We start from the raw sequence: 114,500 nt of genomic DNA on the forward strand, positions 1-114,500 counted from the left end.
GGCTCCTACACAGGTTGTGCAGGAGCCGGCTGGCCGGCGAATGCTTTTAAAGCGGCGGATTCTCTTCCGGCGGCTTGGTCTTGTTGACCCCGGGTACGTGCAGGTTGCCTTCGGCGACCTGGTCGCCTTCCAGCTGCGGCTGGGTCACCCAGGTGAGAATGTCGTAGTAGCGACGGATGTTGGCGACGAAATGCACGGGCTCGCCGCCCCGGGCATAGCCGTAGCGGGTCTTGCTGTACCACTGCTTCTGCGACAGGCGCGGCAGCATCTTCTTCACATCCAGCCACTTGTTCGGGTTCAGGCCTTCTTTCTCGGCCAGCTTGCGCGCATCGTCCAGGTGGCCGGTGCCGACGTTATAGGCGGCCAGGGCGAACCAGGTGCGGTCCGGTTCCTCGATCTTGTCGTCCAGCTGTTCCTTGATATAGGCCAGGTACTTGGCCCCACCGCTGATGCTCTGCTTGGGATCCAGGCGGTTGGAAACGCCCATGGCCTGGGCGGTGTTCTGGGTCAGCATCATCAGCCCGCGCACCCCGGTCTTGGAGGTGACCTCGGCCTGCCACATCGATTCCTGATAGCCCACCGCCGCCAGCAGGCGCCAGTCGAGCTTTTCCTGCTTGGCCGACGCCTTGAAGTGCTTCTCGTACTTGGGCAGGCGTTGCTGCAGGTGCTGGGCAAAGGTGTAGGCGCCGACATAGCCGAGCACGTCCACATGGCCGTAGTAGCGGTCCTTCAGGCGTTGCAGGGTGCCGTTCTTCTCGACCTTGTCGAGGAAACTGTTGATCTCGTTGAGCAGGCTGTTGTCGTCGCCTGCGGCCACGGCCCAGCTCTGGCTGCGGGCGTCGCCCAGGTCAAAGGCCACTCGCACATTGGGGAAGTAGACTTGGTTCATCGCCAGTTCGTTGGAGTCCACCAGGGTCAGGTCGATCTGCCCTTCGTCCACCATGCGCAGCAGGTCCACCACTTCCACGGCGTCCGACTCTTCGTATTCGATGCCGGGGTACTTGAGCTTGAGTTCCGCCAGTTGTTCGGCGTGGGTGCTGCCCTTGAGCACCATGATGTGCTTGCCCACCAGGTCTTGCGCGGTGGTGGGGCGGGAACGGCCATTGCGATAGATGACCTGGGGCGTGACTTCCAGATAGGGGTGGGAGAACCGCACCTGCTGCTTGCGCTGCTCGCTGCTCACCAGGCCGGCGGCGGCCAGTACCGGGCCCTTGGGCTGGCCCAGCTGGTCGAACAGATCATCGAGGTTGTCGGCGGTCTCGATCTTGAGCTCCACCCCCAGATCGTCGGCAAAGCGTTTCACCAGCTCGTATTCGAAGCCGGTTTCACCGTTGCGATCCTGAAAGTAGGTGGCAGGGCTGTTACGGGTGACCACCCGCAGCACACCATCCTCCTTTACGCGCTCGAGCGTGCTGGGTTTCTCAACACAGGCGCCGAGCATCAGGAAGAGTCCGGTAACGATGAGCCACTTGGCGCAGCGCGGACGTAAAGCCATAGGGGAAAACATTGGCGCAGTATACGCAAAGGATAACGGCCGCCATATCTCGACAGCGAAGGGCTTGTCTGCTAGCGATGGTCGAGCCGGGCTGAAGGCCTCAGGAATGGGGCCTGGGCGCTGAATGTGACGTTTAAAATAACCACCGGCAATGACCCTGATGAGGCTTTGTTATAGGGGGCTGGCCCCGGGCCGACGTCCGGAGGCGCCCGGGGGTTGCGTTTCGAGTGCCGATGCCAGCGGTTTACGTTAGAATGCACGGCCTCAAAGCACACCCCCTTCCCGAGGCTGTCCCGAAGATGTTGATCCTGCGCGGCGCTCCTGCCCTTTCTGCCTTTCGCCACAGCAAACTCCTTGAGCAACTGAGCCAGAAAGTACCGGCTGTCAGTGGCTTGTATGCTGAATTCGCTCACTTCGCCGAAGTCACCGGCGTCCTGACCGGCGACGAACAGCAGGTGCTTGCGCGCCTTCTGAAGTACGGCCCCAGCGTTCCGGTACAAGAGCCGACCGGCCGTCTGTTCCTGGTCCTGCCACGTTTCGGCACCATTTCGCCGTGGTCGAGCAAGGCCAGCGACATCGCCCGCAACTGTGGCCTGGCGAAGATCCAGCGCCTGGAGCGCGGCATCGCCTTCTATGTGGCCGGTGAGTTCAGCGAGGCCGAGGCCCAACTGATCGCCGACGCCCTGCACGACCGCATGACCCAGATCGTGGTGGCCAACCTGGAACAGGCCGCCGGCCTGTTCAGCCACGCCGAACCCAAGCCGCTGACCGCCATCGACATCCTCGGCGGTGGCCGGGCTGCGCTGGAGCAGGCCAACAGCGAGCTGGGCCTGGCCCTGGCCGAAGACGAAATCGATTACCTGATGAACGCCTTCCAGGGCCTCAAGCGTAATCCCCACGACATCGAACTGATGATGTTCGCCCAGGCCAACTCCGAGCACTGCCGCCACAAGATCTTCAACGCCAGTTGGGATATCGACGGCCAGAGCCAGGAAAAAAGCCTGTTCGGCATGATCAAGAACACCTATCAGATGCACAACGAAGGTGTGCTCTCCGCCTATAAGGACAACGCCGCGGTCATCGTCGGTTCGGTTGCCGGGCGTTTCTATCCGAACCCTGAGACCCGCCAGTACGGTGCGGTACAGGAGCCGGTGCACATCCTGATGAAGGTCGAGACCCACAACCACCCGACCGCCATCGCGCCGTTCCCGGGGGCCTCCACCGGTTCCGGCGGCGAAATCCGCGACGAAGGCGCCACCGGGCGCGGCGCCAAGCCCAAGGCCGGCCTCACCGGTTTCACCGTGTCCAACCTGCAGATCCCGGGCTTCGAACAGCCGTGGGAAGTGCCGTACGGCAAGCCTGAGCGCATCGTCACCGCCCTCGACATCATGATCGAAGGCCCACTGGGTGGCGCGGCGTTCAACAACGAATTCGGCCGTCCGGCCCTGACCGGTTATTTCCGCACCTTCGAGCAATCCATTACCACGCCTCGTGGCGATGAAGTTCGCGGTTACCACAAGCCGATCATGCTGGCAGGCGGCATGGGCAACATCCGTGACGAGCACGTGCAGAAAGGCGAGATCACCGTCGGCTCCAAGCTGATCGTGCTCGGCGGCCCGGCGATGCTCATCGGCCTGGGCGGCGGCGCCGCTTCCTCCATGGCCACCGGCACCAGCTCGGCGGACCTGGATTTCGCTTCGGTACAGCGTGAAAACCCTGAAATGGAACGCCGTTGCCAGGAAGTCATCGACCGTTGCTGGCAACTGGGGGATAACAACCCCATCAGCTTCATCCACGACGTGGGCGCCGGTGGCCTGTCCAACGCCTTCCCGGAACTGGTCAACGATGGCGGCCGTGGCGGTCGCTTCGAACTGCGCAACATCCCCAACGACGAGCCGGGCATGGCCCCGCACGAAATCTGGTCCAACGAATCCCAGGAGCGTTATGTCCTGGCGGTGGGCGCTGCGGATTTCGAACGTTTCAAGGCCATCTGCGAGCGTGAGCGCTGCCCGTTCGCGGTGGTCGGCGAAGCCACTGCCGAGCCACAGTTGACCGTGACCGACAGCCACTTCGGCAACAGCCCGGTGGACATGCCGCTGGAAGTGCTGCTGGGCAAGGCCCCGCGCATGCACCGTTCGGCCGTACGGGAAAACGAACTGGGTGACGATTTCGATCCAAGCACCCTGGATATCGCCGAGAGCATCGAGCGCGTCCTGCACCACCCGGCCGTGGCCAGCAAGAGCTTCCTGATCACCATCGGCGACCGCACCATCACCGGCCTCGTGGCCCGCGACCAGATGGTCGGCCCATGGCAGGTGCCGGTGGCCGACGTGGCCGTGACCGCCACCAGCTTCGACGTCTACACCGGTGAGGCCATGGCCATGGGCGAGCGCACGCCGCTGGCCCTGCTGGACGCCCCGGCGTCCGGCCGCATGGCGATCGGCGAGACCCTGACCAACATCGCGGCCTCGCGCATCAACAAGATCAGCGACATCAAGCTCTCCGCCAACTGGATGTCCGCTGCCGGCCACCCGGGCGAAGACGCGCGCCTGTACGACACCGTCAAGGCAGTGGGCATGGAGCTGTGCCCAGAGCTGGGCATCACCATCCCGGTGGGCAAGGACTCCATGTCCATGGCCACCCGCTGGAACGAAGAGGGCGTGGACAAGAGCGTCACCTCGCCGCTGTCGCTGATCGTCACTGGCTTCGCACCCGTAGCGGACATTCGCCAGACCCTGACCCCGCAACTGCGCATGGACAAGGGCACCACCGACCTGATCCTGATCGACCTCGGTCGCGGGCAGAACCGCATGGGCGCCTCGATCCTCGCCCAGACCCACGGCAAGCTCGGCAGCCAGGCACCGGACGTGGATGATGCGGAAGACCTCAAGGCCTTCTTCGCGGTGATCCAGGGCCTCAACGCCGACGGTCACCTGCTGGCCTACCACGACCGTTCCGATGGCGGCCTGCTGGTCAGCGCCGTGGAAATGGCCTTCGCCGGCCATTGCGGCCTGAACCTGAGCCTCGACGCCGTGGCGGAAAACACCGCCGAAATCGCCGCCATCCTGTTCAACGAAGAGCTGGGTGCGGTGATCCAGGTGCGCCAGGACGCTACTCCGGACGTGCTGGCCCAGTTCAGCGCCGCCGGCCTGGGCGATTGCGTGGCCGTGATCGGCCAGCCGATCAACAACGGTGAAGTGAGCATCTCCTACAACGGCGAAAGCGTGTTCACCGGCCAGCGCCGCCTGCTGCAGCGTCAGTGGGCAGAAACCAGCTACCAGATCCAGCGCCTGCGGGACAACGCCGACTGCGCCGAGCAGGAATTCGACGTGGTACTGGAAGAAGACAACCCGGGCCTGAGCGTCAAGCTGGGCTTCGACGTCAACCAGGACATCGCCGCGCCTTACATCAAGAAAGGCGTGCGTCCACAGGTGGCGGTACTGCGTGAGCAGGGCGTCAACGGCCAGGTGGAAATGGCAGCGGCCTTTGACCGCGCCGGCTTCAACGCCATCGACGTGCACATGAGCGATATCCTCGCCGGTCGCGTCGACCTCAACGACTTCAAGGGCATGGTTGCCTGCGGCGGCTTCTCCTACGGCGACGTACTGGGCGCCGGTGAAGGCTGGGCCAAGTCGGCGCTGTTCAACAGCCGTGCGCGGGATGCCTTCCAGGGCTTCTTCGAACGTACCGACAGCTTCACCCTGGGTGTGTGCAACGGTTGCCAGATGATGTCCAACCTGCACGAGCTGATCCCGGGCAGCGAGTTCTGGCCGCACTTCGTGCGCAACCGCTCCGAGCAGTTCGAAGCCCGAGTGGCCATGGTCCAGGTGCAGGAGTCGAACTCGATCTTCCTGCAGGGCATGGCCGGTTCGCGGATGCCGATCGCCATCGCCCACGGTGAAGGCCATGCGGAGTTCGAAAGCGAAGAGGCATTGCTGGAAGCCGACCTGTCCGGTTGCGTGGCCCTGCGTTTCGTCGACAACCACGGCAAGGTCACCGAGCGTTACCCGGCCAACCCCAACGGTTCGCCGCGCGGGATCACCGGCCTCACCAGCCGCGACGGTCGCGTCACCATCATGATGCCGCACCCTGAGCGGGTGTTCCGTGCCGTGCAGAACTCCTGGCGCCCGGATGAGTGGAACGAAGATGGGGCGTGGATGCGCATGTTCCGTAACGCTCGGGTCTGGGTGAACTGAGGCTGATGTACAAGCTCAGCTTCTTCGTGCCTCCCAGCCATGTGGAGTCGGTCAAGAGCGCTGTGTTCGCCGCGGGCGGCGGACGCATCGGCGCCTATGACCAGTGCGCCTGGCAGGTGCTCGGCCAGGGCCAGTTTCGCCCGTTGGACGGCAGCCAGCCGTTTCTCGGGCAGACCGGCCAGGTGGAGCGGGTGGAGGAGTGGAAGGTCGAGCTGGTGGTGGCCGACGAACTGATTCGCGACGTGGTACTGGCCCTCAAGCAGAGCCATCCCTACGAAACGCCGGCTTATGAAGTCTGGCGCCTCGAAGCGTTCTGAGGTTATCCACAGACACAAAGCCCGCTGAACCGGCAACGGTCAGCGGGCTTTTTTGTGGGCCTTCGCCAGCCAGCCGGCTCCTACAGGAGCCTTGCAGGAGCCGGCTGGCCGGCGAAAGTGCCTTCAAGCTCCTGCGCCGACCTCTCGGTGCAGCAAGCCCGTCAGCGCCACCTGCAAGCCCCCGGCCTTTTCGCCAATCAGCACGTGCCAGACGTCCCCCTCCATGCGCCGCATGCCCTGGCAGCCCAGCCCCTTGAGCGCCGGCTCCGACAGGCTGCGGCTATTGTTCACTCGCACTCGCAACCGGGTCAGCGCCACACAGTCCATCTGCAGCAGGTTGTCCCGACCGCCCAGGGCGTTGAGCCACTGCTGGGCTTCGTGGATGGAAATGTCGACCTGCGGGGGTTCTTCAACAGGCGCCTGTGCCACCGCAGCCCTGGCTGAAACGGGTGACGCCAGGCGGATCTCGTCGGCGATGCTGTCTGCCAGCGGCCCCACCACCACCTGCAAGCTGCCGCCCTTGCCGGGGCGCACCACGGCCATGGCGCCCAGGGCCTTGAGCTCGCTGTCCGAAGCCAGGTTGCGGTCTGCCAGCTCCAGGCGCAGGCGCGTGGTGCAGGCACCGACGGTAAGCAGGTTGCCGGCGCCACCCAGGGCCTTGATGTAGGCCGCGGCGCGCTGGTCGACGCTCAGTTCAGTCTTTTCGCTGGAGGGGCTGTCTTCACGGCCCGGGGTCTTGAGGTTGAAGCGGCGGATGCAGAAATCGAACACCAGGTAGTACACCACCGCGTACAGCAGGCCCACCGGAAACACCTTCCAGCCGTTGGTGGAGCGGCCCCAGCCCAGGGCCATGTCGATGGCGCCGCCGGAAAAGGTAAAGCCCAGGTGGATGTTCAGCAGGTTGGTCAGGGCCATGGCCAGCCCGGTGAGCAGGGCATGCACCAGGTACAGCAGGGGGGCAAGGAACATGAAGGCGAATTCGATCGGCTCGGTGACCCCGGTCAGGAAGGATGTCAGGGCCATGGACAGGAAGATCCCGCCCATTACCTTGCGCCGTTCCGGCGGTGTGTTGCGGTACATCGCCAGGCAGGCGGCGGGCAGGCCGAACAGCATCATCGGGAACATCCCGGTCATGAACTGGCCGCCCTTGGGGTCGCCGGCAAAGTAGCGGGTCAGGTCGCCGGTGACCACGGCGCCGGTGCTCGGGTCGGTGAAGCTGCCGAAGATGAACCAGGCCATGTTGTTGAGGATGTGGTGCAGGCCGGTGACGATCAGCAGCCGGTTGAACACACCGAAGACGAAGGCGCCGAAGCTGCCGCTTTCCAGCAGCAACTGGCCGAAGCTGTTGATGCCGTGCTGGATCGGCGGCCAGATCAGGCCGAACACCACCCCCAGGCCCACGGCGGTGAAACCGGTGGCGATGGGCACGAAGCGCCGGCCGCCGAAAAACGCCAGGTACTCCGGCAGCTTGATGTCCTTGAAGCGGTTGTACAGCGCGCCGGCCATCAGCCCGCTGATGATCCCGGCGAGCATGCCCATGTTGATGCTGGCGTCCAGCACCTTGAGGGTCGAGATCATCACCAGGTAGCCAATGGCCCCGGCCAGCCCGGCGGTGCCATTGTTGTCCTTGGCAAAGCCGACGGCGATACCGATGGCGAAGATCAGCGCCAGGTTGCCGAAGATCGACTGCCCGGCATCGTGGATGATCGCGATGTTCAGCAGGTCGGTGTCGCCCAGGCGCAGCAGCAGACCGGCGATGGGCAAGATGGCGATGGGCAGCATCAGCGCCCGGCCGAGGCGTTGCAGGCCCTCGATGAAATACTGGTACATGGCGTCTCTCCTGGAATTCTTGTTATGAGTGCAGAGGCCAAAGCCGTTCGCAGGCCTGACGGACTGCGGCGGCACCGGGCAGGTTGAGCAGCGGCTGGCTGAGCTGGCGGCACTGGCTGGCGTCCAGCTGGCGCACCCGGTCCTTGATCTCGCCCACCTGGGGGGGGCTGACCGACAGCTCGCTGACGCCCAGGCCAATGAGTACGGGTGTGGCCAGGGGATCGGAGGCCAGGGCGCCACAGACCCCGACCCAGCGACCATGGCGCTGGGCGCCGGCGCAGGTCTGGGCGATCAGCCGCAGCAGGGCGGGGTGCAGGGCGTCGACCCGTGCCGCCAGCCCGGCGTGGTCACGGTCCATGGCCAGGGTGTACTGGGACAGGTCGTTGGTGCCGATGGACAGGAAGTCGGCGTGTTCGGCCAGTTGCTCGGCCATCAGGGCGGCGGCGGGGACTTCGATCATGACCCCCAGTTCCGGGCGCTGGCTCAGGCCCAGTTCGGCAGCGAACAGGTCCAGGCGCTGGCGAATGTGCAGCAGCTCGGCGACTTCGGTGACCATCGGCAGCATCACCCGGCAGCGTTGCACGGGGCTGACCTGGAGCAGCGCCCGCAGTTGTTGGTCCAGCAGTTCGGGGCGCGCCTGGGCCAGGCGGATGCCGCGCAGCCCAAGTACCGGGTTGGCTTCCACCGACAGGGGCAGGTAATCCAGCTGTTTGTCGCCGCCGACGTCGATGGTGCGAATGATCACCGGCTTGTCGCCCATGGCGTTGAGCACTGCCTGATAGGCCTGGCGCTGTTCTTCTTGATCGGGGGCGGTCTGGCGGTCAACGAAGAGAAACTCGGTGCGCAGCAGGCCGACGCCGTCGGCGCCACCCTGGTGGGCGTCCCGGGCTTCATCGCTGGACGCCACATTGGCCGCCACCTCGATCTGCTGGCCGTCCTGGGTCAGGGCGGGCTCATGGGCTTTTTGCTGTTGCAGCGCATGGCGCTGGCGCTGGGTTTCACCGGCCTGTTGCACCTGTGCGATGCGCTGCGGGTCGGGCTCCAGTTCCAGGCGCCCGCCGTTGGCATCCAGCACCACCTGGCGGCCACTGTCGATGCGCAGCACTTGCGGGCCCAGGGCCACCAGGCAAGGCAGGCCCTTGCCCCGGGCAAGGATCGCCACGTGGGAAGTGGCACCGCCGGCGGCCATGCACAGCCCGGCCACGCCCTGGGCGCTGAGTTGCAGAAGGTCGGAAGGGGTCAACTCCTCGGCGGCAACGATCGCCCCGGCTGGCAGGTCGTAGTGCCAGGCCTCCCCCAGCAGGGCGCGCAGAACGCGCTGCTGCAGGTCCCGCAGGTCGTTGGCGCGTTCGGCCAGCAGCGTACTGCCCAGTTGCTGCAGGATCTGGCATTGCTCGGTAATCGCCGCGCTCCAGGCATGGGTGGCGGCGCGGCCCTGGGCAATGGAGGCTTCGGCGGCGTCCAGCAGGGTCGGGTCTTCGAGCAGCGCCAGGTGGGCGCTGAAGATGTCCTGTTCCTGCTGGTCGCGGCGTTGCCGGGCCTGCTCCAGGGTGTGGCGGATTTCCCCGCGCACCTGGTCCAGGGCGGCGCTTAGTGCTTGCCGTTGGGGCTCGGGTGCATGCTGGCCATGATCCTCCGCCAGGACCATGGTGTTGAGCCGTACCAGGGGGCCGCATACCAGGCCCGGCGCGGCGCAGACGCCCGGCAGCACGCCATCTTCCACGGGGCCTTGGGCGGCCGGGGCCGGTACCGGGGTTTCGCCATGGGCATCTGCGGCCATCGCGGTGCCGAGGGTCTGCAGCATCGCCTGCAGGGCATCCTGGCAATCGTCGCCCTGGCAACTGACCAGCACTTCTTCCTGTTCACCGATGCCCAGGCTCATCAGGGCGATCAGGCTGGTGCAGGGGGCGCTCTTGTCCTTGAAGGTCAACTGCGAATGGCTGTTGAAGCTCAGGGCGGTCTGGCGCACCAGGGCGGCGGGGCGGGCATGCAGGCCGCCGCGATGGGCGACCTTGATCCGGGCGCTGGCCTGCTGCCCGGATTGCTCTTGCGTAAGCGGCTGCGGGCCAGCGTTGGCGCGCCGGCTGATGTGCAGCAATGGCTCGCCCACCTGGACCGTCGACAGGGTCAGCGGGCGCAGGTCGAAACCCTCGCCATTGGTCAGGATCAGCAGGCTGATCAGGCTTCGGCAATGCTGTGCCACGTGGTCCAGATCAACCCGCAGCAAGGGCTGGCCGGCACGCACCTGCTGGCCTTCCTTCACCAGCAGGGCAAACCCCTCGCCCTGCAGTTCGACAGTGTCCAGGCCCAGGTGCAGCAGCAGTTCGGCCCCATTGGCGGCGCGCAGGGTGATTGCGTGCCCGGTACGTGCGACCTGGATCACCTGGCCGGCGCAGGGCGCATGCAGGGTGTCGTTGAGGGGATCGATGGCGATGCCGTCGCCCATGGCACCGCTGGCGAACACCGGGTCGGGCACGCTGCGTAGTGCTAGCACTGGCCCGCTTAACGGGGCACCGAGCGTCAGTTCGTTATTGTTGTTGTGCATGGCGCAGTACTCGTTGGCGATGGGGCTTAGTGAGTGCGGGTCACTTTGCTCAGGTGGCGCGGTTGGTCGGGGTCCATGCTGCGGGCTTGGGCGAGGCCGGCGGCCATGACGTAGAAACTCTGGATCGCCAGGATCGGGTCGAGTGCCGGGTGTTCGGCACGACTCAGGGTCAGGTCCCGTTCACCGATGTCGTCCGGAGCGGCCAGCAGCACCTTGGCGCCGCGCTGGCGCATGTCGGCGGCCAGGCTCAGCAGGCCGCCCTGCTCGGCGCCGCGGGGGGCGAACACCAGCAGCGGATAGTCGTGGTCGATCAGCGCCATGGGGCCGTGGCGGACTTCGGCACTGCTGAAGGCTTCGGCCTGGATGGCCGAGGTTTCCTTGAGCTTGAGCGCGGCTTCCTGGGCAATGGCGAATCCCGCCCCGCGGCCGATCACCATCAGGCGCTGGCAATCGCGCAGCGCATTGACGGCCAGGCTCCAATCCTGGGTCGCGGCCTGGCGCAGGCCTTCGGGCAGGGCCAGGCCGGCTTCGAGCAAGCGTCCGTCATCATTCCAGTGGCCGATCAGTCGCGCGCTGGCACTGAGGGTGGCAATAAAGCTCTTGGTGGCGGCCACGCTCTGCTCGGCGCCGGCGTGCAATGGCAGGAAGAATTCGCTGGCCGCTTCCAGCGGGCTGTTTTCCGCGTTGACCATGGCCACGCTGAGGGCCCCGCGCTTGCGCAGCAGGCGCACGCTGTTTACCAGGTCCGGGCTTTGCCCCGATTGCGAAAAGGCAAACACCGCCTGGCCGCTGACCCGCAGGGGCGCCTGCTGCATGGTCACCACCGACATCGGCAGCGAGGCCACGGGAATACCCACTTGCTGCATGGTCAGGTAGGCGAAGTAGCTGGCGGCGTGGTCGGAGCTGCCTCGGGCCACGGTCATTGCCACTTGTGGCGGCTGGCGGCGCAGGCGGCCGGCGACCTCGATCAGCGCCGGGTCCAGGTGCTGCAACTGGTTGCTCGCGGCCAGGTGCGAGGACAGCGCCTCTTCAAGCATTTTTGAAGTCAATGTCTTCTCCTTCGACCATGACGGCGGTCAGTGTGAGTGCCCGGTCCAGGCGCACGCTGTCGGCCCAGCTGCCAGGTTGCAGGCGGCCGCGTTCAGGGATGCCGAGGTAGTCGGCGGGAAATTGCGACAGGCGCTGCGAGGCTTCGGCCAGGGGCAGGCCGATCTTCACCAGATTGCGCAGGGCCTGGTCCATGGTCAGGGTGCTGCCGGCCAGCGTGCCGTCGGCCAGGCGCACACCACCCAGGCACTTGGTCACGGTGTGGCTGCCCAGCTTGTATTCACCGTCGGGCATGCCGGCAGCTGCGGTGGAGTCGGTAACGCAGTACAGGCATGGGATCGAGCGCAGGGCCACGCGCATGGCACCGGGGTGCACGTGCAGCAGGTCCGGGATCAGCTCGGCGTACTGGGCGTGGGCCAGGGCCGCGCCGACGATCCCCGGCTCACGGTGATGCAGCGGGCTCATGGCGTTGTACAGGTGGGTGAAACTGGTGGCGCCAGCGGCGAGGGCCGCCACGCCTTCCTCGTAGCTGCCCAGGGTGTGGCCGATCTGCATGCGCACGCCGCGGGCGCTGAGTTCGCGGATCAGGCCGTCGTGGCCGGCGACTTCCGGGGCGATGGTGATCACGCGGATCGGCGCCAGCGCCAGGTACTGCTCCACTTCCGCCAGCAGTGCGGTGTGGGCGAAGTTGGGTTGGGCGCCAAGTTTGCCGGGGTTGATGTAGGGGCCTTCCAGGTGCACGCCGAGCACTCGGGCGCAGCCCTGGGGGCGCTGTTCGGCATAGCTGCCCAGTTGCTCCAGGACCTGGCGGATTTCCTCGCTGGGGGCCGTCATGGTGGTGGCCAGCAACGAGGTGGTGCCGAAGCGCACATGGGTGCGGGTGATGGTCTGGAAGGCATCGCGGCCTTGCATGATGTCCTTGCCGCCGCCGCCGTGCACATGCAGGTCGATAAAGCCGGGCAGCAGGTAGGGCAGGTCGTTGTCCGCCGGATTGCAGGGGCTGCCTTCGATGGCGATCACCTTGCCGTCCTGATGCAGCAGACGGCCGCGGACCCAGCCTTGGGGCGTGAGGATATTGTCTTCGGACATGGCGTTTCTCTGGCTCCGGAAGCGGGTTCAGCGTCGCAGTTCAGCGACGAAGTCGTAGTAGTCGTTGCGGCAGTAGGTGTCGGTGACCTCGATCGGCGTGTTGTCTTCCAGGTAGCCGACCCGGGTCATCAGCAACATGGCGGTGCCGGGGGCGATGCCCACCAGGGCGGCGAATTCGTCCGAGGCATTGATCGCCTGGATGTGCTGCAGCGCCCGCACCACGGGCTTGCCGATGCCATCGAGGTATTCATAGAGCGAATCCCCGACCGCTTCCGGCTGGGCGATGATGCTGGCCGGCAGGGTGCTCATCTCGATGGCCATCACTGTGTCATCGGCTTTGCGCAGGCGCTTGAGCCGCGCCACCTTGTCGTTGGGCGACAGGCCGAGGCGGATCAGTTCTTCATGGGTGGGCGGGGTGAGGGTGCGTTCCAGCCATTGGGAGCCGGGCACGAAACCCTTCAGGCGGAGCATTTCGCTGAAGCCGGAGAGCCGCGACAGCGGTTGCTCCAGGCGCGGGGTGATGAAGGTCCCCGAGCCCTGGCTGCGGCGGATCAAGCCCTGTTCGAAGAGCACTTCCAGGGCCTTGCGCGCGGTGACCCGGGAGATCCCCAGCAATTCGCTGAGGTTGCGTTCCGACGGCAGTGCCTGCTCGGCTTTCCACTGGCCGGCATGGATTGCCGCTTCCAGGTTGCGAGCCAGTTGCAGGTACAGCGGAGTGGGTTGGGAGCCGTCGGGGCGCAGGGCCAGGAGGTGATTCATCTGTAGGTTTTCCGATGCGGTTATTAGGTTGTTGTCGCCCGGTAGTGCCGAAAAACTAATACCACTTAGATACCATGTCAACGCCACTGGTCTGCTGAAGGTGGCGTAAATCCAGCGTTTGCGGGGTGATTTGAAGGGTAAATGATTAAAGTGGTATTAGGCAGGTCTGACTGCCATCGCCATGGCGTCGAGTGGCGACCCCTTGCGGGTCGCCAAGTGGTATGGGCGCAGTGGAAGAGCTGGCGGGGGTAAAAATATTTTTTGCGGAAGGGAAATTAAGGGCGGATCTCGATCATGGTGCCGTCCTTGACCAGGCCCCAGACCTCGCGCATGTCGACGTTGCGCATGGCGATGCACCCGTCTGTCCAGTCCAGGGTGTGGAAATACTGCTCCGGGAATTCTTCGGTGTCCGGGGTGCCGTGGATCATGATCATGCCGCCCGGGTCCACCCCTTCGCGCCGCGAGCGGGCGGCATCGGTGATGTTCGGATAGGAGATGTGCATGGCCAGGTTGTAGCGGTCGCTGGTCTTGCGCCAGTCGAGCCAGTAGAGGCCTTCAGGGGTGCGCTTGTCGCCCTCCATGAGCTTGGGACCCTTGGGCTTCTTGCCCAGGGAGATGCGGTAGGTCTTCAGTGGCTTGCCACCGTTGATCAGTTGCAGTTGATGGGCGGACTTGAGCACCAGGACCTTTTCGATGACCTTGCCGTCCAGGGTTTCCACGGTGGAGGCCTGGCACACAGCAACGACGGAACAGCACAGCAGGGCAAGCAACCAGCGCATTGACACGATATCCCCAGGCGCACACAGATCCCGTGCACGTTTTATTGTTTAACTGATGGCAGGCTGAGAGAGCGGCGGAATGGATTCGGAGCGCACTTCAAAGGCTGCGGCCCGCCGGTCAGCGAAGAAGCATTCTAAGGTACGGCCGACGGTGCGGAAAGCCAGCTCGGACCAAGGGATATCGGCTTCGTCGAACAACTGCACTTCCAGGCTCTCGGGGCCGGCGGCAAAGTCCAGGTCGGCGAGCTCCGCGCGAAAGAACACATGCACCTGGCTGATGTGCGGCACGTCGATCAGGGTGTAGATGCTCAGGCCGCGCACCCGGGCGCAGGCTTCCTCGTAGGTTTCGCGAATGGCCGCCTGTTCGATGGTCTCGCCGTTTTCCATGAAGCCTGCGGGCAGGGTCCAGTAGCCCAGGCGCGGCTCGATGGCGCGACGGCATAGCAGCACCTTGCCCTCCCAGGTGGCAAGGCAGCCGGCGACGATATTGGGGTTCTGGTAATGGATGGTCTGGCAGTGGTCGCAGACATAGCGCAGGCGCGAATCGCCTTCGGGAATGCGCTGGGTCACCGGGTTGCCGCACTGGCTGCAAAATTTCATGTGGGGTATCCGAAAAGGCTGGGGCTATCTTGGCGCGCCAGCCCCGTTGTCGGCAAGTTGTCGTTAAGCGACATGCCCGGGGGCGGGGGTTGGGCCGAAGATTGGATTGGTGCATGATGCACGGTAGCCAACAGATCGAGATGCCTCATGCTGGACGAGCTACTTCATCGGGTAAGCCACTACACGCCGCGTACGCTGGAGACCGACCGACGTTTTCCCGAGGCTGCGGTGCTGGTGCCCATCACCCGCAGCGAAGAACCGGAACTGGTATTGACCTTGCGTGCCAGCGGGCTGTCGACCCATGGCGGCGAGGTGGCTTTCCCTGGTGGCCGACGCGATCCGGAAGACCCGGACCTGATCTTTACCGCGCTGCGCGAGGCCAAGGAGGAAATCGGCCTGCCGCCGGGGCTGGTGGAGGTCATCGGGCCTTTGAGCCCGCTGATTTCCCTGCACGGAATCAAGGTCACGCCTTACGTCGGGGTGATTCCCGACTATGTCGAATACCAGGCCAATGACGCCGAGATCGCCGCCGTTTTCAGCGTGCCCCTGGAGTTCTTTCGCCAGGACCCCCGTGAACATACCCATCGCATCGATTACCAGGGGCGCAGCTGGTACGTCCCCAGCTACCGCTTTGGCGAGTACAAGATCTGGGGCCTGACCGCGATCATGATCGTCGAGCTGGTCAACCTGTTGTACGACGCCGGAATCAGCCTGCATCGCCCGCCGAAAAACTATATCGATACCTGAAGCCATCACTTCGCATGGCATAAACCCGCGGCTGCCTGAGCCATGAGGACAATAAGATGAAATACCGCCTGGGCGACGCCCGAGTCGAGACCCATCCACAGAGCTGGGTTGCCCCGAATGCCACGCTGGTGGGCAAGGTCAAATTGGAGGAGGGAGCCAGCGTCTGGTTCAACGCCGTGCTGCGCGGGGACAACGAACTGATCCTGATCGGCAAGCACAGCAACGTCCAGGATGGCACGGTGATGCACACCGACATGGGCTTTCCCCTGACCATCGGTACCGGCGTGACCATCGGCCACAATGCCATGCTGCACGGCTGCACCGTGGGCGACTACAGCCTGATCGGCATCAACGCGGTGATCCTCAATGGCGCGAAGATCGGCAAGAACTGCATCATCGGCGCCAACTCGCTGATCGGCGAGGGCAAGGAAATCCCCGACGGTTCGCTGGTCATGGGCTCGCCAGGCAAGGTGGTACGGGAGTTGACCGAGCCGCAGAAAAAAATGCTCGAAGCCAGCGCCGCGCACTACGTTCATAATGCCCAGCGTTATGCCCGAGACCTGGTTGAGCAAGAACAATGACAGCCCCTGAAAGACCCGTCGCTTCGCCCTGCGTGAGCATCTGTGCCCTGGACGAGCAGGATATCTGCACCGGTTGCCAGCGCACGGTGGACGAGATCACCCGCTGGAGCCGCATGGACAACGCCGAGCGGCGTGCGGTCCTGGCCCTGTGCCATGAGCGGGCCAAGTCCAGCGGCTTGCTGTGGATGATCGGCTCCAGCTCGGCAAGTTGATCCGCTCGTTTCGCCAGCAAGCCGGCTCCTGCAATCTTGTGCAGGTGCCAGCGTGCTGGCGAAAGGGCTTCTTGGCCCAGCCCCGGGCCTGCAGTAACCTGTGCACCTTCCTGACAGGTACCCTTCGCCCCCATGTTCTTCCTGATCGCCTATATCAGCAGTGTCGTGCTGATCAACTACGCCTTTTCGTCTGCCCCGCATCTGGACATCATCTGGTCGGCCTGGGGCGGGTTGGTGTTTGTCCTGCGGGACATGGTGCAGACTCGTTTCGGCCACGGCGCCATCGTCGCGATGCTGGCGGCCCTGGTGCTGTCCTATGTGACTTCCGATCCGACCATCGCCCTGGCCAGCGCCACGGCATTCGCCGTCTCGGAATGCATCGACTGGCTGGTGTTCAGTATCACCAAGCGGCCCCTGCATGATCGTCTATGGATCAGCTCGGCCCTGAGCATTCCCCTGGATACCTTCATCTTCTTCGGCATGATCGATGCCTTGACCCCTGGGGTGATCCTGACCGCCCTGGGTTCGAAGTTCGCCGGTGTCACCGTGGTCTGGCTGGCCATGGCCTGGCGTTTGCGCAAAGCGGCGTGCGCCGGCTGAGCCAAAGCCCGCGCTTCATGTAAAATGCCGCTCCCCATGGGTCGCCCGCCTGGCGCTCGGCCCTCGATGATCCGCTCCTTTGAGGACCTTCAGATGACTCGTATCGGAACTCCACTGTCGCCAACCGCGACCCGCGTCTTGCTTTGTGGCTGTGGTGAGTTGGGCAAGGAGGTGGTGATCGAGCTGCAACGCCTGGGTGTCGAGGTGATTGCCGTGGACCGCTACGCCAACGCTCCGGCGATGCAGGTGGCTCATCGCAGCCACGTGATCAACATGCTTGATGGCGCGGCGCTGCGGGCCGTGATCGAAGCCGAGAAGCCGCACTTCATCGTGCCGGAAATCGAAGCCATCGCTACCGCGACCCTGGTGGAACTGGAAGCCGAGGGCTTCACCGTGATCCCCACCGCCCGGGCCACCTCCTTGACCATGAACCGCGAAGGCATCCGGCGCCTGGCCGCTGAAGAGCTGGACCTGCCGACCTCGCCGTACCATTTCGCCGATACCTTCGAAGACTATTCCAAGGCCGTGCAAGACCTGGGCTTCCCGTGCGTGGTCAAGCCGGTGATGAGTTCCTCGGGCAAGGGCCAGAGCCTGCTGCGCAGCGTCGACGACGTGCAGAAAGCCTGGGACTACGCCCAGGAAGGCGGCCGTGCCGGCAAGGGCCGGGTGATCATCGAAGGCTTTATCGACTTCGACTACGAAATCACCCTGTTGACCGTGCGTCATGTGGGCGGCACCACCTTCTGCGCGCCGGTCGGCCATCGTCAGGAAAAGGGCGACTACCAGGAATCCTGGCAGCCTCAGGCCATGAGTCCCAAAGCCCTGGCCGAATCCGAGCGGGTGGCCAAGGCAGTCACCGAGGCCCTGGGGGGCCGCGGCCTGTTTGGCGTGGAACTGTTCATCAAGGGCGACCAGGTGTGGTTCAGCGAAGTGTCGCCGCGCCCACACGACACTGGCCTGGTGACCCTGATTTCCCAGGACCTGTCCCAGTTCGCCCTGCATGCGCGGGCCATTCTCGGCTTGCCGATTCCGCTGATCCGCCAGTTCGGCCCTTCGGCTTCGGCGGTGATCCTGGTAGAAGGCACATCCACCCAGACCGCCTTCGCCAACCTCGGTGCCGCCCTGAGCGAGCCGGACACTGCGCTGCGCCTGTTCGGCAAGCCGGAAGTCAATGGCCAGCGCCGCATGGGTGTAGCCCTGGCGCGTGACGAGTCGATCGAAGCCGCCCGGGCCAAGGCGACCCGCGCTGCGCAAGCGGTGGTGGTCGAGCTGTAAAAAAGCATCGCGAGCAAGCTCGCTCCTACAGCGTCCGGATTGAACCTGTAGGAGCGAGCTTGCTCGTGAAGCGGTCGCTCAAGCGACCCGATTCAAATCGTTATTGCGCGTTTCCTTCAGGCACAGCACCGCGATCAGGCTCAGGATCGCCGACCCTGAAACATACCCCCCAACCCAGCTCAACCCGCCCATCGCTACCAGTTTCTGGGCGAAGAACGGCGCGGCCGAAGCTCCGACGATGCCCCCCAGGTTGTACGCCGCCGAAGCGCCGGTATAACGCACGCGGGTCGGGAACAGTTCCGGCAGCAGGGCGCCCATCGGGGCGAAGGTGACCCCCATCAGGAACAGTTCGATGCACAGGAACAGCGCCACGCCGGCGGTGGAACCCTGGGTCAGCAGGGGTTCCATGGTGAAGCCGGACAGAATCGCCAGCACACCGCCGACAATCAGCACCGGCTTGCGCCCGAAGCGGTCGCTGGCCCAGGCCGATAGAGGCGTGGCCGCGGCCATGAACAGCACGGCGAAGCACAGCAGGCCGAGGAAGGTTTCCCGGCTGTAGCCCAGGGTAGCGACGCCGTAGCTCAGGGAAAACACCGTGGAGATGTAGAACAGGGCGTAGCACACCACCATCGACGCGGCGCCCAGCAGTACCGGCAGCCAGTACTGGCTGAAGAGTTCCACCAGTGGCATCTTCACCCGTTCCTGGCGTGCCACGGCGTTGGCAAAGACTGGGGTTTCGTGCAGCTTCAGGCGCACGTACAGGCCCACCATCACCAGGGCGGCGCTGAGCAGGAAGGGAATGCGCCAGCCCCAGGAGCGGAACTGTTCGTCATCCAGGCCCATGGCCAGGGCCAGGAACAGGCCGTTGGCAGCGAGAAAACCGATGGAGGGGCCCAACTGCGGGAACATGCCGAACCAGGCGCGCTTGCCTTCCGGTGCGTTCTCCGTGGCCAGCAGCGCGGCGCCGCCCCATTCGCCACCTAACCCAAGGCCCTGGCCGAAGCGCAGCACGCAAAGCAGGATGGGCGCCCAGGCGCCGATGCTGGCGTAGCCTGGCAGTACGCCGATCAGGGTGGTGCACACGCCCATCAGCAGCAGCGAGGCAACCAGGGTCGACTTGCGTCCGATACGGTCGCCGAAGTGGCCGAACAGTGCCGAGCCCAGGGGGCGGGCAAGGAAGGCGATGCCGAAGGTCAGGAACGCCGAGAGCATCTGGGCGGTGCCGGAGGTCTGGGGAAAGAATACCGGGCCTATCACCAGTGCGGCGGCGGTGGCGTAGACGTAAAAGTCGTAGAACTCGATGGCGGTGCCGATAAAGCTGGCAGTGGCCACCCGCGAGGCGGAATTGCTCGGTTGGGCAGGCGTGGTGGCGCTGTAGGCGGTGCTGGTCGTCATGCGGTTATCCCTGACAGTCTGTGCTCCGGTGGAGCGAATTATTATGGTCGAGCACCCAGGGATGTGGGTTTGGCGCGGTCGTCCCTCGGGATGGGAGTGACGTCGAACAGAAGGGCTGGTTATCGGCAGGTTTGCGCTGGGTGCGGGTAGCAAGCGGGTCTGCACAGGGCTTGGGTAAGCGGATCGATTATAGAAAGGCCGCTAACGATTCAACAAGGGGCTTGGCGGCTGCCGGGCTGGCGAGAAGGTTTTCGACCTTCAGGGGTGCCATTGGCTGCGGCGGCAGGCGATCAGATGCGGGCGGGGACGCTGCTGGTGTGCCAGATCAGTACGCGGCTGACGCGGTTTTCCTCGGTTTCGAGGATTTCCAGGCGGTAGCGGCCGATTTTCAGGCACACCGCGCTGTCGGGGATGGTTTCCAAGGCTTCGGTGACCAGGCCGTTGAGGGTCTTGGGACCGTCGCTGGGCAGGTGCCAGCCCAGGCTCTTGTTCAGCTCGCGGATCGATGCCGCACCTTCCACCACATAGCGGCCATCGGCCTGGGGGTGGATGTGCGGGTTGTCCAGGCTGTGCTCGCTTTCGAACTCGCCGACGATTTCTTCGAGGATGTCTTCCAGGGTGACGATGCCCAGCACTTCGCCGTATTCGTCCACCACCATGCCCAGGCGCCGTTGCTGCTTGTGGAAGTTGAGCAGTTGCAACTGCAACGGGGTGCTTTCCGGGACGAAGTAGGGCTCGTGGCAGGCCGCCAGCAGGGCGTCCTTGGTCAGGCTGGCGTCCGGCAGCAGGTGACGGATCTGCCGGGTGTTGAGCACCGCTTCGACCTGGTTGATATCGCTGTGGAACACCGGCAGCCGTGTGCGTCTGTTCAGGCGCAGTTGGGCGATGATGTCCTCGATCGGGTCGTCCAGGTTGATACCGTCCACTTCGCTGCGGGGCACCAGGATGTCATTGACGGTGATGTTGTCCAGGGCGTGGATGCCGGACAGGGCGTGTGGCTCCTGTGGCGTGGGCTCGTCGTCCAGCAGCGCCGGGTCGTCGTCACTGTGCTTGACCGCGCCGGCCTTGCGGGCAAACGGGCGCAGCAGCAACTGGCTGAGGGTGTCGAGCAGCCAGGCCGGGGGATAGACGATTTTCATCGGAATGAGCAGCAGGCTGTTGCCAAAGCCCAAGGTACCTTCCGGGTAGCGCACGGCCAGGGCTCGCGGCAGGTATTCGGCCAGCACCAGCAGGGCGCAGGTGCTGATCAGGCAGGCCAGCCAGGGGCCATTTTCCGCCCAGTAGAACAGCGCCAGCAGGGTGCCGATGATCACCGCCAGGACCCGGCACAGGGTATTGCACAGGATCAGGCTTTCCTTGGGGAAGGCCAGGCGTGCCTGGGACTTGTCGCCATTGCGCGAGTTGCCGCGCAGGGTCAGCAGGTGCTGCTGGGCGGCATCGATAGCGGTGAACAGGCCCGACCAGACGATGAGCAGGGCGATTACCGCGAGCATGGGCCCGGTGGGCAGGGAATCGGTCATGGCCGGTCGTCAGATGTGCAGGATGTATTCACGAACCAGCTTGCTGCCAAAGTAGGCCAGCATCAGCAGGCAGAAACCTGCCAGGGTCCAGCGAATTGCCTTGTGCCCGCGCCAGCCGAGGCGATTGCGGCCCCATAGCAGCACGCTGAACACTACCCAGGCCAGGCAGGCCAGCAGTGTCTTGTGCACCAGGTGCTGGGCGAACAGGTTCTCGACGAACAGCCAGCCGGAGATCAGCGACAGCGACAGCAGGGTCCAGCCGGCCCAGAGAAAACCGAACAGCAGGCTTTCCATGGTTTGCAGCGGCGGGAAGTTCCTGATCAGCCCGGACGGGTGCTTGTTCTTCAACTGATGGTCCTGCACCAGCAGCAACAAGGCCTGGAACACCGCGATGGTGAACATGCCGTAGGCCAGGATCGACAACAGGATGTGGGCGAGGATCCCGGGTTCCTCATCGATCACCGGCACTGTGCCGGTGGGGACGAATTGCGCCAGTAGCGCGGTCAGGGCGCCGAGCGGGAACAGCAGTACCAGCAGGTTTTCCACCGGGATGCGCCAGCAGGCCAGCAGGGTCAGGGCGATGACTGCAGCGGCAATCAGGCTGGCGGCGCTGAAGAAGTCCAGGCCCAGGCCGACCGGAGTCAGCAAGTGGGTCAGCAGGCTGGCGGCATGGGCCAGCAAGGCCAGGATGCCGAGCGTAACCAGCAGGCGCTTGTTCGCCTTGGCGCCTGTGGCCAGGCGGGAGCCTTGGTAGAAGGTCGCAGCGGCATAAAGGACGGCGGCGGCGAGGGTGGGTAGCAAACTGGGTGACAAGGGGAGCATAAATCCTGTTAGGCAGGCCCGAAAGTCGCTGAGTTTGGCATAGAACCCAGAGCCCTGAAAGACCAGGCAAGCAGACGGCGAGGTGTCCGCCACGCACAGTCTTCGCTATAATCCGCGACCTGCCCACGCCGCAGGCTCATCGAGCACCTGTTTATTACGCTCTGGGCCGCCATTACCCCCGGTCTACCTTGGGCCTGAAAGGATCGAGCATGTTTGAAAACCTAACCGACCGTCTCTCGCAGACGCTGCGCCATGTCACCGGCAAGGCCAAGCTGACCGAGGACAACATCAAAGACACCCTGCGCGAAGTGCGCATGGCGCTGCTCGAAGCCGACGTTGCGTTGCCGGTGGTCAAGGACTTCGTCAACTCCGTGAAGGAGCGTGCGGTCGGCACCGAAGTGTCCCGCAGCCTGACGCCGGGCCAGGCTTTTGTGAAGATCGTCCAGGCCGAGCTGGAAAGCCTGATGGGCGCGGCCAACGAAGATTTGAACCTCAGCGCAGTGCCACCGGCCGTGGTGCTGATGGCCGGTCTGCAGGGTGCGGGTAAGACCACCACCGCCGGCAAGCTTGCGCGCTTCCTTAAAGAGCGCAAGAAAAAGAGCGTGATGGTGGTCTCCGCGGACGTCTACCGTCCGGCGGCTATCAAACAGCTGGAAACCCTGGCCAATGATATTGGCGTGACCTTCTTCCCGTCGGACCTGAGCCAGAAGCCGGTAGCTATCGCCGAAGCGGCTATTAAGGAAGCGAAGCTCAAGTTCATCGATGTCGTGATTGTCGACACCGCCGGTCGCCTGCACATCGACAGCGAGATGATGGACGAGATCCAGGCGCTGCACGCGGCCATCAAGCCGGTGGAAACCCTGTTCGTGGTCGACGCCATGACCGGTCAGGACGCCGCCAACACCGCCAAGGCCTTTGGCGACGCGCTGCCGCTGACCGGTGTGATCCTGACCAAGGTCGACGGCGATGCCCGTGGTGGTGCCGCGCTGTCGGTGCGGGCCATTACCGGCAAGCCGATCAAGTTCATCGGTATGGGCGAGAAGAGCGAAGCTCTGGAGCCGTTCCACCCTGAGCGCATCGCTTCGCGCATCCTCGGCATGGGCGACGTGCTCAGCCTGATCGAACAGGCTGAAGCGACCCTCGACAAGGACAAGGCCGACAAGCTTGCTAAAAAACTGAAGAAGGGCAAGGGCTTCGACCTCGAAGACTTCCGCGATCAGTTGCAGCAGATGAAGAACATGGGCGGTCTCGGCGGCCTGATGGACAAGCTGCCGAACATCGGTGGCGTGAACCTGGCGCAGATGGGCAATGCCCAGGGCGCGGCAGAGAAGCAGTTCAAGCAGATGGAAGCCATCATCAACTCCATGACCCCGGCCGAGCGCCGCGACCCCGAGCTGATCAGCGGTTCGCGCAAGCGCCGGATCGCCCTGGGTTCCGGCACCCAGGTGCAGGACATCGGTCGCTTGATCAAGCAGCACAAGCAGATGCAGAAGATGATGAAGAAGTTCTCCGCCAAGGGCGGTATGGCCAAGATGATGCGCGGCATGGGCGGTATGTTGCCCGGCGGCGGCATGCCGAAGATCTGAAGAATCCGCGCCGGCCGTCATGCCGGCGCTTTTTTCCACGGGGACGTGGAATCCCGGGCAAACCCTCGATTGGGGTGCGCTCACTCGCTGTCGCTTGCGGCAGCTCCATGGCAAATCTGAATGGCAGCCGACGGGCGCCGGAAAAAGTCATTTGCAAAAGTCCGGATATTCCTTAGAATATGCGGCCTTTCGGGCACCCATGCCCGCTGTGCATTTAGATTTGCAGCACCGACTACAGGAACGATGTTCACATGCTAACAATCCGTCTTGCCCTTGGCGGCTCCAAAAAGCGCCCGTTTTACCACTTGACCGTGACCGACAGCCGCAACCCACGCGACGGTTCGCACAAAGAACAAGTTGGCTTCTTCAACCCGATCGCTCGTGGTCAAGAAGTCCGCCTGTCCGTGAACCAAGAGCGCGTAGCCTACTGGCTGAGCGTTGGTGCACAGCCTTCTGAGCGTGTTGCTCAGTTGCTGAAGGAATCGGCTAAGGCTGCAGCCTGAACCCTATGAACGCGACGCCAGCTCCTGCTGATGATTTGATCGTTATCGGCAAAATCTACTCTGTTCATGGCGTTCGCGGCGAAGTGAAGGTCTTTTCCTTTACTGATCCGATTAAAAACCTGTTGGACTACAAAACCTGGACGCTCAAGCGCGAAGGTAGCGTGAAGCAGGTTGAGCTGGTCAGCGGACGCGGGAACGACAAGTTCCTGGTCGCAAAGCTCAAGGGTCTTGATGATCGCGAGGAAGCTCGTCTTCTGGCCGGTTACGAGATCTGCGTGCCGCGCAGCCTGTTCCCTGAACTGACCGACGGCGAGTACTACTGGTACCAGCTGCAAGGTCTCAAGGTTATCGACGGCCTCGGGCAACTGCTCGGGAAGATCGATCACCTGCTGGAGACCGGCTCGAACGATGTAATGGTGGTCAAGCCTTGCGCTGGCAGCCTGGATGATCGCGAACGCCTGTTGCCCTATACCGAGCAATGCGTGTTGGCCGTCGACCTGGCCGCGGGCGAGATGAAGGTGGAATGGGATGCGGACTTCTAAGCGTGGCTAACTTGCGCGTAGAAGTGATCAGTTTGTTTCCCGAGATGTTCTCCGCCATCAGCGAGTACGGCATAACCAGCCGCGCGGTGAAACAGGGGCTGTTGCAGCTGACCTGTTGGAATCCGCGAGACTACACCACGGATCGACATCACACTGTGGACGATCGCCCGTTTGGCGGTGGTCCGGGCATGGTGATGAAGATCAAGCCCCTGGAAGATGCACTGGTTCAGGCCAGAAACGCAGCCGGGGAGGGCGCGAAGGTGATCTACCTGTCGCCCCAAGGCCGCCAACTGAATCAGTCGGCGGTGCGCGAGTTGGCGAATGAGGATGCATTGATCCTGATTGCTGGTCGTTATGAAGGCATTGACGAGCGTTTTATTGATGCTCATGTCGATGAAGAGTGGTCGATTGGCGACTATGTACTCTCCGGTGGCGAGCTGCCGGCGATGGTCCTGATTGATGCGGTTACGCGACTGCTGCCCGGAGCTTTAGGGCATGTGGATTCCGCGGAGGAAGATTCCTTCACGGACGGTCTGCTGGATTGCCCGCACTACACCCGACCGGAGGTGTATGCGGATCAGCGTGTTCCCGACGTGTTGCTAAGTGGCAACCACGCACACATCCGGCGTTGGCGTTTACAGCAGTCCCTTGGTCGGACCTATGAACGACGCGCCGATCTTCTGGAAAGCCGCTCGCTTTCTGGAGAAGAGAAGAAGCTGCTCGAGGAATATCTCCGCGAGCGGGACGATAGTTAACAACGTATCGATGGTAGATCCGACGATTTACCTTAGGAGCACAGCATGACCAACAAAATCATCCTTGCACTCGAAGCAGAGCAGATGACCAAAGAGATCCCAGCCTTTGCCCCGGGCGACACCATTGTCGTTCAGGTGAAAGTGAAGGAAGGTGATCGTTCCCGTCTGCAGGCGTTCGAAGGCGTAGTTATCGCCAAGCGCAACCGCGGTGTGAACAGCGCGTTCACCGTACGTAAAATCTCCAACGGCGTTGGCGTAGAGCGTACTTTCCAGACCTACAGCCCGCAGATCGACAGCATGGCTGTCAAACGTCGCGGTGACGTGCGTAAAGCCAAGCTGTACTACCTGCGCGACCTGTCGGGTAAAGCAGCTCGCATCAAGGAAAAACTGGCTTAAGTCCAGCTTCCGATGCAGAAAAAAGCAGCCTACGGGCTGCTTTTTTGTTGCCTGTCATTTAATGCCCGGAGCGGTTCAGCAGGGCGCAGACCGTGTTGGCGATCCGTTCCAGCAGTACCTCGTCATAAGGCAGCCAGGGCAGGGCGGTCAATTTGCCGCTTTGCGCCGCCAGGGCCATCTCCACGGGTTCGCCATCGCGTGTCACGCGCCCGGTGGCCAGATGCACCGCATGGTCGCCGATGCGGACATGACGCCCCTCCATCGACAACACCCCCTGCTCGATAAGTGGGGCGAAAGCCCTGCCCAGCACGTGCTGGCGCATCAGAGCCATCTGGGTGAGGTTGTGCCCGGCCAGCAGGTTCAGGCGTTGCTCGCGCCGGGCTGCCGGCATTTGCGGCAGGGGCTGGCCGGTGGCGCTCTGTGCCAGCTCTTCGATGGCGAAACTGCTGACGCTCACCAGCAGGTCGATGGCCCGGCAGGCTTCTGAAAACACCTGCGGCGGCACATCCTGCAGCAGCATCGGCTGCCAGTGTTTATCGGTGCGCCGAGCGAAGCTTGCGCTGCCGGACAGGCAGTGCCCCTGCAGCCCCGGATAGAGTGCCGCGTCCACCGCAAAGCTCACCCGGATATCCCCCAGGTTCCGGCTCAGGCCGCTGTCCCTGTCGATCTTCCAGCCTTCGCGGCGGGCCAGGCCGATCAGAGGGCGGATGGACAGGCTGTATCCGGCGAATGCCTGGCAGGTGTGGCTTTCCAGCTCTTGCTGAGAGGGCAGGTAGTACTCGCGAAACACTTGGCGCAGCGGTTGTTTGATCCGGCGTTCGCTGATCAGGGCCTGCCAGGCGTGGCGCTCTGCGGCGTTGGCTGACAGCGGGTGCCATAGCGAAATCCTGCACCCGGCATCCAGGCTCAGCGGTTGGCCCCGGGAGTCTAGCGCTTGCGCATTTGCGTCCAGCAGGAAGCTGCGGCGTTGGCCATCTGTGCAATGGGCAACCCAAACCAGTGAGCGGGCAAAGGGCGAGCCCACGGCGGAGTCCGCCAGTTGCGCTCGCCAGTCGCTGAAAGACAACTCAAAGGCTTGCCACAGCCCGGATTCCAGGCAACTGGCCAGAAGCCCGTGTTGGGCCTTGCCGGGCGTGCTGGTGGGGGCCAGGCGCAGGGCTATCTCTGGGCGTTGGGCCAGGCCGCGTTCGGCAGGTTTGAGGTTGCGGGCGAGTTTTTTCTGGATGCTGGCATGGCGCACCAGGCCCAGGGCGCTGCGCAGTGCCTGCACGCTTTCCGGGGTTGGTACCTGCTCGATGCAATGCCCCAGGGCAATGGCCAGGGACTGCGACGGCGCAGTCTTGGCCTGGGTCGGGGCGACGCAGGCCTTGGGCAGCAAAATGTCCATCAGTGGCGGCAGCCAGGAGGCATCGCGCAGCAGGGCGACCCGCGCGGCGCGGGCGATCACCGGAGTGTCATCGGTGGTAAAGGCGCCATCGGCCACATAGGGCGTGGCGCCGCTGTGGATGGCGTCCAGGCGCTGGGCTGCGGTACTGAGGATCTGCTGTGAGAATTCGACGTACGCCGCGTCATCCATCAGTACCCTGGCCGGATCGGCGCTCAGGTGATGATGGCCGGTCCAGTACTCGCTGCCGGCCAGGGCCTGCCGTGAGCGAGGCTCCAGTTGCCCAAGCAGTTCGAACTCCTGCCGGGCGTAGGGCGCATCGGCATAGTGTTGTTCCACGCAACGCCGCAGCGCCGTGCGGGTTTCTTCATCCACCCATTGCGCCAGCTCGTACGCCTGGTGGTAGTACAGCGCCCACTGTGGGCCCGGCTCCGCAAGGATCCTGCGCAGTTCCTCGGTCAGGGCGGGGCTCGGTGTTCCGCTGAAACAGGCCAGTTGTTCCAGCGCTTCCTGCCAGTTCACGCAACTGCGCAGCGCCTCCAGCAGGGTGGTTTGATCGAGGGCCGGGCTCAGCTCCAGTTGCGTGGCCTGCTGCACGATCGCGGTCGCCAGTTGCTGCGCCGCCGGGTTGGCATGGTCGCGCAGGGCCCGGCGGATGGCCGGCCACAGGCTGCCCAATTGAGCGGGCGTCAATGGGCTGATGTCGGGCGGCGGGCCGATGAAGTTCGGATGATCCACTCGGTCGGTGTTCAGGCGTTGTTGCAGGTGCGCGACGAGCGAAGGCGCGAGCGGGGCATCCATGGCGGCGGGTCTCCTTTTTCAGTGCGCGGATAATCGCATTTTTTATCGCCGGTTGTGGCCTCTGGCCCCTGCCGGGTTCTTTCGGCCCCTGCCGGGCGGCGATATACTCGCCGGCCCAATAAAGTGTGATCGCCCGATCCGTGCAGCCTGCACGGACGCCCAGGGTGCGTCGCATCCTCCCGGCAATCCTGGCCTGGTTCTATCCACAGGCAGGCCGCTCCGATTATTCCCATCAAGCCTTGGGTCGCTGCCCTGCAGCGCTCATGGGCGTTCCATGCCCGCAGCGTGCCCGTGCGCGGATCCATCCATTCAGGCAGTAGTCCGATGACCCTTCGTGAGCAAGAAATCCAGCGCCGTACCGAACTCTCGGTGACCCGCGTGACCAAGGCGGTATTCCCGTCCACCACCAATCATCACAACACCTTGTTCGGCGGCACTGCCCTGGCCTGGATGGACGAGGTTTCGTTTATCGCCGCGACCCGTTTCTGCCGGCTGCCGCTGGTGACGGTGTCCACCGACCGCATTGATTTCAACCATCCGATTGCCGCAGGTTCGATCGTCGAATTGGTGGGGCGAGTGGTGAAGGTGGGTAACACCAGCCTCAAGGTCGAAGTCGAGGTGTTTGTAGAGAGCATGAGCTGTGATGGTCGGGAAAAGGCCATCCATGGCTTGTTCAGCTTTGTCGCCATCGACGATGACAAGCGCCCGGTGCCGGTGCTTCCAGGGTTTGCGACGTAGGAGCCGACGTGCCGGCGAATAAGCCATCGGGCCTCTTCGCTGGCAAACCAGTTCCTGCAAGGGGGAGCGTTACAGGGACTCGGGCTGGATCAGGGCCAGCAGCGTCCAGCCTGCCGCCGGCTTGAGGCTGCTGTCTGGGGTGACGACATGCACCCAGCCGCTACTGTCGCGGGCAAACAGCAGAGTGGCGCGTTCGCCGTGCAGGGCCTGGTAATCGTTCCAGCCAAAGGCTTCGGTCAGGTTGGTGCTGTACAGCTCCGCGCCCTGGCCCAGCAGGCTGGCCAGCTTGGTGTAGGTCAAGGCCTCGCTGCCCAGCAACTGGCCGCGGTGTTCGTGGCTGGCCCGGTGCTTGTCGGTGCGCCGGCTTTCCTGGCTGTTGGCCAGGGCAAACAGGCGCTGGTGGCCGAAGTCGTGGCGAAAGCGCATGGCGGCCAGGGTGTTCAGCTCTCCTGAGGGCGAGAGTGCAAGCAAGTGGCCCAGGCCCACCAGGTCCAGATGGGCATCGGCGTGCTGCGAGGCCGGGTTGCCGAAATAGGTGGGCAGCCCTTCCATGCGCGCCGCGCGAATGTTTTCCCAGCTGGAGTCGGTCAACAGCACCCGGCTGCCCAGTTGCTGCAAGGCTTTGCCAAGGGTCCGTGCCGGGCCGTTGGCGCCGACGATGAGAAAACCGCTGGGCGCCGGCTCGGCGACTTTCAACAGGCGCGCCAGGGGGCGAGCCGTGGCGCTTTGCAGGACCACGGTGCCGATGATCACGGCAAAGGTCAGTGGCACCAGCAGCAATGCCCCCTCATGACCGGCTTCATCCAGGCGGATGGCGAAGATCGCCGACACTGCTGCCGCAACAATCCCCCGTGGGGCTATCCACGCCAGCAAGGCGCGTTCACGCCAGTTGAGGCTGGAACCGGCCGTGGACAGCAGCACGTTCAGTGGCCGGGCGATGAACTGGATCACCAGCAGCAGGATCAGCACCAGCGGGCCCAGGGCAATCAGCGCCTTGAGGTCCAGGCGTGCCGCCAGGAGGATGAACAGCCCGGAAATCAGCAGCACGCTGAGGTTTTCCTTGAAGTGCAGGATGTGCCGCACATCCACGCCCTTCATGTTGGCCATCCACATGCCCATCAGGGTCACCGCCAGCAGTCCGGATTCGTGCATCACCTGGTTGGACGCGATGAAGATTCCCAGCACTGCCGCCAGGGTTGCCAGGTTGTGCAGGTATTCCGGCAGCCACTGGCGACGCATGATGCTGCCCAGGACCCAGCCGCCGGCGATGCCGAACAGGCTGCCGCACAGAATCACCCCGCCAAAGGTCAGCAGGCTCTGGCTCAGACCGGCGCCCTCGGCGCTGGCGATGATGAAGCTGTAGACCACCACCGCCAGCAGGGCGCCGATAGGGTCGATGACGATGCCTTCCCAGCGCAGGATATTGGCGATCGAAGCCTTGGGCCGCACTACCCGCAGCATGGGCACGATCACCGTCGGTCCGGTGACCAGGGTGAGGGTGCCGAACAGCAGGGCCAGCATCCAGTCGAAGCCCAGCAGCCAGTGGGTGGCCAGGGTGATCACGGCCCAGGTGGACAGTGCGCCGATGGTCACCAGGCGGTGCACCACACTGCCGATCTCGCGCCACTCGGAGAGGTGCAGGGTCAGGCTGCCTTCGAACAGGATCAGTGCCACCGCCAGCGAAACCAGGGGCATCAGCAGCGGGCCGAACATCTCCTGCGGGTCGAGCCAGCCCAGTATCGGCCCGGCCAGAATGCCGCTGAGCAACAGAAAGAGAATGGCCGGCAGTTTCAGCCTCCAGGCCAGCCACTGGCAGCCCAGCGCGGCCACGCCGATGCCGCCGAAGGCCAGCAGAATCTGTTGTTCACTCATCAATGCACCCTGTTCCTGAAAATGGCTGGCTATGAAAGACTAGCGACCCTGCGCGCAGTTCACTATTTTTTTACGCCTGGCCTCTGGGCCGCGCCTTTCGAGTCTTTATGCCTGCCATCGACCACCCCCTGATCGACCGTTTTCTCGACGCCCTGTGGTTGGAGAAAGGCCTGTCCGACAACACGCGCGACGCCTATCGCAGTGACCTGGCGTTGTTCAACGGCTGGTTGCAGGAGCAGGGGCTGGAGTTGCCGCGGGCCGGGCGCGAGCTGATCCTCGATCACCTGGCCTGGCGCGTGGAGCAAGCCTACAAGCCCCGCTCGACAGCGCGATTCCTCTCGGGCGTGCGTGGTTTCTATCGCTATCTGCTGCGGGAAAAGCTGATTGAAATCGATCCCACCTTGCAGATCGACATGCCGCAACTGGGGCGTCCGTTGCCCAAGTCGCTGTCGGAGGCGGATGTGGAAGCGCTGCTGGCCGCGCCGGACCTGAGCGAGGCCATCGGCCAGCGCGACCGGGCCATGCTCGAAGTGCTCTATGCCTGCGGCCTGCGGGTTACCGAGTTGATCAGCCTGACCCTGGAGCAGGTCAACCTGCGCCAGGGCGTGCTGCGGGTCATGGGCAAGGGCAGCAAGGAGCGCCTGGTGCCCATGGGCGAGGAGGCGATTGTCTGGGTCGAGCGCTACATGCGTGATGCCCGTGCCGAGCTGCTGGGCGGGCGTCCCAGCGACGTGCTGTTCCCCAGCCTGCGTGGCGAGCAGATGACCCGCCAGACCTTCTGGCATCGGATCAAGCACCAGGCCAAGGTCGCCGGGATCGGCAAGGCGCTGTCGCCCCACACCTTGCGCCATGCCTTCGCTACCCATCTGCTCAATCACGGCGCCGACCTGCGAGTGGTGCAGATGCTGTTGGGCCATAGCGATCTGTCCACCACCCAGATCTATACCCATGTGGCCCGCGCCCGGCTGCAGGATCTGCACGCCAAGCACCATCCGCGCGGTTGATTTGCCTTCCGGGCCGCGCTTTGCGTCGCCCGTAGTCGGTGCCGGCAAACAGATGTGATAGGCTTTGCCGGTTTGCAAAACGGCTGTTTGCGAGCGGTTGCCATGGTGATCGCTGCGAGTGGCCCATTTGCCCGCCTTCAGGAGTTCCCATGCGCTTGACCCAGATTTTTGCCGCCGCCTCCCTGGCGCTGCTCAGCACTTTTGCCATGGCCGATGACAGTGCCGAGAAAGCCATCCGCAAGAGCCTCGAGACCCTGCAGCTCGAAACGCCTGTGGAAAGCATTACCGCCAGCCCCATGGGTGGCCTGTACGAAGTCAAGCTCAAGGGCAGTCGTGTGCTGTACGCCAGCGCCGACGGCCAGTTCGTGGTCCAGGGCTACCTGTTCCAGCTCAAGGATGGCAAGCCGGTCAACCTCACCGAAAAAACCGAGCGCCTGGGCATTTCCAAGTTGATCAACGGCATTCCGGTCGCGGAAACTGTGGTCTATCCAGCCATTGGCGAGACCAAGACCCACATCACCGTGTTCACCGACACCACCTGCCCGTACTGCCACAAGCTGCACGCCGAAGTGCCCGAGCTGAACAAGCTGGGTGTGGAAGTGCGCTACGTGGCGTTCCCGCGCCAGGGCCTGGGCTCGCCGGGTGACGAACAGCTGCAGGCGGTCTGGTGCTCGGCGGACAAGAAAGCCGCGATGGACAAGATGGTCGACGGCAAGGAAATCAAGGCCGCCAAGTGCGCCAACCCGGTGTCCAAGCAATTCGCCCTGGGCCAGTCGATCGGTGTCAACGGCACCCCGGCCATCGTTCTGGCCGATGGCCAGGTGATTCCCGGCTACCAGCCGGCACCGCAGATCGCCAAACTGGCCCTGGGTGCGAAATAATCCTGCATCGTCACGCTAGCCTTTGACGATCATGGCCCGCCGGTCAAGCCGGCGGGCCATTAATAGAGAGCCGCGCAGTTTGCGGCTGTATTCCACGGCCGGCCTAGAGTCGGCCGTTTTATGGGGAGTTCAGAGTGAATCCGGTCAAAGTAGGCATCTGTGGGCTGGGTACTGTCGGTGGCGGTACCCTAAACGTACTTCAGCGCAACGCCGAGGAGATTGCCCGCCGTGCCGGGCGTGGAATCGAAGTAGCGCAGATTGCTACCCGTACGCCAAAGCCGCAGTTCCAAACGACCGGTATTGCGATTACCAACGATGTCTTCGCCGTGGCCACCAACCCTGAAATCGATATCGTCATCGAGCTGGTGGGCGGCTACACCGTGGCCCGTGACCTGGTGCTCAAGGCCATCGAGAACGGCAAGCACGTGGTCACCGCGAACAAGGCGCTGATCGCCGTGCACGGCAACGAGATCTTCGCCAAGGCCCAGGAGAAGGGCGTGATCGTGGCCTTCGAAGCCGCCGTGGCCGGTGGCATCCCGGTGATCAAGGCGATCCGCGAAGGCCTGTCGGCCAACCGTATCAACTGGCTGGCGGGGATCATCAACGGCACCGGTAACTTCATCCTCTCGGAAATGCGCGAGAAGGGCCGCACCTTTGAAGACGTGCTGGCCGAAGCCCAGGCCCTGGGCTACGCCGAAGCCGACCCGACCTTCGACGTCGAAGGCATCGATGCCGCGCACAAGCTGACCATCCTGGCCTCCATCGCCTTTGGTATCCCGCTGCAGTTCGACAAGGCCTACACCGAAGGCATCACCAAGCTCACCACCGCCGACGTGAACTACGCCGAGGCCCTGGGCTACCGCATCAAGCACCTGGGTGTGGCGCGCCGCACCGAGGCCGGTATCGAGCTGCGGGTGCACCCGACCCTGATTCCGGCCGATCGCCTGATCGCCAACGTCAACGGTGTGATGAACGCGGTCATGGTCAATGGCGATGCCGCCGGTTCGACCCTGTTCTACGGCGCCGGCGCGGGCATGGAGCCGACCGCTTCCTCGGTGGTGGCCGACCTGGTGGACGTGGTTCGCGCCATGACCAGCGACCCGGAAAACCGCGTGCCGCACCTGGCGTTCCAGCCTGACTCGCTGTCGGATCATCCGATCCTGCCGATCGAGTCCTGCGAGAGCGCCTACTACCTGCGCATCCAGGCCAAGGATCACCCGGGCGTACTGGCCCAGGTGGCGAGCATCCTCTCGGAGCGCGGCATCAACATCGAATCGATCATGCAGAAGGAAGTGGAAGAGCAGGACGGCCTGGTGCCGATGATCCTGCTGACCCACCGTGTTCTGGAGCAGCACATCAACGATGCGATCACCGCCCTGGAGGCCCTGCAGGGCGTCGTTGGCCCGGTGGTGCGTATCCGCGTCGAACATTTGAATTAATGAAGCAGCCGCAAGTGGCAAGCGGCAAGCGCCAAGTCAGAAGCTGATCGGCTTTGACTTGAGGCTTGAAGCTTGCGGCTTGAGGCTCAAACCGAAGGTTTGTCCCCATGCGCTATATCAGTACTCGTGGCCAGGCACCGGCCCTGAATTTCGAAGATGTGCTGCTGGCAGGTCTGGCCAGCGACGGCGGTCTCTATGTGCCAGAGAACCTGCCGCGTTTCACTCAGGAAGAAATCGCTTCCTGGGCTGGCCTGCCGTATCACGAGCTGGCGTTCCGGGTCATGCGCCCGTTCGTCACCGGCAGCATTCCGGACGCCGATTTCAAGAAGATCCTTGAAGAAACCTACGGCGCCTTCTCCCACAACGCCATTGCGCCGCTGCGCCAGCTCAACGGCAACGAGTGGGTGCTGGAGCTGTTCCATGGCCCGACCCTGGCATTCAAGGACTTCGCCCTGCAGCTGCTGGGTCGCCTGCTGGACTACGTGCTGGAGAAGCGCGGCGAGCGCGTGGTGATCATCGGTGCCACCTCCGGTGACACCGGCTCGGCGGCCATCGAAGGCTGCAAGCGGTGCGACAACGTCGACATCTTCATCCTGCATCCGCACAACCGTGTATCGGAAGTGCAGCGCCGGCAGATGACCACCATCCTCGGCGAGAACATCCACAACATCGCCATCGAAGGCAACTTCGACGACTGCCAGGAAATGGTCAAGGCCAGCTTCGCCGACCAGGGCTTCCTCAAGGGCACTCGCCTGGTGGCGGTGAACTCGATCAACTGGGCGCGGATCATGGCCCAGATCGTCTACTACTTCCACGCGGCCCTGCAGTTGGGCGGCCCGGCACGTTCCATCGCGTTCTCGGTGCCCACCGGCAACTTCGGCGACATCTTCGCCGGCTACCTGGCGCGCAACATGGGCCTGCCGATCAGCCAGCTGATCGTCGCCACCAACCGCAACGACATCCTGCACCGCTTCATGAGCGGCAATCAGTACGTCAAGGAAACCCTGCACGCGACCCTGTCGCCGTCCATGGACATCATGGTCTCGTCGAACTTCGAGCGTCTGCTGTTCGACTTGCACGGTCGCAACGGCGCGGCCCTGGCGGCCTTGATGGACAGCTTCAAGCAGGGCGGCGGTTTCAGCGTCGAACAGGATCGCTGGACCGAAGCGCGCAAGCTGTTCGACTCCCTGGCGGTGAACGACGAGCAGACCTGCGAAACCATCGCCGAAGTCTTCGCCCAGACCGGCGAAGTGCTGGACCCGCACACCGCGATCGGGGTCAAGGCCGCCCGTGAATGCCGGCGCAGCCTGGATACACCCATGGTGGTCCTGGGCACCGCGCACCCGGTCAAGTTCCCGGATGCGGTGGAAAAGGCCGGTGTCGGCAAGGCTCTGGAGCTGCCGGCGCACCTGTCCGACCTGTTCCAGCGTGAAGAGCGCTGCACGGTCCTGGCCAACGACCTGAAAGCGGTGCAGGCTTTTGTCAGCCAGCACGGCAATCGTGGCAAGCCGCTCTGATTCATTGGCTTCGCCGACTAACAAGCCCGTCTTCTGACGGGCTTTGTTTTTTCTTGCCCCAGTGGCATGAGTGTGGCTCGCAAGACGTCGGGAGGCCCGGATGATTCGCCGTCGAACCTATCGGAAACTGCCCGTCCAGCGCTGGCTGTGCGGGCCTGTGCTGGTCTGTGCAATATTCGCTTGGGCGGCACCTGCCTACGCCGCTCAGAACCTGTCTTTCAAGTTGGTGCCGGCCTTTGTCGATCTCGACCCCTTGCCCCTGGCTCCCGCCGAGCAGCGATGGCTGAAAAGCCACCGGACCCTAAGGGTGGGGATTTCCATCGATGACTACCAGCCCATCGACATCACTCGCGACCGTAACCGTTACCAGGGCATCAGCGCCGATTACCTGAGCCTGGTGGGCGAGCGCCTGGGGACGTCCATGGAGGTCGTGGGCTTTTCCGAGCGCGAGCAGGCGGTGGAAGCGCTGCGCAACGGCGCCATCGATGTGCTGACCAGTGCCAACGGCTATGAGCGCGGGGCGCCGGGGCTGCGTTTTACCAGTGACTACATGCCGGACCTGGCGGTGGTCGTGGTGCGTCGGGACGAGCCGCAGCCCAGTGACGACCTGGCGGGCAAGAAGGTGGTGCTGCTGGACGGCTACGCCAATGCCGCCCAGGTCCATGCGGCCTATCCCGACAGCCAGATCATGCTTTCACCGAACCTCTACAGCGGCCTGGAAGCGGTGAAGCAGGGGGATGCCGACGCCTTCATCGGCAACGAGGTGATCGTTCGCGCCTACAAGGCCCTGCGTCCCTACCTGGGGTTGCAGATCCACGTGGAGAGCCGCCTGCCGCCCACCGGCTTTGCCTTCGCCACCCGCGACAGCAATGTGCTGCTGGCGCAGTTGCTGGAAAAGGCCCTGCAAAGCATCGATGAATCCATACGCCGGGAAATCCAGGCACGCTGGACCACTGGCCTTGGGGCGAGCAACTTCGCCGAGCCGATCGAGCTCAGCGCCCAGGAACAGGCCTGGATCCTCCAGCACCAGCATGTGGTGGTGGCCTCCCAGCAATACCCGCCCCATGTGTTCAAGGACAAGGAAGGCCAGTGGACCGGCCTCAATATCGACCTGCTCAACCGTATCTCGCGCATGACCGGTCTGCATTTCGTGCAGAAGGAAAGCCAGACTACTGCCCAGACTCTGGAACTGCTGGAAAGCGGGCAGGCGCAGATGAACACCACCCTCACGGCCAGCGACGACCGGCGGTTGTTCCTGAACTTCTCCCATGCCTTCGGCGGCGCGGCCTGGGTGTTCGTGGTGCGTCCCGAGGACCGGCGCCTGAGCAGCCTGAAGCAGATGGCGGGGGAGGTGCTGGTGCTTCCGGCCCGGCACACCCTGGAGAGCTTTATCCGGCGCAACTACCCGGACATTCGCCTGCGCAGCGTTGCCAGCTATGAAGAGGCCCGGGCCCTGGTCAGCAATGGCGAGGCCATGGCGACTATCCAGAGCGAGGTGCAAGCCCTGGGGCCGGCCGAGACCGGGGTGATGGTAGGGCGCAGTGTCGAGGGCACCTGGTCGGCCGACGAATTTTCCGTGCGCAAGGACCAGCCCGAGCTGTTGAGCATTCTCAACAAGGCACTGGAAGCCTTGCCGGTAGCGGAGCTCAGCGCTCTGCGCCTGAAATGGCTGGGGGCTACGCCAGTGCCGGTGCCTGCCTGGCAGCGCGTGCCGAACTGGGTGTATTGGGCGATTGCCACAGCGCTGCTGTTCGGCCTGATTTCCCTGGCCTGGAACAGTCGACTCAAGCGCCAGATCCAGCAGCGATTGCTGGCCGAACAGCGGCTCAATGATCAACTGGTGTTCAAGCGGGCCTTGCTCGACGGTATTCCCAACCCGATTTTCGTGCGCGACCTGCAGGGGCGTTTGATCACCTGCAACAAGAGTTATGAACAGCAATTGGGTACCAGCCTGGCGCAGATCCAGGGGCGGCAACTGACCGAACTGGACATCCTGCCGCCGGCCACCGCCCAGCAGTTGCATGGTGAGTTCATGCAGTTGCTGGCCTCCGGTAAGTCGGTGTTCGCCGACCGACAGGTGGAGTCCAGGGATGGCCCTATCGATGTCTATCAGTGGGCGGTGCCCTTCTACAGTGCAGAAGGGCAGTTGCAGGGCTTGCTGGGCGGCTGGATCGACATCACCGAGCGCAAGCGCCTGGAGAACCAACTGGTGGAGGCGCGCCAGGCGGCCGATCAGGCCAACGCGGCGAAGACGGCTTTCCTGTCCACCATGAGCCACGAGATCCGCACACCGATGACCGCCATCCTTGGCCTGCTGGAACTGGAGAAAGAGCAGGCGCGGCTGCGCGGCGTGCCCTTTTCCGAAGCCCTGCGGGTGGCTTACCAGTCTGCCCAGGAATTGATCGGCCTGATGGGCGATAGCCTGGACCTGGCCAAGATCGAGGCCGGGTATATGCACCTGGTGCCCCAGGTCACCGCCCTCAAGCCGTTTTTCGAGAGTATCCGGCAGTTGTTCGAGGTCACGGCGCGCAACCAGGGCGTGCAGTTGCAGCTGGTGTTCAGTGAGCGGGCCAAGGGCCGTTATCTGTTCGACCCGGCGCGCCTGCGCCAGGTAGTGCACAACCTGTTGAGCAACGCGCTGAAATTCACCGCCCAGGGCGAGGTGCGGATGACGGTAGAGTGCCAGCCTGACGAGTCCGGCCTTGAGTGCCTGCGCATCAGTGTTGCGGACACCGGCCGCGGTATCAGCGCCGAGCAGCAGGCCAAGCTGTTCACGCCCTTTGTCCAGGCCGATGCCATGACCTCGTCAGCCTACGGCGGCACCGGGCTGGGGTTGAGTATCTGCCGGCAACTGGTGGAACTGATGGGCGGGCGGATTCACCTGCTCAGCGAGCCCGGGGTCGGTACCGTGGTGTCGCTGGAGTTGTACCTGGAGCGGGTCAGTGACGATTTCGAGTCTGGGCCGGCGTCGACGCAGGAACGTCCGCCGAGCCGGAGCATGGAGGTGCTGGTGGTGGATGACTTGAGCGCCAACCGCATGGTCCTGTGCCAGCAACTGATGTTCCTCGGGCACCGGGTGGTGGCCTGTGACAATGCCCGGGAGGCGTTGCAGCAATGGCGTAGCGGCACCTTCGACGTGGTGATGACTGACTGCAACATGCCGGACATGAGCGGCTACGCCCTGGCCGAGGCGATACGCCAGGCCGAGGCACAGGAAGGGCGCGGGCGTTGTCCGGTGATCGGCTGCACCGCCAATGCCTTTGAAGACGAACGCGAGCGCTGCGAGGAGGCCGGAATGGATCAACTGCTGGTCAAGCCGGTAACCCTGGATCAGTTGGCCCAGGCCCTGGCGCGCTTCCTGCCGCCGCCATCCTTCAACATCCAGACCTTGCGCAGCATGACCCAGGCCGACGACCAGGTGCTGCAACGCATGCTGCACGAGTTGTTGCGCAACCTCGCCGAGGAGCAGCAGGCGCTGGAAGCGGCGCACCAGGCCCGCGACCGGGAACGCCTAGGGGGTACCCTGCATCGGCTCAAGGGCGTGTGCTGCCTGATCGATGCCCTGCCCCTGGCCAGGGCCTGTATCGAGCTCGAGGGGCTGGTCAAGGGGCGGCAGGACGAGGCCATCGATCGTCATTGGCCATTGTTGCTGGAGGTCATCGCCAGCTTGCGCAGTGATATCCAGGCTGTCCTGGATGATTAAGACTTGTCCTATGTGTGCGTAGGAATTGTCTTATTAACCTGCCGGCTCGTTGTGGATACTTGCCACGCACGTCGTACCGGAGGTTGCCCCATGCATTCGCTTAAAGTGCTGATTCTCGAAGATAACTCGTTCCAATTGATGGCCCTGCACCAGATGCTCAACGCCAATGGCGTGTTCAATGTGCTGACCGCCGAGAGTGTCGAGGCCGCGCGGCGTTCGCTGGACAGCAAGGGGCCGGTGGATATCGCCATCTGCGACCTGTACCTGGAGCAGGCCGACGGGCTGGAGTTGATCCGTGACCTGGCCCGCCAGGAGCGGGCCCGGGCGCTGATCATCCTCAGCGATGCTGAAGAGGATGTGCTGGAGGGGGCGGCCGGCATGGCCCGGGAGCTGGGCCTGAAAGTGCTGGGCTGCCTGCCCAAGCCGGCCTCGGTGGCGGTGATCGGCGACTTGCTCACGGCCTACCAGCAGCACTCCAGGCAGGGGGCGCCGGCGCCGGACCAGGCGTTGCTGCGGGACTTGCTCGGGCTGGAGCCGTTTTCCCTCGACAGCGTCACCCAGGAGGAAGGGCTGGCGGCGATCCTGGGCCACGGCGTGGCGCATTTCCAGCCGGTCATCCAGCCCCACGGCGAGCTCCAGGGGGTCGAGGCCCTGGCCCGCTGGCAGCACCCCGAGCGCGGGCTGCTGATGCCCGGGGAGTTTCTGCCATTGATCGAGTTCGCCGGCCTGCAGGAGATCTTTACCTGGCACATGCTGGAACAGGCCCTGGAGCTGGCGGCCGGGGTGAAGCTGGTGATGGGCCATTCGTTGCCGGTGGCAGTGAACATTCCCATCGGCATCCTTGAACGGCCGCTGTTTCCCCGTCAGCTGGAGGCCTTGCTCAGGCGTTTCGAAGTGCCCGCCCGGCTGCTGACCCTGGAAATCATCGACACCACCCGGCTACAGACCGATACCGCCCATGTGGAGGCGCTGCTGCGCCTGCGGATGATCGGCTGCAAATTGTCCATCGGCGACTTCGGCATCGGCGGCACCAGCCTGCAGCGCCTGCTGGAACTGCCCTTTACCGAGTTGAAGATTCCCCCGGTGTTCGTGGTGGGCATGGCGGCCGACGAACGCAAGGTGGCCCTGGTCGGTGGGGCGATGAACATGGCCCGGCGCATGTCCCTGGGAGTGGTGGTGGCCGGAATCGAGAGCGAGGCCGACTATAAGGCGGCCAAGGCCCTGGGGGCGGCCCATCTGCAGGGCTGCTTCCTGGCCGGGCCGATGAGCGCTGCCCAGATGCGCCAGTGGCTGGCGCAGGCGCTGGACCGGGGTGCTGAGGGGGCTGGCGCTGAGGGCCTGTGTGCCTAGGACAGCCCGTGCTCCTGCACGTAGATGTACAGCGCGGCTTCGCTGGACAGGCCGAGCTTGCGCATGGCACTGACCTTCTGCGCACTGACGGTCTGCTTGCTGCGGTTGAGTTGCGCGGCAATTTCCCCGACCGCATGGCCAGCGGCCAACAGGCGGATCACTTCCAGCTCCCGCGGCGACAACTGATCGCTGGAAACCAGGCGGTCCGGCCCCACTTCGCCGGCCAGGCTCAGGGCCTGCTTGATGGCCTGGGCGATGTAGGGCTTGTGTTGCCGCGCCCGGGCGATGGCGGTCGGCAGCTCGTCCGCCAGGCTGGCCTTGCTCAGCAGGCCCGTTACTCCCAGATCGAGGATCGAGCGGAACAGTCCGGGGTGGTTGAGCATGGTCACCACCACGATGGGCAGGTCGGGGTGGCGGCGGCGCAGCTGTTCGATCAGGCGCAGGCCGTCGTTCTGCTGTTCGGCTGGCATCATGAAATCCGTCACCAGCACATCGCATTCGATCTCCTGCATCAGTTGCGCCAGGGCGGAGGGCGAGCTGGCCTCGCCGACGATGGCCAGGCTGTCGTCCTGTTCCAGGACGGCGCGCAGGCCAATGAGGAAGATCGGGTGGTCGTCGGCAAGGATGATGCGCAATTTGTTGTTCGTCGTTGCTTTCAAAGCTGAGCTCCAATGCAAAGGCGGCGTTGTTTGCGCCTGGTCGGCCGTTTTTCAGCTGTCATATTACCCGTGCATGCTCGATTGACTCAGGTCGGCAGCAGTAGGTGTGGCGAACTTTCTTCTCTGAGCGATGGTCACTTGAATGTCAGAAAGCTACCGGCATTTTTGTTTTCGAACCTTTAATTCGAGCTATTGAGTGGTGATCTAGATGGAAAGTATCAGTCTTTTATTGAGTGAGGCCCTGAGCCCTTACCAGGTTGCTCTGACGCCTTGCGGGGCTCGGGGCGAATGCCTGGTGACCTTGAAGAATGCTGCCGGCGCCATCGTGGTGGAGCGTGAGGTCAATCGGGCCCAGCTCACTGACAAGCGCCTGCTCACTGATGTGGTGGACGGCCTGCACCGTGATGTGCTGATCGCCGAAGGCCGGCTCGAACCCTGCGTGATCGCCGCCCTGCGCCATGCCGCCGAAGACAAGGCGTTCGCCCGGCGCAATTGATCTGAAATTTTACGGAACCTTCCGCCAGGCCCGTCAGTCAGACTCAGTATCAGCAGGATCAGGCATTGTGCTCCGGTGCTTGTGGCCTGCTGGTACGGGTCTGCAAAGACCACGTTTAACCCCGAGTCGTCTCCCCACTTCTCGGGGTTTCTTTTTGCCCGGCGTTTGTCAGTGGTCCTTCAAGTCCTGGAAGTAGGCCCGGGCATCGGCGCGGTATTCATCGCGCATTCCGGGGTCCAGCCAGGCGGCATACAACTCCACCAGTCGCTCCTCGCGCAGCTTGAGCAGGGCCTGGTTGATCCGGGTGATGGCTTTGCGGCCCTGCGGGGTATCGGAGCAGCCGACGTGGATTTCCTGATACTTGCTGGTGCCTTCGACCGGGTAGAACTCCAGATCCTGCGGGTCCATGCCCTGCTGCACGGCCTGGTAGCGGATTTCCGGCCAGTAGCCCAACAGCAGTTGCAGGCGCCCCAGGCGCTGCATCTGCAGCAGGCTGCCCAGGGCGTCGTTGCCGTAGTGGGCGCGGATCTGCTGCGGAGCAACCTGCTGCAGCAGGTTGTCGAGCTGTTGCCCGTAGCTGCGCTCGGCCACCACCCCGATCAGTTCCTTGCCGCTGTCGAGCAGGCCATGCAGGTCGACCTTGCCGTCATGGATGAAGTGCGCGATCTGTTCACGGTCGGCACGGCGGATCGCCAGGCCATTGCTCAGCACTCGAAAGCTGGTGATGGAAAAGGCCACCCATTGCGCACGCTCCTTGTTCCAGATCAGCGCCGGATCACAGGTGAAGCTGGGGTCGCGCAACATCTGCATGCCCCGGGCGCGATTGACCCGTACCAGTTCGTGCTGGTACTCCGGCAGGCTGGCAATCAATTGCGGCATCAGCAGGTCGACCACTCCTCGACCTTTTTGCTGGCCCTCGAAAATATTCAGCGGCGGCAGGTCGCGCAGCAGCCAGGTGAGCATTTCGCCGGCGTGGCCGGGGGCGCAGGGCAGCCACAGCAGGCAGGTCGCGAGCGCCATCGTCAACCGGCCAAGGCCTGGCCTCGGGCGTCGCTGGGCCCGTTGCGGGGGGGCAGTGTGAGACGGCTGTTTCAGCTTAGATTGCCCCAGAGTTGCGCAGGTCCTGGATCTGCTCGCTGCTGTAGCCCAGGCCGGCCAGAACTTCGCTGGAGTGTTCGCCGAGCTCGGGGCCGACCCAGTCGGCCGAGCCCGGAGTCTGCGAGAGCTTTGGCACGATGCCGGGCATCTTGAAGGCCTTGCCGTCCGGCAGCCTGGCCTGGAGGAACATTTCCCGGGCGAGGAATTGCGGGTCGTGGAACATGTCCTCGGCGCTGAAGATCCGGCTCGCCGGGACTTCGGCCTGGTTCAACTGCTCCAGCACCTGCTCCAGGGGCAGGGACGCCACCCAGCGATCGATCACCCCATAGAGTTCGTCGCGGCGGGTGTCGCGCCCGTCGTTGCTGGCCAGGGCCGGGTCATTGGCCAGGTCCTCACGGCCGATCAGGAGCATGAAGCGCTTGAAGATCGCATCGCCGTTGGCGCCGATCTGCACGTGCTTGCCGTCGGCACTGGTGTGGATCGACGAAGGGGTGATGCCGGGCATGATGTTGCCACTGCGTTCGCGGATGAAACCGAATACATCGAACTCCGGAACCATGCTTTCCATCATGGCGAAGATCGCCTCGTACAGCGCCACGTCCACCACCTGCCCCTGGCCGCCGTTGACCTCGCGGTGACGCAGCGCCATCAGCGCGCCGATCACCCCCCACAGGGCAGCGATGGAGTCGCCGATGGAAATTCCGGTGCGCACCGGTGGGCGGTCCTCGAAACCGGTGATGTAGCGCAGGCCGCCCATGGATTCGCCCACCGCGCCGAAGCCCGGTTGGTCCTTCATCGGCCCGGTCTGGCCAAAGCCCGATAGCCGCACCATCACCAGTTTGGGGTTGAGGGCGTGCAGCACGTCCCAGCCCAGGCCGAGTTTTTCCAGCACGCCGGGGCGAAAGTTCTCGATCAGGATGTCCGCTTCGCCCAGCAGTTGCTTGAGCACCGCCAGGCCTTCCGGGTGCTTGAGGTTCAGGGTCAGGGACTTCTTGTTGCGTGCCTGGACGAACCACCACAGCGAGGTGCCTTCATACAGCTTGCGCCACTTGCGCAGCGGATCGCCGCCATCGGGTGACTCGACCTTGATCACCTCGGCACCGAACTCGGCGCAGATGCGCGAGGCGAAAGGGCCGGCGATCAGGGTGCCGAGTTCTATCACTTTCAATCCGGCGAGGGGCTTGCTGAGGCTGGTCATGGGGCATCCGCTGGGCAGGAAAATCCGCCTAGCCTAGACCATTGGTCGCCATTAAGGCAGCGCCTGACGCCTGCCTTTGCCGATTATTTCCCGCTCGGGCCAAGGATTATTGTGCTTCTCATTCCATTGGGCGGCAGGGTTTAATGACGCCGCTTGAAAAAAGAGCGGTTGCGAAAGCTGTAAAAGGGTCTATGCAGCGATGGATGCCTTGCGGCTGTTTGCCGAGCGATCCTCCTGATATTTCTTGTTACAAATGTCGCCTGTAAATTTTACATGTGATGAATTGAAAGCCTTACATGTGATGTTCTAGTCTCTGCGCCATGGAAAACAAATCCTCAGCCCATTACCAACGTTTATTCCGCCAGCGCCTGCGTGATCAGGGCCTGGTGAAAAAGGAAGTCTGGATACTGCCGGAGAACGCCCAGGCGTTGCTGGCGGTTGAACGCAAACTGCGTCAGCCCTCAGAAGGGCTGGCTCCTGTGGAAAAGGATGGAGAAATGAGCATGCCGCAGATCTGGAATGCCCGATCGCTGTGCCAGGCCCTGGTAGCCACCGAGTTGTTCAGCAGTGGCGAAGCCAGCGTTGAACTGCTGGAGGGTGCCGAGCCGAGCTTGCACGTGACCATGCGCGAATACGGCGACCTGCCGTTGTTCGTGGCCCTGTCCGGCGAGCAGATCCTGGTGGAGGCGCTGCTGTGGCCGCAAAGCGAAGTGACCGATGTGGCCGCGTTCAACGAGGAAGTGTTGCTCAGCCGCCAGTTGTTCCCGCTGTCGAGCATCGGCCTGGAAACCCGCTTTGGCGGTGAGCGCCACTACATGATGTACGGCGCCCTGAGCGCAACCTCGATTCTCTCCAACGTGCTCTACGAGATCGAAACCCTGGCCAGCAACGTGATCAGGGCAACCGAGGCCTACGAAGGCTACCTGAAGGCTCAGGCCTGACCTGGAGGAATGCACATGAACGTATGGAGCAAGCTGCTCACCGCGCTGCGCGGTGGTGCCAATGAGGCGGGCGAGGCCCTGGTGGACAGCCAGGCACTGAGGATTCTCGATCAGGAGATCCGCGACGCCGATCAGGAACTGCGCAAGTCCAAGGAAGCCCTGGCCGAGATCATGGCCCGGCAGAAACTCGCCGCCGAGCGCGCCAACGGCAGCGCGGCCAAGATCGCCGAGTATGAAAGCTACGCCCTCAAGGCCCTGGAAGCGGGCAACGAAGCCCTTGCCCAGGAAGTGGCGCAAAAGATCGCCAACCTGGAAAATGACCTGGCCGTGGAGCGTGAGCAGGCCGATGGTTTTGCCGCCAGCGTCGCGCAGTTGCGCAAGGCCGTGACCCAGGCCGAGGGCAATATCAAGCATTTGAAACAACAGGTGGATACCGTCAAGGCCACCGAAAGCGTGCAGAAGGCCCAGCAGGCCGTGGCCCAGCGCTACGGCGGCTCCCAGAGCAAGCTGCACACCGCCGTGGAGTCCCTGGAGCGGATCAAGCAGAAGCAGGCCGAGCGCGCGGCAAAGATGGACGCCGCGGCCGAGCTGGCCAGTACCAGCAGCCCGGACGATGCCCTGGATGCCAAGTTGCGTGAAGCCGGGATCGTTGCCGGCAGCACCAGCGCCGACAGCGTGCTGGCGCGCCTCAAGGACCGTAGCAAGTCCTGATTAACCGTTGTGTTGTAGGGGCGGGGCCGCCTGGCCTTGCCCGGCTTTTTCAGGGATAGGAAAGCAATGGAAATCTTCCTGCAGACAGTGTTGTCGTTCCCCACAGTGCTGTTCAGCTTCATGCTCTGCCTGGCCGTGATCTACTGGGCCGTGGTGGCCATGGGCATGCTTGAAGTCGACCTGCTGGACTTCGAGGCCGACTCGCTGCTCGACAGTGCCCACGCCGGCGAAGGCCTGGCCGGGCTGCTGATCAAGTTCAAACTCAACGGGGTGCCGGTCACCCTGGTGCTGACCCTGCTGATGTTCTTCAGCTGGTTCCTGACCTATTTCGCCGAACTCTACGTGCTCAGCCACCTGCCCCTGGGTTGGCTGCGCTATCCCCTGGGCCTGTTGCTGGCGGTGCTCGCACTGTTCCTGGCAGCGCCCATCAGCGCGACGATCTGTCGTCCGCTGCGCCCGCTGTTTCTCAAGATGGAGGCCACCAGCAGCAAGTCGGTGCTGGGGCAGACGGCTGTGGTACGCAGCGGCAGAGTCACCCTGGAACATGGCGAAGCCGTGCTCGAGGACGGCGGCGCGGGCCTGATCCTGCGTGTGCGTGCCGATGAGGCACGAGCTTTCAAACGCGGCGATCGCGTCGTGTTACTGGAGTATCTGGAGGCGCAACACGCCTATCGGGTCATTACAGAGGACGAGTTTCGCGGCCTCTGAGCCCGGGCTCCCTCAAGAATCAAAGGAGATTGATTGCATGAATTTACCGTCGCTGCTGCCCATCCTGCTCGGGATCGGCCTCGTCGTCCTGGTGGTCTTCGGCCTGTTGGCCCTGTTCAAGGCCTTCTATATCAAGGTTCCCCAAGGCACGGCGTTGATTGTCAACGACATGTCCTCGACCCCCAAGGTGCATTTCACCGGTGCCCTGGTGTACCCGGTGATCCACCTCAAGGAGTTCATGCGCATCTCGCTGATCACCCTGGAAGTCGACCGTCGGGCCAAGGACGGGCTGATCTGCCGCGACAACATGCGCGCCGACATCACCGTGGCCTTCTACCTGCGGGTCAATGAAACCCAGGAAGACGTGCTCAAGGTGGCCAAGGCCATCGGTGTCGACCGTGCCTCCGACCGCGCCGCGGTCAACGAACTGTTCAACGCCAAGTTCTCCGAAGCGCTGAAGACCGTGGGCAAGCAGTTCGATTTCGTCCAGCTGTTCGAGAACCGCCAGGACTTCCGCGACCGCATCATCGAGATCATCGGCAACGACCTCAACGGCTATGTGCTGGAAGACGTGGCCATCGACTACCTGGAGCAGACCGCCAAGCACTCCCTGGACCCGAGCAACATTCTCGACGCCGAGGGTATCCGCAAGATCACCGAGCTGACCGCGGCGCAGAACGTCATCACCAACGAACTGGAGCGCAACCAGGAACTGGCGATCCAGAAGAAGAACGTCGAGACCCGCGAAGCCTCGCTGTCCCTCGAACGCCAGCAGGCCGATGCCGAAGCCCGGCAGAAGCGCGAGATCGAAACCATCCGTGCCCGCGAGGAAGCCGAGACCGCCAAGGTCAAGGAAGAAGAGCGCCTGAAGGCCGAACAGGCACGCATTCAGTCCCAGCAGGAAATCGACGTGCGCACCGAGAACCATCAGCGCGAAGTCGAAGTGGCCCAGCAGAACCGCCAGCGTGCGGTGGTCATCGAAGTCGAGAAAGTCACCCGCGCCAAGGACCTGGAAGTGGTGGCCCGCGAGCGTGAAGTGGAACTGCAACGCATCGAGAAAGAAAAGGCTCTGGAAGAGCAGCGCAAGAACATCGCCACCGTGATCCGTGAGCGGGTAGCGGTGGAGAAGACCGTGGCCCAGGAGGAAGAGCGGATCAAGGAAGTGCGCGAAGTCTCCGAAGCCGAGCGCGCCAAGCAAGTGGTGGTGATCCAGGCCCAGGCCGAAGCCGAGCAGGATCTGGTGCGCCAGGTCAAACAGGCCGAAGCCGACGAGACCCGTTCCAAGCACAAGGCCGTGGAAATCAACAACCTGGCCCAGGCCGAACTGGAAGCCGCGGCCAAGCAGGCCGAAGCCAAGAAACGCCTGGCCGAAGGCCTGGAAGCCGAGCGCGCCGCGCCTGGCCTGGCCGATGCCCGGGTGCTGGAAATCACCGCAGCGGCCCAGGAAAAAGAAGGCCTGGCCCAGGCTCGCGTACGCACCGAGCAGCTGATTGCCGAAGCCCGTGGCGAGCAGGAAAAAGGCCTGGCCGACGCCCGCATCATGGAAGCCCAGGCGGCTGCCAAAGAGAAGGACGGCCTCGCTGAAGCCAAGGTCATGGAAGAGAAGCTCGGTGCCCAGGCCCGTGGCGAAGAACAGTTGGGCGCGGCCAAGGCCAAGGCCACCAAGGACCTGGGTTCGGCCGAAGCCGAAGTGCTGCTGCAGCGCCTGAACGCCGAGGCCGAAGGCCTGGGCAAGAAGTTCGGTGCCCTGGACTCCCTCAGCGACAGCGCGCGGTCCCACGAAGAGTTCCGCATGCAACTGGAGAAGAACTTCGAGGAAGCGATGGCTGCCATCGCCGCCAACAAGGAAATCGCCAAGGACCAGGCCGAAGTGCTGTCGGCTGCCCTCAGCAAGGCCAAGATCGAGATCGTCGGCGGCGAAGGCGACTTCTTCAATTCCTTCGCCAAGTCGCTGTCGGTGGGCAAGGCCATCGAGGGCGTGGTGGGCAAGAGCCCGGTGGTCCAGGACGTGCTGGCACGCCTGCTCAATGGCAAGGGCGCTCCGGCCGTAGCCGCTGAGCTGGCCGCCGCTGCCGTTACGCGCAAGGCCGACGCTCCGTCTGCCGAAGCCTGAAATGCCTGACCACAGCTGATTCACCAGCCCTCACCTGATCCTGTAGCCACCGTTTTTATCGACGGCTGCAGGGCAGGTGGCAGGCGGCGGGTTTCAGCTGACTGGTTTCAGGTGCTGGGCTCCAGGTTTGAGGAGTCCGCTTTTTTGCATACCGCCGTAGATCCAGGAAGGCCACGATGTCGGACGCTCAAGTCGCAACTCCCCCACAGGACGTATTGGATAAGGCCGTCGCCGAAGGCGGCGCCTATGAGGTGCTGCACAAGCGCCTGCTGGACCAGGGCCAGCGCCTGCGGGCCACCACTGACGACCTCAACCAGCGGCGTCTCGACGAGTTCGGCAACAGCCGCATGGAAGTGGTCGGGCGGGTGCGCATCCGTACCGAGAACAACTGCATCGCCCGGGACATCGTCCAGGTCGGCGACTGCCTGCTGTTCGGCTACAACGTGTTTATCGGCCTGAAGAAGGAAACCAGCGTCGCTGACGTGTTTTCCCTCTACCGGCTGGTGGAAGAGGGCGAAGGCTACGAGGCCGAGCCCGTGCCCCTGGAAGGCAGCTTTTTGGCGGCCCAGGGCTTCCTCAACGATTTCAACGAGCTCTATACCTATTACAAGAACACCCGCCTGCTGCAGCTGGCGATCCGTGACGGCAAGCTGCTGGCAAGTTTCCAGATCGGCGAGCGCGTCACCGATGTGCGGGTGTTCCGCTGGTCGATCTCGGTGGACGGACGGGACGTCCGTTACATCGACAACCGTGGCGAGCGGGATATCGCCCTGCCGGCGCCCTTCGATTTCGAATGGAAGAAAGCCACCCGCGAGATGGTGGTCGAAGGCCGCTTTCCGCACCTGAACATCCTCGACACGGTGTTCGTCGAGACCATCGGCGGCGACCTGACGATCAAGGTCGAGAACAACACCGAATCGGGCCTGGGCATCTACCGCGAAGAGGTGCTGGACAAGACCCAGTCCCTGGACGACTCGCAGATCGAATTCGCCCGCCTGGGCAGCCTGATCCTGCTCAAGGTCTTGCCGTACCGTGAAGAGCAGTGGCGCTATCTGGTGTTCAACAGCCTGACTCGCCAGGTGGAGCGCATCGACGCCATCGGCCTGGCCTGCGTGCAGTTGCCGGAGGACCACGGGATCATCTTCCCCGGCGGCTACTACCTGCAAAGCGGCGAGTACAAGACTTTCGAGCAGTCCATGGAGGGCATGCGCTACAAGCGCTCGGTGCGCTCGCCCAACGGTGAAGATGTGCAGTACATCTTCTACCACCCGGAGCAGGGCCGCTCGGTGCTGCTGACCTACAACATGATCAACCGCCAGTTGCAGAACCCGCTGTTCGGCCACGGCTACGCGCGGCTGGAAGACGGGCGCATGGTGATCTTCGCCGCCGAGGGCGACGAGCCGACCCGGGTCCACCCGATGCAGGTCTGGCAGACACCGTTCTTCACCGAGGAGTACGCCGCGCGGCAGCCGACCCGCAGCGGTTTCCTCGGGCGCATCGGCAACGCCGAACTGGTGCGCAGCGTTTCCGACCTCTACGACCTGTGCCGCGAGATCGACACCCCGGCGGTGTCGGTGCAGCGCTACTCGCTGCTGTGCCAGAACACCCGTCGGCTGTTCGATGTGTACCACTGGCTGGGCAGCGACGAGCTGGACGGCCTGGCCCCGCTGCTGCGGGAAGTGGCGTCCACGTCGGAGTTGGTGCTGGACGAATACGAGAAGGTCGAAAGCATCCGCCGCCAGTCGGACCAGGCCATGGTGGCCGCGGAGGCCAAGCAGAAAGCCCTGCTGGACAGCCTGCTGGTGGACAGCTGGGACCAGGTCCAGAGCTTCGTCGATGCGCTGAACGGCATCACCACCCAGCGCGGCCTGCTGCTGACCATTCGCGACTACCGCTACATCGACGTGGCGCGCATCGACGCCATGGAAGCCGAGCTGCTCAAGGCCCAGGAACGCACTGCCGCCGGCACCGCGACCTTCCTTGCCAGCGAGCAGGCCCTGCAACCCTTCGTCACCCAGCTCGAAACCCTGGACGCCCAGGCGCAGAAAGCCGAAACCGTGGCCCAGCTCAGCGAGCCCCTGGGCGCCCTGCAAGCCATGGCCGGGGACCTGGACATGCTGTCGAGCCTGATGGCTTCGTTGCAGATCGACGACGCCACCCAGCGCACCCGCATCATCGAATCCATCTCGCAGATCTACGCCCGCCTGAACCAGGCCAAGGCCCGCGCCGAACAACGGCGCAAGGCCCTGGGTTCGACCGAGACCGTGGCCCAGTTCGGCGCCCAGTTCAAACTCTTCAGCCAGGGCATCACCAACGCCCTGGCCCAGGCCCAGGACCCCGAGCGTTGCGATGAGCAACTGTCGCGCTTGCTGGTGCAGCTTGAGGAGCTGGAGAGTCGCTTTGGCGATCACGAACAGTTCCTCGGCGACATCCTCGGCAAGCGCGAGGAGTTGCTGGAAACCTTCGAGGCCCACAAGCAATCGCTGCTCGACGAGCGCCAGCGCAAGGCCCAGGGCCTGCTGGATGCCGCGCGGCGGATTCTCGACAGCCTCGGTCGGCGCACCGCCAAGTTCACCCAGGCCGAAGAGCTCAATGCGTTCTTCGCCGCCGACCCGCTGATCCTCAAGCTGCGGGAGCTGGCCGAGCGCCTGCGCGAGCTCAAGGACAGCGTCAAGGCCGACGATGTCGAGTCGCGCCTCAAGGGCGCCCGGGACCAGGCCGTGCGTGCCCTGCGCGACAAGACCGAGCTGTTCGAAGAGGGCGGCAACGTCATCAAGCTGGGGCCGCGCCACCGCTTCAGCGTCAACACCCAGGAGCTGGACCTGACCCTGATGCCCCGGGGCGATGAGCTGCACCTGCACCTCACCGGCACGGATTTCCTCGAACCCCTGCGCGACCCCGAGCTGGAGGCCCTGCGGGACTTCTGGCAGGTAGCCCTGGAGTCGGAATCGGCCCAGTTGTACCGCGCCGAATACCTGGCCGGGCAGGTGCTGGACGCTGCCGACCGCGGCCAGGAAGGCCTGAGCCTGGAAAGCCTGAAACCCTTGCTGGCGCACCCTGAAGAACTGGCGCGGGTGATCCGCGACTTTGCCGCGCCGCGCTACAAGGAAGGCTACGAGAAGGGCATCCACGACCACGACGCCGCAGCGATCCTCCTGCAGCTGCTGCCCCTGCGCGACAGCGCCGGCCTGCTGCGTTTCGGCGCGGCGGCCCGTGCCTTTGCCTGCCTCTACTGGGATCGCCAGCAGGAACAGCCGCAACCTCGGCAATGGGTGGAACGTGCCCGTACCAGCCGGCATATCCAGCAACTGTTCGGGCGTCGTGAAGGCTTGCTGCAATTGCAGGAGGAAATCCTCGTGGCGCTGGGTGACTGGCATCAGCAGCACGCCTTCACCCTGGCCGCCGAGCTGTTGCCCGAGGCTGCCGAGTACCTGGTTCAGGAACTGGCCGCAGAACGCATCGAATTCACCTTCAGCAAATACGCCAAGCAACTGCAGGAAGCCCTGACCCTGCGCCTGCAAGGCGCGCGGATGTGGGACGACTACCAGCAGGCCCTGGCGCGGCTGGTGGAGCGGCCCGCTGCGCAGTGGGCGCTGACCGAGAACTGGCTCTCGGCCCTGTGCGCCGAGGGCGAGTTCGCCGAGTGGGCCGACTACGTGCCCGAGGCGGTGGCCCTGTCGCTGCTGCGGGAAGACTTTGCCAAGCGCATCACCGAAGTCGATCTGCGGTTCAAGGTCGACAACCTGATGGGCGAACACCCGCGCATCCAGGAGCGCAGCCTGTCCCTCACCGTGGACGGCTTCTTCGCTCGCCTGCGGGCTCACCGCGAACAATTCCTGCCTGGCCTGCAGCGTTACCAGAGCCTGCGCCAGGGCATCATCAGCCGCGAACGCTCGGCCCTGCGCCTGAGCGAATTCAAGCCGCGGCCGCTGAGCTCGTTCGTGCGCAACAAGCTGATCAACGATGTGTACCTGGGCTTTATCGGCGACAACCTGGCCAAGCAGATGGGCACCGTGGGCGAGAACAAGCGCACCGACCTGATGGGCCTGTTGATGCTGATTTCGCCACCGGGCTACGGCAAGACCACCCTGATGGAGTACGTGGCCCACCGCCTGGGCCTGATCTTCATGAAGATCAACGGCCCGGCCCTGGGGCACCAGGTCCGTTCCCTGGACCCGGCCCAGGCGCCGGACGCCACTTCGCGCCAGGAACTGGAGAAGCTCAACCTGGCCCTGGAGATGGGCAACAACGTGATGCTCTATGTCGACGACATCCAGCACACCCACCCGGAATTCCTGCAGAAGTTCATCTCGCTGTGCGACGGCACCCGGCGCATCGAAGGCGTGTGGAAAGGCCGCACCAAGACCTACGACATGCGCGGCAAGAAGTTCTGCGTGGTGATGTCGGGCAACCCGTACACCGAGTCCGGCGAAGTGTTCAAGATCCCCGACATGCTGGCCAACCGGGCCGACATCTATAACCTCGGCGACACCCTGGGGGGCATGCAGGACGCCTTCGCCCTGAGCTACATCGAGAACGGCCTGACCTCCAACCCGGTGCTGGCGCCACTGGCCACCCGCGACATGGCGGACGTCTACCGCTTCGTCGCCAAGGCCGAGGGCAAGGCCTTCTCCAGCAACGAGCTGAGCCACAGCTACAGCGGTGCCGAGATCAACGAGATCACCACCACCCTGCAACGCCTGATGCAGGTGCGCGACGTGGTGCTGCGGGTCAACCAGCAGTACATCGCCAGCGCCGCCCAGGCCGACCAGTACCGCAGCGAGCCGCCGTTCAAGTTGCAGGGCAGCTACCGCAACATGAACAAGATGGCCGAGAAGATCTCGGCGGTGATGAACGATGCCGAGCTCCTGCAACTCTTGGCCGACCACTACCAGGGCGAATCCCAGCTGCTGACCACCGGCGCCGAAGAGAACCTGCTCAAGCTCGCCGAACTGCGGGGCAACCAGACCCCGGAGCAGAGCGAGCGCTGGACCCAGATCAAGCGCGACTTCGTGCGCAACCGTTCCATGGGCGGCAGCGACAGCGATGTCGGTACCCGCGTCGTGGCGCAGCTCAACGATCTGGTGGAAGGTGTGCGCGGCCTGGCCCGGCCCGCGCCGCAGCAAGGCATGCGTGAAGTGCTGGAGAACCTCTCCGAGCACCTGGAGCAGAGTTTCCTGCCGCTGCTCAAGGTCATGCACAAGAAGATCGATGTCGACCTGCACAGCCACCAGCGCATTGGCGACATTGCCACGCGCCTCGACGAACTGAGCCAGATGCTCAGTAACGGCGAGGTTCCGACCCTCAAGGACTCCCAACCGTAGGAGCCGGCTTTCCGGCGAACAGCCAAGGATCACGACATGGATTTTGCCCACCTGGACCAGCAACTGCGCGACAGCGTGCTGGACCTGAAACTGAGCAACGAAGAGCGGGACGAGCTGCGCCAGCTGGGCAGCGAACTGGGCCAGGACCAGGTGCGCTACATGCGTAACCGTGCCTTTGACCTGGTGCGCGAGCTGGCGCTGGCGGACAGCGTCAATGTGCTGCCGGCGTTGAAGTGGCTGGAACAAGTGATCAAGACCCTGGACGCCAACAGCGCCCCGGTCCGGGACATGGCCAGCGCCCACTTCAGCCCCGGCGAAGACTGCCGGCGCAAGATCCGCGACCTGTGCCGCCAGGCCCGGATCTCGGTGGATATCTGCGTGTTCACCATTTCCGACGATCAACTGAGCGACGAAATCCGCGCCTGCCACCAGCGCGGCGTGGCCGTACGGGTGATCAGCGACAGTGAAAAGCAGTTCGATGTCGGCAGCGATATCGCCGCGCTGCGCGAGGCCGGGGTGCCGGTGCGGATCGACGACACGCCGTTCCACATGCACCACAAGTTCGCCGTGTTCGATGGCCGGACCCTGCTCAACGGCAGCTTCAACTGGACCCGCAGCGCCACCACCGGCAATGAGGAAAACCTGCTGGTGATCGACCATCCGCAACTGGTGGCCAGTTACCTCAAGGAGTTCAACGAACTCTGGAGCCGCTACGCGCCGCGTTAAGGCGTGCAGCGGCGGGCCTTGACGCGGCCTCAGGCGGCGTTCGGCTGGCCCCAGGCGCTCTCGGCGGCCAGGTGGTCGATCAACTTCTGGCACAGCCCTTGGGCTTTTTCCGGGGCGCTCTGGCGCAGGGTTTCCAGGGCCAGGTGCAACTGTTGCACCGGGTTTTCGCCGATAAACAGGTTGCTCGGTTCCAGCCCGGCAATCGCCTCGTCGAAGCGTTGCTCGTGGATGTGCTTGAGCACCATGGCCTGGCTCAACTGGTGGGTGTAGGCCGTCTGTTGCTCCAGGCGAGCTTTCAGTTCGACAGCCTTTGCCTGGTCGTCGATGTAGACGTAGCTCAGCGCCAGCTGTTCCAGGAAGAAGTTCTTTTCCGCTGGATCCAGAGGCGCATTCTGACTGTCGTCGAGGGCTTGCACGGCCTGGTCCAGCAGTTCACCGGCTTGCCGGGTCTGCTCCAGGTCATGCAGCAGCTTGGCCTGCAAGGCCAGTTTCATCGGTCGATCGGCGTATTCGAGCTGGGTGTTGAGGCGCGCCATTTCCTCCAGATTGTTGCGGATCAGCCAGCTGTCGCGGCGCAGGCGCGGCAGGTCGGCCTGCACCCGCAGTTGGGTTTCCAGGATCAGCAGGCGCAACCACGGCCATTGCTCATCGCCACGCAAGGTCTCCAGTGCCAGCAAGGCTTGCTCCAGCAGATGGGCGCACCATTGCGAGTGTTCCTCGACGTAGCTGCCCCACAGGCAGACCAGGCACCAGATACGCTGCGAGGGCGAAACGGCGCAGGCCTGCAAGGCCGCCTCGGCCTTGGCCATTTCGTTGCGCCCGACATGCCAGTTCAACAGGCTCAGCAGTAGATCGCTGGCGTAACTTTCCGGCATCTGGGCGATCAGCCGTGGAGCCAGATCCGGGCGGTTGGCGTCCAGTATCAGCTTGAGCAGCGGCGGGTAGCCGAAGTAGTCCTCGGGCTCGGGGGCCTGCGCCAGCAGTTCGAACCCGGCCTCGAATTCCCCGGTTTCCATGAGCAGGGTCACGACGATGATCCGAGCCGATCCGGGCAATTGCGCGGCCATGGCCGGGAACTGTGCATCCTGCCCCTGGGCACGGTACTCGCGCAGGGTCTGCTCTATCTCGTGTGGGTCCAGTTCGTTGACCGGCTGTTTGAGCAGTAGTTGCCAGGCCAGGCCGATGCTGATGGCAGCCTCGTCGGCCAGGCCCAAGCTACGTTGCAGGGCAGCCAACTGCCGGTGCTCGCCGGGGGAGTCCGGGCTCAGCTGGTTGACGCCGAAGGTCACCAGCAAGGCGCGGGCCTGCTCGTGTTCACCCTTGGCCAGCAGCAGCGGGATGCGCAGCAAGGGCGCTGACGGCAGGGGTTGATGCAGGCGCTCCAGCAAGCCCAGCACAGCCTGCGGGCCGTCGTTGTCGAGCAGGGTTTCGAGCAACTGGTTCAGTGCCATGGGCTGGTAGGTTTCATCCAGCTCGGCCAGTACTTCCAGGGCCTGTTCCGGGTGCCCCTGCCGGTACAGCGCTGCGGGCATCTGGAACAGCCCCAGTTGCCGGGCTTTGCCCGTCAGGCGTTGGGCCAGTTGCAGGCCCACTTGCGGTTCGATGGCGCTCAGGTGCGCCGCGCGATTGATCTGCGCAGCCTCGTCCAGGGTGATGCCCAGGTCATTGCCGGCGCTGCGCTTGTTGGCATAGACCACCAGTAGCGTTATCACGCCGGTAATCAGCAGCAGGATGACAAGTACTTCCATGATGAATCTTCCTCGGGTGCGGCTGTTGGCCGGTGACGCGCCCCGCCAAGGGCGCGCAACCGGGGGGCGTCAGTTGGTCTGGGAACTGAGCCAGATCTGGCCGTTGGCAATGCGCGCCATCAGCTGCTGTTTCAGCTCGCCGGCACGTTCGGGGGCACGCTGCTGCAGGTCTTCCAGGGCCTGGTACAGCAGCGACAGGGGCTTCTTGTCACTGAGCAGGATGCCCAGGTTCAGGCCCTCGATGGCCTGGGCGTAACGCTGATGCTGGATATGGTTGAGCAGCAGTTCCTCTTCCAGGATGCGACTGCCCGAATCCTCGGCGTTGAGCCGGTCCTGCAGGGCCTGGGCCTGTTGTACATCGTCGATGTTCAGGTAGGCGCTGGCGATGTCCTCCAGGTAGAAGCGGGCGTCCATCTCATCCACATCCGGCAGCGGCTCGCCATCCAGTAGCTGCACCGCCTGCTCCAGCAGGGACCTGGCCTGGGCGGTCTGGTCCAGGGCGTGCAGCAGCTTGGCCTGGTCGCACAGGTGCAGCAATTGCTCGTCACCGGGCATCTGCTGGCGCAGGCGGTGCATTTCCTCGATGCTGCTGCGCACCAGCCAGCTGTCCCGGCGATGAGCTGGCAGGTGGCTTTGCATCAGTAGCTGGGTTTGCAGGGCCTGCATGCGCAAGCTGTTGTAGAACTCATGTTCATTCCTGTAGCCGTCGATCAGTTGCAGGGCCTGGGCCAGCAGGGCTGTGGTCCATTGCGGCTGCGCCTGGTGCAACTCATCGCAGAGGTTGAGCATCAGCCCCGGACGCTGCGACTCGTGGCTGGCTCGCGCCTGCAGCAGGGCCTCGGCTTCGGCGGTCTGGCCCTGGGCCGCCAGATGGTTGAGCAGTTGCAGCAGCAGGCTGTGCTGGTGCATCTCGGGGGTCAGGTCCAGCAGGCGCAGGGCGGTTTCGGTTGGCTGGCGTTTCAGGGCCGAGTCCATCAGGTCGCTGTAGGTCGAGGAGTACAGGGTGCCGTTGTCGGCCAGCAAGCTGAAGGCCGGCTCCACCTGGCCGGCATCGAACAGCGCGATCAGCGCCTGCACCTGTTCCTCGGCCGGCAGTTCGGCCGAGTGGGCCAGAATCCGCTCGGCATGCCCTTGGGTGGCGAACGCGTCGAACAGGCTGCGCAGCACAGTGTGATAGCGCTCCTGCCCGGGTTGCTGGAAGCTCGCCCAGGCCTGTTCGAGGCTGATCAGCGCGGCGTCTTGCATGCCCGCCTGAAATTGCAGACGCGACAGCATCAGCAGATTGCCGATGCTGTCGCGTTCATGGGCCGCAGGGTTTTTCGGGTCGCCGAGTTCGCCGATCAGGGCCAGGGCGCGCGCCTGTTCACCGCGGGCATGGAGGATTGGCACCTGCAGCAGCGGCCAGCTGGGCAGGGATTCGCCCCAGTGCTCCAGGAGCTCCAGGCAGGCCTGGGTATCCTGGCTGTCGAGCAGCGTTTCAATCAGGGTATTGAGCACGTATTCCCGAGCGTGAGGCGGCAGTTGCTGGTAGATCGCCGTGGCCTGGGCCTTGTGCCCAGCTACATAGAGCTCGCTGGCCACCAGTTGCAGGGCCAACTGCTGCGCTTCGCCCTCCGGCAGTTGCAGCGCCAGTTCTAGGGCCAGCTGCGGCTCGGCCTTGCTCATCAGCAGGGTCTGATTGATCTGGGCGGTGAGGTTGCCGGTCTGTTCCAGGTACTGCTGCTGGTCGGCGGATTTCTGGCGCAAGTACAGGATCAGTGCGATGAACAGCAGCACGATGACGAGCAGGGTGACAAAGAGGGTCATGGACGTCCTTTTCTATTGCACAGCGGCTCTGGCGCGGTGCGCGTCAGCCGGTTTGCGCGGGGTTATAAAGCCATGGCTACAGGCTGGCAACCGACTTTACCCAGCCAATGCGTTTCAGCGGATGTCATCCAGGGCAGGGTTGGCCCGGTCAGCGGTCGGGCAGGGCGGCAGGTTTCGGGTTAGACTTGCCGCCTTTTCGCACACTCAAGAAGCCCGCACATGGCCCAGCCGTCCACCACCTACAAATTCGAACTGAACCTGACCGACCTCGATCGTGGGGTCTATGAAAGCGTCAAGCAGACCATCGCCCGTCACCCTTCGGAAACCGAAGAGCGCATGACCGTACGGTTGCTGGCCTACGCCTTCTGGTACAACGAGCACCTGTCGTTCGGTCGGGGTCTGTCGGACGTGGATGAACCCGCCCTGTGGGAAAAGAGCCTGGATGACCGCGTGCTGCACTGGATCGAAGTTGGCCAGCCGGACGCCGATCGCCTGACCTGGTGCTCGCGCCGCACCGAACGCACCAGCCTCCTGGCCTACGGCAGCCTGCGGGTCTGGCAGACCCGGGTGCTGGACGCGGTGAAGAACCTGAAGAACCTCAATATCGCCGGCGTGCCCCAGGAAGTCCTCGAGACCCTGGCCAAGGACATGCCGCGCGTCATCAAGTGGGACGTGATGATCAGCGAAGGCACGATCTTCGTCACCGATGATCGCGGCCAGCACGAAGTGCAGCTGGAATGGCTGCTGGGCGAGCGCGGCTGATCGCCCGCTCTGCCCCTGAACGATCCACCGTCCCCCCAGAGAAGTTGCTGTTAGCCCATGCGTATCGAACCCCGTGAGTTGCCCGCCGTCCTGCCCTTTCTCGGCGATCTGCCGCCGCTGCTGACCCGCCTCTACGCCGCCCGTGGCGTGCAGTCGGTGGAGGAGCTGGACAAGAGCCTGGCGCGGCTGATCCCGTATCAGCAGCTCAAGGGCATCGATGCCGCGGTGGACCTGCTGGTGACCGCCCTGGACCAGCGCCAGCGCATCCTCATCGTCGGCGACTTCGACGCCGACGGCGCCACCGCCAGCACCGTGGGCCTGTTGGGCCTGCGCCTGCTGGGTGCGGCCCATGTCGATTACCTGGTACCCAACCGCTTTGAATACGGCTACGGCCTGACCCCGGAAATCGTCGCCGTGGCCCTGCAGCGCGAACCGCAGTTGCTGATCACCGTGGACAACGGCATCTCCAGTGTCGAGGGCGTGGCGGCGGCCAAGGCAGCAGGCTTGCAAGTGCTGGTCACCGACCACCACTTGCCCGGTCATGAACTGCCGGCGGCGGACGCCATCGTCAACCCCAACCAGCCGGGCTGCGAGTTTCCGAGCAAGGCCCTGGCCGGGGTCGGGGTGATCTTCTACGTGCTGATGGCCCTGCGCGCCCGTTTGCGCAGCCTGGGGCGCTATGAAACCCGGCCGCAGCCGAACATCGGCGAGCTGCTGGACCTGGTGGCCCTGGGCAGCGTGGCGGACGTGGTGCCCCTGGATGCCAACAACCGCATCCTGGTGCACCAGGGCCTGGAGCGGATTCGCGCCGGTCGCGCGCGGCCGGGGCTCAAGGCGATTCTCGAAGTGGCCAAGCGTGATCATTCGCGCATCACCTCCACCGACCTGGGCTTTATCCTCGGCCCGCGGCTCAACGCCGCCGGGCGCCTGGACGACATGAGCCTGGGTATCGAGTGCCTGCTCAGCGACGACGTTTCCGCCGCTCGGGCCATGGCCGCCCAGCTGGACGAACTGAACCAGGACCGCAAATCCATCGAGCAGGGCATGCAGCGCGAAGCGTTGGCTCAGCTCAAGGAGCTGCCGGTGGAGTCGATGCCGTTCGGCCTGTGCCTGTTCGACGCCGACTGGCACCAGGGGGTGATCGGGATTCTCGCCTCGCGCCTGAAAGAGCGTTACCACCGGCCGACCATCGCCTTTGCCGATGCCGGCGAGGGCATGCTCAAGGGCTCGGCGCGTTCGGTGCCGGGCTTCCATATCCGTGACGCCCTGGACGCCGTGGCCGCGCGCCATCCGCAACTGATCAGCAAGTTCGGCGGCCACGCCATGGCCGCCGGCCTGTCGCTGCCGGAGCAGAACTTCCCGGCCTTTGCCGAGGCATTCGACGAAGAAGTGCGGCGCCAGCTGCGCGAAGAAGACCTCACCGGGCGCCTGCTGTCGGACGGCACCCTGGCCGTGGAAGAGTTCCACCTGGAACTGGCCCGCGCCCTGCGCCATGCCGGGCCCTGGGGCCAGCATTTCCCCGAGCCGATGTTCCATGGCGTGTTCGAACTGGTGGAGCAGCGCATCGTTGGCGAACGCCACCTGAAAGTGGTGCTGCGCAGCGAATGCGGCTCGCTGAAGCTGGACGGCATTGCCTTCGGCATCGATCGCGAAGTCTGGCCCAACCCGACCATCCGCTGGGTGGAGCTGGCCTACAAACTCGACCTCAACGAGTTCCGTGGCCAGGAAACCGTGCAGTTGATGATCGCCCACATCGAACCGCGCTGACCTGCGAAGGGGCGCCGGGCCTTGCCTTGTGCGTCCCCACCACCTTCCCCCGCCTCTGCTGGCAACCCCTGTAGCCGCTGCCAAGCCTGTGGCGAGGCTGCGAAAAGGCCCGCAGGGCCTTGCCGGCAATCTTGCGCCGACCTCTGAGGGCCTTTGAAGCCCCACGTCTGCTACGCAGCCGATCGCAGCCTGCGGCAGCGGCTACAAGGGGAGCAGCGCCTTTTTTGCCCGGGCACGCATCAGGAACCCTGCCGGCGACAGTGTTGTCGACTAGTCTCTAAGCACTGTCTGATTGGCCTTGTGACCTTTTGTCATTCTTCTACCCGCGGGGGCGGGCGCTTCACTTCGCAGTCACTCGTCGACCGTTCAAACAGAACCCTGGAGCCTGACCATTGACCGAGAGGTGCCCCATGAGTCTGCTGCTTGAACCCTATACCCTGCGTCAACTGACCCTTCTCAACCGCATCGCCGTGTCGCCCATGTGCCAGTACTCGTCGGTGGACGGGTTGGCCAACGACTGGCACCTGGTGCACCTGGGCAGCCGCGCCGTCGGCGGCGCCGGGTTGATCTTCACCGAGGCCACGGCGGTTACCGCCGAAGGCCGGATCACCGCCCAGGACCTGGGCCTGTGGAACGACGCGCAGATCGAACCCTTGCAGCGCATCACCCGCTTCATCACCGCCCAGGGCGCGGTGGCGGGTATCCAGCTGGCCCATGCCGGGCGCAAGGCCAGTACTCATCGGCCCTGGCTCGGCAAGTCCGGCAGCGTCAAGCCCGAGGACGGCGGCTGGGTGCCGGTGGGGCCCTCGCGGATTGCCTTCGACCCGCAGCACACACCGCCGACCCAGCTCGATGAAGGGCAGATCGGCGAAGTCATCCAGGCCTTCGTCGCGGCCGCCAAACGCGCGCTGGAGGCCGGTTTCAAGGTGGTGGAAGTGCATGCTGCCCATGGCTACCTGCTGCATCAGTTCCTCTCGCCCCTGAGCAATCAGCGCCAGGACCAATACGGCGGTTCGTTCGAAAACCGCATTCGCCTGGTGCTGCAGGTGACCGAGGCGGTACGCGCGGTGTGGCCCGAGGAGCTGCCGCTGTTCGTGCGGGTGTCGGCCACCGATTGGGTGGAAGACGGCTGGAACCCGGACGAGACCGTGGAGCTGGCGCGGCGCCTCAAGGACCTGGGGGTGGATTTGATCGATGTGTCGTCCGGAGGCACCGCGGCCAATGCCGAGATTCCCACCGGGCCGGGTTATCAGACGCGCTTTGCCGAGCGAGTGCGCAAGGAGTCGGGGATTGCCACCGGGACCGTGGGGATGATCACCGAACCGGCCCAGGCGGAGCATATTTTGCGCACCTGTCAGGCGGACATCATCTTTCTCGCCCGTGAGCTGTTGCGTGATCCTTACTGGCCGCTGCATGCCGATGACGACCTGGGCGGGCGCAAGGCGATCTGGCCGGCGCAGTACCAGCGGGCGACCCACAGGGACCAGCCGATTCATGAGTCGGATTTGCGCGATTAGGCTTTTGCCGATGTAAAAAACGGCCCGTGTGGGCCGTTTTTTTGTGCCTGGCTTCAGGCTGCCTTCGCTGGCAAGCCAGCTCCTACGGAGGCGGTGCGATTTGTAGGAGCCGGCTTGCCGGCGAAGAGGCCCTTGAGGCAGGCGCTGTATGCACCGACGCCTTCGCTGGCAAGCCAGCTCCTACGGGGGGGGGTGCGATTTGTAGGAGCCGGCTTGTCGGCGAAGAGGCCCGTAGGGCGGGCCGGGGCTGGCAGCGGGTCACGGGTATTTGCGTTTGTCCGGCGCCGGCGGGAAGTACTGGTACAGCCAGGTCTCGCTCAGGGTACGGTCGTTGGTGCGGATGAACAGCCGCAGCTCCACCGGTTCGACGCTGTCGTTGGTGGGGAACCAGTCGAAGGTGATGCGGTAGCCCTTGATCTCGTCCAGCACCAGTACGTTGAAGTCCTTGACCTCGCCGTTAGACGCGGTGACCACCGGCTCGATGCCAGTGCCCGCTGGCAGGCGATCCAGGCCGCCGCCGGTAAAGTCCACGGCAAAGCGCCGCGCCCAGACTTCCGGGTAATGCTCGCCCGGGGCCCAGCCTTCGACGAAACCACCCATGCCGGAGCGGGTGGCGTGTACTCGCGCCAGGGGCGTGCCCACGGGCGGCAGGGCGCTCCAGTAGAGTTTGTAGCCGTAGTTCAGCGAGTCCCCGGCGGCCACCGGTTTTTTCGGGGTCCAGAAGGCCACGATGTTGTCCAGGGTTTCGCCGGTGGTGGGGATTTCCAGCAGGTCGATGCTGCCTTCGCCCCAGGCGGTGGTGGGCTCGACCCACAGGCTCGGGCGGCGGCTGTACCAGTCCACGGTGTCCTGGTAGCTGGCGAACTCGTGGTCGGTCTGCACCAGGCCGAAGCCTTTCGGGTCCTTGTCGGCGAAAGCGTTGAATTGCAGGTTCGCCGGGTTGTTCAGCGGGCGGCAGATCCACTCGCCGTTGCCGCGCCACATGGCCAGGCGGTCGGAGTCGTGGATCTGCGGGTGGATGGTGTCGCACATGCGCCGCTCATGGGTGCCGCAGCTGAACATGCTGGTCATCGGTGCAATGCCCAGTTGTTCGATGGCGGTGCGGGCATTGATGTGGGCGTCGACGTCCATCACCACGCGTTCGGCCTGGCAGTCGATGTCGAAACGGTAGGCACCGGTAGCGCTCGGCGAGTCCAGCAGGGCGTAGACCACGAAGCGGGTGCTGTCCTTGTCCGGGGTCTCGAACCAGAACTGGGTGAAGTCGGGGAACTCCTCGCGGCGCTTGGCGTAGGTGTCGATGGCCAGGCCACGGGCCGAGAGGCCGTACTGGCCGGTGGCGTCCACTGCGCGGAAGTAGCTGGCACCAAGGAAGGACACCACGTCGTGCTTGTCCAGTTCCGGGGCCTTGAACAGCTTGAACCCGGCAAAGCCCAGGTCGCCCTTGAGCTGGGCGGTGTCGACGCTGGTGTTCTGGTAGTTGAACAGTGGCGGGCGGAAGTGCACCTCCCGCGCCTGGCGGGTCTTGGGGTCGACACTGTGCATGCGCACCGGCTGCTTGAAGCCCATGCCGACGTGGAAGAACTGCACGTCCAACTGCCCGTTCAACTCGTTCCACAGCGAGTGCTTGCTGTCGTACTGGATGGCGTTGAAGTTCTGCGGGGTCATCTTCGCCAGGGTGGGCGGCAACACCTGCTTGGTGTCCACGTACTGGCTGGCGGCAAGTTGCTTGGCCTGGGCCTTGAGCTGCTCGAAATCGAACGCCTGGGCCAGGCCATCAGCGGCGCCGGCCCAGGCGCGGGCGGCCAGCAGGCCGCTGGCCGAGAGGCCGGTATAGGCCGCCAGGGCCATGGAGGCTTTGAGGAGATTCCTGCGGTGCATGGTTGAACCTTGATCAGAGAAAGATCCCAAGCCGTTCCTGGCTGCGTGGGGGGATCGCGAGGGGTGGTTCGGTCATGCCATCGGCCAAACGCAACGGACTATAAACAGACGCCGGATAGAATAAACGGTTCGCCAGGGGCAGAAAAATGATTAGCTTGTGTCCATTGGTAACCGCCCGATCCCCTTCAGGAACTGCTCCCATGCTGCACCCGCGCTTGCTCGGCGAAGACGATATCCCTTTGCTCAAATGGATCGACCGCGCCGAGGTCATCGATGAGTTCTACCGCCTGTGCAATGGGCAATTGAGCTGCTACGCCCAGCATGAAGTGGTGCAGGGCTGGCCGGAGGGCGAGGCCGAGCATGATGCGCTGATCTTGCAGCAGTGTTACCGGCGTGGCGGTTGGCTGTACGGGGTGTTCTACGGCCCGGCGCTGGTGGCCGCGGTGGTGGTGGATTGCCTGCCGATCGCCTGTGCCGGGCTGGATCTGCGGCAGTTGAAATTTCTCCATGTGAGCCAGGCCTATCGTGGCCTTGGCCTGGGCCGGCAGTTGTTTGCGCTGGCCCGGGAGCAGGCCCTGGTTCTGGGGGGGCAGGGCTTGTATGTGTCGGCCACGCCGTCGCGGCATACGGTGGATTTCTACAGGAGCCTGGGCTGCGAACTGCTGGCCACGCCCGACCCGGAACTGCTGCGCATCGAGCCCGAGGACATCCACCTGTACCTGCGCCTGGCCTAGGCCGCCAGGCGCTTGCGCCAGCTTGGCCAGGCCGCGATGGTCACGGCCCGCAGCAGCCACTCGCAGGGGCCGTACTGGTGGCTGCGCAACCACAGGGTGCTGAGCTGCATCTGCAGCAGGTAGATGGCAACCACCAGCAGCACAATCCACAGCGGCGGCAACTGGTTGACCAGCCCCAGCCCGTAGCCGGTGAACAGCAGCCCCAGAATCAGCGATTGCAGCAGGTAGTTGCTCAGGGACATGCGGCCCAGTGGCGCCAGCCGTCGGCACAGGCGTTGGCCCGGGGCCGAGCCGAAGGCCTTGAGCAGCAGCATGGCGTAGCTGGCCGAGAGCAGTGGTGCGGTCAGTTGGCTGATGCCGTAGCCGAGCACTTCCAGGCCGCCGCCGGGCGCATAGGCCGCCCAGTAGCCGTAGAGCAGGGCGCCACCCAGGCCCAGCGGCAGGGTGATCCTCAGCAGCCGTGCCAGGTGCGGTTCGAAGGCGTAGGGCGCCACCAGCAGCTTGTTGCGCCCCGCCACATAGCCCAGCAGGAACATTGCCAGGGTGCAGGGGCCCTGCAGCAGCCACAGCGCCGAGGCGGTTTCCAGCAGGTGCGAGGCGTTGTAGGCCAGGGTTTGCAGGGCGCTGCCGCTCAGGGCCAGGTCCTTGAGTACCGGCCCGCCATCGGCGGTGCCGGTGTAGAGGCCGGCCTCCAGCAGGGTGATGCCGAACAGCAGGAACAGCGCCGCCGTGCCGCTGATCAACAGTGCGGCCAGGGCCGCCGCCCAGCGGACCGACAAGCCGCGCAGCATCAGCAGGACCAGCCCCAGCACGGCGTACAGCGAGAGAATTTCGCCATAGAACAGCAGGGTGCCGTGGATCAGGCCGATCACCAGCAAGGCCAGTTGCCGGCGCAACATGCGCGGCACGAAGCGCTCCCCCGAGCGTTCGGCGGAGGTCATCTGCAAGGTGAAGCTATAGCCGAACAGGAACGAGAACAGCAGGTAGAACTTGGTCTCGAAGAACACCGACACCAGCCAGCGAACCAGGTGGTCAAGGCTACTGGCGTAGCCCGGGTTGCTCACCGACGAGGCGTAGTACGGATCGGCGAAGGACCAGATATTCACCGCCAGGATGCCCAGCAGGGCGAAACCGCGCAGGGCGTCCACCTGCTCCAGGCGCGCTGCTTGCGTCGCTCCGGAGGCCGTCATCTGCGGGGTACCGGCAACAGCGGTGGTGAAAGCGGGGTACAGCGCATGGAACGGACCTCCGGGGTTGATCGAGCCAGAGGCTCAATTAACCCGATCAGGCCGGGGCGCAGCTATGGGGATTTTGTTAAAAAGCGTCAAGAGGCGGGCTCAGCTTCCCGCCTGGGCGGGCGCTGAAGGTTCCAGGCACTGGGCGCCGCCGGCCGGCATCTCATTCTTTTTGCTCCACCAGGTCAGCGGCCAGAGGCTATGCAGGTCACCGCGCTTGAGTGCTTCCTGGTGACAGGCCAGGGCCCTGGGTCTGTCGGTGACGCCCCACTGGCCATCGGCATAGCCACTGCCCAGGTAGTAGAAGGCGCTGCCTGAATCCAGTTCCCTGGCGGTGCGCAGCACCAGCTCTTCGGACTTGCGCGGCTGCTGGCATTGGGTGATCGAGCCATCGCCGACTGGGTCGCAGTAGTACATGGACAGCATCAGCGCCGCCTCGGCATCGGTCTTGGCGTAGGGCAGCAGCAGTTCTTCCGGCTCCCCCGGCTTGAGCGCCGGGGCCATGCCCGAGTAGCCGAGGCTGACCGCCTGCACCGCGGCCTTGGGTGAGCCGTGGCGGGCGGCATCGAGCAGGATGCGTTGCCCGAGCTCGAAGAAGTACGCGGTCAGCGGGTACTGCTCGCGTCCGCCGTAGCCCAGGAACAGGTCAGCCTTGCGCATCTGTCGCTGCAGGGCGCTTTCGCCTGCGGGGGCGTTGTGTGTGAGCAATTCGTCCATGGACCATTGCTCGACGCGCACCAGTTGCCAGCAGGCACCCTGTTCAAAGACGAAGGCTTGCACCACATCGCCCAGGGGATCGTTGACCACCAGGGTATTGCCCTCCCAGAAGGTCTGCAGGCCAGCTTCGGCCTGGGCCTTGGGGGCGAGCCGGGTCAGCAGGTGGTGGGTGTCGCCCGTGAGCTTGTAGCGCGCGGTGACTTCCCGGCCGCGCTCGTCAGTGATCGGCCGTTGCTCGACCAGTGGCACGGCAGTGAATGCCTGCTGCAGTTCCGGGCTGCTGCCAAAGGCCTGGGCAAAGACCTTCAGGTCGCTGGACGGGCAGGCAGGTGCGGCGGCGGCCTGGGCGGCGGCACCGAGCATCAGGCTCAGGGCGATCAGGTGCAAACAGCGACGGGGGGTGGGCATCGGCAGGGTCATCCGGGGGCGATACAGAACAGGCATGTGGGCAAGCAGGCTCATTGGCTTTGCGGGTCGCAATACAGCACCGAGCTGCCGGGAGTATGGCGGTCTTCGGTGAGCAGCGGGCGTTCCCGGCCATCACCGAAGAAGGCGGTTCCCAGGTGCTGGCGCACGCTGTCGACACTGTCCTTGAGATACAGGGCGTGGACCGAGAACGGCCCGCGATAGGGAATCATCACCGCGCTGACTGCCAGGCCGTGGTACTGGTCGTCGACGCAATAGCGGGCGGCTTCGTCCAGCTCGCAGGGCTGCAGTTGGCGTTCGCTGAAGTACGCGCCCCGGGGCTGGTGGTCGCTGGCGTCCAGATAGACGTTTTCCATGGAGCAGTCGGCAAGCCCGGCGAACTGCTGCTCCAGGCTCATGGCCAGGCAGGGGCGGCCCATGATCAGCAGTACAAGCGCCAGCCAGAAGCGCGCAATTGGGGTGTTTCTACTGGGCATGCAACTGCTCCCTGGGCAGGCACAGCCGGCACAGACCCTGCGCCAGCCAGATCGCCAGCAATGGCGGCACGGTCATCAGGAAGCAGTAGACGTAGCCGCGTATCGGATGGTCGGGAAACATTGCCCAGGCGGTGAACAGCGCCAGGGTGCCGATCAGGACCAGCTTGACCTTGAGCTGGGGCACCAGGACCTGCAGGAAGCTGACGACGATCAGCAGTTGCAGCAGCAGTTCCACCATCATCCCCAGACCGAAGCCCTTGGCGAGAGCGCCGAAGTGGCTGCGGTACACCGGTATGCCCCAGACATGGGCGTAGTAGAACAGTAGCGGTGGCAGGCAATGGGGCACCAGGCCGGTGAGGATTCGCGTCACCTGATAACGGCTGGCAGCGTCCAGGCTCATGGGCGGCACTCGCAGGCGGTGGCGGGGTTGTCACGGGGCATGGGAGCATCCTTGCTGCCGGAAGGTATGGGGTGAGCCCGGGCAGTGGCGCCGGTGCTTTTCAGGAGGCGGATAGTGCCGTAACTCGGGGCGCCAATCCAGTGGGGCGACGCCGGTGTTCCAGGCCGGGCAAAGCAACATTCAGAAGCACTATCGCCGCATCGACCCGGGCACTTCTCTCTAGGCTTACAGCCTTATGTGTCGACATGACACCTATTTTCCGGAGGCAGCAGATGAACACCCGTGGATTGCTCGATCAATTACTCAGGTCCGGCCAGGAAATGCTGCAGAACAAGGCAGGCGCAGCGCCGGCGGAGCACGGCAAGGGCTTGCAGGGCGGCCTCGGCGGCTTGCTCGGTGGCCAGTCCGGCGGCCTCGGTGGGCTGCTTTCCGGTGCCGGTGGCGGTGCCTTGGCAGCCGGGGCCATGGGCCTGCTGCTGGGCAACAAGAAGGCCCGCAAGTACGGCGGCAAGGCCTTGACCTACGGCGGTCTCGCGGCCCTCGGCGTGCTGGCCTACAAAGCCTACGGCAACTGGCAGGCGCAGCAGGGCGCCGCGCCGCGCAACGAACCCCAGACCCTGGACCGCCTGCCGGCGCAGCAGGTGGAATTGCACAGCCAGGCGATCCTCAAGGCGCTGGTGGCGGCGGCCAAGGCCGACGGCCATGTGGACGAGCGCGAGCGGGCGCTGATCGAGGGCGAGTTCCGCAAGCTGGACAACGACCCGCAATTGCAGCAGTGGCTGCACAGTGAACTGAACAAGCCCCTGGACCCGGCGGATGTCGCCCGGGCCGCGAGCACGCCGGAAATGGCCGCGGAAATGTACCTGGCCAGCGTGATGCTGGTGGATGAAGAGCACTTCATGGAAAAAGCCTACCTGGACGAGCTGGCGCGCCAGTTGCAACTGGCGCCGGGGCTCAAGGCCGAACTGGAGAACCAGGTGCGCCAGAACAATCTCTGAAGCGGCGCTGGGAGTGCCGTTCGCCACGGATGGCGGTTCTGCCGGGTGGATTTGCCGAATTGCCTTGGCTGGGGTGATAAAACCGCCGCTGAGCCGCCATCCAGAGCGGGTGCACAAATTTATCGAAAGTGCCAACCGTGGTGCTAAACCACCCATAAAACCTGCATCGTCCTCGGCTATACTCCCCACATTTTTGAATGGCCTCGAGGACTGACTGTGAAGAACTGGACGTTGCGCCAACGCATTTTGGCGAGCTTTGCGGTGATTATCGCCATCATGCTGTTGATGGTCGTCGTCTCGTACTCGCGGCTGTTGAAGATCGAATCCGGTGAAGAGCGCATGCGCAATGACGCGGTGCCCGGGGTCTATTTCAGTTCGATGATCCGCAGCGCCTGGGTCGACACCTACCTGCAGACCCAGGAAATCATCGGCCTCAAGCAGAATCAGGACATCAGCGCCGAGGACAAGGCGGACTTCAAGGCCTTCGAAGAACGCCTGCAGACCCAGATGACCAATTACAAGCAGACCATCAACAGCCGCGAGGACCAGAGCGAGTTCGATGCCTTCGAGAAGGACCACCAGGAGTTCAACCGCATCCAGGCCGCCGTGCTCGATCTGCACCAGCGTCGCCAGGAAGCCGAGGCAATCCGCCTGTTCAATGAGCAACTGACCCCGGCCTGGACCGCCGGGCGGATGAAACTCAACGACATCATCAGCGAAAACAAGGCCGTGGCCGACTCCGCCACCGCCGCCATCGACGATGCAGTGGCCGCGGCCAAGGTCAGCATGGGCGTGTCGTTGCTGCTGGCGGTGCTGGCTGCCGGGCTCTGCGGCCTGTTGCTGATGCGCGCAATCATGGCGCCGATGAACCGTATCGTGAGCATTCTGGAAATCATGCGCACCGGTGACCTGAGCGGCCGCCTGAACCTGGACCGCAAGGACGAGTTCGGCGCCGTGGAAACCGGCTTCAACGACATGATGACCGAGCTCACCGCCCTGGTGTCCCAGGCCCAGCGCTCCTCGGTGCAGGTCACCACCTCGGTGACCGAGATCGCCGCCACCTCCAAGCAGCAACAGGCCACCGCCACCGAGACGGCCGCCACCACCACGGAAATCGGCGCCACCTCGCGGGAGATCGCCGCGACCTCCCGGGACCTGGTGCGCACCATGACCGAAGTGTCCAGCGCCGCCGACCAGGCCTCGGTGCTTGCCGGCTCCGGCCAGCAGGGCCTGGCGCGCATGGAAGACACCATGCACTCGGTGATGGGCGCGGCAGACCTGGTGAACGCCAAGCTGGCGATCCTCAACGAGAAGGCCGGCAACATCAACCAGGTGGTGGTGACCATCGTCAAGGTCGCCGACCAGACCAACCTGCTGTCGCTCAACGCCGCCATCGAGGCCGAGAAGGCCGGCGAGTACGGCCGCGGTTTTGCCGTGGTCGCCACTGAGGTGCGGCGCCTGGCGGATCAGACCGCAGTGGCCACCTATGACATCGAGCAGATGGTCCGTGAGATCCAGTCGGCGGTGTCGGCGGGGGTCATGGGCATGGACAAGTTTTCCGAGGAAGTGCGCCGCGGCATGGCCGAGGTGCAGCAGGTGGGTGAACAGCTGTCGCAGATCATCCATCAGGTCCAGGCCTTGGCTCCGCGGGTGTTGATGGTCAATGAGGGCATGCAGGCCCAGGCCACGGGTGCCGAGCAGATCAACCATGCCCTGGTGCAACTGGGGGATGCCAGCAGCCAGACCGTCGAGTCCCTGCGCCAGGCCAGCTTTGCCATTGACGAGCTGAGCCAGGTGGCGGTGGGGCTGCGCAGCGGCGTTTCGCGTTTCAAAGTCTGATGGATGAGCTCGCGCACAAGCGCAACGGCGCAACTGGTGCCAGGAATGCTCTGTTCCTGGTGTTCCGCATCGGCCAGGAGCGCTATGCGCTGCAGGCCGTGGATGTGGTGGAGGTGTTGCCGCGCCTGCAGCTCAAGCCCATTGCCCAGGCGCCGTCCTGGGTGGCCGGGGTGTTTGCCTATCGCGGCGTGGTGGTGCCAGTCATCGACCTGTGCGAGCTGACCTTCGGCCGCCCGGCGCAGTTGCGCACCAGTACCCGGCTGGTGCTGGTGCACTACCGTGGCGATGCCGGGCAGCCGGCGCGGATTCTCGGGCTGTTGCTGGAGCAGGCCAACGACACCCTGCGCTGCGACCCGGCGCAGTTCCAGCCCTATGGCCTGGACAACCGCCAGGCGCCATACCTGGGGCCGGTGCGCGAAGACGCCCAGGGCCTGCTGCAATGGGTGCGGGTCGACGACCTGCTGCCCCTCAAGGTGCGTGAGCTGCTGTTTCCCGCCGTGCCCCTGGATCCGGCATCGCTTGAGGAGCCTCGATGAGCGAGGAGCAACGATTTTTCGATTTCCTCAAGGAACGTATCGGCCTGGATGTCGCCTCCGTGGGGCCGGCGATCATCGAGCGCGCGGTACGCCAGCGCTGCAATGCCCTGTATGCCCGCAGCAGCGATGAGTACTGGCAGAAACTGCAAGGCTCGCGGGATGAGCAGCAGGCCCTGATCGAAGCAGTGATCGTTCCGGAAACCTGGTTTTTCCGCTATCCGGAATCCTTCGCTACCCTGGTCAAGCTGGCCAAGGCGCGGCTGGCGCAGATCAAGGGCATGCGGGCCCTGCGCCTGTTGAGCCTGCCGTGCTCCACCGGCGAGGAGCCCTATTCCATCGCCATGGCCCTGCTCGATGGCGGCCTGGCGCCGCATCAGTTCAAGGTCGACGGCCTGGACGTCAGCCCGTTGTCGGTGGAGCGGGCCAAGGCTGCGCTGTACGGCAAGAATTCCTTTCGTGGCCAGCCCATCGAGTTTCGCGAGCGGCACTTCAACCCTGAAGAAGGCGAGCGTTATCGCCTGAGCGAGCGGGTTCGTGAGCAGGTGCGGTTGCAGGTGGGCAATGTCCTGGATCCGGGCTTGCTGGCCAGTGAACCGGCCTTCGATTTCGTGTTCTGCCGCAACCTGCTGATCTATTTTGACCAGCCGACCCAGCGCCAGGTGTTCGAGGTGCTCAAGCGCCTGACCCATGAAGAGGGCGTGCTGTTCATCGGCCCCGCCGAAGGCAGCCTCCTGGGCCGCCTGGGCATGCGCTCCATCGGCATCCCGCAGTCCTTCGCCTTCAGCCGCCACCATGAGCCCGAGCCGGCCCCGGTGGTGCTGCCGCAACCCTTGCCGCTGCCGGTTCCCGTGCGCAGCCTGGTGCCCCCGGCGCCGCGCCCACGGCCGTTCGCCAGGCGCCCGGTAGCGGCGCCGTTGAGCGACGGCGCGCTGATGGAAAGCGATGCCGCCAGCCTGCTGGCCACCATTGCCGCCCTGGCCAACGAGGGCAAGAGCGCCGAGGCCCGTGCCGCCTGCGAGCGTTATTTGCAGCAGCACGAGCCGGTGGCCCAGGTGTTCTACTGGCTGGGCCTGCTCAGCGATGTGGCCGGCAACGCCATGGAAGCCCAGGGTTACTACCGCAAGGCCCTGTACCTGGCGCCCCAGCACCCCGAAGCCCTGGCGCACTTGGGCGCGCTGCTGGCTTCCCAGGGTGATGTGGCCGGGGCCCAACGATTGCAGGAGCGCGCGGCCCGCAGCGTTCGCTCTGCCGACAGTGAGTTGAAACGATGAGCCATCCCTATTCATTGGACGTCACCCGTGAAGATGCGCAGGCCATCGATGATTGCTGGAACCGCATCGGTATCCATGGCGACAAGTCCTGCCCGTTGCTGGCCGAGCACATTCATTGCCGCAACTGCTCGGTGTATTCGGCCGCCGCCACCCGCCTGCTGGACCGCTATTCGTTGCGCCAGGAGGACCGCGAGCATTCGGTGGTGCTGGAGGCCGACAGCGATGTGGTCACTCGCTCGCTGCTGATGTTCCGCCTCGGCGAAGAGTGGCTGGGCCTGCCGACCCGCTGCCTGCTGGAAGTGGCACCGCAGCAGGCGATTCATTCCTTGCCGCACCAGCGTTCGCGCGCCCTGCTGGGGGTGGCCAATGTCCGCGGGGCGCTGGTGGCCTGCCTGTCGCTGACCGAGCTTCTGGGGCTGGATCCTTCCCCGGCCGCGCCGGCGGGAGGACGGGTGATGCCGCGCATGCTGATCATCGGCGCCGCCGGAGGCCCGGTGGTGGTGCCGGTGGACGAAGTGCACGGCATCCACGCCATCGACGAGCGCATCCTCAACGGCGCCTCGGCCTCCGGCGAGCAGGCCAATGCCAAGTACACCCGTGGCGTGTTGCAATGGCAGGGGCGCAGCCTGCGCCTGCTGGACGAAGAGCAATTGCTCGCGGCCGTGACCCGGAGCCTGACATGACCCCCGATCAGATGCGCGACGCCTCGCTGCTGGAGCTGTTCAGCCTGGAAGCCGAAGCCCAGACCCAGGTGCTCAGCACCGGGCTGCTGGCCCTGGAGCGCAACCCGACCCAGGCCGACCAGCTGGAAGCCTGCATGCGCGCAGCCCATTCCCTCAAGGGCGCGGCGCGGATTGTCGGGGTCGATGCCGGGGTCAGCGTTGCCCACGTGATGGAAGACTGCCTGGTGAGCGCCCAGGAAGGGCGGCTGTACCTGCAGCCCGAGCATATCGATGCCCTGCTGCAGGGCACCGACCTGCTGATGCGCATCGCCACCCCGGGCGGTGCGGAGCTGGTCGCCGCGGACATCCCGTTGTACGTGGCCCTGATGGAGCGCCTGTTGACCCCAGGGGCCGCGATGCCGGCGGCGCAAATGCCGGAACCGCCAGTGCCGGAGCTGCCAATCGCACAACCGCAAGCCCCGGTGCAAGCCCATGGAGCGTTCCTGGGCGAGCCCGAGGCCGAGGCCGAGCCCGTGCTGCTGGCTGCCAGCGAACCCGCCCATGAGCCCGCTCGCCCGGGCAAGCGCATGACCGAAGGCGGCGAGCGGGTGCTGCGGGTCACGGCCGAACGTCTCAACAGCCTGCTGGACCTGTCGAGCAAATCCCTGGTGGAAACCCAGCGGCTCAAGCCCTACCTGGCCACCTTGCAGCGCCTGCGGCGGATCCAGAGCAACAGCCTGACCGCCCTGGAAAACCTCAACCTGCACCTCAAGGAACATGCCTTGAGCCTGGAGGCTCAGGAGGCCCTGGCGGATGCGCGGCGCCTGCTGGCCGAATCCCAGCAGTTGCTGGCGGAGAAAACCGCCGAGCTCGACGAATTCGGCTGGCAGGCCAGCCAGCGTGCCCAGGTGCTCTACGACACCGCGCTGGCCTGCCGCATGCGGCCCTTTGCCGACGTACTCACCGGCCAGGTGCGCATGGTTCGCGACCTGGGTCGCAGCCTGGGCAAGCAGGTACGCCTGGAGATCGAGGGGGAGAAGACCCAGGTCGACCGCGATGTGCTGGAAAAACTCGAAGCGCCGCTGACCCACTTGCTGCGCAACGCCGTCGATCACGGCATCGAACTGCCGGAGCAGCGCCTGCTGGCGGGCAAGCCGGCGGAAGGGGTGATTCGCCTGCGGGCATCCCACCAGGCCGGTCTGCTGGTGCTGGAACTCAGTGACGACGGCAATGGGGTCGATCTGGAGCGTTTGCGCCAGAGCATTGTCGAGCGCCAGTTGTCGCCGGCGCAGACCGCGGCCCAGCTCAGTGAGGAAGAGTTGCTGACCTTCCTGTTCCTGCCGGGCTTCAGCCTGCGGGACAAGGTCACCGAGGTCTCCGGTCGCGGCGTCGGCCTGGATGCGGTGCAGCACATGGTGCGTCAGCTGCGCGGGGCGGTGGTGCTGGAACAGGACACTGGCCAGGGCAGCCGTTTCCACCTGGAGGTGCCGCTGACCCTGTCGGTGGTACGCAGCCTGGTGGTGGAGGTCGGCGACGAGGCCTACGCCTTCCCGCTGGCCCATATCGAACGCATGTGCGACCTGGAGCCCGAGGCCATCGTCCAGGTGGAAGGGCGCCAGCATTTCTGGCACGAAGGCCGGCATGTCGGCCTGGTCGCCGCCAGCCAGTTGCTGCAGCGGCCGGCAACCCAGGAAAGCGCGCCAACTCTGAAAGTGGTGGTGATCCGCGAGCGCGATGCGGTGTACGGGATCGCCGTGGAGCGTTTCATCGGCGAGCGCACCCTGGTAGTGCTGCCGCTGGACGACCGCCTGGGCAAGATTCAGGACATCTCCGCCGGAGCCCTGCTCGATGACGGCCGGGTGGCGCTGATCGTGGATGTCGAGGACATGCTGCGCTCGGTGGACAAACTGCTCAATACCGGGCGTCTGGAGCGCATTGCGCGCAACCATCAGCAGCACGCACAGGCCGCGCGCAAGCGTATTCTGGTGGTGGACGATTCGCTGACGGTGCGTGAATTGCAACGCAAGCTGCTGATCAACCGCGGTTACGACGTGGCGGTGGCAGTGGATGGCATGGATGGCTGGAATGCCTTGCGTTCGGAAAGCTTCGACCTGTTGATCACCGACATCGACATGCCGCGAATGGATGGAATTGAATTGGTCACACTCTTGCGTCGTGACAATCGCCTGCAGTCCCTGCCGGTGATGGTGGTGTCCTACAAGGACCGTGAGGAAGACCGGCGCCGTGGACTGGATGCCGGTGCCGACTATTATCTAGCCAAAGCCAGTTTCCATGACGACGCCCTGCTGGATGCAGTGGTGGAACTGATTGGAGGAGCGCGGGCATGAAGATAGCGATAGTCAATGACATGCCCATGGCCGTGGAGGCCCTGCGCCGTGCCCTGGCCTTCGACCCCAGCCACGAGGTGGTGTGGGTCGCCACCAATGGTGCGGAAGCGGTGAAGTACTGTGCCGAACTGACCCCGGACCTGATTCTCATGGACCTGATCATGCCGGTGATGGATGGCGTCGAGGCCACGCGGCGGATCATGGCCGAGTCGCCGTGCGCCATCGTGATCGTCACCGTCGATCGCCAGCAGAATGTGCACCGGGTGTTCGAAGCCATGGGCCACGGCGCGCTGGATGTGGTGGACACCCCGGCCCTGGGCGCGGGCAATGCCCAGGAAGCGGCGGCGCCACTGTTGCGCAAGATCCTCAATATCGGTTGGCTGATCGGCCAGCGCGGCAGCCGGGTGCGTTCCGCGCCCCAGCCACTGCGCAGCGGTGCGCCACGCCAGAGCCTGGTGGCCATTGGCTCCTCCGCGGGTGGGCCGGCGGCTCTGGAAGTGTTGCTCAAGGGCTTGCCAAAGGACTTTGCCGCCGCCATCGTGCTGGTCCAGCACGTTGATCAGGTGTTTGCCGCAGGCATGGCCGAATGGCTCAGCAGTGCCTCCGGCCTGGAGGTGCGCCTGGCCCGGGAAGGCGAGCCGCCGCAAAGCGGCAAGGTCCTGCTGGCGGGCACCAACCATCATATCCGTCTATTGAAGAACGGCACCCTGGCCTATACCGCCGAGCCGGTGAACGAGATCTACCGGCCCTCCATCGATGTGTTTTTCGAGAGCGTTGCCAGTTTCTGGAATGGCGATGCGGTGGGGGTGCTGCTGACCGGCATGGGCCGTGACGGCGCCCAGGGCTTGAAGCTGATGCGTGATCAGGGTTATCTGACCATCGCCCAGGACCAGAACAGCAGTGCGGTGTATGGCATGCCCAAGGCGGCCGCTGCCATCGGCGCCGCCTCAGAGATTCGCCCGCTGGACAAGATCGCTCCACGTTTGCTGGAGATATTTGCCAAATGACTGATAAACGCAGCTGTCCTGGCCAGGTAGCAATTCAGGTGACAACCCATGAATGATTTACAGCTCGACGAATTCAAGACCGACGAAAATGCCGCCATGGTGTTGCTGGTGGACGACCAGGCCATGATCGGCGAAGCGGTGCGGCGTGGGTTGGCGAACGAGGAAAACATCGATTTCCACTTCTGCGCCGATCCGCACCAGGCCATTGCCCAGGCGATCCGCATCAAGCCCACGGTGATTCTCCAGGACCTGGTGATGCCGGGCCTGGACGGCCTGACCCTGGTGCGCGAGTACCGCAACCACCCGGCGACCCAGAACATCCCGATCATCGTTCTCTCCACCAAGGAAGACCCGCTGATCAAGAGCGCGGCCTTTGCCGCCGGGGCCAACGACTACCTGGTCAAGCTGCCGGACAACATCGAGCTAGTGGCGCGCATTCGCTATCACTCCCGCTCCTACATGACCCTGTTGCAGCGTGACGCGGCCTACCGCGCCCTGCGGGTCAGCCAGCAGCAACTGCTGGACACCAACCTGGTGCTGCAACGGCTGATGAACTCCGACGGCCTGACCGGGCTGTCCAACCGCCGGCATTTCGATGAGTACCTGGAGCTGGAGTGGCGGCGGGCGATGCGTGAACAGAGCCAGCTGTCGCTGTTGATGATCGACGTCGACTACTTCAAGACCTACAACGACACCTTCGGCCACCTGGAGGGCGACGAAGCCCTGCGCAAGGTGGCCACGGCGATTCGCGAGGCCAGCAGCCGGCCTTCCGACCTGCCGGCCCGCTACGGCGGCGAAGAGTTCGTGCTGGTGCTGCCCAATACCTCGCCGGGCGGGGCGCGACTGGTGGCCGAGAAGCTGCGCCAGACGGTGGAAGCCTTGAAAATCCCCCATATCGCGCCGGTGGAGGGCGCGAGCCTGACCATCAGCATCGGTCTTTCCACCGTAACGCCGCAGCCCAACAGCCATTGCCGGCAGTTGATTTCGGCGGCGGACAAGGGGCTGTACCTGGCCAAGAACAACGGTCGCAACCAGGTCGGGATCGAGTAACCGCCTCAGCTTCCAGGCTGCTCGTCGGTCTCCGGGGCCCGAGTGACGGGCACCAGGGTGTCGCCGAACAGGTAGTAGCTGTGGCTTGCGGTTTGCGAGCAGGTGAGAAGGGCGGCTTCGACCCTGTATCGGGTGTGCAGGTCGAGCCTTTTCTCGTTGAAGAGGTTGTTCAGCCGGCAGCAGGCGGCGATGGGGTAGTCACCGAAGCTGTAGCTGAAGTGGCCATTTCTGTGGCTGGAGACCCAGGTGGCGCTGAATTGACCTTGCAGCCACTGGGTCCGGGCTGCCACCTCGCTTTGCTGGCCTTTCAGACGATGCAAGACCCACCACCACAGGAAGATCGCCCACGGCACCAGCAGGGCGCAGGCCAGCTGTGGGGAGATCAACAGCCAGACCCCTTGCAGCAGGATCAGCACGAACAGGCTCAGGAACAGGCATATGAATGCCTGTGCTCCCCTGAGATTGCGACGCTCGCGGGCCTTGATGTAGCGGATTTGCGAGTCGCTGAGGGTTCTCTCCATGGCGGCCTGTTTCCTGGTTCTGCTGGCAATCGAGTGCGAGAAGTGGCATTCACGCTCGGATTGTATAGGTCCTGGCGCTTAAATTAGCGGGTCTAATTGCGCTTAAAGCCGCTAAGCGGGCTGCCGTGAATCAGTGATTCCGTTATAATCTCCGGCTTTCAAAAGTTCGCCAACGAGTGCCGCCCCCCATGGAAATCAACCCGATCCTGAACACCATCAAGGACCTGTCCGAGCGCTCCGAAACTATTCGGGGGTATCTTTGACTACGATCAAAAGCATGAGCGTCTGACCGAGGTCAATCGCGAGCTTGAAGATCCGAGTGTCTGGAACAAACCCGAATACGCCCAGGAACTGGGCCGCGAGCGCGCAGCGCTGGCACAGATCGTCGAGACCCTGGACGAACTGAACGGCGGCCTGGCCGATTGCCGCGATCTGCTGGACATGGCGGTCGAGGAAGAGGACGAAGGCGCGGTGGGCGATGTCGTCGCCGAGCTGGCCCGTCTCGAGGAAAACCTCGCCAAGCTCGAATTCCGCCGCATGTTCAGCCACGAAATGGACCCGAACAACGCCTACCTGGACATCCAGGCCGGCTCCGGCGGCACCGAGGCCCAGGACTGGGCCAACATCCTGCTGCGCATGTACCTGCGCTGGGCCGACAAACGCGGTTTCGACGCGACCATCATGGAACTGTCGGCCGGTGAAGTCGCCGGTATCAAAGGTGCGACCGTGCACATCAAGGGCGAATACGCCTTTGGCTGGTTGCGCACCGAGATCGGCGTGCACCGTCTGGTGCGCAAGAGCCCGTTCGACTCCGGCAACCGTCGCCACACCTCGTTTTCCGCCGTTTTCGTCTCGCCCGAGATCGACGACAAGGTGGAAATCGAAATCAACCCGGCAGACCTGCGGATCGACACCTATCGTTCCTCCGGTGCCGGCGGTCAGCACGTAAACACCACCGACTCGGCCGTACGTATCACCCACGTACCGACCAACACCGTGGTCAGCTGCCAGAACGAACGTTCCCAGCACGCCAACAAGGACACCGCCATGAAAATGCTGCGGGCCAAGTTGTACGAGCAGGAAATGCAGAAGCGCAACGCCGCGTCGCAAGCGCTGGAAGACACCAAGTCGGACATCGGCTGGGGTCACCAGATCCGCTCCTACGTGCTCGATGCGTCGCGGATCAAGGATCTGCGCACCAACATCGAACGCAGCGACTGCGACAAGGTACTCGACGGCGACATCGACGAATACCTGGAAGCCAGCCTGAAATCGGGCTTGTAATACTGCAATACGGGATCGGCTGACACGGTGCGATCCCGTAGGAGCCGGCTTGCCGGCGATCTCCAGGCCGAAGGCCTGGGGGCAATGAACCTGTGATGGAATTTCAAAAGACATGAGCGACCAACAACTCGACCCGCAAGCCCTGCAACAGGAAGAAAACTCCCTGATCGCCCTGCGCAAGGAAAAGCTTGCTGCCGAGCGCGCCAAGGGCAATGCCTTCCCGAACGACTTCCGCCGCGAAAACTACTGCGAAGATCTGCAGAAGAAATACGCGGACAAGACCAAGGAAGAGCTCGCAGAGGCTGCAATCCCGGTCAAGGTTGCCGGTCGCATCATGCTCAACCGTGGCTCGTTCATGGTGATCCAGGACATGACCGGTCGCATTCAGGTCTACGTCAACCGTAAAACCCTGTCCGAAGAAACCCTGGCCTCCGTCAAGACCTGGGACATGGGCGACATCATCGCTGCCGAAGGCACTCTGGCCCGTTCCGGCAAGGGTGACCTGTACGTTGAAATGACCAATGTGCGCCTGCTGACCAAGTCGCTGCGCCCGCTGCCGGACAAGCACCACGGCCTGACCGACACCGAGCAGCGCTACCGTCAGCGCTACGTCGACCTGATCGTCAACGAAGAAGTACGCCAGACTTTCCGCGTGCGTTCGCAAGTGATCGCCCACATCCGCAGCTTCCTGATGAAGCGCGACTTCCTCGAAGTCGAAACGCCGATGCTGCAGACCATCCCTGGCGGCGCGGCGGCCAAGCCGTTCGAAACCCACCACAACGCGCTGGACATGGAAATGTTCCTGCGTATCGCCCCTGAGCTGTATCTGAAGCGCCTGGTGGTTGGCGGTTTCGAGAAAGTGTTCGAGATCAACCGCAACTTCCGTAACGAAGGCGTTTCGACCCGTCACAACCCTGAATTCACCATGTTGGAGTTCTACCAGGCTTACGCCGACTACGAAGACAACATGGACCTGACCGAAGAACTGTTCCGCGAACTGGCGCAGTTGGTCCTGGGCAGCACCGACGTGCCGTACGGCGACAAGGTGTTCCACTTCGGCGAGCCGTTCGCGCGCCTGTCGGTGTTCGACTCGATCCTCAAGTACAACCCCGAACTGACCGCTGATGACCTGAACGACATCGACAAGGCTCGCGCCATCGCCAAGAAGGCCGGTGCCAAGGTGCTGGGCTTCGAAGGCCTGGGCAAGTTGCAGGTGATGATTTTCGAGGAACTGGTGGAGCACAAGCTGGAGCAGCCGCACTTCATTACCCAGTACCCGTTCGAAGTGTCGCCGCTGGCCCGTCGCAACGACGATAACCCCAACGTCACCGACCGTTTCGAGCTGTTCATTGGTGGTCGCGAAATCGCCAACGCCTACTCCGAGTTGAACGACGCGGAAGACCAGGCAGAGCGCTTCATGGCCCAGGTGGCGGACAAGGACGCCGGTGATGACGAAGCCATGCACTACGACGCCGACTTCGTCCGTGCCCTGGAATACGGCATGCCGCCCACCGCCGGCGAGGGCATCGGTATCGACCGCCTGGTGATGTTGCTGACCAACTCGCCGTCGATTCGCGACGTGATCCTGTTCCCGCACATGCGGCCGCAAGCTTAAGTGCTCTGAATAATCAGCCGCCTTTATCAGGCGGCTTTTTATTGTCTGGTTGGAACTGACGTACCGCTTCTAATTCTGTGTGATTTTTAAGAGGGAATACCTGTCGTGAACCGCGCAATTGCTCAAGAAGGTGCAGCTGGCATCGCCACTGCGGTGGCTGAAAGTGTTCAGTACCAGGGCCGCAAGGCCAGCCGCCAAGGCAGTGAGCAGCGTAGACAGGACATTCTCGATGCCGCCATGCGCATTGTCGTGCGTGACGGCGTGCGGGCCGTGCGCCATCGTGCGGTGGCCGCCGAAGCCGGTGTGCCCTTGTCGGCCACCACCTATTACTTCAAGGATATCGATGACCTGCTCACCGATACCTTCGCCCAGTACGTGGAGCGCAGCGCGGCGTTCATGGCCAAGCTGTGGGCCAGCAACGAGGGGCTGCTGCGGGAAATGGTCGCCTATGGCGACGGCAGCGCTGCCTCGCGCTCGCAACTGGCCGACGATATCGCGCGTATGACCGCCGATTACGTACGGCGCCAGTTGAATACCCGTCGTGAACACTTGATGGCCGAACAGGCCTTCCGCCAGGAAGCCTTGCTCAACCCGCGCCTGGCGCAGCTGGTGCGCTCGCACCAGCAGATCCTGCTGCACGGCACTTGCCAGTTTTTCCAGGTCCTGGGCTCGCGGGAGCCGCAGCAGGATGCCAAGGTATTGACGTCGATAATCGGCCGGATGGAATATCAGGGCCTGCTCAACGGCGCCGAGCCGCTGGTGGAAGAAGAGATGCTCGGCATCCTCACGCGCTACATGCATCTGGTTCTGGCTTCGGTCTGAGCCGCCCGGCCTGACTTGCCGGCTGCGGCCTGGCGGTCGTGGCCCGCGCCAGCGGCTACAGTGATTCTGGTGTTCATGGGAGAGTTGCATGCAAGCCTGGCGCGTCCTGATTGCCCTGTCGTTCCTGCTGCTCAGCGGTTGCCTGGTGGCCTTCAAGGAGCCGCTGCCGGCTGCGCAGGCGGCGCCTGCCCAATTGCTGGGCAAGTGGGCCAGCAAGAATGCCTGGGGCGAGCCGCTGAACATCCAGCTCAGCCAGATCGGCGCCAACCGCTACCGTGCCTCGAGTTACCCAGGCGGTACGGCGCGCCCGCGGGACACCTATGATTTCACCGTTTCCCGGCATGGCAACCGCTGGTACCTGTCAGCGGCGGTGCCCCAGGCCTTTGGCGGGCACTACAGCATTGCCGGCTTCGAGTTGACGGCAAGGCACGAACTGGTGCTTTACACCCTGGACCTGGAACAGATTCGCCAGGCCCTGGGTCAAAAGGCCTTGAACGGTGAGCCCATGGCCACGGCCGAAGGCGATGGCGTGCTGATCAGCAGCCCCTTGCCCGAGGTCTTCGCCTACCTTGACGACCCCGCCAATTCCGACTTGTTCGTCGAGGCGGCGCGCTTCAAGCGCGTGGGCAAGTGACCCCGCGCTACAGACCCATTCAATAGGAGCTTTTGGTGGACGATTACCAGCAGACGATACGCACCTTGTCCGATCGCATAGTGCTGGCCCAGACACCGATCCGCGTGCTGGATGCGGTGAAGTGGGACGAGAACGTCCGCAAAGGCTTTCTCAAGGCCAAGGGCAAGGAAATGCCGGCGGTGGACCGCGCCTATTACGAGGGGCGGCCACTGTCTTTCGATTCTGGCGCGGTGAAGCTGGAATTCCAGAACATCGAGCGCGACATCACCCGCCAACTGGGCCAGTTCAACCCGGTAGGGCAGATCATGCGCCGCATGTGCAAGGAATACCGCATGGTGGTGCGCATGCTCGAAGCACGGGGTACCGGCGACTTCGGCCTGATCTCGCAGGAGCTGTACGGCGCCGCATCCGATGCCTTCCATGCCGGCGACCCGACCCTGGCGGACCTGGGGCTGATGATGTCCGATTACCTGAACAACATCGACGGTCGGGGCGATCTCAAGGACGAACCCAAGACCCTGAGTGCCAAGGATGCCGTGAGCCTGCTGCAGAGCCGCCTGAACAAGGTGTTCGGCGAGGCGGAGGAAACCATCCGGGTGTTCGAGTCCGACGGTATCGTCGCCGACGCCGCGGCGGGGGCCGACTACATCAAGATCCGCAGCGATGCGATGTTCAACAACCGTGACGTGCGAGCCCTGGAAGTCCATGAGGGGCTGGTGCACGTGGGCACCACCCTGAACGGCCTCAACCAGCCGATCTGCACCTTCCTGGCCAAGGGCCCGCCCTCGTCCACGGTGACCCAGGAGGGGCTGGCGATCCTGATGGAGATCATCACCTTTGCCTCTTACCCCAGCCGCTTGCGCAAGCTGACCAACCGCACCCGGGCCATCCATATGGTGGAGGAGGGCGCGGACTTCCTGCAGGTGTTCGAGTTCTTCCGCGAGCAGGGCTTCGAGATGGCCGAGAGCTACGGCAATGCCAGTCGGGTGTTCCGCGGGTCGGTACCCACGGGGCTGCCGTTTACCAAAGACTTGTCCTACCTCAAGGGCTTCATCATGGTTTACAACTACATTCAGCTGGCTGTGCGCAAGGGCAAGCTGGAGCAGGTGCCGCTGCTGTTCTGCGGCAAGACCACCCTCGAGGACATGCGCACCCTGCGCCAGCTGGTGGACGAAGGGCTGGTGGTGGCACCCAAGTACCTGCCCGAACAGTTTCGCGACATGAACGCGCTGTCGGCCTGGATGTGTTTCTCCAACTTCCTCAACCATCTGAGCCTGGACCGGATCGAGGCGGACTACTCCAACATTCTTTGACTTCTGCCGGGGGGCGCACATGGACGTATCCACAGACAGCTGTAGCCACTGGCACAGGCTGCGACAAGGCCCGCAGGGCCTTCAGCGCCCATCCGGGTACAGGCCAGGGGGCTGCGGATGAGCCGGCTACTGAAGTGTTGCGCGGTATTTGCCCTGCTGCTGGGCCTGCAGGGCTGCAGTTCGTTGCTGTTCTATCCCGAACCCGGGCTGCCTTTCACCCCTGAGCGGGCCAGGCTCGAATACCGTGACGTGACCCTGACCACCGCCGATGGCCTCAAGCTGCACGGCTGGTGGCTGCCGGCCAAACCCGGAGTGGCGGTCAAGGGCACGGTGCTGCACCTGCATGGCAACGGCGGCAATCTGGCCTGGCACCTGGGGGGCAGTTGGTGGCTGCCGGAGCAGGGCTATCAGGTGCTGCTGGTGGACTATCGCGGTTATGGCCTGTCCGAAGGTGCACCGAGCCTGCCGGCGATCTATCAGGATCTGGATGCCGCGTTCAAGTGGCTGGACCAGGCCCCCGAAGTGCAGGGCAAGCCATTGATCGTGCTGGGGCAAAGCCTGGGCGGCGCCCTGGCCATCCACTACCTGGTACAGCACCCCGAACGTCAGGCCCTGCTCAAGGCCATCGTCCTCGATGGCGTACCGGCCAGTTATCGCGATGTCGGGCGCTATGCCCTGAGCACTTCCTGGCTGACCTGGCCGTTGCAGGTTCCGTTGTCGTGGCTGGTGCCGGACACCGACAGCGCGATTCACTCGATGCCGCGCCTGACCGGGGTACCGAAACTGATCTACCACAGCATCGACGATCCCATCGTGCCCCTTTCCAATGGCATCCGTGTGTATCAAGCTGCGCCCCCGCCCAGGGTCCTGCAGCTGACCCGCGGCGGCCATGTGCAAACCTTTGCCGATCCGACCTGGCGCCGCGTGATGCTGCGCTACCTCGATGATCCGCAGCATTTCGACGGGTTGCGCCGCCTGGGGGAGATCCCCAATTACCCGACGCCCCCGAATTCAGCAGTTGAACCTCCAGAGAGTCCGCAATGAGTGAAGAACGCAACGCCATTCCCATGATCATCACCGGTATCTGCAGCATCATCGTCACCGTGGGCAGCCTGTGGTACTACGGCTACCTGCACTTCGCCAAACCGGAGGATGCATTGCTGCTCAGCGACTTCACCATGCTCAAGACCGTGCCCGGCGAGGACTACAAGATCTCCCTGCAACCGGCCGATGAAGTGGCCCAATGCATCGACGGTGTACTGGTGCTGTTCGACACCCAGCAGAAAGGCCTGACCGGGGTGCTGGTGAACAAGAAGAAGCAGGCCGTGCGCTGCATGGGGCAGGAAACCCCGCAACTGGAGCAGTGATCTGTTCGCCGGCAAGCCGGCTCCTACATGGATAACGGCATAAAAAAACGCCGCCGACCTGAAGAGGTCGGCGGCGTTTTGTCTTACCTGCCTATATAGGCAGGGTGCCCGATCAGTTGCGGCTGACCGACGAACGTGGTGCTACCGGCTGGTTGTCGTTGGAGATGGTGACTTCCACGCGACGGTTCATGGCGCGGCCGGAAACACTGCCGTTATCGGCCACCGGATATTCCTTGCCATAACCCTGGCTGACGATGCGCGCCGGGTCGATACCCATGCGGATCAGAGCCATCTGCACCGAGCCGGCACGGCGCTCGGACAGCGACTGGTTGTAGGAATCGCTGCCGGTGCTGTCGGTGTAGCCTTCGACGATCACCTTGCGATCGGGGTTCTGCTGGAGGAATTGCGCCAGCTTGTTGATGTTCACCAGGCCGCTGGATTTCAGGTCGGACTTGTTGGTGGCGAACAGCACGTCACCGAAGGTCACCAGGGTGCCGCGGTCGGTCTGCTTGGCGTTGAGGCTGTCCTGCAACTGCTTGATTTGCGCGTCGCGGGCATCGAGGATGGCGCGGGCGCGCTGGTCGCCGGCGTCCTTGAGCTTGGCTTCGGCGGTGCGCAGGGCAATGGTTTCCTTGGCCACTTCGACCCGCTGGTTGGTCAGGTAGGCCAGTTGGTCGACCTTCTTCTCGTCGTCCTTGTTCAGGTAGGCCTTGTCGGCCTTGTCCATCCAGTCGGCGGCGTCCTTGGTTTCCAGGGCGGCGACCTTGCTGGCCTGCGGGTTGGCCTGCAGGGCGGAGAAGTTGGTGCGGGCGTTTTCCAGGTTGGCGTTAGGCGGGGTGGAGCAGGCCGCCAGGGCTACGCTCATGGCCAACAGGGCTGGGATCATCAATTGTTTGCGCATAATGGTTCGTCCTTTCAATCAAATACGAGTACGTGGGAATCGGCGGCGGCTTCTTATTGCACGCTACGCATGCCTTCCTGACGCAGTTCCTGAACGCCTTTCTGCGAGTCTTTCAGTGCCTGCTCGGCCTTGGCGGCCTGGGCCTTGCGCTCTGCTACGCGGGCGTCCCACTCGGCTTGTTCAGCCAGGCGGCGGGCTTCGTCGTACTTCTTGTCGTGCATGGCAATCTCGGCTTGCTTGAGCTTGTCCTGCGCCGACTTCATTTCCACGGCAGCAAATTCGGTACCGCCTGCGCTCACTGCGCTATTGACCGCAGATTGCGTGACCGCGTACTGCTCGGTGGGCGGGTTCCCGGCACAACCGGCCAGAACCATGCTGCTACCGAGGGCCAGCGCGGCCAGCTTCAGCCCGCGCAGAGAGGTGAACGAGGATTTGGCAGTGCTGATCTTCATGGTCTTCAACTCCATTGGGTAACTCCTGGAAAACATCAAAATCCATCCTGGTTCTGGCGCCGTGACGCTTCAGTGACGACGAGCGCTGATGGCAAAATTTGAAACGGCCGTTCCAGTGATGGCTAATGGGTGTGACCCGAGGCTTTTTTGAATAGTTCAGAGAAAGATGGCGATTGGCCGGAAAAAAATCTGACGCATCGGACAGGGCTCTAGATCGGGAACTTTTGCCGTGCGCAGGGGTATCCCCGACCCTTTGCAGGGCCGGGAAGGATGATTGTCAGGTGACCGCGGGAGTGTGGAAGTTCAGTGCTTGGGCTTGTCGGACTGGCTCGCCAGCAGGTGCAGATGCTGGCGCGACAATGCCAGGAAACGAGGGGTGGGACCCACATCCTCGTACAGTGGATCGCCCTCTTCATCGGTGGCCACGACGTGCTGGCCCTGGATGTAGGGGAAGCTCGCCTCCAGCTCTTCCAGGGCGGCGCCGATCAGTTCGCCGAGCAGTTCTTCGGTCTGGCGTTTGGGGTACATCTCGGAAAGGGCGGCCAGGCGTGCGGCGGCTTCCACATCCAGGTGAATCCGGTAGCCGGTCCGGGTCAGGCGACCCTTGGCGTTTTCTTCCCAGTGTTGCGCAAGTTCACGGATTTTCATGATGACCTCAATGAACACCTGCTCGTGGCAGGCTGGGTTGAGTGGACCGGCCGGGGCCGGTAGGCGGCCCTCGTGCGGCCTATGCTTGAGACTAGCTGCATCGCCGAAGGTTTGGTGCGCTTTGCCCCACGCTTGCTAAGCGAGGTGTGCAGGCGGCACTCTTGAGCCTTCCGTGCCGCCTTGAGTCCGCTGGAGAACACCTCGATGACCGATATTGATGCGCGCTTGCGCGAAGACGTTCACCTCTTGGGGGAACTGCTGGGCAATACCATCCGCGACCAGTACGGGGAGGCTTTCCTCGACAAGATCGAGCAGATTCGCAAAGGCGCCAAGGCCGATCGCCGTGGCTCGCCGGGGGCCGAGCTGAGCGCCAGCCTCGACCAGTTGAGCGAGGACGAACTGCTGCCGGTGGCCAGGGCCTTCAACCAGTTCCTCAACCTGGCGAACATCGCCGAGCAGTATCAGTTGATCCACCGCCGCGACGAGTCGCAGCCGGCACCCTTCGAGGCTCGGGTGCTGCCGGAGCTGCTGGCTCGCCTGCGCGCCGAAGGGCACAGCGCCGATGCTCTGGCCCGGCAACTGGGGCGCCTGGAAATCGAGCTGGTGCTGACCGCTCACCCCACCGAAGTGGCGCGCCGCACCCTGATCCAGAAATACGATGCGATTGCCGGGCAACTGGCGGCCCAGGACCACCGTGACCTCACCAGCGCCGAGCGCGGGCAGATCCAGGAGCGCCTGCAACGCTTGATCGCCGAGGCCTGGCACACCGAGGAAATCCGTCGGACCCGACCCACTCCGGTGGATGAAGCCAAGTGGGGCTTTGCGGTGATCGAGCATTCGCTGTGGCAGGCGATCCCCAATTACCTGCGCAAGGCCGACAAGGCCTTGTTCGAGGCCACCGGGCTGCACCTGCCGCTGGAGTCGGCGCCGATCCGCTTTGCGTCGTGGATGGGCGGCGACCGTGATGGCAACCCCAATGTCACCGCTGCGGTAACCCGCGAAGTGCTGCTGCTGGCGCGCTGGATGGCCGCCGACCTGTACCTGCGGGACATCGACCACCTGGCGGCCGAGCTGTCCATGCAGCAGGCCAGCACGGCGCTCCTGGCCAGGGCCGGAGATAGCGCCGAGCCTTATCGGGCGCTGCTCAAGCAATTGCGCGAACGCCTGCGGGCCACCCGCAACTGGGCCCACGCGGCGCTCAGCGCGGCGGTGCCGGCGGGCGCCGAGGTGTTGCACAACAACCGTGACCTGCTGGAGCCGCTGCAGCTGTGCTACCAGTCGTTGCACGAGTGCGGCATGGGAGTGATTGCCGACGGGCCGCTGCTCGACTGTCTGCGCCGGGCAGTGACCTTCGGTCTGTTCCTGGTGCGCCTGGATGTACGCCAGGATTCCAGCCGGCATACCTCGGCCATGACCGAAATCACCGATTACCTGGGCCTGGGGCGTTACGAGGACTGGAGCGAGGAGGATCGCATCACCTTCCTGATGCGCGAACTGAGCAGCCGTCGGCCGTTGTTGCCAGGCTATTTCAAGCCCTCGGCGGACACCGCCGAAGTGCTCGCCACCTGCCGCGAAATTGCTGGTGCGCCAGCGGCGTCCCTGGGTTCCTATGTGATTTCCATGGCCGGCGCGGCCTCCGATGTGCTGGCGGTGCAGTTGCTGCTCAAGGAATCCGGTGTGCTGCGACCGATGCGCGTGGTGCCTCTGTTCGAGACCCTGGCGGACCTGGACAACGCCGGCCCGGTGATGGAAAAACTGCTGCACATGCCGGGCTATCGTTCGCGCCTGCAAGGGCCGCAGGAAGTGATGATCGGCTACTCCGACTCGGCCAAGGATGCCGGCACCACGGCTGCTGCCTGGGCCCAGTACCGGGCCCAGGAGCGGCTGGTGGACATCTGCCGCGAGCAACAGGTGGAACTGCTGCTGTTCCACGGCCGCGGTGGCACCGTGGGGCGTGGCGGCGGCCCGGCCCACGCGGCCATTCTGTCGCAGCCGCCGGGCTCGGTGGCGGGGCGTTTCCGCACCACCGAGCAAGGGGAAATGATCCGCTTCAAATTCGGCCTGCCGGACATCGCCGAGCAGAACCTCAACCTCTATCTGGCCGCGGTACTGGAGGCGACCCTGTTGCCGCCGCCGCCACCGCAGCCGGCCTGGCGTCACCTGATGGACGAGCTGGCCAGCGATGGCGTCCGGGCCTACCGCGAGGTGGTGCGGGACAATCCGCAGTTTGTCGAGTACTTCCGCCAGTCCACTCCGGAACAGGAGCTGGGCCGCCTGCCGCTGGGCAGCCGCCCGGCCAAGCGCCGTGCCGGGGGCATCGAGAGCCTGCGGGCGATCCCCTGGATCTTCGGCTGGACCCAGACCCGCCTGATGTTGCCCGCCTGGCTCGGCTGGGAAGCGGCCTTGAGCAAGGCCCTGGCCCGTGGCGAGGGTGACCTGCTGGGGCAGATGCGTGAGCAATGGCCGTTTTTCCGCACCCGCATCGACATGCTGGAGATGGTGCTGGCCAAGGCCGACGCGGATATTGCCCGCTCCTATGACGAGCGCCTGGTGGAGGCCGAACTGTTGCCGTTGGGCGAGCATTTACGCGACCTATTGTCGCAGGCTTGCGCGGTGGTCCTGGGCCTGACCGGGCAGTCGCAACTGCTGGCGCACAGCCCCGATACCCTGGAGTTCATCCGCCTGCGCAACACCTACCTCGACCCGCTGCATCTGTTGCAGGCCGAGCTGCTGGCGCGCTCGCGCAAGCAGCAGGCGCCGCAAGGAAGCCCCGTGGAACAGGCGTTGCTGGTCTCCGTGGCCGGTATCGCCGCTGGCTTGCGCAATACCGGCTGAGGTGCGAGAGGGCTGCCGGCCAGCTGCGCGGCAGCCCCGATCAAGGCAATTGCGAGGTGTCGTTCTGGTTCATCTGGCGACACTTTGTTGTCGGGTTGCGACTTGTTCTACCCGGCCAATGGGGCACAAAAGGGCCGGGTTCCTCCGACTTTCGACTGCTTGTGTGCGCTGTGTCGGCTGTGTATCTTGATCAGCCTTTGGCCGTTTGGGCGGCCACACCCCCATTTTTGAGATTGGCCCCACGAGGCGAATCCGAGCGTTTCTAAATAAAAAATTGAGGAGCACATCGATGCGCGTAATTCTGCTGGGAGCTCCCGGGGCCGGTAAAGGTACTCAGGCAAAGTTCATCACCGAAAAGTTCGGTATTCCACAGATCTCCACCGGTGACATGCTGCGTGCTGCGGTCAAGGCCGGCACCGAGCTGGGCCTGAAGGCCAAGAGCGTGATGGACAGCGGTGGCCTGGTGTCCGATGACCTGATCATCAACCTGGTCAAGGAACGCATCAGCCAGGCCGACTGCGCCAATGGCTTCCTGTTCGACGGCTTCCCGCGCACCATTCCCCAGGCCGAAGCGCTGGTGAAGGCCGGTGTCGAGCTGGACAACGTGGTGGAAATCGCCGTCGACGACGAAGAGATCGTCCAGCGCATCGCCGGTCGCCGTGTGCACGAGGCTTCGGGCCGGGTCTACCACACCGTCTACAACCCGCCGAAGATCGCTGGCAAGGATGACATCACCGGTGAAGACCTGGTGCAGCGCAAGGACGACACCGAGGAAACCGTGCGTCATCGCCTGTCGGTCTACCACTCGCAGACCAAGCCGCTGGTGGAGTTCTACCAGCAACTGGCTGCCACCCAGGGCAAGCCTAAGTACAGCCATATCCCTGGCGTCGGTTCGGTGGAAGTGATCACCGGCAAGGTACTCGAAGCCCTGAGCTGAGTTGCCTGAGCGTTTGATCGTTGAACGGCCCGCTTGCGGGCCGTTGCTGTTTATAATGCGTCACTTTTTTCAATGCCTATGGAACCCCGAATGAGCACCTTGCTGGCCCTGGACACCGCGACTGAAGCTTGCTCCGTTGCTTTGCTGCATGACGGCAAGGTCACGAGCCATTACGAGGTGATCCCGCGCCTGCATGCGCAGAAGCTGTTGCCGATGATCCAGGAACTGCTGGCCAATGCCGGGGTGACCTTGCAACAGGTCGAGGCCATTGCCTTTGGCCGTGGCCCGGGCGCCTTCACCGGGGTGCGCATCGCCATCGGCGTGGTGCAGGGCCTGGCCTTTGCCCTGGAGCGCCCGGTGCTGCCGGTATCCAACCTGGCGGTGCTGGCCCAGCGCGCTCTGCGCGAGCATGGCGCGACCCAGGTGGCTTCGGCCATCGATGCGCGCATGGATGAAGTCTATTGGGGCTGCTACCAGGAAGTTGCCGGCGAGATGCGCCTGGTGGGCGCGGAAGCGGTATTGCCGCCGGAAGTCGCGGCCCTGCCCGAAGGTTCCAGCGGCGACTGGTTCGGCGCGGGCACCGGTTGGGGGTATGGCGAGCGCATTGCCGTCGAACTCAGCGGCCAGGACGCCGGCATGCTGCCGCATGCGGTCGACCTGCTGACCCTGGCGCAATTTGCCTGGGAGCGCGGCGAGGCGATCGTTGCCGACCAGGCCCAACCTGTCTATCTGCGGGACAAGGTCGCTACTCCCAAGGCCCGTTGAACCCAGAACAAATGTGCGCGGTTATGCGGATAACTCCCGCATACGCCCGCCAATCGTCCGTTTTTTCAGCCTGAACCTGCCCGGTTTTAAACCTTTTGGCTTTTCTGTGTTCTAGTTATCACTTGGGCATTTGCTAAGTCGAAGCGGTGCCGCTAAATTGCCATCATCGACCCCGGGCTTTTCTGTATGCGTATAGACGGCATCTCCTCTCAGTCCTACCCCATCAAGCGCAAGCCTCGCAAAGGCCGTGCGCTGGTAGACGAGTCCCTGGACGATGCCGACGCCATTGAAGTGCAGCCCGAGCCTTCGGCCCAGAGCCGTTCCCAGGCTTCTTCCCCACGCACCGGTAATCTTCCCGCCCGCCCCCAGGACATGATCTTCCAGCGGGCGATGAAAAAGAGCGTGGCCAACGCCCTGGCCAGCTACCTGACCACCGCCGGCTTTGTCGATTGGGATATGGAAGTGGTGGGTCTCGACCTGCATATCTGATGCTGCCTTATTTCCTCGGTTGTCCTTCCTGGAGCGAAAACGCCTGGCGTGAGTACCTGTACCCGGAAGACGCCCGGCCCAATGATTTCCTCGGCCTGTATTGCCAGGTCTTCAACGCCGTCGAAGGCAATACCACCTTCTATGCACGGCCGGCGCCCGGAACCGTGCAGCGCTGGGCCGAGATCATGCCCGAGCACTTTCGCTTTACCGCCAAGTTCCCCGGTGACATCAGTCACGGCGGCGACCTGCGCGAGCAGTTGAGCGCCGCTGAGTCCTTTATCCAGCTGCTCAGCCCCCTGGGTGAGCGGGTGTCGCCGCTGTGGCTACAATTGCCGGCCAGCTTCGCGCCCCAGCGTCTGGCGGAACTGGCCGGGTTCATCGATGGCCTGGAGCGGCCGCTGGCGGTGGAAGTGCGGCACCCGGAGTTCTTCACCAAGGGCGATGCCGAGCGCATGCTCAACCGGCTGCTGCGCGAGCGTGGCGTGGAACGCATCTGCCTCGACCCGCGGGCCCTGTTCAGTTGCACGTCGACCGCTCCTGCGGTGCTGCATGCGCAGTCGAAAAAGCCCAAGGTGCCACCGCGCCCCGCAGCCTTCACCCAGTTTCCCCAGGTGCGTTTCATCGGTCATCCGGAGCTTGAGGCCAACGATCCTTTCCTTGAGCCCTGGATCGACAAGGTCGCCGGCTGGATCGAAGAGGGGCGTACGCCCTACGTGTTCCTGCACACTTCGGACAACCGTCTGGCGGCTGAACTGGCGCGGCGTTTTCACGCCCGGCTGATGCAACGTTTGCCTGGCTTGCCCGCATTGCCTGAGTTATACAGAGAGCCCGCTGCGGAGCAACTCGGCTTGCTCTGAAGCGCCTTCACGGCCTTCTTCAGGAGCGAGCCAATGGACGCGCAAACCCTTCGAGCCACTGCCTTCAGGGCCCTGCATGAACGTGCCGGAGCCTTCGTCATTCCCAACCCCTGGGATGCCGGTTCGGCGAAGATGCTCGCCAGCCTCGGCTTCGAGGCCCTGGCCACCACCAGCGCCGGCTATGCCTTTTCCCTGGGGCGCCCGGATGCCGAAGGTGCACTCAGCCTGGAGGACACGCTGGACAACGTGCGCAGCATCGTCGGCGCCAGCAGCCTGCCGGTAGCGGCGGACCTGGAAAACGGGTTTTCCGACAGCCCCGAAGGCTGTGCCCAGGCGCTGCTTCTTGCGGCGGCCAGCGGTGTGGTCGGTGCTTCGATCGAGGACGCCACGGGCCATGCCGAGCAGCCGATCTACGATTTCCAGCTGGCGGTGGAACGCATCGAGGCCTGCGTGGCGGCCGTTCGCAGTCTGCCCTTTCCCTTTACCCTGACCGCCCGGGCGGAAAACCTGCTGCACGGGCGTGATGATCTGGCAGACACCATTCGCCGCTTGCAGGCCTTTGCCGAGGCCGGTGCCGATGTGCTCTATGCCCCGGCCCTGGGCAGTGCCGAGGATATCCAGCAGGTGGTGCGAGCGGTGGCGCCCAAGCCGGTGAACGTGCTGATGTCGGGAGGCCTCAACCTCAGCGTGGCGCAACTGGCGGAGCTGGGCGTCAAGCGCATCAGTGTCGGTTCGGCCCTGGCGCGGGCCGCTTACGGAGCCTTCTACCGGGCTGCGCTAGATATCCATAGCCACGGGCGTTTCGATTTTGCCGACCGGGCGATGCCGTTCGGGCAGATCAATCAAATGTTCAAGCAGCCGTGAAACGGGAGTGTCTGTGCGGGTAGTGAAAGTCCTGGGCGCCTTGTTGTTGCTGGGCGCCCTGTTGTTGATCGGTGTTCGCCTGGGCTGGTTGCCCGTCGCGGACAGTTGGAATCCCTGGGCGCCGCTGGACGTGCGGGCCAAGCCCAACCTGTTGACCCGTTTCAAGCTGGCGCGGCTGCGGGATGACCCGCAACTGTGCGACCAGGTGCTGGCGGGCTCGGGTTTGCGTACCAGCCGCCAGCTCGACAGCCGCAGGGACGTCGCTTGCCCATTGAGCAATACCTTGCGTGTACAGGGTGGCGACGTGGCCCTGAGCAGCAGCTTTCTTGCCAGTTGCCCGCTGGCGGTGGCCTTTGCCCTGTATGAGCGCCACGGCCTGCAGTCGGCCGCGCAGGTGGTGTACGGCCAGCGGGTGGCGCGAGTCGATCACCTGGGCAGTTTCGCCTGCCGCAACATGTACAGCCGCGAGAGCGGTGCCCGCAGCCAGCATGCCAGTGCCAATGCCCTGGACATCGCCGGCTTTCGCCTGGGGGATGGGCGCAGCATCAGCGTGCTCCGGGATTGGCCCAAGGACAGCAATGAAGGCCGGTTTCTGCGCCTGGCCCGGGATGGCGCCTGTGATGCGTTCAACGTGGTGCTGGGGCCGGACTACAACAATGCCCATCGCAACCACTTTCATCTGGATGTAGGGCCTTGGTGGGTGTGTCGCTGAGGCTGGGCTCAGGCGGCGATGCGCAGGTTCTGCAGGATCAGTGGGCGGGCCCAGCCGATATCGAAGTCCATCGCCCGCTGTTGCTCGATGAGTTCCTGAGGCGGGAACGGCTCGGCGGGTTTGTCCAGCAGGTCCAGTTCGAATTCGGCGATCGGCAGGTGCAGTGGGCGGGGCTCCGGCGCAGGGCCTGGAGCAGGAATCGGCTGGCCGGCGTTGAGCACGATCGGGCGTACCCAGCCACTTTCGAAATCCTGCTGGCGCTGCTGGGCCACGATCTCTTCTGGCGGGAAGGGTGGGGCGGGTTTATCCAGCAGGTCCATTTCAAACTCGGCGATAGGCAGGAACAGCGGCTCCGGCGGGCGGACCTCGGTGTCTTGCACGTCGCAATGACGCTGGTTGACGATCTGCGCCAGCACATCGCTGCCGCCAGCCGGTTCAACCGGGCCATCGATGGCCACCGCCGGTACCGATTCAACGCTCGCACCTTCACCCCGTTGCTCGGCCAGGGCCTGGGCAAAAAAGTCCTGCCACAGATGGCTGACGCCGCTCAGTGCCTGGGAGTTGCGCAGGCCATAGTCGCCGTGGGGCGAGATATAACCTATCGATGTGCGTTGAATGTCTGACATTGCTCTCGGTCGACGCTTGAGCTCTGGCAAAATGGCCGATAGTCCTGTTATCGGCAGTTTTTGCCGATCATTAATTTTTTGAGTGTGTTTTCAGATGAATGAGCAACCCGCAGCCTGCCGCATCAAAGTCGAGGCCCTGGGCGCCGGATTCGCCCCAGCAGCCGAGCAATGGGCCGAGCGCCTGGGGCTGGCGCTGCAGGTCGATGAGGCCGAGTTCGCCTTGCAAGTGGGGGAGCAGGGCCTGCAGTTGCAGCAATTGGGGCCGGACGCGCCCGGGCCGGTACGGGTGGATTTCGTCGAGGGTGGTGCAGCCCATCGGCGGCTGTACGGCGGCGGCAGCGGGCAGATGATCGCCAAGGCGGTGGGCGTGGCCCAGGGCGTGCGACCACGGGTGCTGGATGCCACGGCCGGTCTGGGCAAGGATGGCTTCGTGCTGGCGACCCTGGGTTGCGAGATGAGCCTGATCGAGCGCCAGCCATTGATTGGTGCGCTATTGGAAGACGGCCTGGCCCGCGCTGCGCAGGACGCCGAGGTAGGGCCTATCGTGGCCCGCATGCACCTGCTCAAGGGCAATTCCATCGAGCTGATGCGCAACTGGCAGGGTGAACCGCCCCAGGTGATCTACCTCGACCCGATGTTTCCCCATCGGGAGAAAAGTGCCCTGGTGAAGAAGGAAATGCGCTTGTTCCGGCCACTGGTGGGCGATGACAACGACGCCCCGGCCCTGCTCGCCGCGGCCCTGGCCCTGGCCAGCCACCGGGTGGTGGTCAAGCGTCCGCGCAAGGCGCCGTGCATCGAAGGGCCCAAGCCCAGCCATGGACTGGAGGGCAAATCCAGCCGCTACGACATCTACCCGAAGAAGGCCCTCAAGGCCTGAGCCCCCTGTAGCAGCCAGCTTGCCGGCGAAGGCGGTCTTCAGTCCGCTTCGCTGGCAAGCCCGCTCCTACATCAGCCAGCGCTTGCACCTGCCGGTTTCTACGGCCGGTAGGCGCGGATGAACAGCGCCACCACTTCCTGCACATGCTCCTCTGCGGCGGCGCCCCTCAAGGGTTCGCCGCAGCCGTAGAGCAGGCGGAAATTCGCCCCGCCCTTGAGCATGCAGAAAAAGTGCTCGGCGGCGTTGCGCGGCTTGTCGATGCGCAGGGTGCCCAGCTGATTGATCTTCGCCAGCAGCCGCTCCATGCCCAGCAGCACCCGTTCGGGACCGGCCTCGATGAAGATCTGCGAGAGCTTGGGGTCCTGGCTGCCCAGCGTCATGATCAGGCGGTGCAGGTTCACCGACTCGTCGCTGTTGATCAGATGGTGAAAGCCCCGGGCGATGTTCAGCAGAACATTCTCCACCGGCGTGTCGGGGGTCAGTTCGTAGATCAGCGTGGGCAGCTGTTCTTCGCACTTGGCCACCACAGCGGCGGTGAACAAGGTCTCCTTGTCATTGAAATGGCTGTAGACCGTGAGCTTTGAAACCCCGGCCTCAGCGGCGACCGCATCCATGCTGGTACTGGCGTAGCCATTGCTCAAGAACAGGACTTTGGCTGCTTCGAGAATGGCCTGGCGCTTGGCCAGATCCTTGGGCCTGCCTGGCCCAACGTTTGCGGAAATATTGTCGGACATTTTTTCGCTGTTAATACTGGACTGGTGAGTTTGCTATTAATAACATACCGGCCAGTATAAATATTCCAAGCACCATTAGCGAAAGGTCGCCGCCATGTTCCGCTATGCCTTGCCAGTCAGCCTGGCTTTTTTTCTGTCTGCTTGTGGGCACGAAGAGCCCGTTCAAATTGGCATCCGGCCGGCCATGGTGGTCCAGCCAGAGCCCTCGGCAAGAGCTTCGGACAGCTACCCGGGCGAGGTGCGCGCCCGCTATGAGCCGGACCTGGCATTCCGTATCGGCGGCAAGGTCAGCCGACGGCTGGTGGAAGAGGGCGAGCGGGTCAAGGCCAACCAGCCCCTGGCGGAGCTCGACCCGCAGGACGTGCGCCTGCAACTTGAAGCCACCCGGGCCCAGGTCACTGCAGCCAGCGCCAACCTCAACCTGGTGCGCGCCGAGCGTGATCGCTACAAGACCCTGCTGGAGCGGCAGATGGTCAGCCATTCCCAATACGACAACGCCGAGAACCTCTACCGTTCCGGCGAAGCGCGCCTGAAGCAGATCAAGGCCGAGTTCGATGTGGCCAACAACCAGGCCGGCTACGCGGTGCTGCGCGCGCCGCAGGACGGCGTGGTGGCCAAGCGTGCGGTGGAAGTGGGGCAGGTGGTGGCGGCCGGGCAGACGGTCTTCACCCTGGCCACCGATGGCGAGCGTGAGGTGCTGATCAGCTTCCCCGAGCAGAACTACGGCCGCTTCAAGGTCGGCCAGCCGGTATCGGTGGAGCTCTGGACCCAGCCGGGCCAGCGTTTCGACGGGCGCATCCGCGAGCTGTCGCCTGCTGCCGATCCCAAGTCCCGGACCTTCGCCGCGCGTATTGCCTTCACTGCCGGCAAGGTTCCCGCCGAGCTGGGCCAGAGTGCCCGGGTGTTCATCCAGAGCGGCGATGCGGTGCCGCTGTCGGTGCCGCTGTCGGCGTTGTCCGCGGAAGGCGGGGCGACTTATGTCTGGCGGGTGGATGCCAACAATACCCTGCACAAGACCCCGGTGCGGGTCGGCGCCTTCGGCGAGAAGAGCGTGCCGGTGCTGGAAGGGCTGAGCGCCAGCGATTGGGTGGTGGCCGCGGGGGTGCATGTGCTCCATGAGGGCTTGCAGGTGCGCCCGGTGGATCGCTCCAACCGCGTGGTCAATCTGGCGGCCAAGGAGTAATCCCCGATGGGTTTCAACCTTTCCGCCTGGGCGTTGCGCAATCGCCAGATCGTTCTGTTCCTGATGCTGCTGCTGGCCATTGTCGGTGCGCTGTCCTACACCAAGCTGGGGCAGAGCGAGGATCCGCCTTTCACCTTCAAGGCCATGGTGATCCGCACCAACTGGCCCGGGGCCACGGCCCAGGAAGTCTCGCGCCAGGTCACCGAGCGCATTGAAAAGAAGCTGATGGAGACTGGCGAGTACGACCGCATCGTGTCCTTCTCGCGGCCGGGGGAGTCCCAGGTGACCTTCATCGCCCGGGACTCGATGCACTCCAACGAGGTTCCCGAGCTGTGGTACCAGGTACGCAAGAAGATCAGCGATATCCGGCAGACCCTGCCGCCCGGTATCCAGGGGCCGTTCTTCAACGATGAGTTCGGCACCACCTTCGGCAATATCTATGCGTTGACCGGGCAGGGCTTCGACTACGCGGTACTCAAGGACTACGCCGACCGCATCCAGATCCAGCTGCAACGGGTCAAGGACGTGGGCAAGGTCGACCTGCTGGGCCTGCAGGACGAGAAAATCTGGATCGAGCTGTCCAACGTCAAGCTGGCGACCCTGGGCCTGCCCCTGGCGGCGGTGCAGCAGGCCCTGGAAGAACAGAACGCAGTGTCCACCGCTGGGTTCTTCGAGACCCCGAGCGAGCGGGTGCAACTGCGGGTGTCGGGCAATTTCCAGACCGTGGAGCAGATCCGCAATTTCCCGATCCGCGTCGCCGGTCGTACCTTCCGTATCGGTGATGTGGCGGACGTGCGTCGTGGTTTCAACGATCCACCCGCGCCGCGCATGCGCTTCATGGGTGAAGACGCCATCGGCCTGGCTGTGGCGATGAAGGAGGGGGGTGACATCCTGGTGCTGGGCAAGGCCCTGGAAGGCGAGTTCTCGCGCCTGCAGAAAAGCCTGCCGGCGGGGATGGAACTGCGCAAGGTGTCCGACCAGCCGGCGGCGGTGAAGACCGGGGTGGGCGAGTTCGTCCGGGTGCTGGCCGAGGCCCTGATCATCGTGCTGCTGGTGAGTTTCTTCTCCCTGGGAGTGCGGACCGGGATGGTGGTGGCCCTGGCGATTCCCCTGGTGCTGGCGATGACCTTCGCCACCATGTACTACCTGGGGATCGGCCTGCACAAGATTTCCCTGGGAGCGCTGGTGCTGGCCCTGGGCTTGCTGGTGGACGACGCGATCATTGCGGTAGAGATGATGGCGATCAAGATGGAGCAGGGCTTCGACCGGATCAAGGCCGCCAGCTTCGCCTGGACCAGTACCGCCTTCCCCATGCTCACCGGCACCCTGATCACTGCGGCGGGCTTCCTGCCGATCGCCACGGCCCAGTCCGGCACGGGCGAATACACCCGTTCGATCTTCCAGGTGGTGACCATTGCCCTGGTGGCCTCGTGGATTGCAGCCGTGGTGTTCGTGCCGTACCTGGGGGAAAAACTGCTGCCGGACCTGGCGAAGATCCATGCCGCCAAGCACGGCGCCGAATCCAATCCCCACGGTACACCCTTCTACCAGCGGGTCCGGCGGGTAGTGGGCTGGTGCGTGGAGCGGCGCAAGACGGTGATCGTCCTGACCATCCTGCTGTTCGTAGGCTCGGTGATGCTGTTCCGTTTCGTTCCCCAGCAGTTCTTCCCGGCCTCGGGTCGCCTGGAACTGATGGTCGACCTGAAGCTGGCGGAAGGCGCGTCCCTGAGCAACACCGCCGATGAGGTCAAGCGTCTGGAAGCCCTGCTCAAGGAGCATGCGGGCATCGACAACTACGTGGCCTACGTGGGCACCGGTTCGCCGCGGTTCTACCTGCCGCTGGACCAGCAACTGCCCGCCACCAGCTTTGCCCAGTTCGTGGTGCTGGCCAAGAGCATCGAGGAGCGTGAAGAGCTGCGCGGCTGGTTGATCGAAACCCTCAACGAGCAGTTCCCGGCGCTGCGCTCGCGGGTCACGCGCCTGGAGAACGGGCCGCCCGTGGGCTACCCGGTGCAGTTCCGGGTCACCGGCGAGCACATCGAGGAAGTCCGCGCCCTGGCGCGCAAGGTAGCGGCCAAGGTGCGAGAGAACCCCCATGTGGTCAACGTGCACCTGGATTGGGAAGAGCCTAGCAAGGTGGTCTACCTGAACATCGACCAGGACCGGGCCCGGGCCTTGGGAGTGAGCACCGCCAACCTGTCGAAATTCCTCCAGAGTTCGCTGATCGGCTCCACCGTCAGCCAGTACCGGGAAGACAACGAGCTGATCGAGATCCTGCTGCGGGGCACCCGCGAGGAACGCACCGAGCTGTCGTTGCTGCCGAGCCTGGCGGTGCCTACCGAGAATGGCCAGAGCGTGTCCCTGTCCCAGGTGGCAACCCTGGAGTACGGCTTCGAAGAAGGGGTGATCTGGCACCGCAACCGCCTGCCCAACGTCACCGTGCGCGCCGACATCTACGGCAAGGAGCAGCCGGCGACCCTGGTGCAGCAGATCCTGCCGACCCTGGAGCCGGTTCGCGCCGAGCTGCCCGATGGCTACCTGCTGGAAGTGGGTGGCACGGTCGAGGACTCGACCCGGGGCCAGAACTCGGTGAAGGCCGGCGTGCCGCTGTTCATCGTGGTGGTGCTGACCTTGCTGATGATCCAGCTGCGCAGTTTCTCGCGCACGGCCATGGTGTTCCTCACGGCGCCCCTGGGATTGATCGGGGTCACCTTGTTCCTGCTGGTGTTCCGCCAGCCCTTCGGCTTCGTGGCCATGCTCGGCACCATTGCCCTGTCGGGGATGATCATGCGCAACTCGGTGATCCTGGTGGACCAGATCGAGCAGGACATCAAGGCGGGGCACAAGCCCTGGGATGCGATCATCGAAGCCACGGTGCGGCGTTTCCGGCCCATCGTGCTGACCGCCCTGGCGGCGGTGCTGGCGATGATCCCGCTGTCGCGCAGTGTATTCTTCGGGCCGATGGCAGTGGCCATCATGGGTGGGCTGATCGTGGCGACGGCGCTGACCCTGTTGTTTCTGCCGGCGCTGTATGCGGCCTGGTTCAGGGTCAAGAAAACCTAGGAACCGGTGTGCGGGAATACATCCTGTAGGAGCCGGCTTGCCGGCGAAGAGGCCCTTGGGGCAGGCGCTTGTCCTGGCGACGTCTTCGCCGGCAAGCTGGCTCCTACAGGTAGCGGGGAGGCTTACAGGGTGCCGAAGACTTTCTTGGCCAGGCTGGTGGCGGCTGCCGCCGGGTTCTGGCGAATGGTTTCTTCCTGCTTGCCGATCATTTCGAACAGGCCATTGAGGGCTTGTTCGGTCACGTAACTCTCGATGTTGGCGCTCTTGGCATCCAGCACGCCGAGCGTCGCAGCCTGGCCGGCGAAGGAGTTGTACTGCTTGGCCAGGCCGACCTGGTCAGTGGCCTGCTTGACGATCGGCAGGAACTTGGCGCGGATCTGCTCGCGGCTGCTCTTGTCCAGGTATTGGGTGGCGGAGTCCTTGCCGCCGGCAAGAATGCCCTTGGCGTCAGCCACGGTCATCTTCTTCACGGCATCCACCAACAGGGCCTGGGCTTGCGGGACAGCGGCCTCGGCAGCCTTGTTCATGCTGGTTTCAAGCTGATCGACCTGGTCGCCCATGCCGAACTGTTTCATTTTTTTCGCGACCTTGCCCAGGTTGCCTGGCAGCTCGATGCGCACCTCGGGGTTGTTGCTGAAACCACCTGGGGTGCCCAGCTGTTTGACGGCGATCTGCGCACCCTGGGTCAGGGCATCTTTCAGGCCACCGCTGGCGTCACCCTGGGACAGGTCGCTCAGGGACAGGGCCAGGGCGCTGGCGGAGATCAACAGACCAGCGCACAGGCTGGTGAAACGAAGCGAAGTACGGAGCATGGCGGCTTCCTTGTGCAATAAGCATTAACGAACAGCGTCGACCCGCAGCTTCAAGGGCTGCGGGTCGCTGCCGTCGAGTTTAACGGTGTTGTTTTCGGTGGTGATGAAGACCAGCTGGCCAGCCACTTCAATCCGCGCGCTGACCGAATAGCGGTGGCCGGGCTTGACCTGGGCCGGGTCGTAGCTGAGGTGAAAGGGCAGCGGCACCTGGCCCTTGACCGGACCACTCTGCTCGGCCAGGACCACGGCAGGGGCGTCGGCCAGTGACACGTCCTGCAGGCTCACGCTCAGGGTGGCGGCCGGAGGCAGGGCGATGCGCTGCAAGTAGAAGACTTCGCCGTCGAGGCTGGCCTTGGCAGCGGGATTCATGGACTGGCAAGCGCCGAGCAGCGCGGTGGCGGCCAGCAGGCTGAGCTTTTTCATCGCGGATCTCCGTATCGAGGGCGCCGCAGCTGCTCCGGCGCCCGTAAGAATCTAGTCGTTTTGCGCAGGTGCCGCGAGCTGGTCGGCGGCGTCTTCGCTGCGGTGCAGGGCGACCTGGCGGATCGACAGGCGAATTTCTGCCGGCAGCACGCGCTTGGCGGCACCTTCGGCCAGCTCCCCCAGCGCTTCGTGGTAGCTCAGCTTGCCGGCTTCGTCGCGGCGCAGCACACCCTGGTCCAGCAGGGTCTGGATAAAGTGGCGGAACAGGCTCTTGTCGAAGAACTCCGGGGCATTGAGGCCATGCAGGATCGACAGGCGCTGGGCCATGACCGTGCACAGGTCTTCCAGCTCCTCGGCGCTGATGCTGTTCTGGCCGCTGTTGAGCAACAGGGAAATAGCCATGTAGAAGCGTTGCAGGGTCTGGGCAATGCTCTTGGACAGCAAGGTCAGCAGGACGAAATGCCGCGAGCTTGGGGCCGGACGCTGGTACAGGTCCTTCTCGAAGCGCAGCAGGCCCTGTTCGACAAAGGCCTCCAGCCACTGGTCCACCACCGCGTCCAGCTCATCCAGCGGCCAGCGGATGAACAGCTCCGATTGCAGGTAGGGATAGAGCGCGCGGGTATAGCGCAGGATCTGTTCGCGGCTCATGCGCGACGAGCTCTGGAAGAAGCTCGCCAGCAACGCCGGCAGGGCGAAGATGTGCAGCACGTTGTTGCGGTAGTAGGTCATCAGGACGGCGTTCTGCTCGTCCAGGTAGAGGATCTTGCCCAGGGCGTCGCTCTGTTCGGCCAGCAGGTCCATGTCCTTGACGTGCTGGATCAGAGCCCGGCCGTCGCCTTCGGGCAAGGTGGTGTGGGGCGAGTAGGGCACGCGACGCAGTAGCGCCAGGTACAGGTCCAGGACCCGCGCCATGGCGCGGTCGTCCAGGGCCAGGCGGGTGGTGGAGAGCAGGGCCAGGGCCACCAGGTTCACCGGGTTGATCGCCGCGGCTTCGTTGAGGTGCTGGGCCACCCGCTCGCCGAGACGGTTGGTGGTTTCATTGAGCCAGGCCGGGCGGTACTGCGGGCCCAGCTCCTGGGTCCGCCAGTCCGGCTGTTCCTGGTCGAGGAATTCCGCCAGCTTGATCGGTTCGCCGAAGTTCACTGCCACCTGGCCGAAGCGCTGCTTGAGGGCGCCGATGACCTTGAAGATGTCGAAAATCGACTCTTTCTTCTTGCTCGCGCCGCGCAGCTCGCCCAGGTAGGTCCGGCCTTCCAGCACCCTTTCATAGCCGATGTACACCGGTACGAAGACGATGGGCATGCGCGAGGAGCGCAGGAAGCTGCGCAGGGTGATGGCCAGCATCCCGGTCTTGGGTTGCAGCATGCGCCCGGTGCGCGAACGGCCGCCCTCGACGAAGTACTCCACCGGGAAACCCTTGGTGAACAAGGTGTGCAGGTATTCGTTGAACACCGAGGTGTAGAGCGGGTTGCCCTTGAAGGTGCGGCGCATGAAGAAGGCCCCGCCGCGACGCAGCAGGCCGCCGATCACCGGCATGTTGAGGTTGATCCCGGCGGCGATGTGCGGCGGGGTCAGGCCGTTGCGAAACAGCAGGTAGGACAGCAGCAGGTAGTCGATATGGCTGCGGTGGCAGGGCACGTAGATCACTTCGTGGCCCTGGGCGATCTTCTGCACGCCTTCGAGGTGGTTGACCTTGATCCCGTCGTAGATCTTGTTCCAGAACCAGCTCAGCACCACTTCCAGGAAGCGGATCGCGGTGTAGGTGTAGTCCGAGGCGATCTCGTTGCCGTAGCGCAGGGCCTGGGCCTTGGCTTTTTCCGGGGAAATCTTTTCGCGCTCGGCCTCGTCGAGGATCGCCTGTTTCACCAGGGGCTGGTTCAGCAGGCCCTTGACCAGGTTGCGCCGGTGGGAAATGTCCGGGCCGATGACCGCAGCCTTGAGGTTGCGAAAGTGCACCCGCAGGATGCGCTGGGCCATGCGCACGGTGCGCTCGTGGCCCTTGTTGTGCTCGATCAGCTCGCGCAGGTTGATCGGTGCGGAGAACTGCACTCGGGTCTTGCGTCCCAGGATCATGATGCTCAGCAGCCGGCGCAGGCGCCCGGTGACCGCCCAGCTGTCGGCGAACAGCAGCTTCCACGGGCTCGATTCGCTGTCCGGCGACTGGCCCCAGAACACGCTGACCGGAATGATCTGTGCATCTTCGGCGGCATTCTGGGTCAGGGCGCTGACCAGCCGGGTCAGGGTCGGTGGCGCCCCGCGCTTGTCCTGGCGACCAAGCCAGTCGGGCTCCGGGGTCAGGTAGAAGAAGGCCGCCGGCTCCAGCAGGTTGCCCACCGAGACCGGCAGTACCGGACGTGGCAGCCCGGCCTTGGTGCATTCGGTATCGACCACGGCGAGATCGGTCAGGGACGGGTTTTGCAGGACGTAGAACACCGGTCGGCTGCGGTCGAGGTCGAGGGTGAAGGACGACTGGTTGATGGTTTCCGAGCGGACCCAGAGGTACAGCAGTCGGCGCAAGGTGCCAAACACAAGACGGCGGATCGGGGAGCGGGTCATACGGCTTCTGCGTGAGTGAGTAGAAAACCGAGCAACTGCTCGGGGCCGGTAGTGTGCCGGATTCGCCGAAAATCGGCAAAAAAGCGCCGAAACAAGATTGAGTTGAGAGTTTTTACGCCTGTCATATACTCGGCCGACTCTCCCGCGGTCGTATCGCTTTCACTCATAGAGAGGCAGGCTGGGGGAAAGTTCTCAGGGTTTGGTTGCAGTGCGCCAATCCAATAATAAAAAAATGAGGTATGGATTCATGACTACTCGTGAGACAGGCAACGTGAAGTGGTTCAACGACGCCAAGGGCTACGGTTTTATCCAGCGTGAAGGCGGGGCGGACGTATTTGTCCACTACCGGGCGATCCGTGGCGAAGGCCACCGCTCCCTGACCGAAGGCCAGCAGGTGGAATACGCTGTGGTCGAAGGCCAGAAAGGTCTGCAAGCCGAAGACGTCGTCGGCCTGTAACCCACCCTGTAGGAGCTGGCTTGCCAGCGAAGGCGCCCGTCTATCGAACGCAAGTCTTGAAGGCCTCTTCGCCGGCAAGCCGGCTCCTACGGGTATGCACTGTTCAGGCAGTGCGCCAGGTAATCTCTTCTTCACCGTCGGCGCTGATGCGAATCCAGCGATCGGCGGACTCTTCACCCTCTTCCTCGACCCAGCTGCCCGGTGCGCAGCGCACCTCCACATTCAACGCGGCAAAGGCGGCGCGGGCGCAGGCGATGTCGTCATCCCACGGGGTCTGGTCGCTTTCCAGGTACAGGCTGTTCCACTTGCCCACGGCCTTGGGCAGCCAGGTCACGGGCACCTGGCCTGCGGTGCATTTGTAGGTCTGGCCTTTTTGTACCCAGTCGCTGCACGGGCCAAGCACGGCGCCAAGCCAGGCGGCGATGGCCTTGTAGTCGACGTCGGCGTCTTTCAGGTAAATCTCGATATCGGGCTGGCGCATGGATGTCCTCATTGCCGGTCTGAAAAATCCATTCGCGGATTTCTTCGGCCGCGAGCACAGGCTCGGGGCCTTGGGTTTTAGTGGGTTATTGCAGCACGAAGTAATCGTAGCGCATCGATACGCTGACCTCGAAAGGCTCGGCCTGCTCGATCACCGCGGCGCGGCGCTCGGCGCTGGCGCGCCAGCCGTGGGGCGTCATGGCCAGCAGGTTGGCGCGGTCTTGCGGGCGTTCCAGGTGCAGCTTGAACTCCAGGGTTTCGCTGTGGGCCAGGGCCATGCCTTCGGGCACCAGGGCCAGGTGCTTGTCGTCGGTGTATTCGCGCACTTCGTCGTACAGGCGTTCGCGCAGTTCCATCAGGTGGCCGCTGGTGGGACCTACCTTCATCAGGCCGCCGCCGGGGCTGAGCAGGCGCTTGGCCTCCAGCCAGTCGAGGGGGCTGAAGACGCTGGCCAGGAACTGGCAGCTGGCGTCCGCCAGGGGGATGCGCGCCATGCTGGCGACCATCCAGGTCAGTTGCGGGGCACGACGGCAGGCGCGCTTCACCGCCTCCCGGGAAATATCCAGGGCGTAGCCATCGGCAGCGGGCAGGGCCTGGGCCAGTTGCGCGGTGTAGTAACCCTCGCCACAGCCGATGTCGACCCAGCGCTGGGGCGCGCGTTCTGCCGCCAGCTCCGCCAGGCGCCGGGCCACCGGGGCGTAATGCCCGGCGTTGAGAAAGTCGCGGCGGGCCTCGACCATGGCCTGGTTGTCGCCCGGGTCACGGCTGTTCTTGTGCTGCACCGGCAGCAGGTTCAGGTAGCCCTGGCGTGCCCGGTCGAAACGATGCCCGGCCGGGCAGACCACGCCGTTGTCCACGACGTTCAGCGGGGCACTGCAGAGAGGACAGGCAAGCATCAGGCGAGCAACTTGATCAGGGTCTGGTAGTAGATTTCGGTCAGCACATCGAGGTCGCTGGCCAGTACCCGCTCGTTGACCTGATGGATGGTGGCGTTGACCGGGCCCAGTTCCACCACCTGGGTGCCCAGGGTGGCGATGAAGCGCCCGTCGGAGGTGCCGCCACTGGTGGAGGCCTTGGTGTCGCGCCCGGTGACCTGCTTGATGCTGGCCGATACCGCGTCCAGCAGGGCGCCGGGTTCGGTGAGGAACGGCAGGCCGGACAGGGCCCACTCCACATGCCAGTCCAGGCCGTGCTTGTCGAGGATGGCCGCGACCCGCTGCTGCAGGCCTTCCACCGTGGATTCGGTGGAGAAGCGGAAGTTGAACAGCGCGGTCAGTTCACCGGGAATCACGTTGGTGGCGCCGGTGCCGGAATTGAGGTTGGAGATCTGGAAACTGGTGGGTGGGAAGAAGGCGTTGCCGTCATCCCAGTGCTCCGCCGCCAGCTCCGCCAGGGCTGCGGCCGCCAGGTGGATCGGGTTCTTCGCCAGGTGCGGGTAGGCCACGTGGCCCTGTACCCCGCGCACGGTGAGCTTGGCGCCGAGGGAGCCGCGGCGGCCGTTCTTGACCACGTCGCCCACCAGGCTGGTGCTCGAAGGCTCACCGACGATGCACCAGTCCAGGCGCTCCTTGCGTGCCGCCAGGCGCTCCACCACGGCCTTGGTGCCATGGTGCGCGGGGCCTTCTTCGTCGCTGGTGATGAGGAAGGCTACCGAGCCCTTGTGGTCCGGGTAGTCGGCGACGAAACGCTCAGCGGCCACCAGCATGGCCGCCAGGCTGCCCTTCATGTCCGCTGCGCCACGGCCGCAGAGCATGCCGTGCTCGTCGATCAGAGCGTCGAACGGGTCGTTCTGCCAGGCCTGGACCGGGCCGGTAGGCACCACGTCGGTGTGGCCGGCAAAACACAGCACCGGGCCTTCATGCTGGCCATGGCTGGCCCAGAAGTTGTCCACGTCCTCGATGCGCATCGGTTCCAGCTTGAAGCCGGCATCCCCCAGGCGCTGCATCATCAGCTTCTGGCAGTCGGCGTCGATCGGCGTCACCGAGGGGCGACGGATCAGATCACAGGCAAGTTGCAGGGTCGGCGAAAGCTCGGCATGGGCCGTCATGGGTAACTCCGGTGCAAGGCATTGTGCAGGAGCCGGCGGGGCGGCGAGGGCGGTTTAATCGATACACCGCGTTGCTTGGTTCGCTGGCAAGCCAGCTCCTACAGGGTTGGGCGAGGCGCGCAAAATGGCGGATATCTTAAAGCAAAACGGCGGCCAGAGGCCGCCGTTTAGTGCTTTGGATCGATTTAGGCTGCTGGAGCCGGCTGGCTTTCTTCCGCTGGTTTTGGCAGCGACGAAAGGAAGGCCATGACCAACGCTGCCACGTAAGGCAAAGACTGCACCAGGAGCATGGTCACCCAGAAGCGCATGTCGTTGCTCGGCAGGCCCTGCACCAGGAAGATCCCCAGCGCCGCGCCCCATAACAGCAGCATGATGAACAGCTCTTCCCGGGCTTCCGAGATCGCCACCCAGAAGCCGTGGTTGTCGGCGTTCTTCGGGGTGCGGAAGAACGGGATGCTGCTGGTGAAGAAGCCGTACAGCACCGCCTTGGCGATGGTGTGGGACAAGGCCAGGCCCGCCAGGGCCGCGCAGAAGGCGTCCTTGAGGTTGACCCCCACCGCACGGCGGTAGAGGAAGATGATCTTGCCCACCTTGAACACGAACAGCGCCAGCGGCGGGATGGCGAAGATCAGCAGCGGCGGGTCGACCCGTTGCGGCACGATGATCATCGCCGCCGACCACAGCAGGGCGCCGACGGTGAAGAAGATGTTCATGCCGTCCGCTACCCACGGCAGCCAGCCCGCGAGGAAGTGGTAGCGCTGGCCACGGGTCAGCTCGGTGTTCTTGCCGCGCAGCAGGCTGGCGGTGTGGCGCTTGATGATCTGGATCGCGCCATAGGCCCAGCGGAAACGCTGCTTCTTGAAGTCGATGAAGGTGTCGGGCATCAGGCCCTTGCCGTAGCTTTCGTGGTGGTACGCCGCCGACAGGCCTTTCTCGAACACCCGCAGGCCCAGCTCGGCATCTTCGCAGATGCACCAGTCGGCCCAGCCCAGCTCTTCGAGCACTGTGCGCCGGGTCATGGTCATGGTGCCGTGCTGGATGATCGCGTCACGGTCGTTGCGGGTGACCATGCCGATATGGAAGAAGCCTTTGTATTCCGCGTAGCAGAGCTTCTTGAAGGTGCTTTCGTTCTGGTCGCGATAGTCCTGGGGCGACTGCACGATGGCGATCTTCGGATCGGCGAAGTGCGGCACCATGTGCTTGAGCCAGTTGCGGTCGACGCAGTAGTCGGAATCGATCACCGCGATCACTTCGGCGTCCTTGGCGGTGTGCGGCAACAGATAGTTCAGCGCACCGCCCTTGAAGCCGGCCAGGGGCGCGACGTGGAAGAACTTGAAGCGCGGGCCGAGGGTCTCGCAATAGGCCTGCACCGGTTCCCAGACCGCCGGGTCCTTGGTGTTGTTGTCGATGATCAGGACTTCGAAGTCCGGGTAATCGAGGTTGGCCAGGGCATTGAGGGTCTGTTTGACCATCTCCGGCGGCTCGTTGTAGCAGGGCACGTGGATCGAGACTTTCGGCCGGTAGCTGGAGTCCCCCTCCACCGGCAGGAATTCGCGCCGGCGCTTGTGGATCCACACCGCTTCGGCCAGTTCATGGGCCTCGGTCAGCAGCACGATGAACACCCCCAGCGCGCCGAGGGCCAGGAGGAAGCCCACCGTCAGGCTGAACCAGGTGCTGTATTGCTGGCTGTAGTCGTAGCCGATCCACACCAGCACCGAACCGCAGAGGAACGCGATAAAGGTCAGGAAGGTCCGGCCGCGCTGGCGCAGGGCCGAGCCGTCGATCATCAGCAGGGTCAGCGACAGCAGCGCCAGCACCACCGAGCCGATGGCCAGCACCCGCCATTGCGGGATGGCCACCACCGGGCCTTCGAAGTTGAATTTCTGCTGGCGCGCGGCGTTGAACACGCCCCAGTAGGCGCCCACCGAACCTTCGTCGCTGGCCTTCCACGGCTGGTCGAAGGCTTCGATGACAAAGTAGTTGTAGCCCTGGCGGTTGAGCTTGTTGACCAGGGTACGCAGGTAGATCGCCTGGTCCGCCGGGCTGGCGTCGGCGCCACCGCGCATGCGGCCGTTGCTCGGCCAGCCCACTTCGGACAGCAGCAGCGGCTTTTTCGGGAACATCTTCTTCAGGTCCCGGGCGCGATCGAGGACGAACTGCTCGGCCTTGTCCACCGGGATGAACTCCCAGTAGGGCAGGATGTGCGCCGCGATCAGGTCGACGTGCTTGGCCAGCCCCGGGTTTTCCTCCCAGACGTGCCATTGCTCCGAGGTGGTGACCGGAACTTTTACCGCGGCCCGCACCCGGTCGAGAATCACCGACAGTTGGTCGGCGGTGATTTCCTTGCGGAAGATCGCCTCGTTACCCACCACCACCCGCACGACGCTGCGGGAGGTATTGGCCAGTTCGATGGCACGCATGATTTCCCGCTCGTTGCGCTCCAGGTCCGGGCTGATCCAGATCCCCAGGGTCACGCGCAGGCCGAACTCTTCCGCGAGCCTCGGGATGTCTTCCAGGCTGCCGTCCACCGAATAGGTACGGATGTTGTCGGTCAGCTTGCTCATGATCTCCAGGTCGCGACGCATTTCATCGTCGGACGGGTACTGGTCCTTCTGCGGGAACTGGCCCTGCTGGAAAGGCGAGTAGGAAAAACCGGAGATCTGTTCCGGCCAGTCGGGGGCCGAGACCGGGCGATTGATCAGCGCCCAGAAACCGGTGAACAGCGCGGCAATGGCCAGCACTATCACCAGGTTGAGTCCAAATTTACGCGATGACATAGCTATTTCGGGTTCCAAAAGGTGTGGAACGAGGGAAGGGTTGGCAGGCGCCAAACGGCGGGCATCCTACACCGGCCCTCAACTGAGCGTACAGCGCACAGAGGAAAGCCAGACCTTGGGCATTGTATTCGGGTTTAAGTTCTTTACTTGTAGCTTCAAGGTTAAAACTTGTCGCGTTGAGGCCCTATAATGCGCGCCGGTTTTTTAGGTGATGGTCATGAGTACAGAAGATCCACGGTTTGCCGGCGTCGCCCGTTTGTATGGCATTGAAGGCCTGGAACGGCTGCGGGCGGCCCATGTGGCGATCGTTGGCGTCGGCGGCGTCGGTTCCTGGGCGGCGGAAGCCATCGCCCGTTGCGGGGTGGGCGAGATCTCGCTGTTCGACCTCGATGACGTCTGCGTCAGCAACAGCAACCGCCAGTTGCACGCGCTGGACAGCACTGTGGGCAAGCCCAAGGTCGAGGTCATGGCCGAACGCCTGCGCGGCATCAATCCGGACTGCAAGGTGCACGCGGTGGCGGACTTCGTCACCCGCGAGACCATGGCCGAGTACATCACCCCAGACATCGATTGCGTGATCGACTGCATCGACAGCGTCAATGCCAAGGCGGCGCTGATTGCCTGGTGCAAGCGACGCAAGATCCAGATCATCACCACCGGCGGCGCGGGGGGGCAGATCGACCCGACGCTGATCCAGGTCTGCGACCTGAACCGTACCTTCAATGACCCGTTGGCCTCCAAGGTGCGGTCCACCCTGCGCCGCGACTACGGTTTCTCGCGCACCGTAACCCGGCACTACAGCGTGCCTTGCGTGTTTTCCACCGAGCAGCTGCGTTATCCGAAGCCGGACGGCAGCATCTGCCTGCAGAAGAGTTTTGTCGGCGATGGCGTTAAGCTCGACTGTGCCGGCGGCTTTGGCGCGGTGATGATGGTGACCGCGACCTTCGGCATGGTGGCGGCGACCAAGGCAGTGGACAAGATTGTCGCCGGCGTGCGCCGCCCGTCGGAGCGCAGCAAGCCCGCCGCCCCGTAGGAGCTGGCTTGCCAGCGAAGAGGGCCGCGAGGAGGGGGCAAGGCTTATGGGCCTGTTGGCCAGCAAGCAGGCTCCTACGGAGTTAGGGGGCGCTGGCCAGTTCGCTCATGCGTTGCAAGACGGCGTTCAGGCCATTGCTGCGCGAGGGCGAGAGCTGGCGCGACAGGCCCAACTGGTTGAACCAGTCGGCCAGGTCCACTTCCCGCAACTGCTGTGCCGTCAGGCCATTGACCCGCGCCAGGAGCAGGGCCACCAGCCCGCGAATCAGCCGCGCGTCGCTGGCCGCGGCAAACTGCCAATGACCGTTTTCTAGGGCCGCCACCAGCCAGACCTGGCTTTCACAGCCGTGCACCCGGTTGGCCTCGACCCGGTCGGCCTCGCTCAGGGGCGGCAGGCGCTCGCCCCATTGCATCAGCAGGCGCGCCCGCTGTTCCCAGCCGGCAGCCCCCTGGAAAATCTCCAGGGCGGCGACGGCATCCGCCGGCAGGCTCATCGCAGCAGCTCCAGGGCCTGATCCAGGGCTTCGAAGAAACGCTCCAGGTCCTCGGAATCGTTGTACAGCGCCAATGACACGCGAATCGCGCCGGCCAACCCCAGGCTTTTCATCAGCGGCATGGCGCAGTGGTGTCCGGCGCGTACGGCAATGCCTTGTTCGGTCAGCAGGTGCGCCAGGTCGGCGTTGTGCACCCCATCCACGACAAAACTGACCAGGGCCACTTGCGGCGAGCCCAGCAGGCGGATGCCATTGCGCGCCTGCAAGCCGTGCAGCATGTAGGCGTGCAGCGCTGCTTCATGGTCGGCCAGTGCTTGCTGATCCAGGCCGGCGAGATAATCCAGGGTGGCCCCCAGGCCGATGACCCCGGCAATCGGCGGTGTACCGGCCTCGAACCCCAGGGGGGCGGGGCGGAAGCTGGCGTGCTGGTAATCGGCGTCCTGGACCATTTCACCGCCGAACTGCCAGTGGTGCAGGCCCTTGAGTGCTGCATGACGGCCAAACAGCACGCCGACCCCATCCGGGCCGTACAGCTTGTGGCTGGAGAACACATAGAAGTCGCAGCCCAGGGCCTGTACATCGTGGCGGCCATGGACCACGCCCTGGGCGCCGTCGATCACCGTCAGTGCGCCCTGGGCCCTGGCCATGGCCAGCAGTGGGGTCAAGGGTTGCCAGGCGCCAAGCACATTGGACAGCTGGCTCACCGCCAGCAAACGGGTGCGCGGGCCAATCAAGCGGCTTGCCGCGTCGACGTCGATCAGGCCGTCCGGGTCCAGGGGCAGGACCATCAGCTTGAGACCGCGACGTTGGGCCAGTTGCTGCCAGGGCAGCAGGTTGGCGTGGTGCTCCAGGGCGCTGATGACGATTTCATCGCCCGGGGAAAATTGGTGCTCCAGGCCGTAGGCCAGAAGATTCAGCGCGGAGGTCGCGCCGTGGGTGAAGACGATCTGCCCACTGTCACCGGCATTCAGCCATTGGCCGACCTTGCTGCGGCTGTCTTCGAACGCTTGGGTGGCGTGGGCGCCGGGCAGGTGTTGCGCACGATGCACATTGGCCGCGCCATTGGCGTAGTAGTGCGCCAGCGCGTCCAGCAGGGCTTGGGGTTTTTGCGTGGTGGCGGCGTTGTCCAGGTACGTCTGGTCCTGGCGATGCAGGGCGGCGATGGCCGGGAAGTCGGCGCGCCAGGGGGAGGCTACAAGCATGGTGGCAGAACTCGTTTGAACAGGCCGGGCGCCGATGATAAGCGCCTGGCCGGTTCCAGTGAAACCGAATCGCTGCTTAGTTGTGAGCGTGCAGCGCTTCGTTCAGCTCGATGGCCGACTTGTGGGTCTTGCACTCCACGGCGCCGGTTTCCGAGTTGCGACGGAACAGCAGGTCCGGCTGGCCGGCCAGTTCCCGGGCCTTGAGCACTTTGACCAGTTGGTTGTTCTCGTCCAGCAGCGCCACCTTGGTGCCGGCGGTCACGTACAGGCCCGACTCCACGGTATTGCGGTCGCCCAGCGGGATGCCGATACCGGCGTTGGCGCCGATCAGGCAACCTTCGCCGACCTTGATCACGATGTTGCCGCCACCCGACAGGGTGCCCATGGTGGAGCAACCGCCGCCCAGGTCCGACCCCTTGCCGACGAACACGCCTGCGGAAACCCGGCCTTCGATCATGCCCGGGCCTTCGGTGCCGGCGTTGAAGTTGACGAAACCTTCGTGCATCACGGTGGTGCCTTCGCCGATGTAAGCGCCCAGGCGGATCCGCGCACTGTCAGCGATACGCACGCCGCTCGGCACCACGTAGTCGGTCATTTTCGGGAATTTGTCCACCGAGAACACTTCCAGCAGCTCGCCGCGCAGGCGCGCTTCCAGTTGACGCTCGGCCAGCTCGCCCAGGTCGATCGCGCCCTGGCTGGTCCAGGCCACGTTCGGCAGCAGCGGGAACACGCCGGCCAGGCTCAGGCCGTGCGGCTTGACCAGGCGGTGGGACAGCAGGTGCAGCTTCAGGTAGGCCTCTGGAGTGGAGGTCAGCTGGGCATCTTCGGCCAGCAGGGTCGCTACCAGCGGCTTGTGGCTTTCGGCCAGGCGGGTCAGCAGGGCGGCCTGGGTGGCGTCGATGCTTTTCAGTGCGTCGGCCATTTGCGCGGCCTGGGCGGTGGTGAACGTGATGGCCTGGTTGCCTTCGCTGTAGCCGAGGATCGGCGCTACGGCAGCGACGATTTCAGCCGCAGGCTGGAGCAGGGGCGATGCGTAAAACACTTCCAGCCAAGCGCCTTGGCGGTTCTGGGTGCCGACACCGAATGCCAGGCTGAACAGGGTAGTGGACATGCAGTTACCTCTTGCGAAATTGATTGAGCAGGCTTACTTGAGCGCTGCTGCGTAAAGGTCTGGCTTGAAGCCAATCAGGGTCTTGTCTCCGAGATCGAGCACCGGGCGCTTGATCATCGAAGGTTGCGCGAGCATCAGTTCAACGGCTTTCGCCTGGTCGAGATCGGCTTTGCTTTCGT

General features: G+C 64.1%; 97 protein-coding genes (1 of these 97 running past the window's edge). 57 read left to right on the top strand and 40 right to left on the bottom strand.

Annotation, left to right across the window (positions count from 1 at the left end; translation table 11 throughout):
* Positions 1–46 precede the first annotated feature (46 nt).
* Positions 47–1,507 carry a membrane-bound lytic murein transglycosylase MltF gene (mltF, locus tag AC07R1_RS14305; protein ID WP_011059425.1) on the bottom strand — a complete coding sequence of 487 codons (1,461 nt, stop codon included), beginning with the start codon at positions 1,505–1,507 and terminating at the stop codon, positions 47–49.
* Between the two features lie 287 nt (positions 1,508–1,794).
* Between mltF and purL the strand changes: the two genes are divergently transcribed.
* Together purL and AC07R1_RS14315 are read left to right on the top strand one after the other, a co-directional pair.
* Positions 1,795–5,691, top strand: coding sequence for a phosphoribosylformylglycinamidine synthase (gene purL, locus AC07R1_RS14310; RefSeq protein WP_011059426.1), 3,897 nt, complete (start codon positions 1,795–1,797; stop codon positions 5,689–5,691).
* A 5-nt stretch (positions 5,692–5,696) separates the two neighbouring features.
* The gene (locus AC07R1_RS14315; RefSeq protein ID WP_015634269.1) at positions 5,697–6,008 is read left to right on the top strand and encodes a YqfO family protein; all 312 of its coding nucleotides are present in this window, start codon (positions 5,697–5,699) and stop codon (positions 6,006–6,008) included.
* 123 nt (positions 6,009–6,131) lie between these two features.
* Here the strand turns inward: AC07R1_RS14315 and nagE are convergent, their stop codons facing one another.
* From nagE to AC07R1_RS14350, 7 genes are all read right to left on the bottom strand, one after another.
* Positions 6,132–7,838 carry an N-acetylglucosamine-specific PTS transporter subunit IIBC gene (gene nagE / locus AC07R1_RS14320; RefSeq protein ID WP_065364576.1) on the bottom strand — a complete coding sequence of 569 codons (1,707 nt, stop codon included), beginning with the start codon at positions 7,836–7,838 and terminating at the stop codon, positions 6,132–6,134.
* Between the two features lie 22 nt (positions 7,839–7,860).
* On the bottom strand, positions 7,861–10,383 hold the full coding sequence (gene ptsP, locus AC07R1_RS14325; protein ID WP_495110632.1) for a phosphoenolpyruvate--protein phosphotransferase: 2,523 nt from the start codon (positions 10,381–10,383) through the stop codon (positions 7,861–7,863).
* Positions 10,384–10,409: 26 nt separating this feature from the next.
* Positions 10,410–11,432, bottom strand: coding sequence for an SIS domain-containing protein (locus tag AC07R1_RS14330; protein ID WP_103289925.1), 1,023 nt, complete (start codon positions 11,430–11,432; stop codon positions 10,410–10,412).
* Complete coding sequence (gene nagA / locus AC07R1_RS14335; protein ID WP_019094765.1) at positions 11,413–12,519, bottom strand: N-acetylglucosamine-6-phosphate deacetylase; 1,107 nt, start codon at positions 12,517–12,519, stop codon at positions 11,413–11,415. Before nagA ends, AC07R1_RS14330 begins: the two co-directional genes overlap by 20 nt.
* Positions 12,520–12,546: 27 nt before the next feature.
* Positions 12,547–13,278 (bottom strand): GntR family transcriptional regulator, encoded by a 732-nt coding sequence (locus AC07R1_RS14340; protein ID WP_495110633.1) that lies wholly within the window; start codon positions 13,276–13,278, stop codon positions 12,547–12,549.
* A gap of 275 nt (positions 13,279–13,553) precedes the next feature.
* Positions 13,554–14,057 carry a L,D-transpeptidase family protein gene (locus AC07R1_RS14345; protein WP_011059433.1) on the bottom strand — a complete coding sequence of 168 codons (504 nt, stop codon included), beginning with the start codon at positions 14,055–14,057 and terminating at the stop codon, positions 13,554–13,556.
* Between the two features lie 48 nt (positions 14,058–14,105).
* On the bottom strand, positions 14,106–14,657 hold the full coding sequence (locus tag AC07R1_RS14350) for an NUDIX hydrolase (RefSeq protein ID WP_011059434.1): 552 nt from the start codon (positions 14,655–14,657) through the stop codon (positions 14,106–14,108).
* 147 nt (positions 14,658–14,804) lie between these two features.
* Between AC07R1_RS14350 and AC07R1_RS14355 the strand changes: the two genes are divergently transcribed.
* From AC07R1_RS14355 to purT, 5 genes are all read left to right on the top strand, one after another.
* Positions 14,805–15,404: a CoA pyrophosphatase gene (locus tag AC07R1_RS14355; RefSeq protein ID WP_011059435.1), complete on the top strand. Its 600-nt coding sequence runs from the start codon at positions 14,805–14,807 to the stop codon at positions 15,402–15,404.
* Positions 15,405–15,460: 56 nt separating this feature from the next.
* Positions 15,461–15,985, top strand: coding sequence for a gamma carbonic anhydrase family protein (locus tag AC07R1_RS14360; RefSeq protein ID WP_011059436.1), 525 nt, complete (start codon positions 15,461–15,463; stop codon positions 15,983–15,985).
* Positions 15,982–16,197, top strand: coding sequence for a DUF1289 domain-containing protein (locus AC07R1_RS14365; RefSeq protein WP_011059437.1), 216 nt, complete (start codon positions 15,982–15,984; stop codon positions 16,195–16,197). Before AC07R1_RS14360 ends, AC07R1_RS14365 begins: the two co-directional genes overlap by 4 nt.
* A 132-nt stretch (positions 16,198–16,329) precedes the next feature.
* On the top strand, positions 16,330–16,797 hold the full coding sequence (locus AC07R1_RS14370; protein ID WP_015634275.1) for a hypothetical protein: 468 nt from the start codon (positions 16,330–16,332) through the stop codon (positions 16,795–16,797).
* A gap of 93 nt (positions 16,798–16,890) precedes the next feature.
* Complete coding sequence (gene purT, locus AC07R1_RS14375) at positions 16,891–18,072, top strand: formate-dependent phosphoribosylglycinamide formyltransferase (RefSeq protein ID WP_015634276.1); 1,182 nt, start codon at positions 16,891–16,893, stop codon at positions 18,070–18,072.
* Between the two features lie 78 nt (positions 18,073–18,150).
* Here the strand turns inward: purT and AC07R1_RS14380 are convergent, their stop codons facing one another.
* From AC07R1_RS14380 to AC07R1_RS14390, 3 genes are all read right to left on the bottom strand, one after another.
* Positions 18,151–19,467: an MFS transporter gene (locus AC07R1_RS14380; RefSeq protein WP_495110634.1), complete on the bottom strand. Its 1,317-nt coding sequence runs from the start codon at positions 19,465–19,467 to the stop codon at positions 18,151–18,153.
* 290 nt (positions 19,468–19,757) lie between these two features.
* Positions 19,758–20,987 carry a transporter associated domain-containing protein gene (locus tag AC07R1_RS14385; RefSeq protein WP_103289926.1) on the bottom strand — a complete coding sequence of 410 codons (1,230 nt, stop codon included), beginning with the start codon at positions 20,985–20,987 and terminating at the stop codon, positions 19,758–19,760.
* Positions 20,988–20,996: 9 nt separating this feature from the next.
* A complete protein-coding gene (locus AC07R1_RS14390; protein WP_011059442.1) occupies positions 20,997–21,809 on the bottom strand; it encodes a cytochrome C assembly family protein in 813 nt (270 codons plus the stop codon).
* 209 nt (positions 21,810–22,018) lie between these two features.
* Between AC07R1_RS14390 and ffh the strand changes: the two genes are divergently transcribed.
* The 5 genes from ffh to rplS all read left to right on the top strand — a co-directional run bounded on the left by ffh (position 22,019) and on the right by rplS (position 25,591).
* Positions 22,019–23,395 (top strand): signal recognition particle protein, encoded by a 1,377-nt coding sequence (ffh, locus tag AC07R1_RS14395; protein ID WP_011059443.1) that lies wholly within the window; start codon positions 22,019–22,021, stop codon positions 23,393–23,395.
* Between the two features lie 251 nt (positions 23,396–23,646).
* The gene (gene rpsP / locus AC07R1_RS14400) at positions 23,647–23,898 is read left to right on the top strand and encodes a 30S ribosomal protein S16 (protein ID WP_007927680.1); all 252 of its coding nucleotides are present in this window, start codon (positions 23,647–23,649) and stop codon (positions 23,896–23,898) included.
* Positions 23,899–23,903: 5 nt separating this feature from the next.
* The gene (gene rimM / locus AC07R1_RS14405) at positions 23,904–24,440 is read left to right on the top strand and encodes a ribosome maturation factor RimM (protein ID WP_011059444.1); all 537 of its coding nucleotides are present in this window, start codon (positions 23,904–23,906) and stop codon (positions 24,438–24,440) included.
* Positions 24,422–25,195, top strand: coding sequence for a tRNA (guanosine(37)-N1)-methyltransferase TrmD (gene trmD, locus AC07R1_RS14410; protein ID WP_019094770.1), 774 nt, complete (start codon positions 24,422–24,424; stop codon positions 25,193–25,195). The genes rimM and trmD overlap by 19 nt, the downstream gene beginning before the upstream one ends.
* A gap of 45 nt (positions 25,196–25,240) precedes the next feature.
* A complete protein-coding gene (gene rplS / locus AC07R1_RS14415; protein ID WP_009047143.1) occupies positions 25,241–25,591 on the top strand; it encodes a 50S ribosomal protein L19 in 351 nt (116 codons plus the stop codon).
* A 58-nt stretch (positions 25,592–25,649) separates the two neighbouring features.
* Here rplS and AC07R1_RS14420 read toward each other — a convergent pair whose 3' ends face one another.
* Positions 25,650–27,776 carry a DUF4132 domain-containing protein gene (locus tag AC07R1_RS14420; protein ID WP_495110635.1) on the bottom strand — a complete coding sequence of 709 codons (2,127 nt, stop codon included), beginning with the start codon at positions 27,774–27,776 and terminating at the stop codon, positions 25,650–25,652.
* A 324-nt stretch (positions 27,777–28,100) separates the two neighbouring features.
* On the opposite strand from AC07R1_RS14420, the gene AC07R1_RS14425 reads away from it, so the two are divergent.
* On the top strand, positions 28,101–28,514 hold the full coding sequence (locus tag AC07R1_RS14425) for an acyl-CoA thioesterase (RefSeq protein WP_019094772.1): 414 nt from the start codon (positions 28,101–28,103) through the stop codon (positions 28,512–28,514).
* A gap of 69 nt (positions 28,515–28,583) precedes the next feature.
* Here the strand turns inward: AC07R1_RS14425 and AC07R1_RS14430 are convergent, their stop codons facing one another.
* Positions 28,584–30,386: a cation:proton antiporter gene (locus tag AC07R1_RS14430; RefSeq protein WP_041116135.1), complete on the bottom strand. Its 1,803-nt coding sequence runs from the start codon at positions 30,384–30,386 to the stop codon at positions 28,584–28,586.
* A 107-nt stretch (positions 30,387–30,493) separates the two neighbouring features.
* Here AC07R1_RS14430 and xerD point away from each other — a divergent pair, with 107 nt between their 5' ends.
* The 6 genes from xerD to AC07R1_RS14460 all read left to right on the top strand — a co-directional run bounded on the left by xerD (position 30,494) and on the right by AC07R1_RS14460 (position 40,280).
* Positions 30,494–31,390: a site-specific tyrosine recombinase XerD gene (gene xerD, locus AC07R1_RS14435; RefSeq protein WP_011059449.1), complete on the top strand. Its 897-nt coding sequence runs from the start codon at positions 30,494–30,496 to the stop codon at positions 31,388–31,390.
* A 149-nt stretch (positions 31,391–31,539) separates the two neighbouring features.
* Complete coding sequence (locus tag AC07R1_RS14440) at positions 31,540–32,271, top strand: thioredoxin fold domain-containing protein (RefSeq protein WP_011059450.1); 732 nt, start codon at positions 31,540–31,542, stop codon at positions 32,269–32,271.
* A 134-nt stretch (positions 32,272–32,405) separates the two neighbouring features.
* On the top strand, positions 32,406–33,710 hold the full coding sequence (locus AC07R1_RS14445) for a homoserine dehydrogenase (RefSeq protein WP_011059451.1): 1,305 nt from the start codon (positions 32,406–32,408) through the stop codon (positions 33,708–33,710).
* A 107-nt stretch (positions 33,711–33,817) separates the two neighbouring features.
* A complete protein-coding gene (gene thrC, locus AC07R1_RS14450; protein ID WP_011059452.1) occupies positions 33,818–35,227 on the top strand; it encodes a threonine synthase in 1,410 nt (469 codons plus the stop codon).
* Positions 35,228–35,327: 100 nt separating this feature from the next.
* Entirely contained in the window at positions 35,328–38,930 is a 3,603-nt protein-coding gene (locus tag AC07R1_RS14455; RefSeq protein WP_495110636.1) for an ATP-binding protein, read from the top strand.
* A 90-nt stretch (positions 38,931–39,020) separates the two neighbouring features.
* Complete coding sequence (locus AC07R1_RS14460) at positions 39,021–40,280, top strand: EAL domain-containing response regulator (RefSeq protein WP_495110637.1); 1,260 nt, start codon at positions 39,021–39,023, stop codon at positions 40,278–40,280.
* Here AC07R1_RS14460 and AC07R1_RS14465 read toward each other — a convergent pair.
* On the bottom strand, positions 40,277–40,939 hold the full coding sequence (locus AC07R1_RS14465; RefSeq protein ID WP_011059455.1) for a response regulator: 663 nt from the start codon (positions 40,937–40,939) through the stop codon (positions 40,277–40,279). The two genes, AC07R1_RS14460 and AC07R1_RS14465, sit on opposite strands and share 4 nt — an antisense overlap.
* A gap of 208 nt (positions 40,940–41,147) precedes the next feature.
* On the opposite strand from AC07R1_RS14465, the gene AC07R1_RS14470 reads away from it, so the two are divergent.
* Positions 41,148–41,435, top strand: a complete 288-nt coding sequence (locus AC07R1_RS14470) for a DUF3509 domain-containing protein (RefSeq protein ID WP_011059456.1) — start codon at positions 41,148–41,150, stop codon at positions 41,433–41,435.
* 168 nt (positions 41,436–41,603) lie between these two features.
* On the opposite strand, the gene AC07R1_RS14475 is transcribed toward AC07R1_RS14470, so the two are convergent.
* Both AC07R1_RS14475 and AC07R1_RS14480 read right to left on the bottom strand, forming a co-directional pair.
* Positions 41,604–42,455: a TIGR02285 family protein gene (locus AC07R1_RS14475; RefSeq protein ID WP_015634285.1), complete on the bottom strand. Its 852-nt coding sequence runs from the start codon at positions 42,453–42,455 to the stop codon at positions 41,604–41,606.
* A 76-nt stretch (positions 42,456–42,531) separates the two neighbouring features.
* On the bottom strand, positions 42,532–43,731 hold the full coding sequence (locus AC07R1_RS14480) for a CaiB/BaiF CoA transferase family protein (RefSeq protein ID WP_011059458.1): 1,200 nt from the start codon (positions 43,729–43,731) through the stop codon (positions 42,532–42,534).
* 320 nt (positions 43,732–44,051) lie between these two features.
* Here AC07R1_RS14480 and bacA point away from each other — a divergent pair, with 320 nt between their 5' ends.
* The 6 genes from bacA (at position 44,052) to AC07R1_RS14510 (ending at position 54,254) form a co-directional block, all read left to right on the top strand.
* Positions 44,052–44,672: a biofilm formation regulator BacA gene (gene bacA / locus AC07R1_RS14485; RefSeq protein ID WP_011059459.1), complete on the top strand. Its 621-nt coding sequence runs from the start codon at positions 44,052–44,054 to the stop codon at positions 44,670–44,672.
* A 15-nt stretch (positions 44,673–44,687) separates the two neighbouring features.
* A complete protein-coding gene (locus tag AC07R1_RS14490; RefSeq protein WP_015634287.1) occupies positions 44,688–45,383 on the top strand; it encodes a PspA/IM30 family protein in 696 nt (231 codons plus the stop codon).
* A gap of 66 nt (positions 45,384–45,449) precedes the next feature.
* Positions 45,450–46,091, top strand: coding sequence for an OB-fold-containig protein (locus AC07R1_RS14495; RefSeq protein ID WP_011059461.1), 642 nt, complete (start codon positions 45,450–45,452; stop codon positions 46,089–46,091).
* Between the two features lie 37 nt (positions 46,092–46,128).
* A complete protein-coding gene (locus AC07R1_RS14500) occupies positions 46,129–48,204 on the top strand; it encodes a flotillin family protein (protein WP_011059462.1) in 2,076 nt (691 codons plus the stop codon).
* 176 nt (positions 48,205–48,380) lie between these two features.
* Positions 48,381–53,528, top strand: a complete 5,148-nt coding sequence (locus tag AC07R1_RS14505; protein ID WP_019094778.1) for a DNA repair ATPase — start codon at positions 48,381–48,383, stop codon at positions 53,526–53,528.
* Between the two features lie 36 nt (positions 53,529–53,564).
* On the top strand, positions 53,565–54,254 hold the full coding sequence (locus tag AC07R1_RS14510) for a phospholipase D-like domain-containing protein (protein ID WP_011059464.1): 690 nt from the start codon (positions 53,565–53,567) through the stop codon (positions 54,252–54,254).
* A gap of 29 nt (positions 54,255–54,283) precedes the next feature.
* On the opposite strand, the gene AC07R1_RS14515 is transcribed toward AC07R1_RS14510, so the two are convergent.
* Positions 54,284–56,002 carry a hypothetical protein gene (locus AC07R1_RS14515; RefSeq protein WP_495110638.1) on the bottom strand — a complete coding sequence of 573 codons (1,719 nt, stop codon included), beginning with the start codon at positions 56,000–56,002 and terminating at the stop codon, positions 54,284–54,286.
* A 69-nt stretch (positions 56,003–56,071) separates the two neighbouring features.
* The gene (locus AC07R1_RS14520) at positions 56,072–57,808 is read right to left on the bottom strand and encodes a hypothetical protein (RefSeq protein ID WP_495110639.1); all 1,737 of its coding nucleotides are present in this window, start codon (positions 57,806–57,808) and stop codon (positions 56,072–56,074) included.
* A 219-nt stretch (positions 57,809–58,027) separates the two neighbouring features.
* Here AC07R1_RS14520 and AC07R1_RS14525 point away from each other — a divergent pair, with 219 nt between their 5' ends.
* From AC07R1_RS14525 to AC07R1_RS14535, 3 genes are all read left to right on the top strand, one after another.
* Entirely contained in the window at positions 58,028–58,570 is a 543-nt protein-coding gene (locus AC07R1_RS14525) for a YaeQ family protein (protein WP_011059467.1), read from the top strand.
* A 57-nt stretch (positions 58,571–58,627) separates the two neighbouring features.
* Positions 58,628–60,337, top strand: a complete 1,710-nt coding sequence (gene recJ / locus AC07R1_RS14530) for a single-stranded-DNA-specific exonuclease RecJ (RefSeq protein ID WP_401402594.1) — start codon at positions 58,628–58,630, stop codon at positions 60,335–60,337.
* Positions 60,338–60,747: 410 nt separating this feature from the next.
* Positions 60,748–61,854, top strand: a complete 1,107-nt coding sequence (locus AC07R1_RS14535; protein WP_011059469.1) for an NADH:flavin oxidoreductase/NADH oxidase — start codon at positions 60,748–60,750, stop codon at positions 61,852–61,854.
* A gap of 258 nt (positions 61,855–62,112) precedes the next feature.
* On the opposite strand, the gene AC07R1_RS14540 is transcribed toward AC07R1_RS14535, so the two are convergent.
* Positions 62,113–63,732 (bottom strand): glucan biosynthesis protein D, encoded by a 1,620-nt coding sequence (locus AC07R1_RS14540; protein WP_053149216.1) that lies wholly within the window; start codon positions 63,730–63,732, stop codon positions 62,113–62,115.
* Positions 63,733–63,932: 200 nt separating this feature from the next.
* Here AC07R1_RS14540 and AC07R1_RS14545 point away from each other — a divergent pair, with 200 nt between their 5' ends.
* Complete coding sequence (locus AC07R1_RS14545) at positions 63,933–64,466, top strand: GNAT family N-acetyltransferase (RefSeq protein WP_495110640.1); 534 nt, start codon at positions 63,933–63,935, stop codon at positions 64,464–64,466.
* Here the strand turns inward: AC07R1_RS14545 and AC07R1_RS14550 are convergent.
* The 4 genes from AC07R1_RS14550 to AC07R1_RS14565 all read right to left on the bottom strand — a co-directional run bounded on the left by AC07R1_RS14550 (position 64,463) and on the right by AC07R1_RS14565 (position 67,720).
* On the bottom strand, positions 64,463–65,656 hold the full coding sequence (locus tag AC07R1_RS14550; RefSeq protein ID WP_495110641.1) for a DUF418 domain-containing protein: 1,194 nt from the start codon (positions 65,654–65,656) through the stop codon (positions 64,463–64,465). The two genes, AC07R1_RS14545 and AC07R1_RS14550, sit on opposite strands and share 4 nt — an antisense overlap.
* 147 nt (positions 65,657–65,803) lie before the next feature.
* Complete coding sequence (locus tag AC07R1_RS14555; protein WP_495110642.1) at positions 65,804–66,826, bottom strand: hypothetical protein; 1,023 nt, start codon at positions 66,824–66,826, stop codon at positions 65,804–65,806.
* Positions 66,827–66,876: 50 nt separating this feature from the next.
* Complete coding sequence (locus AC07R1_RS14560; RefSeq protein WP_047284078.1) at positions 66,877–67,320, bottom strand: hypothetical protein; 444 nt, start codon at positions 67,318–67,320, stop codon at positions 66,877–66,879.
* Positions 67,310–67,720 carry a hypothetical protein gene (locus AC07R1_RS14565; RefSeq protein WP_053156518.1) on the bottom strand — a complete coding sequence of 137 codons (411 nt, stop codon included), beginning with the start codon at positions 67,718–67,720 and terminating at the stop codon, positions 67,310–67,312. Before AC07R1_RS14565 ends, AC07R1_RS14560 begins: the two co-directional genes overlap by 11 nt.
* 272 nt (positions 67,721–67,992) lie before the next feature.
* Between AC07R1_RS14565 and AC07R1_RS14570 the strand changes: the two genes are divergently transcribed.
* The 8 genes from AC07R1_RS14570 (at position 67,993) to AC07R1_RS14605 (ending at position 77,431) form a co-directional block, all read left to right on the top strand.
* Positions 67,993–68,718 (top strand): tellurite resistance TerB family protein, encoded by a 726-nt coding sequence (locus AC07R1_RS14570; RefSeq protein ID WP_495110643.1) that lies wholly within the window; start codon positions 67,993–67,995, stop codon positions 68,716–68,718.
* Between the two features lie 216 nt (positions 68,719–68,934).
* Entirely contained in the window at positions 68,935–70,557 is a 1,623-nt protein-coding gene (locus AC07R1_RS14575; protein ID WP_065364560.1) for a methyl-accepting chemotaxis protein, read from the top strand.
* Positions 70,557–71,093, top strand: coding sequence for a chemotaxis protein CheW (locus AC07R1_RS14580; protein ID WP_011059478.1), 537 nt, complete (start codon positions 70,557–70,559; stop codon positions 71,091–71,093). The genes AC07R1_RS14575 and AC07R1_RS14580 overlap by 1 nt, the downstream gene beginning before the upstream one ends.
* Positions 71,090–72,364 (top strand): CheR family methyltransferase, encoded by a 1,275-nt coding sequence (locus AC07R1_RS14585; RefSeq protein WP_015634304.1) that lies wholly within the window; start codon positions 71,090–71,092, stop codon positions 72,362–72,364. The genes AC07R1_RS14580 and AC07R1_RS14585 overlap by 4 nt, the downstream gene beginning before the upstream one ends.
* Positions 72,361–73,047: a chemotaxis protein CheW gene (locus AC07R1_RS14590; RefSeq protein ID WP_015634305.1), complete on the top strand. Its 687-nt coding sequence runs from the start codon at positions 72,361–72,363 to the stop codon at positions 73,045–73,047. Before AC07R1_RS14585 ends, AC07R1_RS14590 begins: the two co-directional genes overlap by 4 nt.
* Positions 73,044–75,374: a hybrid sensor histidine kinase/response regulator gene (locus AC07R1_RS14595; protein ID WP_011059481.1), complete on the top strand. Its 2,331-nt coding sequence runs from the start codon at positions 73,044–73,046 to the stop codon at positions 75,372–75,374. Before AC07R1_RS14590 ends, AC07R1_RS14595 begins: the two co-directional genes overlap by 4 nt.
* Positions 75,371–76,381, top strand: a complete 1,011-nt coding sequence (locus tag AC07R1_RS14600) for a chemotaxis response regulator protein-glutamate methylesterase (protein ID WP_011059482.1) — start codon at positions 75,371–75,373, stop codon at positions 76,379–76,381. The genes AC07R1_RS14595 and AC07R1_RS14600 overlap by 4 nt, the downstream gene beginning before the upstream one ends.
* A gap of 48 nt (positions 76,382–76,429) precedes the next feature.
* Positions 76,430–77,431: a response regulator gene (locus AC07R1_RS14605; RefSeq protein WP_011059483.1), complete on the top strand. Its 1,002-nt coding sequence runs from the start codon at positions 76,430–76,432 to the stop codon at positions 77,429–77,431.
* Between the two features lie 5 nt (positions 77,432–77,436).
* On the opposite strand, the gene AC07R1_RS14610 is transcribed toward AC07R1_RS14605, so the two are convergent.
* Complete coding sequence (locus AC07R1_RS14610; protein WP_401027008.1) at positions 77,437–77,952, bottom strand: hypothetical protein; 516 nt, start codon at positions 77,950–77,952, stop codon at positions 77,437–77,439.
* Between the two features lie 188 nt (positions 77,953–78,140).
* Between AC07R1_RS14610 and prfB the strand changes: the two genes are divergently transcribed.
* The 7 genes from prfB (at position 78,141) to AC07R1_RS14645 (ending at position 84,987) form a co-directional block, all read left to right on the top strand.
* A protein-coding gene (gene prfB, locus AC07R1_RS14615) for a peptide chain release factor 2 (protein WP_100255254.1) occupies positions 78,141–79,236 on the top strand; the annotation gives its coding sequence in 2 pieces (ribosomal slippage) (positions 78,141–78,212 and positions 78,214–79,236; 1,095 coding nt in all).
* A gap of 112 nt (positions 79,237–79,348) precedes the next feature.
* Positions 79,349–80,851, top strand: a complete 1,503-nt coding sequence (gene lysS / locus AC07R1_RS14620; RefSeq protein WP_011059486.1) for a lysine--tRNA ligase — start codon at positions 79,349–79,351, stop codon at positions 80,849–80,851.
* A 105-nt stretch (positions 80,852–80,956) separates the two neighbouring features.
* Positions 80,957–81,673, top strand: a complete 717-nt coding sequence (locus tag AC07R1_RS14625; protein ID WP_065364558.1) for a TetR/AcrR family transcriptional regulator — start codon at positions 80,957–80,959, stop codon at positions 81,671–81,673.
* An 88-nt stretch (positions 81,674–81,761) separates the two neighbouring features.
* The gene (locus tag AC07R1_RS14630; RefSeq protein ID WP_015634309.1) at positions 81,762–82,307 is read left to right on the top strand and encodes a hypothetical protein; all 546 of its coding nucleotides are present in this window, start codon (positions 81,762–81,764) and stop codon (positions 82,305–82,307) included.
* Between the two features lie 35 nt (positions 82,308–82,342).
* Positions 82,343–83,620, top strand: coding sequence for a flavohemoglobin expression-modulating QEGLA motif protein (locus tag AC07R1_RS14635; protein WP_011059489.1), 1,278 nt, complete (start codon positions 82,343–82,345; stop codon positions 83,618–83,620).
* A 117-nt stretch (positions 83,621–83,737) separates the two neighbouring features.
* A complete protein-coding gene (locus tag AC07R1_RS14640; RefSeq protein ID WP_495110644.1) occupies positions 83,738–84,664 on the top strand; it encodes an alpha/beta hydrolase in 927 nt (308 codons plus the stop codon).
* Entirely contained in the window at positions 84,661–84,987 is a 327-nt protein-coding gene (locus tag AC07R1_RS14645) for a PA3694 family proteiin (RefSeq protein WP_011059491.1), read from the top strand. Before AC07R1_RS14640 ends, AC07R1_RS14645 begins: the two co-directional genes overlap by 4 nt.
* Before the next feature lie 112 nt (positions 84,988–85,099).
* Here AC07R1_RS14645 and lptF read toward each other — a convergent pair whose 3' ends face one another.
* From lptF to AC07R1_RS14660, 3 genes are all read right to left on the bottom strand, one after another.
* Entirely contained in the window at positions 85,100–85,888 is a 789-nt protein-coding gene (gene lptF / locus AC07R1_RS14650) for a lipotoxin F family OmpA-related lipoprotein LptF (RefSeq protein ID WP_011059492.1), read from the bottom strand.
* Positions 85,889–85,941: 53 nt separating this feature from the next.
* Positions 85,942–86,355 (bottom strand): DUF4398 domain-containing protein, encoded by a 414-nt coding sequence (locus tag AC07R1_RS14655; RefSeq protein WP_011059493.1) that lies wholly within the window; start codon positions 86,353–86,355, stop codon positions 85,942–85,944.
* A gap of 288 nt (positions 86,356–86,643) precedes the next feature.
* A complete protein-coding gene (locus AC07R1_RS14660) occupies positions 86,644–86,988 on the bottom strand; it encodes a hypothetical protein (protein WP_015634311.1) in 345 nt (114 codons plus the stop codon).
* A 204-nt stretch (positions 86,989–87,192) separates the two neighbouring features.
* Between AC07R1_RS14660 and ppc the strand changes: the two genes are divergently transcribed.
* The 7 genes from ppc to AC07R1_RS14695 all read left to right on the top strand — a co-directional run bounded on the left by ppc (position 87,193) and on the right by AC07R1_RS14695 (position 94,447).
* Entirely contained in the window at positions 87,193–89,823 is a 2,631-nt protein-coding gene (ppc, locus tag AC07R1_RS14665) for a phosphoenolpyruvate carboxylase (protein WP_019093911.1), read from the top strand.
* 289 nt (positions 89,824–90,112) lie between these two features.
* Positions 90,113–90,760: an adenylate kinase gene (adk, locus tag AC07R1_RS14670; RefSeq protein ID WP_015634313.1), complete on the top strand. Its 648-nt coding sequence runs from the start codon at positions 90,113–90,115 to the stop codon at positions 90,758–90,760.
* 90 nt (positions 90,761–90,850) lie between these two features.
* Positions 90,851–91,525 (top strand): tRNA (adenosine(37)-N6)-threonylcarbamoyltransferase complex dimerization subunit type 1 TsaB, encoded by a 675-nt coding sequence (gene tsaB, locus AC07R1_RS14675; RefSeq protein WP_019093910.1) that lies wholly within the window; start codon positions 90,851–90,853, stop codon positions 91,523–91,525.
* Between the two features lie 186 nt (positions 91,526–91,711).
* Entirely contained in the window at positions 91,712–92,014 is a 303-nt protein-coding gene (locus AC07R1_RS14680; protein ID WP_015634315.1) for a hypothetical protein, read from the top strand.
* Positions 92,011–92,871, top strand: a complete 861-nt coding sequence (locus tag AC07R1_RS14685; protein WP_026020060.1) for a DUF72 domain-containing protein — start codon at positions 92,011–92,013, stop codon at positions 92,869–92,871. Before AC07R1_RS14680 ends, AC07R1_RS14685 begins: the two co-directional genes overlap by 4 nt.
* 33 nt (positions 92,872–92,904) lie before the next feature.
* Entirely contained in the window at positions 92,905–93,735 is an 831-nt protein-coding gene (locus tag AC07R1_RS14690) for an isocitrate lyase/PEP mutase family protein (RefSeq protein ID WP_015634316.1), read from the top strand.
* A gap of 13 nt (positions 93,736–93,748) precedes the next feature.
* Positions 93,749–94,447 carry an extensin-like domain-containing protein gene (locus tag AC07R1_RS14695; protein WP_495110645.1) on the top strand — a complete coding sequence of 233 codons (699 nt, stop codon included), beginning with the start codon at positions 93,749–93,751 and terminating at the stop codon, positions 94,445–94,447.
* 8 nt (positions 94,448–94,455) lie between these two features.
* On the opposite strand, the gene AC07R1_RS14700 is transcribed toward AC07R1_RS14695, so the two are convergent.
* On the bottom strand, positions 94,456–95,073 hold the full coding sequence (locus AC07R1_RS14700) for a hypothetical protein (RefSeq protein WP_015634318.1): 618 nt from the start codon (positions 95,071–95,073) through the stop codon (positions 94,456–94,458).
* A gap of 94 nt (positions 95,074–95,167) precedes the next feature.
* Between AC07R1_RS14700 and AC07R1_RS14705 the strand changes: the two genes are divergently transcribed.
* Entirely contained in the window at positions 95,168–95,950 is a 783-nt protein-coding gene (locus AC07R1_RS14705; protein ID WP_011059503.1) for a class I SAM-dependent methyltransferase, read from the top strand.
* Positions 95,951–96,048: 98 nt separating this feature from the next.
* Here AC07R1_RS14705 and AC07R1_RS14710 read toward each other — a convergent pair whose 3' ends face one another.
* Positions 96,049–96,684: a TetR/AcrR family transcriptional regulator gene (locus AC07R1_RS14710; protein WP_015634319.1), complete on the bottom strand. Its 636-nt coding sequence runs from the start codon at positions 96,682–96,684 to the stop codon at positions 96,049–96,051.
* Between the two features lie 94 nt (positions 96,685–96,778).
* On the opposite strand from AC07R1_RS14710, the gene AC07R1_RS14715 reads away from it, so the two are divergent.
* Complete coding sequence (locus AC07R1_RS14715) at positions 96,779–97,867, top strand: efflux RND transporter periplasmic adaptor subunit (protein ID WP_011059505.1); 1,089 nt, start codon at positions 96,779–96,781, stop codon at positions 97,865–97,867.
* A 6-nt stretch (positions 97,868–97,873) separates the two neighbouring features.
* On the top strand, positions 97,874–100,930 hold the full coding sequence (locus AC07R1_RS14720; protein ID WP_011059506.1) for an efflux RND transporter permease subunit: 3,057 nt from the start codon (positions 97,874–97,876) through the stop codon (positions 100,928–100,930).
* A 122-nt stretch (positions 100,931–101,052) separates the two neighbouring features.
* Here AC07R1_RS14720 and AC07R1_RS14725 read toward each other — a convergent pair whose 3' ends face one another.
* The 3 genes from AC07R1_RS14725 to plsB are packed head-to-tail and all read right to left on the bottom strand — an operon-like array spanning position 101,053 to position 104,721.
* On the bottom strand, positions 101,053–101,742 hold the full coding sequence (locus AC07R1_RS14725) for a DUF4197 domain-containing protein (RefSeq protein ID WP_011059507.1): 690 nt from the start codon (positions 101,740–101,742) through the stop codon (positions 101,053–101,055).
* Positions 101,743–101,766: 24 nt separating this feature from the next.
* Complete coding sequence (locus AC07R1_RS14730; protein ID WP_123430119.1) at positions 101,767–102,165, bottom strand: YbaY family lipoprotein; 399 nt, start codon at positions 102,163–102,165, stop codon at positions 101,767–101,769.
* Positions 102,166–102,216: 51 nt separating this feature from the next.
* Positions 102,217–104,721: a glycerol-3-phosphate 1-O-acyltransferase PlsB gene (plsB, locus tag AC07R1_RS14735; RefSeq protein ID WP_011059509.1), complete on the bottom strand. Its 2,505-nt coding sequence runs from the start codon at positions 104,719–104,721 to the stop codon at positions 102,217–102,219.
* 247 nt (positions 104,722–104,968) lie between these two features.
* On the opposite strand from plsB, the gene AC07R1_RS14740 reads away from it, so the two are divergent.
* Positions 104,969–105,178 carry a cold-shock protein gene (locus AC07R1_RS14740; protein ID WP_011059510.1) on the top strand — a complete coding sequence of 70 codons (210 nt, stop codon included), beginning with the start codon at positions 104,969–104,971 and terminating at the stop codon, positions 105,176–105,178.
* 103 nt (positions 105,179–105,281) lie between these two features.
* Here AC07R1_RS14740 and AC07R1_RS14745 read toward each other — a convergent pair whose 3' ends face one another.
* From AC07R1_RS14745 to AC07R1_RS14760, 4 genes are all read right to left on the bottom strand, one after another.
* Positions 105,282–105,659 (bottom strand): hypothetical protein, encoded by a 378-nt coding sequence (locus AC07R1_RS14745; protein ID WP_011059511.1) that lies wholly within the window; start codon positions 105,657–105,659, stop codon positions 105,282–105,284.
* An 85-nt stretch (positions 105,660–105,744) separates the two neighbouring features.
* Entirely contained in the window at positions 105,745–106,554 is an 810-nt protein-coding gene (locus AC07R1_RS14750) for a putative RNA methyltransferase (RefSeq protein ID WP_019093669.1), read from the bottom strand.
* Entirely contained in the window at positions 106,554–107,705 is a 1,152-nt protein-coding gene (dapE, locus tag AC07R1_RS14755) for a succinyl-diaminopimelate desuccinylase (protein ID WP_015634323.1), read from the bottom strand. Before dapE ends, AC07R1_RS14750 begins: the two co-directional genes overlap by 1 nt.
* Before the next feature lie 185 nt (positions 107,706–107,890).
* Positions 107,891–110,482, bottom strand: coding sequence for a glycosyltransferase (locus AC07R1_RS14760; RefSeq protein WP_011059514.1), 2,592 nt, complete (start codon positions 110,480–110,482; stop codon positions 107,891–107,893).
* Positions 110,483–110,693: 211 nt separating this feature from the next.
* Between AC07R1_RS14760 and tcdA the strand changes: the two genes are divergently transcribed.
* Entirely contained in the window at positions 110,694–111,515 is an 822-nt protein-coding gene (tcdA, locus tag AC07R1_RS14765; RefSeq protein ID WP_072451174.1) for a tRNA cyclic N6-threonylcarbamoyladenosine(37) synthase TcdA, read from the top strand.
* An 82-nt stretch (positions 111,516–111,597) separates the two neighbouring features.
* Here tcdA and AC07R1_RS14770 read toward each other — a convergent pair whose 3' ends face one another.
* The 4 genes from AC07R1_RS14770 to AC07R1_RS14785 form a co-directional block, all read right to left on the bottom strand.
* Positions 111,598–112,008, bottom strand: a complete 411-nt coding sequence (locus tag AC07R1_RS14770) for a SufE family protein (protein ID WP_065364552.1) — start codon at positions 112,006–112,008, stop codon at positions 111,598–111,600.
* Complete coding sequence (locus tag AC07R1_RS14775; protein ID WP_495110646.1) at positions 112,005–113,210, bottom strand: aminotransferase class V-fold PLP-dependent enzyme; 1,206 nt, start codon at positions 113,208–113,210, stop codon at positions 112,005–112,007. The genes AC07R1_RS14770 and AC07R1_RS14775 overlap by 4 nt, the downstream gene beginning before the upstream one ends.
* Before the next feature lie 76 nt (positions 113,211–113,286).
* Entirely contained in the window at positions 113,287–114,321 is a 1,035-nt protein-coding gene (dapD, locus tag AC07R1_RS14780; protein WP_011059518.1) for a 2,3,4,5-tetrahydropyridine-2,6-dicarboxylate N-succinyltransferase, read from the bottom strand.
* 33 nt (positions 114,322–114,354) lie between these two features.
* Positions 114,355–114,500: the 3' end of an ArsC family reductase gene (locus tag AC07R1_RS14785; protein ID WP_011059519.1), read on the bottom strand. The gene runs 217 nt beyond the window's last position; the window shows 146 of its 363 coding nt (coding positions 218–363); its start codon lies beyond the right edge, outside the window; it ends in the stop codon at positions 114,355–114,357.

This window comes from Pseudomonas sp. GW821-FHT07F01 (assembly GCF_059418825.1).

Coding starts and splice junctions, on each gene's coding strand:
- mltF (WP_011059425.1), bottom strand. CDS start 1,507: ATGTTTTCCCCTATGGCTTTACGTCCGCGCTGCGCCAAGTGGCTCATC.
- purL (WP_011059426.1), top strand. CDS start 1,795: ATGTTGATCCTGCGCGGCGCTCCTGCCCTTTCTGCCTTTCGCCACAGC.
- AC07R1_RS14315 (WP_015634269.1), top strand. CDS start 5,697: ATGTACAAGCTCAGCTTCTTCGTGCCTCCCAGCCATGTGGAGTCGGTC.
- nagE (WP_065364576.1), bottom strand. CDS start 7,838: ATGTACCAGTATTTCATCGAGGGCCTGCAACGCCTCGGCCGGGCGCTG.
- ptsP (WP_495110632.1), bottom strand. CDS start 10,383: ATGCACAACAACAATAACGAACTGACGCTCGGTGCCCCGTTAAGCGGG.
- nagA (WP_019094765.1), bottom strand. CDS start 12,519: ATGTCCGAAGACAATATCCTCACGCCCCAAGGCTGGGTCCGCGGCCGT.
- AC07R1_RS14340 (WP_495110633.1), bottom strand. CDS start 13,278: ATGAATCACCTCCTGGCCCTGCGCCCCGACGGCTCCCAACCCACTCCG.
- AC07R1_RS14345 (WP_011059433.1), bottom strand. CDS start 14,057: ATGCGCTGGTTGCTTGCCCTGCTGTGCTGTTCCGTCGTTGCTGTGTGC.
- AC07R1_RS14350 (WP_011059434.1), bottom strand. CDS start 14,657: ATGAAATTTTGCAGCCAGTGCGGCAACCCGGTGACCCAGCGCATTCCC.
- AC07R1_RS14355 (WP_011059435.1), top strand. CDS start 14,805: ATGCTGGACGAGCTACTTCATCGGGTAAGCCACTACACGCCGCGTACG.
- AC07R1_RS14360 (WP_011059436.1), top strand. CDS start 15,461: ATGAAATACCGCCTGGGCGACGCCCGAGTCGAGACCCATCCACAGAGC.
- AC07R1_RS14365 (WP_011059437.1), top strand. CDS start 15,982: ATGACAGCCCCTGAAAGACCCGTCGCTTCGCCCTGCGTGAGCATCTGT.
- AC07R1_RS14370 (WP_015634275.1), top strand. CDS start 16,330: ATGTTCTTCCTGATCGCCTATATCAGCAGTGTCGTGCTGATCAACTAC.
- purT (WP_015634276.1), top strand. CDS start 16,891: ATGACTCGTATCGGAACTCCACTGTCGCCAACCGCGACCCGCGTCTTG.
- AC07R1_RS14380 (WP_495110634.1), bottom strand. CDS start 19,467: ATGACGACCAGCACCGCCTACAGCGCCACCACGCCTGCCCAACCGAGC.
- AC07R1_RS14385 (WP_103289926.1), bottom strand. CDS start 20,987: ATGACCGATTCCCTGCCCACCGGGCCCATGCTCGCGGTAATCGCCCTG.
- AC07R1_RS14390 (WP_011059442.1), bottom strand. CDS start 21,809: ATGCTCCCCTTGTCACCCAGTTTGCTACCCACCCTCGCCGCCGCCGTC.
- ffh (WP_011059443.1), top strand. CDS start 22,019: ATGTTTGAAAACCTAACCGACCGTCTCTCGCAGACGCTGCGCCATGTC.
- rpsP (WP_007927680.1), top strand. CDS start 23,647: ATGCTAACAATCCGTCTTGCCCTTGGCGGCTCCAAAAAGCGCCCGTTT.
- rimM (WP_011059444.1), top strand. CDS start 23,904: ATGAACGCGACGCCAGCTCCTGCTGATGATTTGATCGTTATCGGCAAA.
- trmD (WP_019094770.1), top strand. CDS start 24,422: ATGGGATGCGGACTTCTAAGCGTGGCTAACTTGCGCGTAGAAGTGATC.
- rplS (WP_009047143.1), top strand. CDS start 25,241: ATGACCAACAAAATCATCCTTGCACTCGAAGCAGAGCAGATGACCAAA.
- AC07R1_RS14420 (WP_495110635.1), bottom strand. CDS start 27,776: ATGGATGCCCCGCTCGCGCCTTCGCTCGTCGCGCACCTGCAACAACGC.
- AC07R1_RS14425 (WP_019094772.1), top strand. CDS start 28,101: ATGACCCTTCGTGAGCAAGAAATCCAGCGCCGTACCGAACTCTCGGTG.
- AC07R1_RS14430 (WP_041116135.1), bottom strand. CDS start 30,386: ATGAGTGAACAACAGATTCTGCTGGCCTTCGGCGGCATCGGCGTGGCC.
- xerD (WP_011059449.1), top strand. CDS start 30,494: ATGCCTGCCATCGACCACCCCCTGATCGACCGTTTTCTCGACGCCCTG.
- AC07R1_RS14440 (WP_011059450.1), top strand. CDS start 31,540: ATGCGCTTGACCCAGATTTTTGCCGCCGCCTCCCTGGCGCTGCTCAGC.
- thrC (WP_011059452.1), top strand. CDS start 33,818: ATGCGCTATATCAGTACTCGTGGCCAGGCACCGGCCCTGAATTTCGAA.
- AC07R1_RS14455 (WP_495110636.1), top strand. CDS start 35,328: ATGATTCGCCGTCGAACCTATCGGAAACTGCCCGTCCAGCGCTGGCTG.
- AC07R1_RS14460 (WP_495110637.1), top strand. CDS start 39,021: ATGCATTCGCTTAAAGTGCTGATTCTCGAAGATAACTCGTTCCAATTG.
- AC07R1_RS14470 (WP_011059456.1), top strand. CDS start 41,148: ATGGAAAGTATCAGTCTTTTATTGAGTGAGGCCCTGAGCCCTTACCAG.
- AC07R1_RS14475 (WP_015634285.1), bottom strand. CDS start 42,455: ATGGCGCTCGCGACCTGCCTGCTGTGGCTGCCCTGCGCCCCCGGCCAC.
- AC07R1_RS14480 (WP_011059458.1), bottom strand. CDS start 43,731: ATGACCAGCCTCAGCAAGCCCCTCGCCGGATTGAAAGTGATAGAACTC.
- bacA (WP_011059459.1), top strand. CDS start 44,052: ATGGAAAACAAATCCTCAGCCCATTACCAACGTTTATTCCGCCAGCGC.
- AC07R1_RS14490 (WP_015634287.1), top strand. CDS start 44,688: ATGAACGTATGGAGCAAGCTGCTCACCGCGCTGCGCGGTGGTGCCAAT.
- AC07R1_RS14495 (WP_011059461.1), top strand. CDS start 45,450: ATGGAAATCTTCCTGCAGACAGTGTTGTCGTTCCCCACAGTGCTGTTC.
- AC07R1_RS14500 (WP_011059462.1), top strand. CDS start 46,129: ATGAATTTACCGTCGCTGCTGCCCATCCTGCTCGGGATCGGCCTCGTC.
- AC07R1_RS14505 (WP_019094778.1), top strand. CDS start 48,381: ATGTCGGACGCTCAAGTCGCAACTCCCCCACAGGACGTATTGGATAAG.
- AC07R1_RS14510 (WP_011059464.1), top strand. CDS start 53,565: ATGGATTTTGCCCACCTGGACCAGCAACTGCGCGACAGCGTGCTGGAC.
- AC07R1_RS14515 (WP_495110638.1), bottom strand. CDS start 56,002: ATGGAAGTACTTGTCATCCTGCTGCTGATTACCGGCGTGATAACGCTA.
- AC07R1_RS14520 (WP_495110639.1), bottom strand. CDS start 57,808: ATGACCCTCTTTGTCACCCTGCTCGTCATCGTGCTGCTGTTCATCGCA.
- AC07R1_RS14525 (WP_011059467.1), top strand. CDS start 58,028: ATGGCCCAGCCGTCCACCACCTACAAATTCGAACTGAACCTGACCGAC.
- recJ (WP_401402594.1), top strand. CDS start 58,628: ATGCGTATCGAACCCCGTGAGTTGCCCGCCGTCCTGCCCTTTCTCGGC.
- AC07R1_RS14535 (WP_011059469.1), top strand. CDS start 60,748: ATGAGTCTGCTGCTTGAACCCTATACCCTGCGTCAACTGACCCTTCTC.
- AC07R1_RS14540 (WP_053149216.1), bottom strand. CDS start 63,732: ATGCACCGCAGGAATCTCCTCAAAGCCTCCATGGCCCTGGCGGCCTAT.
- AC07R1_RS14545 (WP_495110640.1), top strand. CDS start 63,933: ATGCTGCACCCGCGCTTGCTCGGCGAAGACGATATCCCTTTGCTCAAA.
- AC07R1_RS14550 (WP_495110641.1), bottom strand. CDS start 65,656: ATGACGGCCTCCGGAGCGACGCAAGCAGCGCGCCTGGAGCAGGTGGAC.
- AC07R1_RS14555 (WP_495110642.1), bottom strand. CDS start 66,826: ATGCCCACCCCCCGTCGCTGTTTGCACCTGATCGCCCTGAGCCTGATG.
- AC07R1_RS14560 (WP_047284078.1), bottom strand. CDS start 67,320: ATGCCCAGTAGAAACACCCCAATTGCGCGCTTCTGGCTGGCGCTTGTA.
- AC07R1_RS14565 (WP_053156518.1), bottom strand. CDS start 67,720: ATGAGCCTGGACGCTGCCAGCCGTTATCAGGTGACGCGAATCCTCACC.
- AC07R1_RS14570 (WP_495110643.1), top strand. CDS start 67,993: ATGAACACCCGTGGATTGCTCGATCAATTACTCAGGTCCGGCCAGGAA.
- AC07R1_RS14580 (WP_011059478.1), top strand. CDS start 70,557: ATGGATGAGCTCGCGCACAAGCGCAACGGCGCAACTGGTGCCAGGAAT.
- AC07R1_RS14585 (WP_015634304.1), top strand. CDS start 71,090: ATGAGCGAGGAGCAACGATTTTTCGATTTCCTCAAGGAACGTATCGGC.
- AC07R1_RS14590 (WP_015634305.1), top strand. CDS start 72,361: ATGAGCCATCCCTATTCATTGGACGTCACCCGTGAAGATGCGCAGGCC.
- AC07R1_RS14595 (WP_011059481.1), top strand. CDS start 73,044: ATGACCCCCGATCAGATGCGCGACGCCTCGCTGCTGGAGCTGTTCAGC.
- AC07R1_RS14600 (WP_011059482.1), top strand. CDS start 75,371: ATGAAGATAGCGATAGTCAATGACATGCCCATGGCCGTGGAGGCCCTG.
- AC07R1_RS14605 (WP_011059483.1), top strand. CDS start 76,430: ATGAATGATTTACAGCTCGACGAATTCAAGACCGACGAAAATGCCGCC.
- AC07R1_RS14610 (WP_401027008.1), bottom strand. CDS start 77,952: ATGGAGAGAACCCTCAGCGACTCGCAAATCCGCTACATCAAGGCCCGC.
- lysS (WP_011059486.1), top strand. CDS start 79,349: ATGAGCGACCAACAACTCGACCCGCAAGCCCTGCAACAGGAAGAAAAC.
- AC07R1_RS14630 (WP_015634309.1), top strand. CDS start 81,762: ATGCAAGCCTGGCGCGTCCTGATTGCCCTGTCGTTCCTGCTGCTCAGC.
- AC07R1_RS14640 (WP_495110644.1), top strand. CDS start 83,738: ATGAGCCGGCTACTGAAGTGTTGCGCGGTATTTGCCCTGCTGCTGGGC.
- AC07R1_RS14645 (WP_011059491.1), top strand. CDS start 84,661: ATGAGTGAAGAACGCAACGCCATTCCCATGATCATCACCGGTATCTGC.
- lptF (WP_011059492.1), bottom strand. CDS start 85,888: ATGCGCAAACAATTGATGATCCCAGCCCTGTTGGCCATGAGCGTAGCC.
- AC07R1_RS14655 (WP_011059493.1), bottom strand. CDS start 86,355: ATGGAGTTGAAGACCATGAAGATCAGCACTGCCAAATCCTCGTTCACC.
- AC07R1_RS14660 (WP_015634311.1), bottom strand. CDS start 86,988: ATGAAAATCCGTGAACTTGCGCAACACTGGGAAGAAAACGCCAAGGGT.
- ppc (WP_019093911.1), top strand. CDS start 87,193: ATGACCGATATTGATGCGCGCTTGCGCGAAGACGTTCACCTCTTGGGG.
- adk (WP_015634313.1), top strand. CDS start 90,113: ATGCGCGTAATTCTGCTGGGAGCTCCCGGGGCCGGTAAAGGTACTCAG.
- tsaB (WP_019093910.1), top strand. CDS start 90,851: ATGAGCACCTTGCTGGCCCTGGACACCGCGACTGAAGCTTGCTCCGTT.
- AC07R1_RS14680 (WP_015634315.1), top strand. CDS start 91,712: ATGCGTATAGACGGCATCTCCTCTCAGTCCTACCCCATCAAGCGCAAG.
- AC07R1_RS14690 (WP_015634316.1), top strand. CDS start 92,905: ATGGACGCGCAAACCCTTCGAGCCACTGCCTTCAGGGCCCTGCATGAA.
- AC07R1_RS14700 (WP_015634318.1), bottom strand. CDS start 95,073: ATGTCAGACATTCAACGCACATCGATAGGTTATATCTCGCCCCACGGC.
- AC07R1_RS14705 (WP_011059503.1), top strand. CDS start 95,168: ATGAATGAGCAACCCGCAGCCTGCCGCATCAAAGTCGAGGCCCTGGGC.
- AC07R1_RS14710 (WP_015634319.1), bottom strand. CDS start 96,684: ATGTCCGACAATATTTCCGCAAACGTTGGGCCAGGCAGGCCCAAGGAT.
- AC07R1_RS14715 (WP_011059505.1), top strand. CDS start 96,779: ATGTTCCGCTATGCCTTGCCAGTCAGCCTGGCTTTTTTTCTGTCTGCT.
- AC07R1_RS14720 (WP_011059506.1), top strand. CDS start 97,874: ATGGGTTTCAACCTTTCCGCCTGGGCGTTGCGCAATCGCCAGATCGTT.
- AC07R1_RS14725 (WP_011059507.1), bottom strand. CDS start 101,742: ATGCTCCGTACTTCGCTTCGTTTCACCAGCCTGTGCGCTGGTCTGTTG.
- AC07R1_RS14730 (WP_123430119.1), bottom strand. CDS start 102,165: ATGAAAAAGCTCAGCCTGCTGGCCGCCACCGCGCTGCTCGGCGCTTGC.
- plsB (WP_011059509.1), bottom strand. CDS start 104,721: ATGACCCGCTCCCCGATCCGCCGTCTTGTGTTTGGCACCTTGCGCCGA.
- AC07R1_RS14740 (WP_011059510.1), top strand. CDS start 104,969: ATGACTACTCGTGAGACAGGCAACGTGAAGTGGTTCAACGACGCCAAG.
- AC07R1_RS14745 (WP_011059511.1), bottom strand. CDS start 105,659: ATGCGCCAGCCCGATATCGAGATTTACCTGAAAGACGCCGACGTCGAC.
- AC07R1_RS14750 (WP_019093669.1), bottom strand. CDS start 106,554: ATGCTTGCCTGTCCTCTCTGCAGTGCCCCGCTGAACGTCGTGGACAAC.
- dapE (WP_015634323.1), bottom strand. CDS start 107,705: ATGACGGCCCATGCCGAGCTTTCGCCGACCCTGCAACTTGCCTGTGAT.
- AC07R1_RS14760 (WP_011059514.1), bottom strand. CDS start 110,482: ATGTCATCGCGTAAATTTGGACTCAACCTGGTGATAGTGCTGGCCATT.
- tcdA (WP_072451174.1), top strand. CDS start 110,694: ATGGTCATGAGTACAGAAGATCCACGGTTTGCCGGCGTCGCCCGTTTG.
- AC07R1_RS14770 (WP_065364552.1), bottom strand. CDS start 112,008: ATGAGCCTGCCGGCGGATGCCGTCGCCGCCCTGGAGATTTTCCAGGGG.
- AC07R1_RS14775 (WP_495110646.1), bottom strand. CDS start 113,210: ATGCTTGTAGCCTCCCCCTGGCGCGCCGACTTCCCGGCCATCGCCGCC.
- dapD (WP_011059518.1), bottom strand. CDS start 114,321: ATGTCCACTACCCTGTTCAGCCTGGCATTCGGTGTCGGCACCCAGAAC.